Consider the following 113,228-nt stretch of genomic DNA (forward strand, 5'->3'; position numbering starts at 1 on the left):
TGCAGCGCTGTCATGGCCAGCGCGCACGCCATGACCTGGCGCAGTGCCCCAACCCGGCCCTCGCGCCAGATGTGCACGGCGCACGGCAGGCAGACCCCCACCATGGCCAGCATCAGCAGGTTCAGCCACAGCCCGTGGTGGTTTCCCGTCACGAGCCCAAGGTGCACCAGGCTTGATGCGGCGGTCGCCACGGCCACGATGCGCAGGTGTACAACGGGGCGGGGGTGGAGGACGGGGCCGGCGGTCCGGCCCCATCCACGCAGGGCGGTCATGGCGCCTGCCTAGCCGTGGCAGTGCCCGCCGGCGGCGGGCTTGGTGTTCGGGTTGGCCGGCACATCCAGCACGGGGCTGCGGTCAAAGAACCCTTCGGGCCGGAGCTTGAAGCCGACCGTGTCCACCGGCATGATGGGCCAGTCCTCGATCCGGGGGAAGTGGGTCAGCCCGAAGGTGTGCCACACCACAATGTCCTGGCCGTCGATCTCGCGGTCCTGGGCGATGTAGGCCGGCAGGCCCGCTCCCCCGGAGTGCTGGTTCACGAAGTCGCCGGTGGGGTACCGCTCGTCCTCCGCGAACCGGGTGACCCACAGGTCCTTGGTGGCGAACGCCGCCCGGCGGGCAATGGAGGACTCCGGATCGGCCAGGAGCGTGGGCTGGCCCTGGGCATGCAGTTTGTAGCCGACCGGTTCGCCCAGGCGGTTCCGGGACTCCGGGTTGGAGATGATCCACGTCCGGCCGCTGCGGGCGTCGGCTTCCCGGACGGCTTCGGACTCCCGGCCCAGGACGGTCCGCTTCCGGGAGAAGGCGTTGCCGCGTTCGTTGCCTTCGCCCATGGGCTGGCGGACCACGTCTTCCTCCTCCACCCGGTTGGTGAAGCCGTCGATCGCCATGTCCAGGCGGGCGCTGAAGAGGTGCTGGTGGAACGGCGCGCCGAGCCCGGGGGCCAGCGGGGAGATGTTGGCCGAGCCGCCTTCGGGGAACGCGCTGGTGAAGACGACGCCGGTGGCCTTGGCCTCGAATTCGATGGTGCCGTCGAGGTACAGGTACCAGTAGAAGCCGTAGTCGTAGTTGCCGATGGTGGTGAAGAAGGAGATGACCAGGCGGCGGTTGCGGCGGGTGTAGTTGATGCCCGTCCAGAGGTCGGAGTGCTTGGCCAGGATGCCCCAGTCCTCCTCGTGCATGCAGATGCCGTTGCGGATTTCGCGGGGATTGCCGAACGCGTCGCTGATCACGGGGCTGAGGTAGGTGATCTCGCCGAGGCAGTCACAGCCCAGTTCAAGCGAGTTGGCGTACTGGCCCACCAGGTATTCGCCGGTGTCGAAGTAGTTCTGCCAGGACCGGATGGGCGACGGGTCGCCGTAGGGAACCACCATCTCGGCGATGGACGCGCGGTTGATGATGGGCCGCTTCCGCCCGGCGTCCTGGAAGGCCAGGTTGTGCAGCACCACGCCCTCACGGACGTCGAAGCCTACGTCCACGCTCCACTTTTCCCACTCGACGTGGTTACCGCCGGTGACTGTGAAGCTGGGGCCCTCGGGCTGGGTGATGTGGAGCGGCTTCTGCGTGGTGCGGAGCGGGCCGGTGAGCCCGGGGTCGGTGTAGTTGCCGTGCTCGGCGGGAATCGGGACGACGCCGGTGTCCAGGACCTGCGTGACTTCCTTGCCGACGACGTCGACGTACGCCACCAGCCCGTCCACGGGATGCGCCCAGGCGCTGTCCTCGGGAAAGTCCTGCACGAAGGCCAGGCCGCGGAGGATGCGGCGGCCTTTCTCCTCCGGGTATTCGAAGACGCCGGCGGACAGCGGGGCAACGCGGACTGTGCCGACGTCCAGGTTCCGGTCCGCCAGGGCCTTCAGCCACCGTTCGTCGGAGGCCAGGAGTTCCTCGACCACCTCGAATTCCTCTTCCAGCACGGGCAGTTCGCCGGCGACGGCGGTGTCCAGTTCGACGGCGGAGGCCACCTCGCCGCGGGTGGCGGAGACCGTCACATCGAGAGGGCGGCCGCCGGAGACATCGTGGATGAACACGCGGAAGCGCCGGTCCTCGGAGTCCCTGGAACTGTCCCGGGCCGGGTCCAGCAGGCCCAGGTAGGCGATCCGCTTTTCCGGGCCGAGGAGTCCCCCGGCGCGCAGGATGCCCTGGACTTCAGTGATCTCAGCGGCCGCTGCCAGGCGGTACGGGGCGGCTGTGTCAGTTGGTGCGAGTGTCATGAGCGCTGCCTTTGTCCGGGACCGTGTTGGGGTCGGGATTTTTATTTTCTATAGTTGTAGAGAATAAGGGGTCCGTAAGATGGATCACAAGGGTTCGATACAAAAAAGTTCCGGGGGATCACCAGAGTGCCAAAGATTGTTGACCATGATGAACGGCGCCTGGAGCTGGTGGATGCGACCTGGCGGATCATCGCCAGGCTGGGCATCGAAGGCGCCACGATGCGGGAGATCGCCCTCGAGGCCGGCTTCGCCAACGGCGCACTGAAGCCCTACTTCCCCACCAAGGACACGCTGCTGACGTTTGCCTTCCGGCACGTCTTCAACAGGACCAACGAGCGCATCCGGGAGGTCACGGCGGGCAAGGCCGGAATTCCGGCGCTCCGGGCTTTTTGCGTCGAGGTGCTGCCGCTGGACTCCGAGCGGGTCAATGAAGCGCGGATCGTGGTCCCGTTCTGGCAGAAGGCCATCAACGATCCGGAAAAAGCCGCCATCCACCGCGAGTCCATGGACCAGTGGCACGCTGCGATCCTCGGGTACCTGGCCGAGGCCAGGGCGCAGGGGGACGTGGGTGCCGCCGTCGACGATTCAGCCGTTGCCGGCCACCTGCTGAACATGCTGCTGGGAGCGCAGATAGCAGCCGCCCTTGCCCCGGACAACGAGACGGACCTGCGCCTGGGCGACCAGCTGGAAGCATTCCTGACCTTGCTTCAGGCGGGCTCGTAATTCTTTTTTCGACGTTGGGCGAAAAAAGATGACAACGCCTGGCATCACCGCTAACCTGAAATAACTGTGTCGCAGGACACAGCCTGGGGGACCAACTTTCAGATGGCTATCCGGCGTCAGGAACATCCATGTCTGCAACCACAGCCCGCCCGGCGGGCCAGGAACTCATCTCCAGCGAGGCCACCTCATTTGAGCACTGGCGGCACCTTGTGGCGGAGTCGTTCGTGCCGCTGGCCGCCGACACGGATCATCCCGACACCTTCCGCGGCCGGATGCGCTCCAGGGTCCTGGACCGGCTGTGCATCGTGGAGGTCACTGCCACGGGCCACAACGTCCACCGCACACCGGCCCTGGTGGCCCGGCCCGGCCAGCGCTATTTCAAACTCAATCTCCAGCTGGAGGGCACCGGACTCCTCATCCAGGACAACCGCGAGGCAGTGCTGCGCCCCGGCGACCTCGCCATTTACGACACCAACCGTCCCTACACGCTGGCCTTCGAAGAGCAGGCGCGGGTCATGGTGGTCATGTTTCCGCACGACTCCCTGTCCCTGCCGCCGGATTACGTCGGGCAGCTCGCGGCCGTCCGGCTGGCAGGCGGGCACGGCCTGACCGGCATCGTGGGCCCGTTTATCGCCCAGCTGGCGGAGAACCTTGAAGCCCTCAGCGGCCCCAGCGGATCACGGCTGGCCGCCAACGCCCTGGACCTCGTGTCCACCATGCTGCACTCGGAACTGGACATGGCGCGGGACAGCATGAAGCCGCAGGTGCTGCTGGCATCGTCCGTGCGCGAATACATCGAGGCCAACCTCGCCGATCCACAGCTCTCGCCGGCCGGCATTGCGGCGGCACACTTCATCTCCACCCGGCACCTGCACAACATCTTCCACGAATCCGGAGCCACTGTTGCCAGCTGGATCCGGAGCCAGCGGCTGGAACGCATCCGCCGCGACCTGAGGGATCCGCTGCACCACAGCACTTCCGTGGGGGCGGTCGCCGCCCGCTGGGGGTTCCTTGACGCGGCGCATTTCAGCCGCACGTTCCGGGATGCCTACGGCGAATCCCCCAGCGACTGGCGCCGCGGCGCCTAGTCTGTGCAGGGCTCACCGGCCGGGTCCAGCCGGGGCGCACGCCAGGGCGTCAGCCCCTAGATCAGCCCCTGTGCAAGCATGGCGTCGGCCACCTTGACGAAACCGCCGATGTTGGCGCCCAGCACGTAGTTGCCGGGCTCCCCGTATTCGTCGGCCGTCGAGGCGCAGCGGTGGTGGATCCCCACCATGATGTCCGTGAGCCGCTGTTCCGTGTGCTCAAAGGACCAGGAGTCACGGCTCGCGTTCTGCTGCATCTCCAGCGCGGACGTCGCCACACCGCCCGCGTTGGCGGCCTTGCCCGGGCCGAACAGCACGCCGGCTTCCTGGAAGACCGCTACGGCTTCGCGGGTGGACGGCATGTTGGCGCCTTCGCCGATGGCGATCAGGCCGTTGCGGACCAGCCTCGCGGCAGCATCGCCGTCGAGCTCGTTCTGCGTGGCGCACGGGAGCGCCACCGTCGCGTCGACGTCCCAGACCGAACCGGCTTCCACATAGGCGACGCCGGAACGGCGCAGCGCATAATCCTTCAGGCGCCCGCGCTCCACTTCCTTGACCTGGCGGAGAAGCCCGACGTCGATGCCCGCCTCGTCCACGATGTAGCCGGAAGAGTCGGAGCAGGCCACCACTGTGGCACCGAGCGACTGGGCCTTGGCGACGGCGTTGATGGCCACGTTCCCGGACCCGGAAACCACCACGCGCTGCCCGTCGAAGGACGTTCCGCGGGTCTTCAGCATTTCCTCGGTGAAGATCACTGTTCCAAACCCGGTGGCCTCGGGCCGGACCAGCGAGCCTCCCCAGGAGATGCCTTTGCCGGTCAGGACGCCGGATTCGTAGCGGTTCGTGATCCGCTTGTACTGGCCGAAGAGGTAGCCGATTTCGCGCCCGCCGACGCCGATGTCGCCAGCCGGCACGTCGGTGTATTCGCCGATGTGGCGGTACAGCTCGGTCATGAAGGACTGGCAGAACCGCATGACTTCGGCATCGCTGCGGCCGCGGGGGTCGAAGTCCGAACCACCCTTGCCGCCGCCGATGGGCATGCCGGTGAGGGCGTTCTTGAAGATCTGCTCGAAGCCGAGGAATTTTACGATGCCCAGATAGACGGACGGGTGGAACCGCAGGCCGCCCTTGTAGGGGCCGAGTGCCGAGTTGAACTCCACCCGGAAGCCGCGGTTGATCTGCACGCGGCCCTGGTCATCGGTCCACGGCACCCGGAAGATGATCTGGCGTTCGGGTTCGCAGAGCCGTTCCAGGATGGCCGCTTCGAGGAATTCGGGGTGCCGGTCGTGGACGGGGCCCAGGCTTTCGAAGACCTCGACCACCGCCTGATGGAACTCCGCTTCTCCCGGGTTCCTGGCCAGGACGGTGTCCCTGATGGCCTCGAGCCGTGCATCCATGATGATTCCTAACCTCGAACCGGGCGCGGAAGTCTCCGGCATAGGCCGCGCCGGCACCCTTTTATTGAAACTTCAACTAGCCAATTGTGACTGCACGGGCCGCGCATGGCCAATCGGCCTTCCACTAACCTCCGTATTGTGACATTTAATTTCCATGAAACGAAAACTCTGGCCAAGGGTCGGGGTAAGGCGGGGGACTTCTGATGGCCCACATCTGCCTGCTTCTCTCCGGGGCCGCGCTCCTGCTCAACGGCCTCGCCGCGTTGGATCTCCTCCCCCGCCGGGATGCGGCCGTGTTCAGCCTGGTCATCGGCAGCACCCAGTTGGTCCTCGCCGTTGCGTACCTGGGGATTACCGGCGACGGGGTCCTGCACCTGTTGCTCGAGGCATCCGGGATGTTCCTGTTCGGGCTGACCTACGTCTACGTCGGGTTGGATTTCCTGCTGGAACTCGGGTCCCGGGGCCTTGGCTGGTTCTGCGGGATGGTGGCCGCGTGCGGCCTCCTTCTCGCCGCTGCCTGGTCCGGGGAGGACCCACTCCTGGCCGTACTCTGGCTCTGCTGGACGTACCTGTGGCTGCTGTTCTTCCTGCAACTGGCCCTGGGGTTCCAGCGACTCACGCCGCTCATTGGCTGGTCCCTGGTCCTCACGAGCCAGGCATCGGCCACCGTCCCGGCGCTCCTGGGCGTCACGGGGCGCTGGCCCAATGATCCCGAGACGGCGACGACGGCGGCGGGCGCCGCAGCCGCGCTGGCCGTGCTCCTGCTGCTGGCCGGCTGCCTCGCGTGGCGGGCCGGCCCGGCCCCCACGCGCAGGCGCGGGCGGCAAACCGCCGCCCGCGCCGTTGCGGATCCCGCCGCCGTCGGCTCCTCCGTTGTCTGTTCTGATGTCCCAGACAGACTGCTACCCGGCGAACTCAAGCTCTGACGCCCGGATCTGCTTCTCCACCCGGATCTCCACCAGGACGCCGGACAGGAACAATGCGGGGACGGCCGCCAGCAGGCCCACGGCCGTTTCCGTGCTGCCTCCGATGAGGGACGTGAAGTTGCTGACCACCAGGTACAGCACCCACGCCAGCAACACGGAAGCCAGCACCGGGGCGATGAACGTCTGCCATTGCTGACCTGTTACCTTTTCCCGGCGGAAATAGGCGACGACGGCAAGGGAGGACAGCATGTACAGCACCAGCAGTGCCGCGACGGCGAGGCCGCTGAACCAGGAGAAGAGGGTCAGCACCGGGTCCAGCCCCAGCAGCGCGAACGGTGCCACCAGCAGGACAGCCACCACTGTCTGGATCCAGGCCGCCGCAGCCGGGGCGCGGTGCTTGTTGGTCCGGGCAATGACTGCCGGCATGGAGCCGCGCAGGGCCAGCGAGTGCAGGTAGCGGTTGATGCCGTTGTGGAAGGCAATGATGCCTGCCAGAAGCGAGGTCACCAGCAGGATTCCGGCGGTGATCCCTGCCCAGGGTCCGAACATTTCAACGATGGGGCCGATCACGAACGATGTGGCGTCACCCGATTCCAAGGCTGCACCCGCAGCATCCACCACGTGGGACGGCCCGTAGAAACTGACCAGCATCCAGGTGATGAAGGAGAAGAAGACAGCGATGATGCCCACGGACAGATAGGTGGCCCGTGCAACCGTCCTGTGCGGGTCCTTGGCTTCCGCGGAGTAGATGGCCGTGGATTCGAAACCGAACATGGAGGCCACCGCGAACATGATGGCGACGCCGGGGGCTCCGCTGGCGATGGCTTCGGGAGCGAACGACGCGGCGAAGTCGAGCCCTTCGGGGCCGCCGCCGTGGAACAGCACGGAGAATCCGAACATCAGCAGGATCGCCACTTCCAGGCCCACCAGGACAGCCAGGACACGGGCACCGAGCTCGATGTTCTTGGATCCCAGGACCTGGACGCCCGCCATGGTGATTACGGCGAGCAGCCACCACGGAACAGTCATTCCAGCGGATGCCAGCAGGCCGGAGAACGCCGCTCCGTACAGCCCGTACATGGCCGCCTGCACCGTGCTGTAGGCCAGCAGGGCAAGCCAGGCCGCTCCGGCACCGGTCTTGCGTCCGAACGCCGCGGTCACGTAGGCGTAAAAGGCGCCGTTGGTCTGCACTTTCCGGCTCATGGCCACGAAGCCGACGGCGAAGATGACAATGACGATGCCGACCACGAGGTAGGCACCCGGTGCGCCGGCGCCGTTGCCGAGCGCGGCCGCGAGCGGCGCGGCTCCCACGATACCGGTCAGCGGGGCCTGGGCGGAGAGGACAAAGAACAGGATGCCCAGGACTCCGATGCTTCCTGCGCGCAGGGCGGTGGAGTGTTCCTGGCGGGAACCGGGTTCTGCGGTCCGGGGTTCGGGATTCGAAATACTCATTGGATCCTTCTTAACGGTCATGAGTGCTGGGGAAAAGAGCTGGCGGGAAATTCGTGGCCCGGTTGCCGGGCCCGGGCAAAGGTGCCCGTGAGCTGCACCGTGAATTCCAGCATGGCAGTCGCCGCCGGACCCGGCTTGTCGTGCAGCGATCAGTTGTTGTTCCTGAGCGCAGTGTGGTTCAGGGCAGTGTGGTTCAGGGCCTTCCGTACTGTTCGCCACCGGTCAAGTGCCGTACGCGGATACACAAGACCCCGCGCCGCCGGCAGGAGCACGCTTATTGCAGCGCTGTTAGGCCGTACCGGCCGCGTTCTCTGACCTACTCGAAGTGGAGTACCCCATGGAAACCCACGATGCCCTGCTGGCCTCGATCACCCCGGATACCGGCGAAACCCGTACCATCCTGGACCCTGCCACCGGGGAACCCGTGGGCGAGGCGCCGGTCCACAGCGTCCAGGACCTCGAGGCGGCCATCGCCGCCGCGGCAGCGGCCCAGCCCGCGTGGGCAGCCCTGGGCCACGATGCCCGGAGCGCCGCGCTCCTCAAAGCCGCCGACGCCGTCGAACGTTCCGCCGAAGAGCTCGCCCGGCTGCTCTCCCGCGAGCAGGGCAAACCGCTGAACGGCCCCAACGCCCGCTTCGAAGTGGGCGCCTGCGCCGCGTGGCTGCGCGTCGCCGCCGGCACGCCGCTGGACCCGGAAACCGTGGTGGACGACGGCGAAACCCGCGCCGAGCTGCACTACCGGCCCATCGGCGTCGTGGGCGCGATCGGCCCGTGGAACTGGCCCATGATGATCACCGTCTGGCAGATCGCCCCCGCCCTGCGCATGGGCAACGCCGTGGTGGTCAAGCCTTCCGAATACACGCCGCTCTCCGTCCTGGCCCTGGCTAAGGTCCTGAACGAGGAACTGCCGGAAGGCCTCCTGACCGTGGTCTCCGGCGGGCGCGACGTCGGAGCCCGGCTGGCCGAACACCCCGCGATCGGCAAGGTCATGTTCACCGGATCCACCGCCACCGGCAGGGCGATCATCAAATCCTCCGCGGACACCGTCAAGCGCCTCACCCTGGAGCTCGGCGGGAATGACGCCGGCATCGTGCTGCCCGACGCCGATCCCAAAGCCATCGCCGAAGGCCTCTTCTGGGGCGCCTTCATCAACACGGGCCAAACCTGCGCCGCCCTCAAACGCCTCTACGTCCACGATTCTCTGTATGAAGCCGTGTGCGAGGAGCTCACCAAGGTGGCCGCCGCGATGCCCATGGGCAACGGCCTGGACGAGAACAACGTCCTGGGCCCGCTGCAGAACCGGCAGCAGTACGACATCGTGGCCCGGCTCGTCGAGGCCGCCCGCGACTCCGGCGCCCGCATCCTGCTCGGCGGCAACCCGGACACGGACCAGCCCGGACACTTCTACCCCGCCACCCTCGTGGCGGACATCGACAACGGCAACCCGCTGGTGGCCGAGGAGCAGTTCGGCCCGGCCCTGCCGATCATCCGCTACGGCACCGTGGACGAGGCTGTCACCATGGCGAACGCGCTCGACGTCGGGCTCGGAGCCTCCGTCTGGTCCCCAGACCCCGCCAGGGCACGCGAGGTGGCCGTCCGCCTCGTGGCCGGCACGGTGTGGATCAACAAGCACGGCGCCGTGGACCCGCGCATCCCGTTCGGCGGCGCCAAGCAGTCCGGCTACGGCCTGGAATTCGGCGTCGAAGGCCTCAAGGCCCTGGGCGTGCCGCAGGTGATCAACGGCTGAGTTGCGTGCTTGGAAACGGTGTCCCGCCTTCAGAGGCGGGACACCGTTTTCACTTCGCGGCGATGGCCAGGAACCTGATGGGCAGGTCCAGCAGTTCCAGCGGGCCGTGGGGGCCTTCGCCGTCGAGAAGCAGGGAGTCTCCAGCCTCCATGGTGTATTCGTACGCGCCGTGGCCGTAGACCATCCTGCCGGAGAGCATGTAGATGAATTCGGTGCCGGGGTGCTGGAACAGCGGGAAGACGTCGGAGGCGTCCGTCAGCGTTACCAGGGTCGGTTCGAGGGCGTCGGTTCGGCCTTTCAGGGTGCCCAGCACACGGTACTCGTGGCCGTGCTGTGTTCCGCTCCGGACGGTCAGGCTGCCCTGGCCGTTCTTGGTGAAGGTGGCATCACGGTCCGTATCGGCGCCCCTGAAGAGCGCGGTGACGGGTATCTTCAGCCCATCTGCCAGCCGCTGCAAAGTGGTCAGCGAACAGGACGTGCTGGCGGATTCGATTTTGGAGATCATCGCCTTGGACAGTCCGGTCCTGACGGCGAGTTCGGCGGACGAGAGCCCGTTCGTGGTCCGGTAGTGGCGGACCTGCCCGGCGATGACCCGCTCAAGTTTGCCGGGCCCCTCGTCAGCCGCGGACCGGTCGGCTGCGGCTCTTTCGTCGCCAGTCTGGTTCGTCATCCTGCCATCTTAGGTGGCTGTCCGGTTCCTACCCGAGCACGGTTCCTACCCGAGCACGGTTCCTACCCGAGCACGGTTCCTACCCGAGCCTCCGGGCTTCACCCACCAGGCCTGCCAGGGTGTCGGCCAGGGCCCGGGCTCCTGCTTCCGCGTCGGCATCCTCCACCAGCTCCTCGGGCGAATGTGAAATGCCGGTGGGGTTCCGGACGAACAGCATCGCGGTGGGGATGTGGCCGGCGAGCACACCGGCGTCGTGCCCGGCTCCGGTATCCAGGACCGGCGCATCCGGGAGCAGGGTCCGGAGCTGGTCCCGCAGGCCGGTGTCGAAGTGCACGGTGGGGCTCAGTGATTCGGCGCCGAAGCTCACCGTGCACCCTTCCTCGGCGGCTATGACCTGGGCGTTGAGGTGGATGGATTCCACCAGGGCTGCTGTCACTTCGTCCCGCGGGTGCCGGAGGTCGATCCACATATCCACCCGGGAGGCGATCACATTGGTTCCGCCGGGCACAGGCTGCATCCGACCGACGGTGGCCCGTGCGTCCTTGTAGTTCCTGGCGGTGTCCCGGATGCCGATCATGATTTTGGCTGCGGCAATCATCGGATCCCTCCGGTCCTTCATGAGCGTAGTTCCGGCGTGGTTGCCCTGGCCGGCCACCGAGAGCTTCCACCGGCCGTGGCCCAGGATGGAGGAGCCGATGGCCACCGGCTGGCGAAGGTCGATGAGGCCCCTCCCCTGTTCGACGTGGAGTTCCACGAACATGCCCAGCTGCTGGAGGGTTTTGTGGTCAGCGCCGATGAACCGGGGGTCCTGCCCGTTGGCCGCTGCCACGTCGGCGTAGGTGTTGCCATCCGCGTCTTTGAGGTTGCGCGCCTTGTTCGGGTCCAGGGCGCCGGTGAGCAGCCGGGAGCCCAGGCAGGCGACGCCGAAGCGGGAGCCTTCCTCTTCGGGGAAGACGGCGATTGCCAGGGGCTTCCGGGGGCGGAGGCCCCGGTTCTTCAGGATGTCGACGGCGACCAGCGCCGACGCCACACCGAGGGGACCGTCGTACTCGCCGCCGCCGGGGACGGAATCGAGGTGGCTTCCGGTGACGACGGCGTCCTTGCGCGTGCCGGTGGCAGTGTCCCACCAGGCCCAGATGATCCCGTTGTTGTCGGTGGTGACGTCCAGCCCGCGCCGCCCGGCCTGCTCGATGAACCAGCTCCGCAGGTCGGTTTCGGCGTTCGAGAAGACCGGGCGGGAGTATCCGCCGCGGCGCGAGTCTGTGCCGACGCCGGAGATGTCCCGCATCAGGCCGGAGACGGTGTCGGTTGCAGGTTTGGTCGCAGGAGAGGTCACGGGCTGGTCCGTTCTAGGAGTGTGGTTGCCGGGCGGAAGCGAGCCGGAACGTCGGCGGCGCCGGTGGCCAGGCCTGCCGCCCACTGCCCGATCAGCGGCGCGAACTTCGCACCGTGCCCCGAGCACGGGGACAGAATCGTGATTCCGTCCGCCCGGTCGACGAGGAAGTCCTCATGAGGCGTGTTGGTGAACAGGCACGTGGTCTCGGCATACGGTTCCGGGTCAAGACCGGGGAGGTACTTCTGCACGTAGTCCACCACCCGGCGCCGGTTGTCCGGGTCCACCAGGCCGGTTTGCTCGGCGGCAGACGGGATCAGGCCGCCGCCGTTGTACTCGGCCACCTTCTGCCCGGCAAAGCCGGCATCCCGCCCGCCGGGCAGTCCATAGGTCTGGATGGCGGCACTCTTGTGGATGAACGTGGGCCAGGCGGCGCCGTCCGGATCGCGGTAGCGGAAGTGGAAGGCCTGCTCCTGCCGGACGGTGATCTCCGGCAGTCCGGCAAGGAACCCTGCCGGGAGATCCAGCTGTCCCAGCAGTGAAGGCAGCCAGCCGCCGGCGCTCACAACGACGTTCCCGGCGTCAATCGCTTCTCCTGCTGCCGAGTGCACACGGTAGCCTGTGCCCCGCCGTTCCACGCGGGCGACGTTCCAGCCGGTCAGCAGCCTGGCTCCGTGCTTCACCGCCTGGTTGATCATGGCGTTGACCGAGCTCTCGGCGTCGATCACCCCGGCGCCCGGGTGCCAGAGCACCGGGGCGTCGAAGGAGAACTGCGGCCACCGCTCCCGAGCCTCAGCCGCGCTGAGGAGTTCGTGCTCCACGCCGGCGCCGGCGAGGACCCGGGCGAGATGCTCGGGCTGCCTCTCCGGGCCGTAGTCCACGGCGCCGAAGGGGGTGATCAGATGCAGTCCGCTGGCACGGTCCAGTTCGTCCCAGAGAACCTTGGACTCCTGGACCGCCCGCGTGTAGAACTCGTCCGGGTAGGCGTACCGGAAGATCCGGGCCGAGCCGTGGGAGCTGCCGTCATGCGCTGCCGGGACTGAGCGCTCCACGATGGTGACGTCGTGGCCCTGCAGGGCGAGCTGCCAGGCGGTGGCGGCGCCGGCCAGGCCGGCGCCCACCACCACAAAGTCTGACGAGTCAGGAAAAGCGTCAGTCATCACTGCGCTCCCGGGATCCAGCTGGTTCCGGCGAGGGGAACGCGTGCCATGGCGGACGCTTCGATGGTCAGTGCCACGAGGTCCTCGGGTTCGAGGTTGTGCAAGTGGGACTTGCCGCAGGCCCGGGCGATGGTCTGGGCTTCCATGGTCAGGACGCGCAGGTAGTTGGCGAGCCGGCGGCCGCCCTCGACCGGGTCCAGGCGGGAGGAGAGTTCCGGGTCCTGGGTGGTGATGCCGGCGGGGTCGCGGCCGTCCTGGAAGTCGTCGTAGTAGCCGGCGGCCGAGCCCAGGGCGGCGTATTCGGCAGCGTAGCGGGGATCGTTGTCGCCCAGGGCGATCAGCGCCGCGGTGCCAATGGCCACCGCGTCGGCACCGAGGGCCATAGCCTTGGCGACGTCGGCTCCCGTGCGGATGCCGCCGGAAACGATGAGCTGGACCTTCCGGTGCACACCCAACTCCTGGAGCGCCTGGACTGCCTGCGGGATGGCGGCCAGGGTGGGGATCCCCACGTTTTCGATGAAGACCTGCTGCGTGGCGGCGGTGCCGCCCTGCATGCCGTCGACGACGACGACGTCGGCTCCGGCCTTCACGGCCAGGGCAGTGTCGTAGTACGGGCGGGACGCGCCGATCTTGACGTAGATCGGGGTCTTCCAGTCGGTGATTTCGCGCAGTTCGCCGATCTTGATTTCCAGGTCGTCCGGGCCGGTCCAGTCCGGGTGGCGGCTGGCGGAGCGCTGGTCGATGCCGACCGGCAGGGTGCGCATGCCGGCGACGCGTTCGGTGATTTTCTGGCCCAGCAGCATGCCGCCGCCACCCGGCTTGGCGCCCTGGCCGAGCACGATCTCGATGGCGTCCGCCTTGCGCAGGTCGTCAGGGTTCATGCCGTAGCGGGAGGGCAGGTACTGGTACACGAGGTGCTTGGACTGGCCTCGCTCCTCAGGCGTCATGCCGCCGTCGCCCGTTGTTGTGGAGGTGCCCACCTCGCTGGCGCCGAGTCCCAGCGCTTCCTTGGCGTTGGCCGAGAGCGCACCGAAGCTCATGCCGGCGATGGTCACCGGGGTCTGCAGGTGCAGCGGCCGGCTCGCGTGCCGGTCGCCGAGGACGACGTCGGTATCGCACTTTTCGCGGTAGCCCTCCAGCGGGTAGCGGGACATGGAGGCGCCGAGGAACAGCAGGTCATCGAAGTGCGGGACCTTGCGCTTGGCGCCCCAACCGCGGATGTCGTACACGCCGGTTGCGGCCGCGCGCTGGATGTCCGCGATGGTGGCGCGGTCGAACGTTGCCGATTCGCGCAGGCCGAGCGCATCGATGTCCTGGGCGGCCTGGGCGGGCGTGGCGGGTGCCTGTGCGGGGGCGGGCAGTGAGGTGATGGTCATGGGGTTGTCCTTAGTACGACGTCGAGTTGTGGACGCTGAAGTGGTAGAGGTTCCGTGCCGATCCGTAACGCCTGAAGTCCGCAGGGTTGTCGGTGCGGCCGGCCGCGGCCAGCAGTTCGCCGAGTTCAGCCAGGTGCTCGTCCTTCAGGGGCTTTTCGATGCAGTCAGCGCCGAGCGAGGCCACGGTGCCCTTGACGTAGATCCGGGCTTCGTAGATGGAGTCGCCCAGCGCTTCGCCCGCGTCACCGCAGACCACCAGGCGTCCGGCCTGCGCCATAAACGCGGACATGTGGCCGATGTTGCCGCCCACCACGATGTCCACGCCCTTCATCGAGATGCCGCAGCGGGCGCTGGCGTTGCCGTCGATGACCACGAGCCCGCCATGCCCGGTGGCGGCGGCCGACTGGGAGGCGTCGCCCTTGACATGGACGCGGCCGGACATGATGTTCTCGGCCAGTCCGACGCCGGCGTTGCCGTTGATGGTCACGTCGCCTTTTTGGTGCATCCCGGCCGCGTAGTAGCCGGCGTGGCCGTTGATGGCGACCGTGACGTCCGTGTTGATGCCCACGGCCAGGCTGTGCTTGCCTTCGGGGTTGGCGACGGTCCAGGACTGCCCGTCAACAGCGTTGTGGAGGGCCTGGTTGAGTTCGCGGACGGGGCTGGAGGCCAGATCCACGCTGAAGGAATCAGCGCTGACGGCGGGCCGGGTTGCTTCGGCGTTCATGTCCGTGCTGGTTTCGGGGGCTGTCAGAGTGACCATGTGTAGACCTTTCCGGGTTCCGGTTCAAAGATGCGGGCGTTTTCGATGCCGGGCAGGGCTGCCAGGGCACGGTATTCGGAGGCCATAGCCACGTAGTCGTCTGTTTCGGCGATGATGGCCGGCTTGCAGGCGATGGGGTCCCGGACCACGGCCATGCTGTCCGCGGTGGTGACCACCAGTGTGTAGAAACCGTCCAGGACCTTGCCCAGGTTCACGAGCGCTTCTTCGAGGGTGTCGCCCTGCTGCAGGCGGGAGGCGACGTAGCGGGCGCCCACCTCAGTGTCGTTTTCGGAATCGAACACCACGCCCTCGCGTTTGAGGTCGCGGCGGACGGTGGCGTGGTTGGAGAAGGAGCCGTTGTGGACCAGGCACAGGTCGTCGGCCACGGAGAACGGGTGGGAGCCGCCGGCGGTCACAGCGGACTCGGTGGCCATCCGGGTGTGGGACAGGCCCTGGCTGCCTGACATGTCCTCGAGCCCGTGCTCGGCGGCGATGTCCATCGGGTGGCCCACGCTCTTCATCACGGCCACGTGCTCGCCGCGGCCAATGATGGTGGAGCCCGGAAGGGTTTCGCTGACCGCTTTCGCCAGGAGATCGGTTCTGACGGCGGCGCTCACCAGGGTGGTGTCACCCACCACGCGTACTGTGGCGGCGGCATCGGCCGGAAGCATCGCGTCAAGGGAGGCCTTGACCTCCGGGAGGGCAATGCCCTGGTCCTTGCCCAGCAGGCTGAGCGTGGAGGTTCCGGCCGAGACCAGGCCGGGGGTGTTGTAGACGGCGAGGCCGGCTGAATCCGGTCCGCGGTCCACGATCTGGCACATCATGGAGGACAGCAGGCTGCCCATCTGGGGGTGCAGCAGGGGGTTGCGCAGCTGCAGCGCGGCGATTCCGCACATGGTGGGATTCCTTTACTTAGTGGAGGTTGCTAAATCGAGGTGAGGTACGTGCGGACTTCCCAGTCGCTGACCTGGTTGTGCCAGCTGAGGAATTCCTCTTCCTTGGCGTCCGCGTAGTACTTGCCGATCTCCGCGTCGCCGCTGAGGCTGGCCAGGATCACCGGGTCCCGGCGCAGGGCCTCCACGGCGTGCAGCAGGGTGGCCGGCAGCAGGTGGGCGTCGGGTTTCGACTCACCCGGGCCCGACGGGTGCCCCGGATCCGCCGACTTTTCCACGCCGTCCAGGCCTGCCGAGATGGCCGTGGCAATGGCGAGGTAGGGGTTGGCTGAACCGTCACCCGAGCGAAGTTCGATCCGTTTGTTGTCCGGGACGCGGATCATGTGCGTACGGTCGTTGCCCCCGAACGAGGCCTTCCGGGGAGACCAGGTGGCACCGGACGAGCTGGTGGTGGCGCCCGAGCGCTTGTACGAATTGACGGTGGGGGCCAGGAATGCCTGCAGTGCCGGCGCGTGGTCCAAAATGCCGCCGATGAATGAGTAGGCGAGGGCCGAAAGCCCAAGTCCCCTGCCGCCGTCGTCCGCTCCGTTGTCAACCGGGAACAGCGCCTCGGCGCCGGACCACAGCGACAGGTGGAAGTGGAGGCCCGTGCCCGTGCGGTCGGTGAAGGGCTTGGGCATGAAGGTGGCGGTCATGCCGCGCTGTTCGGCGAGGACGTTCAGGATGTAGCGCAGGGTGACCACGCGGTCGGCCGTGGTGAGGGCGTCGGCGTAGTTGAAGTTCTGCTCGAACTGCCCGGCGGCGTCCTCATGGTCGTTGGCGTAGTTGCCCCAGCCCAGGCCGTTCATTGCCTCCGAGATGGAGGTGAGGTGCTCATACATGCGGGTGACGCCGCGTGCGTCGTAGCAGGGGCGGGGCGAGTCATCGCGGGGGTCGGCCGTGCTCAGGGAACCGTCGGGGTTCTTGTTGACGAGGAAGTACTCCACTTCCGCACCCACCTTCGCCTGCATTCCCTGACCGGCGAGACGGGCGAGCGTGTTTTTGAGGATGACGCGCGGGGCGTAGGGCCAGGGCTTGCCGTCCACGTGCGGGTCGCAGTGGATGACCGCGAGCCCTTCCCTGATGAACGGCACGGGTGTGAAGGACGCCAGATCAGGAATGGCGATGAGGTCCGAATCCTGCGGCTTCTGCCCGATCAGCCCGGCTGCGTAGCCGGCAAACCCCATGGCGCCGGCCTCAAGCTGGTCTGCGGCTTCGACCGGAACGAGCTTGGCGCACGGTTTGCCCGTCATGTCGACGAACGTGGCCAGGAGGAACCGCACATCATGGGCCCTGGCGATGTCCGCGAGGGAGATGTGGTCAGCCTCGGCCGGGGACGCGGCAGTTGATAGGGCTGAGGCGCTTGGTACTTCAGGGGTTGCGACACTGGTCATCGGAACTGTCCTGTTCAATTTGGTGTTACCTGTTGGGAAACGTTGTTGAACCACAGTAGTCAAAAGGATGTTACAGGCGTGCGCCCCGCTTGTTAAATCGGGGTGACGTGCCCAATCGCGATCGCAACCGGAAATTTACGCCCGCGAAACCCACGATCGTTCACTGTCACGAATCATGGTTTCATCCCACGGTTACTTTTTTGTGCCGCCGTTTCCCCTGGCGGATACCCCTTTTCTGATTGGAGTTCCATGAATTCTGGAGACGTCGCCTGGATCCTCGCCGCGGGCGCACTGCTGTGCATCATGATCCCCGGCCTTGCCTTGTTCTACGGAGGTATGGTCGGGTCCCGCAGGATCCTGAACATGATGATGATGTGCTTCGGCGGAATGAGCATCGTGGCCGTCCTGTGGGCCGTGTTCGGCTACTCCATGGTCTTCGGCAATTCCATCGGTGGCGCCGGACTCCTCGGTGATGTCACCGAGTACTTCGGCATGGAGAAATTGCTGGCCGAGGACCCGAACGCGCCCATCCCCACGGCCCTGTTCGCAGCCTTCCAGCTGTTCTTTGCCGGCATCACCACGGCAATCATCGCCGGAGCTGCCGCCGGACGAATGAAGTTCGGCGCATGGATGACCTTCGCCGCCCTCTGGGCCACCCTGGTCTACTTTCCCGTCGCCCACTGGGTCTTCGCCTTCAGCTCGGCGGACGGCTCGGTGACCGGCGGCTGGATCGTCAACAGCCTCAAGGCAATCGACTTTGCCGGCGGTACCGCTGTCCACATGAACGCCGGAGTCGCTGCCCTCGCCCTCGCCCTGGTCCTCGGACGCAGCGCCGGCTGGCCCAAGAGCGAACACACCAAACCCCACAGCCGCCCGCTCGTGCTGGTGGGCGCCGGGCTCCTCTGGGCTGGATGGTTCGGCTTCAACGCGGGGTCTGCACTCACCGCCGGCCTGTCCGCATCCGTGGTATTCCTCAACACCGCCGTCGCCGCGTGTGCCGGCCTGCTCGCCTGGACGCTCGTGGAACGCATCCGCCTGGGCAGCGCCAGCAGCATGGGCGCCGCCTCCGGCCTGATCTCGGCCCTCGTCGCCATCACTCCTGCCTGCGGCGCCGTCAGCCCCCTGGGCGCCCTGGCCATCGGCCTCATCGCCGGCGCAGTCTGCTCGCTGGCCATTGAGCTGAAGTTCCGGCTCGGCTTCGACGATTCACTCGACGTGGTGGGCGTCCACCTGGTGGGCGGCATCCTGGGAACCCTGCTGATCGGCTTCTTCGCCACCGAGGCCGCCCCCAACAAGGTGAACGGCCTGTTCTACGGCGGCGGCTTTGAGCTCCTCGGGATCCAGACGGTCGCCACGCTGGCCGTACTCGCCTACTCCTTCGTGGTTACGTGGATCATCGCCAAGGTCCTCAACATGACCATGGGCCTGCGCATCCACGAGGCCGATGAACTGCGCGGCATCGACATCGCCGCGCACTCCGAGGCCGCCTACCTCAGCGACGAAGAGCCCGTGGAACTCGGTTCGCCCCACCGCGCCTAAGGTCCCCGGGCAGGGCGCGGGAACAGAAGTCAGCCGCTGCTCCCGTCAAGAATCCGAGGCTTGTCCGCCGCGCCCTTCCGTCAAGGTAGGTGACTGCGGACAAGCCTCGGATTCTTTGTGTTGTCCTAGGCCGGCTGCCGCAGCCAGGGCCGGGTGGGCGTTTGGCCCAGCTGGTCGTTGAACTCCTGGGCCTCGCGGTAGTAGTCCAGCAGGCTCAGGCGGGAGGCGGCCGCCGGATCCAGGATGACCACTGCCCGGCGGTGCAGTTGCAGCACCGAAGCCGGGCAGTGTGCGCTGACCGGTCCCTCCACCATGGCCTGGACGGCATCAGCCTTGTTCTCCCCCATGGCCACGAGCACCGCCAGCCGGGCCTCGCGGATGGTCCCCAGCCCCTGGGTCAGGCACAGCCGGGGAACGTCGCCGGCCGGGAAGAACCGCGCGTTGTCGGCGCGGGTGGCACCGGCAAGCGTCTTCACCCTGGTGCGCGAGACCAGGGACGATGTGGGCTCGTTGAACCCGATATGGCCGTTCGCGCCGATGCCCAGGATCTGGATGTCCACCCCGCCGGCGGCCGTGATGGCTGCGTCGTAGCGGTCGGCTTCCGCGACGAGGTCCTGAGCATCCCCGTGCGGGGTCATGAGTTTCTCCAGCGGCAGGTCCACGTGGTCGACGAATTCCCGCCGGATAGTGGAGTAGTAGCTCTGTTCGTGCTCCGGCGGCAGCCCGGCGTATTCGTCCAGCGTGAAGGCCGTGACCTGGCTGAAGCCCAGCTGCTCTTCACGGTGCCGGCGGATCAGCTCCTGGTACGTGGACTTCGGCGAACCGCCCGTGGCGAGCCCGAGGACGGCCGGGCCCTGGCGGACCCGGGCTTCGATGATGTCAGCGGCCCGGCCCCCTACATGTTCCGCGGACTCACACAGAATAATCTGCACGCGTTTTCCCTTCCTGCGTCAGTGGTGTGCCGGCCCGGTAGACCTGCAGCAGTTCGATTTTTTCGGTGGTCACCAGGATGTCGGCGCGGTACCCCGCGGTGAGGGAACCAATCTGGGCTGCCCCCGGCCGGTCCAGGCCCATCAGGCGGGCCGGCGTGGCCGAGGCCGCCGTGACGGCGTCGGCCAGGGGCACGCCCCATTCGACGCAGCGGCGGACGTTTTCCAGCAGCAGGCTCGTTGCCCCGGCGATCGCACCGGGCCGGGCATCACCCTCCGCGGGGACCAGCCGCGCCACCCGGTCCCGGACCAGCACGTCCAGGCTGCCGAGTGTGTAGTGGCCGTCGGACATTCCCGCCGCTGCCATGGCATCCGTAATCAGCGCGATCGAGCCCGGGCCCACCAGGCCGAAGACCATACGGACGATCTCCGGGTCCAGGTGCACGCCGTCGGCTACCAGTTCCAGGACCATCCGGCCCGGCGACTGCCGTGCGGCCTGCAGCAGGACGGGAATGGGTCCGGGCGTCCGGTGCCCCAGCGCGGGCATCCGGTTGAACAGGTGTGTGGCGGACCAGGGACCGTCGTCTTGGGCCACCGGCCCGGCGCCGTCGTTGTCTAAGGCGCCGCCCAGGGCTTCCCGGGTCCGCGCCGCCGTGGCGCCGGTATGGCCGAGCGACGGGACCACGCGGTAGTCCCGGCACAGGGCCACGAGTTCGGCAAAGTGCGGTGTTTCCGGTGCCAGCGTGAGGGACCGCACCGTGCCGTGCCCCGCGTCGAGCCATTCCTGCAGGAGCACCGGGTCGCCGTCGATGATGGCCGCCGGGTCCTGCGCTCCGCACATGCTCTTGGTGATGAACGGTCCTTCCAGGTGCAGGCCGGCCAGGGTGCCGTCCTGCACCAGCTCCCGCAGCGCCGTGATCTGCTTGAGCAGCACATCCGACGGCGCCGAAACGAGCGAGGCGAGCACCGACGTCGTACCCTGCCCGGCGTGGTAATCCGCCGCCCGGCGGGCGCCGTCGGCATCCGCGGAGAAGGTGTGCCCGACGGCGCCGTGGCAGTGCACGTCCACCAGCCCCGGCAGGATGACCGGAACCTGCGTTGTTTCGACGTCGACGCCGGCGGGCAGCTCCGCCGTCGGGCCGCACCACGCGATACTCCCACCGGCGATCACCACGGTGCCGTCTTCGATCACACCGTCCCCGGCCCGGCCGGTGACGAGGCGTCCGCGCAGCCCCAGCCCGCTCTCTTGCGTGGGCTGATCCGGCCCCACAGCGGGGTCAGCTTGCATCGGCTTTGGCCATCGAACCGTTCTCATCGGTTTCATCTTCGCGCCCCATGGTGCGGAGGTTCCAGCGCCTGATCACGAAGCGGAACGCCACGTAGTACACGGCCGCGTAGCCCAGGCCGATGGGCACCAGCCAGAGCGGATTCTGCGCGATCCCGAAGTTGAGGACGTAGTCGATAGCACCGGCGGAGAAGCCGAACCCGTGGTGGATCCCCAGGAAGTTGACCAGCATCATGGACGTTCCGGTCAGGACGGCGTGGACGATGTAGAGCGGCCAGGCCACGAACATGAAGGAGAATTCCAGCGGTTCGGTGATGCCGGTGAGGAAGGCGGTAAGTCCGGTGGAGAGCATCACGCCGCCCACGATCTTCTTCTGGGAGGGCTTGGCTTCATGCCAGATGGCGAGCGCGGCCGCGGGCAGGGCGAACATCATGATGGGGAAGAACCCGGTCATGAAGACGCCGGCGGAGGGATCACCGGCGAAGAACCGGTTCAGGTCGCCGTGGGCGCCGTTGTAGTCGCCGATGATGAACCAGACGATCGAGTTCAGGATGTGGTGCAGTCCCAGCGGGATGAGCAGCCGGTTGAGCGTGCCGTAAATGCCGCTGCCCACCACGGTGTTGTCCGCCACCGTGTTGCCCACGGCTGTCAGTCCGGAGTTGAACAAGGGGTAGATGAGGGCCATGACCACGCCGATGATGATGGCGGCAAACGAGGTCAGGATGGGCACCAGGCGGCGGCCGGCGAAGAATCCAAGCCAGTCCGGCAGGGTGGTCCGGTGGAACTTCTGCCACAGCCACGCTGTGGTCAGGCCCATCACGATGCCGGCGAGCACGCCGTAGTTGATGACCGGATCCTTGCCGCCCTCCGGGGCGGCGCCCAGCACCAGCGGTGCCATGACTTTGAAGACGTTGGTCAGGACCAGGAAGCCGACGACGGCGGCCAGCGCCGTTGATCCGTCGCCCTTCTTGGCGAAGCCGAAGGAAATGCCGACGGCGAAGAGCAGCGGAAGGTTCTCAAACAGGGCGCCGCCGGCGGCGCCGATCACCTGGGCAACGGTGGTCAGGCCTTCGAACCTGCCCAGCAGGTCGTCCTGGCCCAGGCGCAGGAGGAGCGCGGCGGCGGGAAGGGCGGCGATGGGGAGCATGAGGCTGCGGCCGAAGCGCTGGAGGTTCTGCAGCGCTTTGCCGCTGCCCTTGGCCTTGCCCGGGGCCGGTGCGGCCAGCGGGCCTGCCCCGGCGGAAGCGGACGGGTTTTCCGTGGACATGGGTTCCTCGTTTCGAAAAGGCGGTGCTTGTGCGGGGATGCGGGATTCAGTAGAGTTTTGCTAACTGGTTATAACCAGTGACAATCATCACTGTGAAGTGCACCGGGCTTAGTTGTCAACCTCAGGCAGGAAAAAAGCTTCAGAGCCGGCCGGACTCACCGCGAAACGACCAACAGGAGTGGACATGTCCAAAGCAGAAATCATCCTCGCCGCCCTGGGCGGGGCAGAGAACGTTGAAGAGATCGAAGGGTGCATCACCCGCCTGCGCACCGAAGTGGTGGATGCCGGAAAGGTTGACGAGGCAGCCCTCAAAGCCGCGGGCGCCCACGGCGTGATGATGTCCGGCACGGTGGTCCAGGTTGTGGTGGGCCCCGAGGCGGAAAGCCTGGCAGAAGACATCCAGGACCTGATGTGAGCACGCCTGAGGTAAGCACGGCCGAGGTAAGCGGGGCCGCACCCGCCGGGGCCACGCCGACGGGGGCCATCAGTGTGGCCTCGCCCCTGCCCGGCCGGCTCATCCCGCTCAGCGAAGTTCCGGACCCGGTGTTCGCCAAGGGGCTTGTCGGCGGAGGCGCCGCGGTCATTCCGGACGACGACGCCGAGGTGCTCACCGCCGTCGCGCCCTTGGACGGCAAGGTCATCAAGGTCATGCCGCATGCCTACATCGTCCAGCACGCCTCGGGGCCGGCAGTGCTGGTCCACGTGGGCATCGATACGGTCGGACTGAAGGGCGAGGGCTTCAGCGTGCTGGCGCAGAAGGGCGACCAGGTGCGCACCGGCGACCCCATGATCAGCGTTGACGTCGCGTTTGTCCGCTCGAAAAACCTCAGCATGTGCAGTCCTGTGGTGATCCTGGACAGCGCACCGGACGCCATTGAACCTCCGGCTTCAGGCGGCCGGGTGGAAGCCGGCGGGCACCTGTTCAGTCTGCCCGGGAAAATTCCGGAAAAATAGGGACATGGATACGGCAGGGGAACTCAAACACGTCTGGGTGCGCAGGCAGCTCCAGGATCTGGTGGCCACCACGTTGCGGCCCGGGGACGCCCTGCTGGGCGAACGCCAACTGGAGGAGCAATTCGGGGTCTCGCGCATCACGGTGCGCCGGGCCATCTCGGACCTCGTCCAGGACGGAGCCCTGGTCCGGATCAAGGGCAAGGGGACCTTCGTCTCGCACGGACTGGTCCGCTCAACCCTGCACCTGGCCTCCTTCAATGAGGACATGCGGGCGGCCGGCTTCGAACCCAGCACCCGCGTCATTACTGCCTCCACCGAGGAGCCGCCCGCGGCGGCGTCCGAGCACCTGGGACTGCCGCCGGGGCAGGAGGCCTACCAGGTCCGTAGGCTGCGGCTGGCAAACGGGGCGCCCGTCAGCGTGGACGAATCCTGGCTGCCGCCCCGGCTCCTGCCGGACCTGCTCTCGGAGGACCTGACCGGGTCGCTGTACCGCGTCCTCGCCGCGTCCGGCCATCCGGTGCAGCATGTGGAACAGACCGTGGAGGCCGCCGCCGCCCCGGAGGACACGGCGGCCCTGCTGGACATCGAGCCCGGGGCGCCGGTGCTCCTCTTCAGGCGCCGTTCGTTTACCGGCCAGGAAGACCCCGGCACACCCATCGAGTACTCCATTTCGACGTACCGCTCGGACCGGTACCAGGTCTCGATGCGGCTGGCGCTCGGCTGACCCAGGACCGGCCCAGTCCCCAACTGACTCGCATTTAACGTCGTGAAACCCCCGAATGGCGACGTTAAATGCGAGTTACTTGGGCGCGCGGGGGCAGGTCGTGAAACCATACGGATCGTGACCCAGAAAATTGCGTACCAGGGCGAGCCCGGCGCCAACTCAAATATCGCGTGCATGCAGATGTTCCCCGAGGTGGAAAGCGTTCCGTGCGCCAGCTTTGAAGATGCCTTCGAACTGGTGTCCACGGGAGCCGCCGACTTCGCCATGATCCCGATCGAGAACTCGATCGCCGGCCGGGTGGCGGACATCCACATCCTGCTGCCGCAGTCCCGCCTGCAGATCGTGGGCGAGTTCTTCCTGCCCATTCACTTCGACCTGCTGGGCATCCCCGGCAGCACCATCGAAGCGGCCACCGAGGTCCACAGCCACATCCACGCCCTGGGACAGTGCCGGCGGCTCATCCGCGAAGCCGGGCTGCGCCCCGTGATTGCCGGAGACACCGCAGGTTCCGCCCGGGAAGTCCGGGAGTGGAACGACCCCGCCAAGCTGTCCCTCGCTCCCCCGCTCGCAGCCAGCATTTACGGCCTCGAGGTGCTGGCCTCCCGGGTTGAGGATGACCCCTCCAACACCACGCGCTTCGTAGTCCTGGCACCTGAAAAGGAACTGCCGACCAGGGAGGAACTGCCCGGACCGGCTGTGACCAGCTTCCTGTTCCGGGTCCGCAATGTTCCGTCCGCCCTCTTCAAGGCGCTGGGCGGGTTCGCCACCAACGGCGTGAACATGACGCGGCTGGAAAGCTACATGGTGGGCAATGAGTTCGCCGCCACCATGTTCATGGCCGACGTCGAGGGCCACCCGGAGGACCTGCCGCTCAAGCTCGCCCTGGAGGAACTGGACTTCTTCACCACCGAGGTGCGCATCCTGGGCGTCTACGCAGCCGCAGACTACCGGACGGCTCAGGCCACCGCCGCCTGAAAGCGGGCCACGCCTATGTGGCGGGGACGGGCTTGCCTGCCGCCAGGATCGGCGCGAAGAACGCGGCCAGCTCGGCTGTTGCCGTCAGGGGCAGGACGTTCGCCACGTACTGGTCCGGCCGGACCACCACCATCACGCCGCCGCGATCAATGCCGCGCAGTTCGAAAATGTCCGACGCCGGAATGGTGCCGTAGACCTTCTCCAGGTACGTGAGCTTGAATGGCCCCACCTGGGGCTTGAAGACGGCCGGCACCGTGTTGATGTCGATGTTCGTGTGGTCCTGCTGGTAGATCACCTTCACATCGAACCAGGCGTCCGGGTCGGCTCCCGACGGTGTTGCGGCCAGCGGGGAGTCTGGCGCGGTGGCCAACCATTCGGCAAGGTCGGCGGTGGGCGACTGTTGCCCGGGCGCGGCCCCGTCAGCGAAGACGTAGATTCGCCAGCGGCCGTCCGCCGAGGCCTGGTGGCCGAGTTGCAGCGGGTTCGTGTCGCAGACCCGCACCGCCGGTGCAGACTTGAAGCGTTTGCCGATGGTGAATCCGGCGGCCAGTTCCTGGTGCGCGGGCTCGCCGATCAGCATCGAAGGAACGTACTGTGTCATGAAGCCGGCCGGGAATTCGGCAGTGCTCACGTAGAAATCCTCGAGCTCCGAGGGGGACGCGAATTCTTCGGGCTTCTTCGCCATGAGCGTGGACCACTCTTTGTCGAAGTCGATGAGGTTTTTCGCGATGACATGGCGTTCGGCGGAGTAGGTGGACAGCAGGGTTTCCGGACTGCGTCCCTCCAACACGTGGCCCAGCTTCCAGCCGATGTTGAAGCCGTCTTGCATGGAGACGTTCATGCCCTGGCCCGCCTTGGCACTGTGCGTGTGGCAGGCGTCGCCGGTGATGAACACGCGGGGCGTCCGGGTGCCGAGTTCCTCCGGGCGGACGTCGTCGAACCTGTCGGTGAGGCGGTGGCCCACCTCGTAGACGCTGTGCCATGCCACGTTGCGCACGTCGACCTTGTACGGGTGGACGATCGCGTTGGCCTTGGCGATGATCTGTTCAATGGAGGTCTTGCGGACGGCCCCGCGGTCGTCCGCGGCCACCTCGCCGAGGTCCACGTACATGCGGAAGAGATGGCCGCCCTCGCGCGGGATAAGCAGGATGCTGCCGCCGTCGTGGGACTGGATGGCGCACTTCAGGCGGATGTCCGGGAAGTCGGTGTTGGCGAGTACGTCCATAACGCCCCAGGCGTGGTTGGCCTGGTCGCCGGCCATGGTGCAGCCGATCGAGTCCCGCACCTTGCTCCGCGCGCCGTCCGCGCCCACCACGTACTTGGCCCGGACGACACGTTCCCGGCCTTCGTCGGCGCCGGAGGTGTGGACCAGCGTCACAGCAACGGGGTACTCCCCGTCGCCGACCTGGAGTGCGCGGAACTCGTATCCGTAGTCCGGCGTCATGCGGGTGGGGGCGTTCGCCATGACTTCGGCGAAGTAGTCGAGAACACGGGCCTGGTTGACGATCAGGTGCGGGAACTCACTGATCCCGTGCGGATCGTCCAGGGTGCGGGCCGCACGGACGATGTTCGCCGGATTCTGCGGGTCCGGCTTCCAGAACGCCATTTCAGTGATCCGGTAGGCCTCGGCAATAATCCGCTCGGCGAAGCCGAAGGCCTGGAAGGTTTCGACGCTTCGCGCCTGGATGCCGTCGGCCTGGCCGATCTCGAGGCGTCCGGGGCGGCGCTCCACGATGCGGGTGGTGATGCCGGGGAACTGGGACAGCTGCGCGGCGGTAAGCATGCCCGCGGGCCCGGTACCCACAATGAGAACGTCCACTTCGTCGGGAAGCTGCTCGGGCCGGTTGACGCCGACGCCGGCGGCCGGCTGGACTCGCGGGTCACCGGATACGTAGCCGTGGTGGTGGAAATGCACGGGGATTCCTCACTTCGTTGTGTGGCTGTCTTTTGCCGTCATATGTGTTCGATATCAGAACTGCTAGTTCGATAATAGAAATCTACTGCTCATTCGAAACTGTACGCAGATATGACCTGCGTTACAAGTGCCCGTAAAGACCCCCGGAAATCAGGGGTTGACGCCGGGGGGCTCCTAGGTAATAGTTATCGTATACGATTTCGTACTCGATGAGGAGTAACACTTGGAACAGGTCACCGACCACATCCTGGCCGCGGCCCGCAAGGTCATCGCGGTGCACATCAACTACCCCAGCCGGGCAGCCCAGCGCGGCCGCACCCCGGAGCAGCCCTCCTACTTCCTGAAGCCGTCGTCCTCGCTGGCAATCGGCTCGGCGGAGGCCCCCTCTACCGTGGAACGGCCCGCCGGCTGCGAACTCCTCGGTTTCGAAGGCGAGATCGCCCTGATCATCGGCAAGCCGGCCCGCCGCGTGGGTATTGCGGACGCCTGGAGCCACGTCGAGTGGGTCACCGCCAGCAACGACCTCGGCGTCTACGACCTCCGCTACGCGGACAAGGGATCCAACCTCCGCTCCAAGGGCGGCGACGGCTTCACGCCGGTGGGCCCGGGCCTGATCGCGGCAGACGCCGTCGACCCCGCCAAACTCCGCGTCCGCACGTGGCACAACGGCAGCCTGGTCCAGGACGACACCACCGAAGACCTGCTCTTCCCGTTCGCGCGGCTCGTCGCGGACCTCTCCCAGCTGCTCACCCTCGAAGAGGGCGACATCATCCTCACCGGCACCCCGGCCGGCGCCTCCGTGGCCAAGCCGGGCGACGTCGTCGAGGTTGAAGTCAGCACCAGTACGACGGCGGCGGGCGGCGCTGCCACCGGCCTCACCACCGGCCGCCTGGTCACCCGGGTGGAGGAAGGCACGACGCCGTTCGCGGACTTCGGCGCGCGGCCCAGGACCGATGATCTCCAGCGGGAGGAAGCGTACGGTTCCCGCGAAGCGGCCGGCCTCTCAACGCAGCCAGCAGAGGCGACGGCTGCCGCCGTCGGGCCCGTCCTCTCCCCCGGGCTGAAGGCCAAGCTGGAAAGTGTCTGCACCGCCACCCTGTCCTCCCAGCTGCGCAAACGCGGACTGAACAACGTAAGCATCGACGGCCTGACCTCCACCCGGCCGGAGAAGCGGATCGTGGGCCTGGCCCGGACCCTGCGCTACGTACCCAACCGCGAGGACCTCTTCAAGACCCACGGCGGCGGATTCAACGCCCAGAAGAAGGCCATCGATTCGGTCAACGAGGGCGAGATCCTGGTGATGGAGGCCCGCGGGGAAAAGGGCACCGGTACCATCGGCGACATCCTGGCCCTCCGCGCCCAGGTCCGCGGCGCCGCCGCCATCATCACCGACGGCGGCGTTCGGGACTTCTCCGCGGTGGCGGCCATGGACATGCCCACGTACTACGCCAACCCCCACCCCGCGGTGCTGGGCCGCCGGCACATCCCCTGGGACACCGACATCACCATCGCCTGCGGCGGCACCACCGTGCAGCCCGGGGACATCATCGTGGCCGATTCGGACGGCATCCTGGTGATCCCGCCGGCACTCGCCGAAGAGCTTGCTGACGATTCCATCGCGCAGGAACGCGAGGAGGTCTTCATCGCCGAAATGGTGCAGCAGGGCCACAGCGTGGACGGCCTCTACCCGCTGAATGCTGAGTGGCGCGGCAAGTACGAGCAGTGGGAAGCAGGCAAAGCCAATGACTGAGACGGCCACCGCCGGAACCGGGCTGGCAGGCAGCAAGTCCGAGCAGGCCTACAAGGCAGTCAAGGCACGGATCGTGGACGGCACCTACTCCCCCGGCTACCGTCTGGTGCTGGCCAAGATTGCCGAGGACCTGGGCGTAAGCGTCGTGCCGGTCCGCGAAGCCATCCGCCGCCTCGAAGCCGAAGGCCTGGTGAAATTCGAGCGGAACATCGGCGCCACGGTCTCCGGGATTGACCCCACCGAATACCTCTATACGATGCAGACCCTGAGCATCGTGGAGGGTGCGGCCACGGCCCTGTCAGCGCCGCTGATCGGCGCGGCGGACGTGGCCCGGGCCCGGGCCGTGAACGAGGAAATGCGCGACTGCCTGCAGCACTTCGACCCCGTCCGTTTCACCCGGCTGAACCAGGACTTCCACAGTGTCCTGTTCGAGCACTGTCCCAACCCGCACATCCTGGACCTCGTCCACCGCGGCTGGAACCGGCTCGCGTCCCTTCGGTCCTCCACGTTCCGGTTCGTGCCCGGCAGGGCGCACGACTCGGTTGACGAGCACGAGGCCCTCTTGAAGCTCATCGAAACCGGCGCCGACGCCGACACCATCGAAAAAGCAGCACGGCTCCACCGCAGCGCCACCCTGGACGCCTACCTCGCACAAGCCAAGCAGTAATGACCACCGTTAGGACTCAATGATGACGACTGCCGCAGAAACCACAGCCCACTACGTCCCGCAGGACCTTCCCACCCACATCCAGCACTACATCAACGGTGAATTCGTTGACTCCGTGGGCGGCAAGACCTTCGACGTCCTGGACCCGGTGTCCAACACCAACTACGCCACCGCCGCCGCCGGCCAGAAAGAGGACATCGACCTCGCCGTCGCCGCGGCCCGCGAAGCCTTCAAGAACGGGCCCTGGCCGAAGATGAAGCCGCGCGAACGCGCCCGCATCCTGAACAAGATCGCGGACGCCGTCGAAGCCCAGGAGGAGCGCCTGGCCGAACTCGAGACCTTCGACACCGGCCTGCCCATTACCCAGGCCAAGGGCCAGGCACTCCGGGCCGCGGAGAACTTCCGCTTCTTCGCGGATCTGATCGTCGCCCAGTTCGACGACGCCATGAAGGTCCCCGGATCGCAGATCAACTACGTGAACCGCAAGCCGATCGGCGTCGCCGGCCTCATCACTCCGTGGAACACCCCGTTCATGCTGGAGTCCTGGAAGCTCGCCCCTGCCTTGGCCACCGGCAACACCGTGGTGCTCAAGCCCGCAGAATTCACCCCGCTGTCCGCCTCGCTGTGGGCGACCATCTTCAAGGACGCAGGCCTGCCGGACGGCGTGTTCAACCTGGTCAACGGCCTCGGCGAGGAAGCGGGCGACGCCCTGGTCAAGCATCCGGACGTTCCGCTGATCTCCTTCACCGGCGAGACCACCACGGGCCAAACCATATTCCGGAACGCGGCAGCCAACCTCAAGGGCCTCTCCATGGAGCTCGGCGGCAAGTCCCCGTGCGTGGTGTTCGCCGACGCCGACCTCGACGCCGCGATCGACTCCGCGCTCTTCGGCGTCTTCTCGCTCAACGGCGAGCGCTGCACCGCCGGCTCGCGCATCCTGGTGGAACGGGCCATCTACGACGAGTTCTGCGAAAAGTACGCCGCCCGCGCGAAGAACATCGTCGTCGGCGATCCGCATGATCCCAAGACGCAGGTGGGTGCCCTGGTCCACCCGGAGCACTTCGCGAAGGTGGCCTCCTACGTGGAGATCGGCAAGTCCGAAGGCCGGCTGCTGGCCGGCGGCGGCCGCCCGGATCACCTCCCGGAAGGTAACTACATCGCCCCCACCGTGTTCGCCGACGTCGCCCCCGACGCACGGATCTTCCAGGAGGAAATCTTCGGCCCGGTGGTCGCGATCACCCCCTTCGAGAACGACGACGAAGCCCTCGCCCTGGCCAACAACACCAAGTACGGCCTGGCGGCCTACATCTGGACCCAGAACCTCACCCGGGCGCACAACTTCTCCCAGAACGTGGAGGCCGGCATGGTGTGGCTCAACAGCCACAACGTCCGCGACCTCCGCACCCCGTTCGGCGGCGTCAAGGCCTCCGGCTTGGGCCACGAGGGCGGCTACCGCTCCATCGATTTCTACACCGACCAGCAGGCCGTGCACATCACGCTCGGTTCCGTCCACACCCCCAAATTCGGCGCCTAGTTCCGACCCCACAGACCAACACGGCCCCTTTCAAAGAAGAGAGAACACCATGAACAACGTCATCCCGAAGCCCTCCGTCCCCGCTCCGGACATCGTCCGCTGCGCCTACATGGAGATCGTGGTCACGGACCTCGCCAAGTCCCGCGAGTTCTATGTTGACCTCCTGGGCCTGCACGTCACCGAAGAAGACGAGAACAACATCTACCTGCGTTCCCTCGAGGAGTTCATCCACCACAACCTGGTGCTGCGCAAGGGTCCCATCGCCGCCGTCGCCGCTTTTGCCTACCGGGTGAAGTCCCCCGCCGAAGTGGACGCCGCCGAGGCCTACTACAAGGAACTGGGCTGCCGGACCGAACGCCGCAAGGAAGGCTTCACCAAGGGCATCGGCGACTCCGTCCGCGTGGAGGATCCGCTCGGCTTCCCGTACGAATTCTTCTACGACGTGGAGCACGTGGAACGCCTCACCCAGCGCTACGACCTCTACTCCGCCGGCGAACTGGTCCGGCTGGACCACTTCAACCAGGTCACCCCGGATGTACCCCGCGGCCGCAAGTACCTCGAAGACCTCGGCTTCCGCGTTTCCGAAGACATCCAGGATTCAGACGGCGTCTCCTACGCCGTCTGGATGCACCGCAAGCAGACCGTCCACGACACCGCGCTCACCGGCGGCAACGGCCCGCGCATGCACCACGTCGCCTTCGCCACGCACGAGAAGCACAACATCATCCAGATCTGCGACAAGATGGGCGCCCTGCGCATCAGCGACCGGATCGAACGCGGCCCCGGCCGGCACGGCGTATCCAACGCGTTCTACCTCTACATCCTGGACCCGGACGGCCACCGCATCGAGATCTACACCCAGGACTACTACACCGGCGACCCGGACAACCCCACCATCACCTGGGACGTCCACGACAACCAGCGCCGCGACTGGTGGGGCAACCCCGTGGTCCCGTCCTGGTACACCGAGGCCTCCCTGGTCCTGGACCTCGACGGCAACCCGCAGCCCGTCATCCAGCGCACCGACGCCTCTGAGATGGCAGTGACCGTGGGCGCGGACGGCTTCTCCTACACCCGCAAGGACGGATCCCCCGACGGTGACCGGACGGGCTTCAAGCTCGGGGCGCAGCTGTAGCCATGCTGGATGCCAAGACGATCGAGGCCATCGCGGACGAGCTGCTCGAGGCCGGCCGGAATCGCAAGCCGGTGCCCCGGCTGACGACCCGCTACCCGGACATGACGGTGGAGGATTCCTACGCCGTGCAGCAGCTGTGGCGGAACCGGAACGAGGATGCCGGCCGGAAGCTCGTGGGCCGCAAGATCGGCCTCACGTCCAAGGCCATGCAGGCCGCCACGGGCATCACCGAACCGGACTACGGCGCCATCTTCGATGACATGGTCCTCGAAACCGGGTGTTCCGTGCAGTGGGACCGCTACACGCATCCGAGGGTGGAGGTGGAACTGGCGTTTGTGCTGAAAGACGCACTCAAGGGCCCGGGCTGCACCATCTTCGACGTCCTGAACGCCACCGACTACGTGGTCCCGGCCCTCGAGATCCTGGACTCCAGGATCGAGATGGAGGGCCGGACCATCGTGGACACCATCGCGGACAACGCCGCGATGGGGGCCATGGTGGTGGGCGGCCGTCCGGTCAAGCCCGACGCCGTCGACCTCCGCTGGGTCTCGGCCATCCTCTACAAGAACCAGACCGTGGAGGAGACCGGCGTGGCGGCGGGGGTCCTGGACCACCCCGCCAACGGTGTGCACTGGCTGGCCAACAAGATCGCCGCCCACGGTGACGGGATGAAGGCCGGGGACATCATCCTGGCCGGTTCCTTCACCCGCCCGCTCTGGGTCTACCAGGGCGACACCGTCCACGCCGACTACGGCCCCCTGGGAGTTGTCACATGCCGCTTCGAGTAGACCCGGACGCCACGTTCCGGGACGCCCTAGCGGCTGCCGGCCGCCCCCTGGCAGGGATGTGGGTCTGTTCCGGCAGCCCGCTGGTGGCCGAGTTGTGCGCCGGGGCCGGGCTGGACTGGCTGCTGATTGACGCCGAGCACAGCCCCAACGGCCTGGAGTCCATCCTGTCCCAGCTGCAGGCCGTCCGCGGCTACCCGGTCCACACCCTGGTCCGGCCGCCGGTCAACGACACCGTGGTGATCAAGCAGTACCTCGACCTCGGCGTCCAGAACTTGCTGGTGCCCATGGTGAACTCCGCCGCCGAGGCCGAAGCCGCGGTGGCCGCCACCCGGTACCCTCCCCGCGGTGTCCGCGGCGTGGGCTCCGCCCTTGCCCGGGCGTCGAGGTGGAACCGCATCCCGGACTACCTCGCCCGCGCTTCCGACACCGTCAGCCTCACCGTCCAGATCGAGTCCGAAGCCGCCGTCGCAGCGGTGCAGGAGATCCTGGCGGTGGACGGCGTGGACGGCATCTTCCTTGGACCGTCCGACCTTGCCGCCTCCATGGGCGTACTGGGACAGCAGGAACACCCCGAAGTGCGCGCCGCCGTCGAACACTGCCTCGCAGCCGCCACAGCGGCGGGGAAGCCAGCGGGTGTCAACGCCTTCAACAAGGACGTAGCCCGCACCTACCTGGCAGCCGGCGCCACGTTTGTGCTGGTGGGCGCCGACGTGGCGCTCCTGGCCCGCGGCTCCGAGGCACTCGCCGCCGAATTCGTCCCGGCTGGTACCGGCGAAACCCCCGCCAGCTACTAACAGCCACCAAGTTTAAGGACTTTTCCGTGACTCTTTCCCCTGCACTTTCCCCTGCCGTCACCCCTGAGCGGGAAGCGGCACTCCTCGCTTCCGTACCCACCGGCCTGCTGATCGGCGGGCAGTGGGTGGATGCGTCCGACGGCGGCACGTTCGACGTGCACGATCCCGCCACCGGGGAGGTACTCGCCACCCTGGCGTCCGCCACCAGCGCGGACGCTCTGGCCGCCCTGGACGCGGCCGAGAAGGTGCAGGCTTCCTGGGCCAGGACGGCACCCCGTGAGCGCGCCGAAATCCTGCGCCGCGCCTTCGACCTGGTGACCGAACGGGCCGATGACTTTGCCCTGCTGATGACCCTGGAGATGGGCAAGCCACTGGCCGAAGCCCGCGGGGAAGTAACGTACGGTGCCGAGTTCCTGCGCTGGTTCTCCGAAGAGACGGTCCGGGATTACGGCCGCTACCTCACCACCCCGGAGGGCAAAAACAAGATCCTGGTCCAGAAGAAGCCGGTGGGCCCGTGCCTGCTGATCACGCCGTGGAACTTCCCGCTGGCGATGGCCACCCGCAAGGTTGCCCCCGCCGTCGCCGCCGGCTGCACCATGGTGCTCAAGCCCGCCAAGCTCACCCCGCTGACCGCCCAGTACTTCGCCCAGACCATGCTCGACGCCGGCCTGCCCGCGGGGGTCCTGAACGTGGTAGCCTCCGCCAGCGCGTCCGGGATTTCCGGCCCGCTGCTGGCCGATCCGCGGCTGCGCAAGGTCTCCTTCACCGGCTCCACTCCGGTGGGCAAGCGGCTCATGGCCGACGCCGCCGGCAATGTCCTCCGCACGTCCATGGAGCTGGGCGGCAACGCCCCGTTCATCGTGTTCGGGGACGCCGACGTGGACAAAGCCGTCGAAGGTGCCATGGCCGCCAAGATGCGGAACATGGGCGAAGCCTGCACAGCCGCCAACCGGTTCCTGGTCCAGGAATCCGTGGCCGTCGAATTCACGGACAAGTTCGCCGCCGCCATGGGCGCCCTCACCACCGGCCGCGGCACCGAACCGGCCACCCAGGTGGGCCCGCTCATCGACGCCGGCGCCCGCGATGACGTGCACGCCCTGGTGAGCGCCGCCGTCGACGCCGGAGCAACAGCACTCACCGGCGGTTCCCCGACAGAAGGCGCCGGGTACTTCTACCCGCCCACCGTGCTGGGGAACGTCCCGAACGACGCCGCGATCCTGCGGCAGGAAATCTTCGGCCCCGTCGCCCCGGTGACCACGTTCAGCACGGAGGAGGACGCCATCCGGCTCGCCAACGCCAGCGAGTACGGCCTGGCCTCCTACCTCTACAGCCGCGACTTCAACCGGCTGCTGCGCGTGGCCGAACAGATCGAATTCGGTATGGTCGGGTTCAACGCCGGCGTCATCTCCAACGCCGCCGCCCCCTTCGGCGGCGTCAAGCACTCCGGCCTGGGCCGCGAAGGGGGCTCCGAAGGCATCGCCGAATACACCACCACGCAGTACATCGGCATCGCCGACCCCTACGCGAACTGACGGACCGCCCCCGCCGGTGGTTGAGCTCGTCGAAACCGATCTCGACAGGCTCGACCACCGGCGTACCCCCCGGTGTGTGTGGGCATTAGGACTCTGGTCGGCGGGCGGCCCCCGGGCGTAGCCTTGAGGCACTGGCACGCGTGATAGCTGGACATAATGGCGCCGAAGAAGCGATGGGGTTCTCGTCTGGCCGCAGCCTTGTGGAGGCTGGTCGGATTTGTTGCCGTGAGCGCCATCTGCGGGGTCCTGGCCGCCAGCCTGGTGGCACCCAGCGTCGCTGCGGCCGGCATGACGGTCAGCACTTCGATCACGTTCTTCAACAGCCTGCCCGGTGACCTCACGGTCGATCCCCCGTCGCAGGCCACCAAAATGGTGACCGCAGACGGCCAGCCCATCGCCACCTTCTACGCGGAAAACCGGGTGCGCGTCACCCTCGACCAGATGTCGCCGTTCATCAAGGACGCGATAGTCGCGATCGAGGACAGCCGCTTCTACGAACATGGCGGGGTTGACCCGCAGGGCATCCTCCGGGCGCTGACGTTCAACTTCACCCAGGGCGGCCGCCAGGGCGCGTCCACGCTGACCCAGCAGTACGTCACGAACATCATCAATGAGTCGTATCTTTCCGCGGATCAAGGCCAGCAGGTCGTTCTCAGCGGCCAGAAGAGCGTCGGCGACAAGGTTCGGGAGATGAAGCTCGCCATCGAGCTGGAGAAGAAATTCACCAAGGACCAGATCCTCGAAGGCTACCTGAACATCGTGTTCTTCAACCGGGACGCCTACGGGATCGAGGCCGCCGCACGGCACTTCTTCAGCTCTTCCGCCAAGGACCTCACCCTGCCCCAGGCGGCGCTGCTGGCCGGGCTGGTCAACAGCCCCACCTTCTACGACCCTGCCGTGCACCCGGAGAACTCCCTGCAACGCCGCAACCAGGTCCTGGGCAACATGCTGGAGCAGCGGAAAATCACCCGGGCCGAGCACGACGCCGCCGCGGCCACGGGGGTGGAGCTGAAGATCACCCCCGGGCGGCAGGGCTGCGCAGCCGCCGTCATCGCACCGTACTTCTGCGACTACGTGTCCCACCTGATCCTCAACAATCCGGCCTACGGAGCGGACCTCAACGACCGGGAGAGGCTGCTGTACCGCGGCGGCCTGACAATTGTCACCACGCTGGACAGCAGGCTGCAGGCCGCCGCCCAGGCCCAGGTAGACGCCACCGCAGGAGCGAATCCGGACAAATGGGGTGCCTCGCTGGTAACCATCCAGCCCGGTTCCGGCAGGATCCTGGCCATGGCGCAGAACACGGTATTCCTTCCGGCGGAAGGGAAGTTCGACACCCAGCTGAACTTCAACGTTGATTCCAAGGACGCCAACGGCAACGACCTCAACGGCGCGGGCGGATTCCAGCCAGGCTCCACCATGAAGCCCTTCACGTTCGCGGAATGGCTGAACGAGGGCAAACCCATCAACGCCGTGATCGACGCTTCCCGGCGGACCTATCCGCTCGACTTTCCGTGGCGCTCCAGTTGCGGAAAGGTGCTGGGCGCCTACAACACCGCCCAGCGGAATGAGGGCGCAGCTGACGATCTCCAGAACAACGATCCGGGCTACTACCGGCCGATGCCCGTCAACTACGGCCTGTACAACTCCATCAACACGGCGACCTTCGCTGAAGCCACCCAGCTGGACTTCTGCGGCATCCAGAAGATGGTGGATGCGGTGGGGATCCACAGCGGCCTGGACGGAGCCCAGGTGAACATGCACCAGCTGGGCAACCTGCTGGGCGCCATCGGGGTGGCTCCCTTGCACCTGGCGAACGCCTTTGCCACGTTCTCCAACGACGGCCGGTACTGCACCCCCATCGCCATCGCGGACGTCAGTGACCCTGCAGGGCGGCATCATCCGGCCGAGTCCTCCCAGTGCCGCGCCGCCGTCAAGCCCGAGGTGGCCCGCGGCGTCAACGCGGTGCTCCAGGACGTCCTGAAGATGGGTTCCGGCGTGTACATCAACCCGAAGGTCCAGAGCAAGGTGCCGGTGGCGGCCAAGACGGGGACGTCGAACAACAACGGCGCCACCTGGGTGACGGGCTACACCTCCGGCCTGGCCACGGCGTCGTTCTTTGGAGACACACTGGAGGGCCAACAGCGGGCAGGCCAGAACGTCACCATCAACGGCAACTTCTACAAGTCAATCGACGGCTACATGCTTGCCGGGCCGCAGTGGGCCAACTACATGATGGAGGTTGCCGGGCTGTACCCGGCAGAGCCCTTCCCGGCCCCGCCGCCGTCCATGTATGTCCCGCAGCAACCGACGCCGGCCCCTTCCCGCTAGCCCGCAGCCGCCGGGGCAGCCGCATCGCGATGCGCACCTCATCGAGGATCTGGTGCAGCCCGGCGCGGCGGCTGGACGCGAGCCGCCACCGCGGAGGCGTTTAGCAAGTAGTCAAGTCGCTAATAACAGGTAGTCACCCCTGTAGAGCTCGAACTCTCGGCGCCGATAGACTGGCTCCTCATCGCATCCTGCGGCGGATTCTCCTCCACCTGAACGAAGGATCGAATCATGAATGAGGCATCGGGACTAGCTAGTGTGATCCCCGCGCATAAGGATCCACTGCACTTGCACCGTCCGATTGATGTCCTCGAACCGTCTCCGACTTCCCGGCTCAGCATGCGGCGGCTCAGCATGCGGCGGGGACGTGGCCGCTCGACTGGTCTTCGCCCAGGCGGGTCGAGGAATCTGCGACTCCATGCACTGCTGACAGCACTGCTTCTTGCGGTGGGTCTCATGGTGGTGCCGATTGCGGCGTCGGCTGCTGAGGGTGATGTGGGAGTTCAAGGTCCGTCGCATTCGGGGACGGGGACACCGACGGGTACGAAGCGGGCGACGAGTTCCCTGTGGTTCAACGACGGGGTCTGGTGGGGGAACCTGTGGGACACTGCCAGCTCGGATTTTCATATCTTCCGGTTCAATGCCGCGACGAGCGCGTGGGTCGATACGGGTGTGGCGACGGAGCCGCGGGCGGACACTCATCATGACGTGTTGTGGGACGGGACGACGCTGTATGTGGCGAGTTATCGGTTCATCAACGACGGCCTGCCGGCTGAGGCGAACTTTCCGACGACGATGCGGCGTTTCAGCTACGACTCGAGTAGCAAGACGTACTCGCTGCTGAGTTCCACAAACATCAACAACTACCGCGTTGAGACCCTGACCATCGATAAGGACTCGACTGGTCGGGTGTGGGCCACGTGGCAGCAGGGGAACAAAATCTTTCTGAACGTCACTGGCACGGATGGCAAGACCTGGGGGACGCCATTCCCGCATCCCGCGTCGTTGAGCAACGTGTCTGTGGACGACACGTCGGCTGTGATCGCGTTCGGACCCGGCAATATGGGTGTGATGTGGAGCCGGCAGGTCGGTGACTCCACCGACGGCATGTACTGGAGCTACCACGTCGATGGAACGCCGAACACCAACTGGACCACTCCTGTGGCGGCGGTGTCGGGGCAGCAGAGCGGCGATGACCACATGAATCTGAAGTGGCTGGACTCCTCAGGTGGTCGGGTTTTCGCCGCCGTCAAGACGTCGTTCACGTCGGCTCCTCAGCCGCTGATCCAGCTGCTGTCATTGACTGGCACGACGTGGTCGGCCTACCCGATCGCGGCAGTGTCGGAGTGCCCCAACCGGGTGATCGTCTTGATTGATGAAAGTACGCAGATGCTGCGTACTTTCGCTTCCTATCCGAAGCCGGGTGGCACGACGAACGCTGGTGTCTGCACTAGCTCGGGGGGTGCGACCTACGAGAAGTCCACGCCGCTGGACAACATCAACTTCACCACCGCGAAGACGGCCCGTATCGTGGACGCCGACCAGTATGTCCACAACGTGACGTCAACGAAGCAGAACCTCAACAGTGCGTCGCGGGGCACTGCCAATAGCGGTGTGCTCGTGCTGGCCGATGTGAACGCCACGAGCCGGTACTGGCACTTTTACGACCCGAGCGTCGGTGGTGGGGGTAGTGATACGACCGCTCCGACCGTGACCGGTATGTCTCCAGTTGCTAGCGCGACTGGCGTGGCGGTGACGGCAAATGCGGCCGGCTCGTTCTCGGAGGCGATGGATGCGTCGACGCTCACATCGGACACGTTCACGTTGAAGGCTGGGGCGACGACGGTGCCGGCCGCTGTGACGTACAACAGCACGGACAAGGTTGCGACGTTGAACCCGGATGCGGACCTGGCGCCGGGTACGACGTACACGGCCACGATCCGGGGCGGCACCGGTGGGGTCAAGGATGTTGCCGGTAACGCGGTGGCGTCGGACGAGACGTGGAACTTCACCACGGCTTCCGGGGGCGGCAGCACGTCCGAGACAGTCACGCTCACGGCCACCGCTGACAGTTATGTCTTGAGCATGGCGACGGGGACGAACTATGGGACGAGTACCACGTTGGGTGTGGACAACAGCCCGGTGGAGGTCACGTACGTGAAGTTCGACCTGTCGGCGTATGCGGGCAGGACCCTGGAGAGTGCGACGTTGGAGCTGCGTATCGCCGGGAACGGGTCAACGGGTAAGCAGAACGTCAAGCTGGTCGCTGATGACAGCTGGACGGAGGGCGGGATCACTTACAACAACCGTCCGGCACTCGGCACCAGCGTCGGCACGCTCGGCCCGACAACGACCAACACCAGCTACAGCGTTCCGCTGACGGTCAGCGCCCTGACCGGTGGGCTCGGCCAACAGCTCTCACTTGGTTTGGACTCCAGCAGCACCGACGCCGTGGACATCAACTCCAAGGAGGCCGGCAGCATGCTCGCACCCAAGCTGGTGCTAACGCTGAACTAGGTCGCGGCTGGCATCAGACGCCAAGTGCCGGGACGTCATCCGTGAGGAGGCGGTCCCGGCACTGCCTTTTTACACCTGCCGTCGGCAAGCCCGGGCGGCGAGGCAGCCGGGCGGTGCGCTGACACGGGTCCGGCTCAGCCACCGTCCGGACGCCAGTACCTTAGCCCGCCACTGGTGGCGCCGTCGCGGGCGACATCGACCACGGCGTACGGGAACGCCCGACGGTCCGACTGGTCAGGTCCGCGACCGCGGACGTCCGAACACCATGTGCCGGTGTTGACGTACCGGGTGGGGCAGGCCTCGAGCTCCGATTCGAGGGCCCTGTGCGTGTGGCCAGAGATGTACCAGGCCACTCCGGAACGGTGCACCTCGAGGGTACGCGCGAACCGGCCCGCTGCAGCAGGAGCCTCGTCACCGGCGATGCTGCGCCCGGCGGCCGCGAGCACCATGCGGATCGCGGTGCGCGGGAGCGCCGACACCGTCCGAAACCGGGACAGGCGCGCCAGTTCCCGAACGGCCGCCTCGTCGAGCGCGAGGCGCAGCGACTCGTTCTGCAACAGCTCGTCATACGCGCGCTCCCGGACGCGGCGTTCCGCCCGCTCGGACGCCAGGCAGGCCCGGGCAACCGCCCCCGCACGGGTCAGGCGCGACCTCGACGGATGGGCGTTCCAGGCGGCGAGCGGTGGTAGGTCCAGCTCGTCGGTGCCATTGACCGCCGTGCGGAGCAGCTCGGGTATCCGGTGCAGCGCGTGGTGCTGGTGCCCGTGCTCGGCCACGAGCACACGGGGCACGTGCAGGAACCACGGGTGAACGCGGACCCGCGCGGGCTCGAGGGGTGACAGCAGCGCCGACAGGCGGGCGGCAACGGCGGGCCGGGCCAGCTCCACGTCGTGGTTACCGCACACGAAGTGGAGCTGCACGCCGCGCGCCGCACACGCCTCCAGCGCCCGGAACGTGTCGGGGTGGCGGGCGAGGATCGACTCGAGCCGTGCCACGCTCTCGTCCTCGGCGTACCCGACCAGCTCGAACGTGTCTCCGACGAAGACGACGTGCTGCTGCGGACCGGAGGCTGCGAGCACGTCTCGGCGCAGGAACTCGGGCAGCATTCTGCCAGGGCACCGGGGGTCGTCGTCCGCCACGCCCAGGTGGAGGTCGCTGAGGAGCCACCACCGCGCCGTCCGGCTCACGTGAGCAGTCCCAGCACGCGTGGAAGGAAGAGGAGCAGGTACATCGTCCACATGACGGCGACGACCTTGGGGCTCACCGTTCGGCCGAGGAGCTTCGGGCGTGTGGGCCGGGCGGTGTCCGGTCCGGCGCGTCGGACCTCGAGCGCGACGAGGGTGACGAGCAGGGCGGCAGTCGCGAGTAGTCCCGCCAGATCGATCATGACGCCGACTCCTGCCGTGCGCGTGCCATGCACGCGAGGACGGTGATGATGCCCATCGTGACGACGCACGCCTGCCACGACCACACAGCGAGGTAGAACATCGCCGTAGACACCGCCGTGAGCGCGGCGAGGCCGAGCGCCAGGACGAGCAGCGCGCCGAGCGCGAGGTCATCCACCTGCGTGAGTCGGGCCAGTGCCTGCCCCGGGAGCAGCACGAGGACGGCTGTCGCGGCGACCGCCTGCAGCGGTGTCGGCAGCCCGACGAGCGTCACCAGCGCCAGCGCGACGGCCGCGACACCGAGCGCCACGGTGGGCCGGCTGACGCCGCCGCCGCTCATGGCGCCACCCGGTACACGCGTGCGTCGACGTTGCTGAACGCGAGCTCCACGCCGTCCTGAGCGCTCAGCCACTCCTCCAGTTCGGCGAAGCCGCGCGCGCTGCTGGCGCCCTGGAGTATGAGACTCGCCTCCGACGAACGCGTGAGCAGCACGAGGGCACCGGCGGAATTGTGCCGGGCGTAGCCATAAACGAGTGGGCCGCACGTCGCCGCCGACAAGTCGGACGGGCACAGCTCGTCGATGGTCCGGTACCGGTGTTCGAGGTAGGCCTCGCTGCGCCACGGTGTCGGGTGCGCAGCCGAGATGATCGCCGAGCCGGGGGGCGCGAGACGCTGCACGGCGGCGACAGCGGCGATCTCACCGTCGGTGAAGACGTCATACCGGGCGTTTCCGAACCGGCCCGTCACGGTCAGCACGGCCAGCAGGAAGCAAGTAAGCGCAAGGCATACGGCGGCGCGGGAGGAGGGGCATCTGCTGCCATCCGTGGGAAGCAGGACCGAGCACGCCTGCATGGCCACGAAGGGCAGCGCGAACAGCGAGACGCGGATGAGCATCTCCCCGCCGTACGACTGCGCGGGGAAGAGCAGCAGTGGGCTAACGGCGAGGAGAACCACCCGGATGTCGAGACGCCCTCTGCGCCAGTCGCGCACCGCCCCCGCCGCGGCGAGCGCCCACAGCACGAGGGTGAGAACGACCCGGAGCTGCACCACGAGCATGTGCCCATCGGTCCCGCTCATGCGGTCGACGACGTTCGCCGCGGTCGCGGCCTGCAGTCCTGCGTCCGCCAAGGGTGGATGCCCGATGAGGTATGCACTCGCGGGGTAGACGAGCCAGAGCGCCAGCACGACCCCGGTGATCAGGGGCAGCCGGCTGGGCCAGACACGTCCGCTCAGGGTGAGAGCGGTGATGGCGATGAGCACCATAAACGGCGTCAGCTGATGGCTCGCGCAGATGACCGCGACGAGCAAGAGGGTCACCGCGAGGGCGCCCACCCGGTGCCCCGGCCGGGGCTCGGCGGCCGACCGCCCTCGCCACCACGCCGCCAGGTCGGCGCGTCGGAAACCGCGGAGCACGGGGGGCCGCGCGGCCAACGGGCCGACGACCAGCGCGACGACGACGAGGTACAGGAAGAAGCCGAAGGCCTGGGGAGACAAGTAGTCCTGGTCCTGCCAGTTGCCGAGGCAGAAGACCCAGAGCACGAGCCAGCGCCGTCGCGGATCGCTCGTCAGGTAGCGCGTCAGCACGGCCAGGGCAGCCAGCCACAGACCCATGTCGACTACCGGTGCCCACAAGGCAACGGCCACAGGGTCGAGACCGGTCGCCCGGAGCACCGTCGCCAGGAGGGCGAAGAAACCAGGCCAGTTGAAGTACGCGTCGATGTCCGGGTCGATCCCCTGGGTGCGCGAGAGGGCGTCGGCGATGCCCAGATGACGGAACGCGACCTCACCCCGCGGTACGTCCGTCACGAAGGCTGCGGTCCCGAAGAGCACGAGCACGAGCACCGCGACGAGCCAGATCATGACCGGGCGGCGTGCCGGGCCCGCGGCATCCCCCCGCAGCGCCACGACGAAGGCGATGTTCAGAAGCAGGACCCCCGCCCAGAACGGGTAGGGCAGCACTGCGACGAACCCCAAATCGCTGTTCACGGGCACGGCCACCGTGGAGGCGGCCCCCGCGGCAAGCGCCAGCGACACGACGCCCGCCAGTGCGCACCACACATCACGGGGCTTCCAGCGTCCCCGGGTGGGGCTGGTCGTATCGGGCGTGATGATCATCGCGCTGGTCATCGTGCGTCCTGCGTGACACGCCGAAGGACGGCGACCAGCCGGAGGCCGACCGCCGCGGCCCCGATTGACAGCACCACCAGCCATGCAAGGGCCATGGCGGTGGGGCCCTTGTCGGCGGCCAACAGCGCTGAGGCGCAGAGGGCGACTCCGAGCACCACGCCGACCACGATCGCCTCCGCGTAGCGACCGCGGGCCCGGCACACGGCGTTGTAGGCCTGCAGCACCGCGTACGGCACCAGTCCGGCCGCCAACAACCGTAGAGCGCCGGCGGACGAGTCGGCGTACCGCTCCCCCAGCAGACTGAGCAGCGGGTGAGCGAAGAGCACAAGGACGGCGGCAGCCACGCCTCCTACGGCGAGCGACCAACGGAGACTAGCCAAGGTGGTCGACACTAGGCGGTCCGGGTCGCGGACACCCTCGGAGAACTGGACGATGCCCATCAGCATCGGAGCGGTGTAGGCGGCCCAGGCCATCATCCATGCGGGATACCAGTAGGCAGCGGCCTCTGGCGCTACCATGTGCGCGAGCAGGAGTGGCAGCATCAGCCCGGGGGCGCGCTCCGTGAGGGTGAGGAGCTGGTGCGGAATGCCCAGCGCCAGCAGTGGACGGCCGCGCGCCAGACGTAAGGACGGTCGCGGCCGGTAGCCGATTAGTCTTCGCAGCTGGACGGCACCGACGACGCACGTCACGGCCGTCCCTAGGGTCCAGCAGGCCATCAGAACGTCGGCGGAGGCGCCGTGCGCCCACAAGGCCACGAGCGCCGCGGCCCCGAGTGAGATCCCGCCACCCAATGCGTACCTCGAGGTCGCGCTGGCACCGCGTCCCAACGCCACAAGCGCCTGGTCCAGCACGATGCCCAGGGTCCCGGTGACGGCAGCCACGAGGAACGTCAGCCAGAAGAGAACCGATACCGAGGCCGTGTCCGGCGTCGCGGCCGACTGCAGCACGAGGTAGCCGAGGGCCAGCACGGTCCCGGCTACCCCCACGATGGCGAACGCCGCGTCCAGCACCCGCGCGGGCGACTCTCCTCGCCCCACCGCGACGATCACGGCCGAACCGGCGCCCAGCACCGCGAGCTGAGTGCAGATCATCACCGCCGAGACCGCGGCCGTGGTGAGCCCGACCTCGCGGTCGGACGTCGCATTCGCGGCCACGACCCAGAAGGCGAAACCCGTGCCCGTTTGGGCGGCCTTGGCCACGACGAGGCCGAGCGAGCTGCGCAGCGGGGAGTGCCGGACGGTCGATGCGTCCGTCACAGCGGTCCCCCCTTCAGCGCTCACGACGCGAAACCCTTTACCAGGCCCGCGTAGTTGTACCAGCAGAAGGCGACGTAGTACCGCAGCCACCGAGGCTGGCCAGCAGCGAGGCTCAAGGCGCTGCCCCGGACTGCCGCGGCGGCGGGCAGCAGCGCCAGCCTCGCACCGCGCCAGCCGTGCTTGCGGATCATCCGTCCCAGTCCCGTTCCGTCCATGAGGAACTGGTCGAGCGCGAAATCGAAGTCGTCTGCGGCGAAGCGATGTTCGACGACGACCCGGCGTGACACACCCGTTCGCAGCCCTGACTCCCGCATTCGCCAACGCAGCTCGATGTCCTCCCCCGACTTGAACGAGTCGTCGAACCCCATGCTGAGCATCAGGTCTCGGTCGACGATCGTCGCCACGAGCCCGAACCAGTTGCGGCTGCGGCCGGTGCGATGGTGATGTGCCAGCGCCTGCCCCCAGTAGCCTGGTCCAGCGACACTCTCTAGACCGGCTTGGAGGGCGTCGTAGCCGCCCGCGACCAGCTCCGTGAGCAGGTCGGCGACCCCCGTGGGCCCGAACACGACATCGGCGTCGACGAGCAGGACCCAATGGGTGCTGCTGCTCATCACTCCGAGAGTTCGAGCCCAGGGCAGGCCGCGCCCCTCGTCACTCAGGACCCGGGCACCGGCCGCGAGGGCGAGGTCGACGGTGCGGTCAGTGGAGCATCCGTCCACCACGATGATCTCGGCCACACCGGACTGACGCAGGGCCTCCAAACAGCGAGGGAGCAGGTGTTCCGCGTTGCGGGCCGGAACGACGGCGGTGACTTCGGCAGGGCGGTGGTCCACGGCGTCCACCCCTCAGACCTGCTCGTCGAGGACCGACGGCAGCAGCTGCTCGAGATGCCGGACGATGTCGTCCGACGCTTCGTCGGCCGAGTACGCGGAGGGCACCTGCAGCAGGTGGCAGGGACGTCCGTCGAGCGCTTTGGTCAGCACGACCCCCTTAGCAGCGAAGTGCTCGCGCCACGGGACGACGGACGTGGCCGCCAGGCCGGTCACAACCTGCTGCGAGAAGCCCGCCATCTCGATGTGGAAGTTGCCGATCATGCGGTCGACCATCCAATCGGTGGTCCGCTCTACGATCCGAGTCCGGGTGCCCTCGAAGCGCTCGACATAGATGGCGGCCGCGAGTGGGGCCGAGGTGGTCACTTCCCGCCCAGGGAATGCGGTCCCAGCCTCGACCATGCGGTGCTCCGGCGACCACCGGCGGGAGAAGTCCGCGAGGCGCGGATAACGGATGACGTACGGGTGCACCAGCGTGGTGAGACGGCCGACGCTCTGCGAAAGCCCTGAGGGGACGAGGGGCTTCCGGACACCTTCGAACAGGTGGGGGTAGATCGCCCGGTGGTGCGGCTTGATGAACATCGGCTTCGCGTAGCCGAGCAGCGTGGCGTCCTCGGCGAGGAAGGCCCAGTCGTCGCCCATGAACGACCATCCCTCGCGCCGCATCAGCTTGGCGGCGGTGCTCGTCTTACCGGTCCCTCCGGCGGCGGGAAGCGCGATCGCGTGGCCACGGTAGGCCATCGTTGCCGCATGGATCATGGCGGCTCCTCGACCGATCATGGCGGCATCGAGAACCGGGACCACGGAGGTCAACAGCTCGCCCGCCCCGTGGATGCGCCATTGCTCTGCGTCCCTCACGACCTGGACCCGATCGGCATTGAAACGCACGCTGCTCTCCGTGTACGCAAGCTCGTGCTCGAGTAGACCCGCATCCGGCATGGGCTCAGGCCGGTCATCGACGACGATGTCGGCCGGCCGTTCGGCATCCGTGGCGAAACACGCCAGCATGCTCCGGAGTTGGGGTGCTGCCGGCGCCTTTGCGTCGACGCTGATCGTGACGCGGCCGTGGATGTCGAAGTGGAGTGCCTTGGTCTGCGAAGTGCGCATTGTCGTCCCCTGTCTGGGTGGTGTCGGTCAGATGGTGTTGTTGGTGTTGCTGGTGTGGACGGTGTCCGCAGTGTCGTCGCGGTGGCCCATTGCGGGAACCAGCTCATGGGCGGGACCTTGGGCGTCTGGGAGCATCTGGCTTAGGCTTTGGCTCACTGGACTTCCCTCAACGGCGAGCGAAGGGGAGTTGTGCTGGTCGGGCGTGCCATCGAGACGTGGGCGAGCCGGCGCCCCCGCACGTATCCTGCGGATGTGGCTACCAGAACTGCCACCACCGCCCCGGCTCGCGCAAGGCCTTTGGAGTCTCTCCCCGTTGTCCAATCGCTGAGCCCGGAAAAGACGGCCCGGGGCAAGACGCTTCGGACATAGCGCCGCTCCGGGCCCAGGGCCCGCTTGTGGCCCACAATATGGCTCACCTGTGCTTTGGAAATGCCCTCAGACCACGAACGCGACAGCATATAGCGGAAGCTGCCTCTGTGTGCGGGCACATGGTGACGCACCAGGGCGGCAGGCTCGTAGACAATGCGCGAACCTGGGGATCCAATGATGGACCGGATGCAGATCTCGGTTTCCTCGCAGCCCAGGGGCTTGGCGCCCTGACGCCCAAGGGCAACGTTGAAGCCACCCACCTGTCGTACGACTTCGAGCCGAAAGGACATGTTTGCGCCAATAACATTGCGCACCTCGGAGGCGACCTTGGGCATTCCGCGGTGGCTGCACCCGACGATCCAATCAAGCTCCTCGCCGAAGTGGCCGGGACGTCCTCTCTCCCAGAGCGGTTCAACGCGGCCACCCACACCCAGCACATCGACGTCGTCGTAGAGCGCCATCAGCCGTTCGAGCCAATCGGGAGCTGCAACGGCGTCGTCGTCCAGGAATGCCACGACGTCGGATGTCACTAGGCTTACGCCGGTATTCCGGGCTCCGGACAGTCCCTTCGGTCCTGAATTTTCCACGAGGGTTACGTCCTTCACCGTGGCGATGAGGCGCTTGTAGAGGTTCACATTGTGGTCCACCACCACAATGAGCTGCTGCGGGGCGTGACTCTGCTTGTTGACGGAGTCAATGACATCCAGCAGAAGGCTCCAACGCTCCTCTGTGTAGGAGCAGATGACCACGGATACCGTGGGCGGTTGAATGGAATTAGACACGTTAGGCTCCTTCTGCCAGTGCCAGTACGCTCTGCGGATCCGTGGGGGTCCGGGGGAAACGCACGTTTGGATAGCTGTACTTGACGCGCCGCAGTGCCTCGGGACGGGCACCGGCCGTGGGCGCCTCCCAGTTGCTGGACTCGCTTGCGAGCGTCCGCAGGACCCTCCACCCGTCACGGAACGTCTGCAGGTTCGAAACACCCGATATGCGTTCAAGTTCGATGCTGGGTACTTCGGCGATGCGCAGGCCGGCTTTGGCCGCCCGCACAATCAGCTCAGTCTCGATTTCGAAACCATCGGAAGCCAGCTGCAAGACCTCCAGGCATTCCCGGCGAAAGGCTATGTACCCGTAGCAGAGGTCCGAGAAGTTGCTGCGGAGCACGGCATTCGCCAGCTCCGTCAAGGCCCGGTTGCCGGCGTTGCGCAGCCAGGTCAGGTCCTCGGAGCCGCCCCCAGTGACGTAGCGGGAGCCTTTCACGAAGTCATAGTCATGTTGCAGGGGCGAAACAAACCAGCCGATTTCCTGGGGGTCCATGCTTCCGTCCGCGTCCAGCATGACGATGAGGTCCCCCGAGGCTGCGGCGAATCCGGCCCGGACTGCGATGCCTTTCCCCTTCCTCGGCTCGGCCACGACCACCACGTCGTCCCGAAGGGCCCGGGCAACAGCCACGGTGTGGTCGTGTGAGCGACCGTCCACTATCACCACCTCGTCCACGTACGAGGGCATGCGACGAAGCACCCAAGGTAGATTCATTGCCTCATTCAACGTTGGGATAACAACGCTCACTGAAGCTGTCGGTAACGGAACAACCGGCTCGGATAGAGAAATAGGAAAGCGACTGGGAATAGACATTAGCCTCACCACTTCATGACAATTTGAGGAATTTGGTGGCTTTACGAGATTCGGCAACGGGCGCCTAATCTTCCAATTCAGCGGGACGGATTGTTTTACCCGTGAATAAATCCTGGCCATGATTTCTCATTGCCCGTGAACTGATTCGTCGAGCCTATGCGGGCGCCCAAGGGTAGTAACGAGTGGTCAATACCTGTTTTTGTTAACTTGGGCACCTAGCGGATCTCTGGGCGCTACGGTGCTTCTCGGCCAAGCAATTTGTGGCGAGATGCCCGGTAACAGGGCGTTAATACTTACGAAATCTTCGGCTCCTCCGGCCCGCACGGGTACCCCGTGGACGGGGAGGGGTCCCACCAGGCCGGCGCGGGGTGCGTGCCGCACCGAGTTAAAGCGCTGCCCGGCGTAAACAGTCGGAATTGGGGTTCCTATTCAGCTAGCGACGACCTAAGATTCCGCAAAGAAGGGTTCTTAATTCGCAGTTGTGATGATGTGCGCCATCACCTCAACTCGCTGAGATATTCATCTCCCAGAAGAAACAGCGAAAATGACCAACCATCACCAGGCGGCATAAACTGGGACGCTCTGTTCGTGATCCCCGGCTTGCATGGGCGCATGGACGGAGCGTTGGGAGGTATCAGGCGGAGGGCGGCCCTCAAACCCGCAAGCTAGCGGTGAGCCGCCCGTCATCTTGCCGAAACGCGACCGGTCATCGCCCACCCATCACGCCGTCAAAGCGCCCCAGTTAACATGCTCGAAACAAGACCGTCATGTGATCTTCACGCTGGGCCCGTTCCTGTAACTTACCCGCAACCTAGCGCCCCATTATCGGAAACACGAAGCGTGAAACATTGAGCGGGGGCGTGGCCCGGAATCACTCGAGGTCCCGTACGGAAGACTTGATGAGAAGGGACACGCAGGTGGAAATCACTGCGGAAAACGTCTGGCTGATGCTGTCGTCGGCCATGGTGCTGTTCATGACCCCCGGCCTCGGCCTGTTCTACGGCGGCATGACCCGCGCCAAGGCGGCGCTCAACATGATCATGATGAGCTTCATCTCGGCCGGCATTGTCGGCGTCGTGTGGGTCCTGTGGGGCTACTCCATGACCACCGGCGACGGCATCCTCGGCCTGTTCGGTAACCCCTTCGCCAACTTTGGCCTGCAGAACCTCATGGGCTCGCCGGACCTCATGAAGGCGGCCTTCAGCGCCACCTTCGCCATCATCACCGTGGCCCTCATTAGCGGCGCCATCGCGGACCGCGCCAAGTTCAGCGCCTGGGCGGTCTTCGTCCCCATCTGGATCACCCTGGTTTACTGCCCGCTGGCCTACATGATCTGGGGCGGTGGCCTCATGAGCGCAGGCGGCGCCCTCACCGCAGTCTTTGGCCAGGTGATCGACTTTGCGGGCGGCGCCGTCGTCGAGGTCAGCTCGGGAACCGCCGCTTTCGTCCTCGCATTGATCGTGGGAAAGCGCCAGGGATTCGCCAAGGATCCCAACCACCGGCCGCACAACATCCCGTTCATCATGCTGGGTGCCGCCATCCTCTGGTTCGGCTGGTTCGGCTTCAACGGCGGTGCCGCCACCACTGCCGAACAGGCCGGCCTCATCTGGGTCAACACCCTGGTCGCACCGGCCGCAGCCATGCTGAGCTGGCTCGTCACCGAGAAGATCCGCCACGGGCACCCCACCTCCCTCGGTGCCGCTTCAGGCGTGGTTGCCGGCCTGGTGGCCATCACCCCGTCCTGCGCCAACATCAGCCCCCTCGCAGCGCTGGGCCTGGGCCTCGTGGCCGGTGCGGCCTGCGCGGTCTTCGTGGACCAGAAATACCGGTTCGGCTTCGACGATTCGCTGGACGTCGTGGGTGTCCACTTCGGAGCCGGCGTTATCGGCACGCTGTCGCTTGGCTTCATCGCCCTGCCGGTGGACGGTGTGGGCGGCGGCCTCCTCTACGGCGGCGGAACACAGCAGCTCGTGGCCCAGATCGTCGCCGTCCTGGTCACCATCGCCCTGTCCGGCCTGGGCACGTTGGTCATCGGCCGCGCCATCCACAGGACCGTCGGCTTCCGCGTCAGCGAGGAAGCCGAGAACGCGGGCGTGGACCTTTCCGAACATGCCGAGACGGCCTACGCATTCGGTGAACTGTCCCGCAGCCGGTTCAACCCCTTCCATCACCCGCTGCCCGTTCCGGCAACAACCAACGCTCCGGCAACTGCCCAGGCACAGGAAAAGCAAGACAGCCTGGTGTAGCCGCCTTGCCGGTTGGAGTTGAGGGGCCGGCGGCGGTCTTTGGGAAGGCCCCCCGGACGTGCCGGGAGTCGTGCCGTCGGCCCTACCACTATCTTAGGAACCGGCGCGTTGCCGGACCATAGGCCGTAATGCCCTAACCGCGCACAGGGACGCGGCAATTAGGTCACACGTTTGGGTCTTTTTGATCCGGCCGGACAGGCCTACCGTGGGTCACAGGGAGCAGCCCGCCCGGGCAGCCGAACCACGGAGGATCTTTCTATGACAACGCACGTCGCAGACTGCAGTGTTTCCAACTGTTCCTTCAACGACCACTCGAATTGCAACGCCGCCGCCATCACCGTCGGCGGGACCCAGGATCATGCATCCTGCGCCACCTTCATCGACACCGGCATGCACGGCGGACTGCCAAAGGTCCTGGCCGACGTCGGAGCCTGCCAGCGCTCCGAATGCGTCCACAACGACCACCTGATGTGCAAGGCCCCCGAGGTCCATGTGGGTCCGGGCGCCGACAACGCGGACTGCCTGACATATTCGCACGCGTAGCGGGCGGGGCCAGGCGCGCCCGGCTAAAGCAGAGGACGACGTCGGGACTTCCCGCCGTCGTCCTCTTGCGTTCCTGGCTGCCTCAGTCAGCGGCCGCGGATGCCGGGTGTCAGTCGCCTCTCAGCCATCGCTTGCCGGCGGTTCGGGTTCGGACTTTTCCAGCCAGTTCACTACGCTGCTTCCGCCGTGCGCCCGGTTGAGCGTCTCCTGCAGGGCATCGGCTTCCTGCGCCGCAAGGTCCAGTTCGGACACGGCGGTCATCACGCCCCGGGCGCTTTCATTGTGCGGGCGGGAGTAGTGCGTTCCCGCAGCCGCCGCCCGGTGCCATTCGGCCAGTTCCCGGATGGCCTGCGCGATTGAGCCCTGCGTTTCCGTGAGGCTCCGGAGGATCTCGTGGCTGTCCGATGGAGTGTCCAGGTTCCTGGTGGCACGGGCCAGATAGCGGGCCGCCTCCTGCATCTGCTGCGCCGCGCGCCGTGGTCCGTTTGTCTCTGACACCGTCCTGCTCCTTCGCCTGGCCCGTCATCCGATGGACTCATTGTCCTCCACTCCCGCGGCCCCGGTAGGCCGGAATGGTTCTTGACAGCGCTGCGGCTCCGGGCGCTAGATGATCAGTAGTGGGGGTCCCGCGTCACCGCAGCAACCACAGAAACCCCAGCAACACAGCAAAAGGAGCGGACATGAGCGAGAATCCAAAGACGTCGGAGCGTGTCCACAGCGAGGCTCCGGCCGAAGGCGACGTGAACGCGGATCCACGGGACATCCGGGCGCATTCGCAGGACCCGGCCGAAGGAGCCGACATCACAGTCGCCGACCTTGCAGACGGGGCAGCCGCCGAAAGTTGAATGGTTGTGGACATTGTCGAGTTCCTGTCCGAGCGCATCAGGGAAGACGAGGCAGCGGCCCGGAAAATCCTCAGTGACCGCACGGTCTCCGAATCGGGGCGATGGTACGAACACCGCCTGCTGCTGGAGTGCGAGGCGAAGAAGAGGGTCATCCGGATCGTCGAATCAGCCCGGCAAACGGCGCTTGCCACCATGGTCAGCGACCCCTTCGAGGAGGAGTCCCGCTGGATCCCAGAAGCGATCGAATGGACCACCCGATCGCTGAAGGCGCTGGCGCTGCCCTATGCCGATCACCCGGACTTCGAGGAGGACTGGCTGTAGGTCGGCGGAGTTAGCCCGCGGGCCGCAAGGACGTAATCATCCGCTTGATGCTGCGGTACTCGGGCGTCTCCAGGTAGATCTTGGCCTTCTCCAGATAGGGCAGGGACTCGTCCCCGGGAGTGTCATTGTTCGCCGGATTGTAGAAGGCCCCGAACATGGCTGCATTCGGCGGCCAGGTGAAGAACTGGAAGATGGCGCAGGCCGAGTCCCCCGCCGGCGGAGGACCGGACGTGATCCCGTACGCCGCAGCCGGGGTGTCTGCCGGCCCCGGGGCGGTGGCGTTTCCCCGGGTCTCATAGACGAACCGCGGCGTGGCGCCTTTCAGGGTCAGCGCCGTCAGGTCCTGGGAGTCGAGCACGGAGTATGGGTACCGGTCCACGCAGGTGGACCCTGTTGCCATGTTGGTCCGAAGCGTGGCCAACGGTTTTCCTTCCGCGTTGGAGACCTCCGCGAAGGCGCCTCCTCCCTCCGCCAGTTCCCCTGCCGGATCCCTGACGCTCCATGTGGCGGGAAGGTCGAAAATGAGCTGCCCGTCCGTCGTCGTGTACGTGGTCCATGCCGCCGACTCAGTGGCCGCCGACTCAGTGGAGGTCCCCCCGGCAGCCGCCGTCTTCGTACCGTCCGGGGTATGCGTTGCGCCTGACGGGGCGGCGGCTGGCGCGGACGCCGGCAGGTCGCTCGCGGATTCCGTAGGCGGCCCAGGAGGCCCGGGTTGCTGGCCGCAGCCGGCAAGCAGGAAGGCGAAGACAAGAACGACGGGCAATGCTAAGTGGGACGAAGCCGACGTGCGCATGCCAACCTCCAAGGGCCGCGAGATGGTCCCTTTATTGTGGCCCTGTCACCATCCGCCGTTCCAGATCCGCCGCCACCAGGATCGCTTCAGTTCAGGCTCCGCCGGTTGCGCGGCTGCGGCTGCGGCTGCAGCTGCAGCGCGGCGTTCGCGCCAGCGTTCCACCTCGGCATCAATGTCACGGGTCTTGGTGACGACGGGCGGTCCGCCTTGGAGCTGGCGGCGGGCATCGATCACACGCTTGTTGAAGTCCGCCAGGATGTCGCGGACCTGCTTCTCGGCATACTGGGCGTCGAGCCTGGAATCCAGTTCTGCGTCTTCGGTCCGAAGGAGGATGGCTTTCGGACCCATACCGGTGAGGTTCTCGCGCTGGATCAGGCCCTTGACCCACCAGTCGGGATCGTAGCCCTCGCCCAGCCCCGGGATGGGTTTGCCGGCGTACTTCAGGTTGTCGAACTTCCCCTGGGCCATGGCGTCCCGGATCAGGTATTCGGCCCGCTTGGCGTCGTCCACTTTCCGGAGCTTTTCCCGCTCTTTTTCCTCTGCGGCGGCGAGCTCGGCTTCCTCCGCGGCCGTCATGCCGGTTGCCCGGACGGCCCGCAGTTCGACGGCTCGTTCCAAGCGGCGCTTGAACGAGCTGCCGGCTCCTTCGCTGGTCATGTCCACACCGCCCCTGGCCGATCCTGAATAACCTGCCTTCCAGTATTCAGAGCCTCCGCGGGAGTTTCAATAAGGCGGTTGCGGGACCCGCGTGGGCGGGGCGGGCGGCAATCGGCACCCCGGCTTAAAGCGCTTCATTAATTTCCCCCAACACCACCTTGCCGAAAAGCCTCCCGAGAGGCCGACGCGACGCCTTCCGTCGCATAAACCGCCCCACCAAGGGTTTTTGGCGGCGACAAGTGACGCTTGACACGCTTACGCCACACCCTTTACCCTAAATTGAAACGCTTCAAAAGAAGCACACTTCAAGGAGGAACTGTGGTTTCTGTAGTGTCGCGGCCCAAGGCCCGCGTTCTTGCCCCCGTAGTTGCATCAGTCGGTGCACTCGCTCTCCTGCTGACCGGCTGCGGAGCCGGCGGCGGTACATCCGCCCAGGGGTCGAAGGAATTTACGTATCTGACCAACGTCGAAAACACCACCATCCGTGGCGAGCTTGAGGCCCTGAGCAAGGACCAGTGCAAGGCCGAGAACGAAGCGGCGCCCCTGAAGATTGAAACGGTCCCCCAGACCAGCCTGGACCAGAAGCTGCAATTGCTTGCCGGCCAGAACGCGCTCCCCACCCAGTTTGCTGCCGGCAACGCCCCCGCCCTGACCCAGGACCTGGACAAGTCCGGCAACGTCCTGGACTTTGAGAAGGCGCTCAAGGACCTGAACATTTCGGACGCCATCCTGCCGGGTGCCGCGTCCACCATTAAGTCCCTCTATGGCGGCAAGCTCAACGTCCTGCCATACCAGTACAACGTCGAGGGTGTCTGGTACAACAAGAAGCTCTTTGCTGAGAACGGCATCGAAGCTCCGAAGACCTGGGACGATTTCGTCGCAGCCGGTGAAAAGCTTAAGGCGGCCGGGGTCACGCCCCTTTCCGCGTCGGGCAAGCAGGGCTGGCCGCTGACCCGACTCGTCAGCGGCTACCTCTTCTCGGACCTCAGCCCGGATGCACTGAAGAAGGTAGCGGACGGCGAAGCGAAGCTGACGGACCCTGAATACGTCAAGGCAGCTGAAGCGATTGCCGACCTCGGCTCCAAGGGCTACTTCGGCCAGGGCATCGGATCCATCGACTACGACACCGCCGCCTCCCAGTTCCTAAGCGGCAAGGCCGGCATGTTCTACATGGGCAGCTGGATCCTCTCGAACTTCAACGACAAGGCGCAGAACAAGATCGGCGAGGAAAACATCGGCTTCATGCCCTTCCCCAAGGTCGCCGGGGGTCAGGGTATCGACAACCAGTACGCCGCCAACGTCGGCCTGCCGATGACCTTCAACGCCAAGAAGTACGACAACAAGGCCTCCGCGTGGCTCAAGTGCATCGCCACCAACTACGGCAGCACCGCGCTGAAGGACAAGAACTCAATCTCCGGATTCAAGCTGAGCACTCCGGTGGACAGCGTCCCCCCGTTGGTGAAGTCCACGCAGGAGACGGTGAACAACACCAAGGAGAGCGTCCTTTGGTTCGAAGCACTCTTCAGCACCAAGGCCACCACCACCAGCCAGACCAACGCCGCGGGCCTCGTCTCCGGCAGCATCACCCCGCAGAAGTTCATGGAACTCGTCCAGAACGACCTGAACACCAAGTAAGCGGCCCTGCCGGGGTCGGCGAAAGCCTGCCCCGGCAGCCGGTACCCCAATTCCGATGAAAGAAGCACCATGAACAACGTCCTCGGAGACAAGAAGGCCGTAGTTGTCCTGCTTGGTCCCGCACTGCTGGTCTACACCCTGGCTATGCTGGTTCCAGTCTTCTGGTCCCTCGGCTACACATTCCTCTCCGGCAACGCCATCACGGGCTTCACCTTCGCCGGACTCTCCAACTTCGAAAAGCTCTTCTCCGACCCCGCCGTCGGAGAGGCCCTCTGGTTCACCGTCCGCTACGCCGTCGTCATCACGGCAGGTCAGGTCCTCCTGGGCTACTTCCTCTCGCTCCTTTACGTGTTTGCCCTCAAACGGGGTTCAAGCCTTATCCGGACCCTGGTCTTCTTCCCCGTCGTACTGCCGACGGTTGCTGTCGCACTCCTGTTCCAGAAGATGTTCGAAATCGCCCCGCAGAACGGCCTCGTCAACTCGGCCCTGAATGTCTTCGGGATGGGCTCCATCGACTGGCTCGGCGACGGGTCCAAAGCCTTCTGGGTCATCGTCATCATGGACCTCTGGAGGTCCATGGGCTTCTACGCCGTCCTGCTCTACACGGGGCTGGTGGACATCCCCGAAGACATCCTCGAATCAGCCCGCCTTGACGGGGCACAAGGACTCCGCCTCATCCGGCACATCGTCCTGCCCCTCTCGCTGCCGGTGCTGCTGTCCTCCATCATCTTCAGCATCAACGGCACACTGAAGGTCTTCGACTCGATCGTGGCCCTCACCAACGGCGGCCCCGGCAGCGCCACCACACCGCTGACGCTGCACATGTTCAGGACCTCATTCACCTACGGCGACTACGGCTACGGCAGCACAGTGGCACTGCTCCTGACGATCCTGTGCCTGATCGTCACCCTGTTCATCTTCCGCTCGTCGCGCCGCGACCTGACCAAGGACTGACCGACGATGACCGCACCCGCCACACTCCGGGCCCGCACCGCTGCCGGCCCCTCCGCACCGCCCCGCCGCCGCGCACCAAGGATCAAAGCCCTCAAGCGCCTGCCCGTCCAGCTGCTGGTGGCCGTCCTGCTGATCGTGGAGATCTACCCCCTGGTCTGGCTCTTCATGGGTTCCTTCAAGACCCAGGACGAGTTCCTCAACAGCCCGGTCTGGACCCTCCCGCAGAACTTCAGCTTCGACAACTACACCGAGGCCTGGACCACCGGCAACCTCGCCACTTACGTCGCCAACAGCCTGATCGCCACGATCCCCTCACTCTTCCTCATCGTGCTCTTCGGCGTCGCCGCCGGATTCGCCCTCGAGGTCCTGGTGTGGAAGGGCCGTAACGCCGTCCTGCTGACCTTCCTCGCCGGGATCATGGTCCCGGGCCAGATGATCCTGCTCCCGCTCTTCTCCGCCTACTTCCAGGTAGGCCTTACCGGAACGCTCTGGCCGCTGATCATCACGTACACCGCCACCGGCCTTCCGCTGACCGTGTTCATGATGGCCACGTACTTCCGGGCCGTGCCGAGGGAAGTCTTCGAGGCGGCAACCCTCGACGGCGCCAGCATGATCCGCGCGTTCTTCTCCATCGGCTTCCCTATGGTCCGCAACGCCGTCTTCACCGTCGCGCTGGTCCAGTTCTTCTTCATCTGGAACGACCTGCTCATCGCGCTGACGTTCACCAACAACGCCCAACTGAACACCATCCAGGTCGGCCTTCTGAACTTCACCGGCGAATTCGGCGCAGTACAGTACGGCCCCCTCTTCGCCGCGATCTGCATCAACGTCTTCGGCACACTGGTCCTCTACCTCTTCCTGAACCAGCGCGTCATGAAGGGCCTCGCCGGCGGCGCGGTCAAAGGCTAGGACAGACCTTGGCACACCGCGCATCGACCGATGATCCGAAATCCAACCAGCACCAGGAGCAGCACACCATGCCAACGACCGTAAAGCCGGCAACCTTCGATCATCTCCGCGAAGCCCTCGGCGTTGGCAACAGCACTCCCCGCATCTCCTGGAAGACGCTGGCGGCGCCGGGCTGGACGCAGGCGGCATACCAGATTGAAACGACGAGCAACGGGGAAACCCACGTCAGTGAGCGCATCGCATCCGCGGATTCCGTCCTGGTCCCTTGGCCGGCCGCCCCCTTAAGCTCTGGGGATGAGGCAGCAGTCCGGGTCCGGGTCTGGGGCGCGGGCGACGCTGATCCGAGTGACTGGAGCGCGCACTCAGTCGTCGAAGCGGGCCTCCTGCGGCCCGAGGACTGGACTGCCTCAGCCATCACCCACGCGTGGGATGAAGACCCGGAGTCGGACCGCCGGCCGCCCTTGCTGCGACGGGATTTCTCCGTCCCCGCGCCCGTCGCCAAAGCCAGGCTCTACGTCACCGCCCACGGTCTCTACGAAGTCGAAATCAACGGCACACGGGTCGGCAACGACACCCTGTCCCCCGGCTGGACTGTCTACGGAGAGCGGCTGCGCTACTACACCTACGACGTCACGGAACTCATCCGCGAAGGCGATAACGCCGTCGGAAGCTGGCTGGCGGACGGCTGGTACCGGGGGCGGATCGGCTTCCACGACGGCTACCGGAACCTGTACGGCGACAAAGTCGCCCTGCTGGCGCAGCTCCAGATCACGCACGACGACGGGTCCGTCACCGTGGTGGGGACGGACCAGACCTGGAAGGCAGCCTTCGGTCCCATCGGATTCACCGGCCTCTACGAGGGCGAAAGCTACGACGCCCGGGAGTTGCCGGCAGGCTGGAGCCAGCCCGGGTTCGACGACGAAGGATGGGGCCCTGTCCTCGCTGTTCCGCGCGACCCCGCCACCCTTGTTGCTCCGGATGGGCCGCCGGTCCGCTGCACCGAAGAAGTCCGCCCGGCCCGGATCTTCACCAGCCCGGCAGGCAAGACGCTTGTAGATTTTGGCCAGAACCTGGTCGGCCGCCTCCGGATCACGGTCCAGGGCCAACCCGGGGACACGGTGACGCTTCGCCACGCCGAGGTGTTGCAGGAGGGAGAACTCTTCACCAGGCCGCTGCGCCGCGCCATCTCCACCGACTCCTACACGATTGCCGGCACGGAACCGGAAACCTGGGAGCCGCGCTTCACCATCCACGGTTTCCGCTACGCCGAAATTGAGGGCTGGACCGGCGGGGAGATCAGCGCCAACGTCGCTGCCCGGGTCTACCACACGGACATGGAGCGCACCGGCTGGTTCGACAGCTCCAACCCGGGCCTGAACCGCCTGCACGAAAACGTGCGCTGGAGCATGCGCGGAAACTTCGTTGACATCCCCACTGATTGCCCCCAACGGGACGAACGGCTCGGCTGGACCGGCGACATCCAGGTGTTCGCTCCCACGGCATCGTTCCTCTACGACTGCTCCGGCATGCTGACGTCCTGGCTCAAGGACGTCGCCATCGAACAGCTCCCGGACGGGACTGTTCCCTGGTACGTCCCGGTCATCCCGGGCGGTGACGAGTGGACCCCCATCCGCCCGGGCGCCGTCTGGGGCGACGTGGCAGTCCTGACCCCCTGGACCATCTACCAGCGCTTCGGCGACACACAGGTGCTTCAGCACCAGTACGCCAGCGCCAAAGCATGGGTGGACCTCATGGACACCCGGGCCGGCGGCACCCACCTCTGGAACACCGGCTTCCAGCTGGGCGACTGGCTTGATCCCACGGCCCCTCCGCACGACCCCACCGCCGCCAAGACGGACCCGTACCTGGTGGCCACGGCCTACTTCGCCTGGTCGGCCGTGCATTTGGGAAAGATCGCCAGCGTCCTGGGAAACACCGCTGACGAACTGCACTACACCGAGCTCGGACGTGCGGTCGCCAGAGCATTCGCAGACGAATACATCTACCCCACCGGAGCCGTTGCCGGGGACGCGCAGACAGCATACGCGCTGGCCATCGTTTTCGACCTCTTCCCGAGCGAAGAGCAGAAACAGCTCGCCGGACGGCGCCTGGCCGAACTGGTTTTCGACGGCGGAAACAGGATTGCAACCGGCTTCGCGGGCACACCGGTCATCTCCGATGCCCTGACCGACGTGGGGGCCCTGGATACCGCCTATGACCTGCTGCTCGAAAAGGAATGCCCGTCCTGGCTCTACGCCGTGGAACAGGGCGGAACCACCATCTGGGAACGCTGGGACGCCATGCAGCCCGACGGCACCGTCAACCCGGGAAACATGACCTCCTTCAACCACTACGCGCTCGGAGCCGTGGCGGACTGGATGCACCGCGTGGTGGCAGGAATTGCACCGCTGGCACCGGGCTACCGCAGGATCCTTTTCAAGCCCCGCCCGGGCGGACATCTCACACATGCATCAGCCAGGCACGAAACACCCTACGGGACGGCCAGCATCTCCTGGACCGTCCGGGACACCGGTTTCGACGTCCATGTTGAGGTTCCCACCGGCTGCACCGCCCGTGTGGAACTGCCCGGCCAGGCACCGCTGGAGGTGGGGCCGGGGGCGTTCAGCTACGCAGTGGAACCGGTGGCGTAGAACTCACGACGGCGCCGGGGCGGATTCCGCCCCGGCGCCGTTCGCGTTAAGGCGCTGTTCAGGCTTTAACGACCCAGGGTGCTGGCACGGGCAAACAACGTGGGTTCCAGCATCAGGTTGCGGTGGACGTGCTGACCGGGCTCGTTTACTTCCTCCAGGAGGAGCTTGGTGGCAACCCGGCCCATCTCATGCCCTGGCTGGCCGATGGTGGACATCGGTATGGCGCCTTCGGTGGCGAACTGGTTGTTGTCATAGCCGATCACGGCGATGTCCTGCGGAACGCGCAGACCGTACGTTCCCGTAAGTTCATGAATGATGCCCGCTGCCAGCTGGTCAGACGGCGCGATGATGCCGTCGGGCATCCTGCTCCGGCCCCGGCTGGCAAGGTCCCCCGCAATGCGGCGGCCCTCCGGGCTGTTAAGGCTGCGGCCGATGATCACTTCGAGGGAGACGGCTCCCCTGGTCTCCGACGCGGCGCGCATGGCGCCCTTGCGGCGGTCGTTCACGGCGTGCAGGTCATCGGGACCGCCCGCGAACACCAGCCTGCGGCGGCCCAGGTCAATGAGGTGCCGGGCAGCGAGATAGCCGCCATGTTCTTCGTCGACGAGGACACTGCAGCAATCCGTCCGGCCGCCGGCGTAGTTGACCAGCACGATGTTCCGGCCGTGGCGACGCACGCGGTCGACCCCTTCGAGCCCCGCATCAAGCGGCGCGAGAATGATGCCGGCAACGCGGGCCTCATCGAAAATGTCGATGTAGCCTTCCTGCCTTTGAAAATCGACGTCGCTGTTCGCCAGGAGCAGTGAATGGCCCTGCTCGTGCGCCGCGCTCTCTGCACCTCGCGCAATATCAACAAAGAGTGAGTTTCCGACGTCGGTGAGCACCAAGCCGATCGTCCGGCTCTTCCCGGCCGCCAGGGACCGGGCTGCGTCGTTACGGACAAAACCTAGCTCGTCAATCGCCGCCTGAACCCGCTTCCGAGTCTTTTCCGACACAATCTCCGGCTTGTTCAGCGCGTTGGAAACTGTCCCCAGCGAAACGCCGGCAACGCGAGCCACATCATTCATGCTCGGCGCAGGCTCGGTCCCCGCCTCCGTGGTGCTTTCTTTTGGCACGTTTCCGTTGCTCCTCTGTGACAGCCTGACTCTCCATTTTTTCACACGAATAGTCCAGTACCTGACGCGTCCGCCGGTCCTAAAATTGTCTTGTTGGGACAGTCAGGAAAGGGTGTGAGACCGATGGCAGAGCACTATGCCTCCGGGGTCTGGCATGTAAAGCAAGGGAACGACGGCCAGTTCGTGCAGAAGTGGACGGAGTTCCTTCAGTGGTCGCGGGAGAACTACCCGTCGATGGTCGTGGCCAAGCTCCTGCACGACAAGGGTGCCCCCGGGCGGTACCTGTCGTATTCGGAGTGGAGTGACGAAACGTCCCGGGACGCCTGGAAGCAGGACCCCGAGTTCAGGACCCGCATCGGCGCATGCGTGGCGCTGTGCGAGGACATGCACGGGGCCGACTACGACGTAGCGGCGATCGTCAGCTCGCAGCACCAGGCCATTAAGTAGCAATGACCAGCGGTCGACGGCGGGACATACCGCCGTCGACCGCTTTCGTTTTGCCCCTCACCGGGAGAGCTTGGCCTCGTCCGGTTTGGGGTCGCCGATGTGGCCGGGCGCGTTGGCGGCGAGGACGCGTTCCACGAACGCGCCGTATTCCTCCATGTAATGGCGCAGGAAGTCCGCGGTGGCCTGGTTGGTGATCGTTCCGTCGTCGGCAAAGTCGGCGGGATCGAACTTCAGGTAGACCTCGGGGGCGTTGAGCTGCGGCGCGTCCAGGAAGCTGAGTACGGCCCGCATGGAGGACTGCATCACGGCCGTGCCGATACTGCCCGGAGAGGCGCCGATGATGCCGGTCGGTTTGCGGGCGAAGGAGTTGGTGCCCCAGGGGCGGGATCCCCAGTCGATGGCGTTCTTGAGGGCGCCGGGGATGGAGCGGTTGTATTCGGGAGACACGAACAGGATGCCGTCGGAGCCCTCGATCGCTTCCTTCAGCGCACGTCCGGCGGGTGGAAAATCGGCGTCGTAGTCATAGCTGTAGAGCGGGAGATCCTTGATGGGGATCTCGGTGAACTCGAGGTCCCCGGGAGCAAGTTTGACGAGGGCATTGGCGAGCGTGCGGTTGATCGAGCCGCGGGCCAGGCTTCCGACGAAGTAGCCGATCTTGAACGATGCCATGCGACAGATCCCTTCTTTGGGCCGGTCTGAGCCGGCTGGCCGACTGGTGGGCCATGCCCTGACGCAGGCTCGGCCCGTCAGCCAGTCCAGCACAGAAGACGTGCGGGGGCCAGAGGCACGAGATGACCGGGGACATAGGATTCAAACATTGCTGCTGTTCGGGGTCATGAAGGCCCGAACCGGCTAGTAGTCACAGCTGCCGGAAGCGGACGACGGCGGGACTTCCCGCCGTCGTCCGCTTCTGTCGTTCCGGGGAGCCGGATCAGCCGATCGGTTCGGCCATCTGCTCCACCACATACTGGGCGTCCAGGGAGGCGCCGGTCACCGGATCGGCCATCTCCACCTTCCAGCTGCGGGCGAACTGGTCCACCCCGTGGGTCATGGCCACCGTGCCCGAAATGAGGACTGTGCCGGGTTCGTTGAGGCCGCGTTCGCTGAGGACGTCCAGCCAGTAGTCGGGGCTCAGCAACGCTCCCAATGAGCTGTCCTGGATAAGGGTATCCGGCGTATCGCCCTCCCCCACCCAGCCCTTGAGCGTGATCTGGTCCAGGTGCTCCCGCACGTCGTCGAGCCGCCAGGCCTTGCGCCCAAGGACATCGGGGCTGGCATTCTTGCTCCACGCAACACCGTGGACTTCAAGCTCGCGGTCCGTGTGGTCGCAGGCCACCGTCAGCAGCACGCCGTCCCCGGTGATCACAAGCGCCCATTCTGCTTCTCCCGAGGTCCGGCCGTGCTGTACGCGGACTTCAGAGACCTGCTGGGCCAGGTAGGGCGACACCGGGTACAGCGCCGGCGTGGTTGCGGGACCGGGAACCCCCAGCTCGGCCAGCTCGGCGATGTGGGCCTGCACTTCCTCCTGCTCCCGCCCTGCGTAGCCGGCGTTCAGGAGGTGCTTGACCTGGACTTCCGTTGTGGTGCCGTCGGGAAGTTCGAAGCTCAGAGCCGTCATGTTCTGTCCATCCTTTGCGTGTCCTGTTGGAGAAATTTACAAACCGGAAACCGGAAACGATCGCCAATGTACATCCAGTATGCGTAATGTATACATTTAACGCCAGCGTGACAGGCGTCACCGTAAACATCTCGTGGAGGACAACACCATGGCCAACGTCCCAGTCCCGGCTTCCGGCGCAGCGCCGCGCCCGGACAAGCCGATGCACCCGAAGGGCCTGTACAAGGCCTTTGCCGCAAGCCTCACCGGCACCGCACTCGAGTGGTATGACTTCGCCGTCTACTCGGCCGCGGCCGCCGTCGTATTCCCCATCGTCTTCTTCCCCTCATCCGACCCCCTGACCGGCACCATCCTGGCGTTTTCCACCTACGCGGTGGGCTACGTTTCCCGTCCCGTGGGCGGCATCATCTTCGGCCGGCTCGGCGACCGGATCGGCCGCAAGAAGGTCCTGGTCACCACCCTGATGATCATCGGCGTGGCCACCGTGCTGATCGGGGTGCTCCCCGGATACGGCAGCATAGGCATCACCGCCCCGATCATCCTGGTGCTGCTGCGCTTCGCCCAGGGTGTGGGCGTGGGCGGCGAATGGGGCGGCGCCGTTCTGCTCTCCAGCGAATACGGGGATCCCCACCGGCGCGGCTTTTGGGCCTCCGCCGCCCAGGTGGGTCCGCCCGCAGGCAACCTCATGGCAAACGGCGCGCTGGCAGTCCTGACACTCACCCTGACTGAAGAACAGTTCATCAGCTTTGGCTGGCGCATCGCCTTCCTGGTCTCGGCCCTGCTGGTCGGATTCGGCCTCTGGATCCGGCTGAAGCTGGAAGACACTCCGATCTTCAAGGCGATCGAGGCCCACGGCGAACAGCCCAACGCCCCGGTCCGGGAGGTCTTCAGCAAGGAACTCCGGCCGCTCATCGCCGCCACCCTGTGCCGGGTTGGTCCCGACGTGCTCTACGCCCTGTTCACCGTTTTCACCCTCACCTACGGCATCCAGGCCCTCGGGTATGAACGCAGCCAGGTGCTCACCGCAGTCCTGATCGGCTCCGCGTTCCAGCTGTTCATGATCCCGCTGGCCGGTGCCGTGTCCGACCGCTTCAACCGCCGCCTGGTCTACGGCACGGCGGCAGTGCTGGGCGCCGTGTGGACGTTCATCTTCTTCGGCATTCTGGGCGGGAACAACGAGCCGATGCTGATTATCGGCATTGTGCTGGGCCTCATGGCGCACTCGTTCATGTACGGCCCGCAGGCAGCCTTCATCGTGGAGCAGTTCTCCCCGCGGCTGCGGTCCACCGGAAGTTCCCTGGCCTACACCTTCGCCGGAGTGATCGGCGGCGCCATCGCACCGCTGATGTTCACGCTGCTGCTGTCCCAGTTCGGCACGTGGATCCCGGTGGCGATCTACGTGGCAGTGGCCGCCGCCGTCACGGCAGTGGGCCTGGCGCTCGGCCGGGATTCGAACACCGTGGAGGACGAGGACTACCGCCTGCTGCTCGAAGGATCCGCCGCAGCGCGCCGGGAGTCCGCCGACGCGGAGTCCCGCTGACGGTCCGGAGGTAGTCAGGTGCGGAGCAGGATGTCGCGGGTCACGGCCAGGTGATGGTCAATTGCCTTCTGTGCCTTCGCCGAGTCGCCGGACACCAGGGCATCGAGGATGTCCTGGTGTTCGGCGCACACCTGCTCGCGCCGGCCTCCGGTACGAAACAGGGCGGAGACGCCCACCAGGATCTGCCGGACGTGGAGCTTGCTATACGTCCGGGAGATGAGCTCGTTTCCGGCGGCGTCAATGAGCTGCTGGTGGAACAGGGTGTCCAAGCGGATGAACTCCCGGGCAGCCTCCGGGTTCAGGTCTTCGGGAAGGCCGGCCTGCTGGTCCAGGGTGTCCTGCATCGTCCGGGCGGGCACCCGCTTCTGTTCGATGACCAGGCGGGCGGCATGGCTTTCCAAGACTCCGCGGAGTTCCATCAATTCGGACATTTCCCGGCCGGTCACCGGCGGAACGTACGCTCCGCGCTGCGGTATCAGTTCCACCAGTCCGTCCGAAACGAGCAGCAGGAGCGCCTCCCGCACCGGAGTGCGCGAGACCCCGATCTCGGCGGCAAGCTCCTGCTCATTCAGGAACTTCCCCTGGACTTCGGGATCGATCAGGATATTTTCACGCAGGTACGCGTACGCCTTCTCGCGGCCGGACGCCGCTGTCCCCGAACTTTTTCGCATACATCATGTATACAACAGACTGGAGCAATTTCATGCGTTTAGCAGTGGCCCAAATCATCACAGGAGCCTGCCCGGCCGCCAACCTGGAGTTGATTCGAGAATACGCCACCCGGGCCAAGGCCGCCGGAGCCGAGCTGGTGGTGTTTCCCGAAGCGGCAATGCGCGCCTTCGGCAACAGCCTGACTGACATCGCCGAACCGCTGGACGGACCGTGGGCCAATGGTGTCCGGGCCATTGCGAGGGACCTGGATATCACCGTGATCGCGGGCATGTTTACGCCCGGCGACGGCGGCCGGGTGCGGAACACCCTGATCGTCACCGGACCGGGGACCGATACGTCCTACGACAAGATCCACCTCTTCGACGCGTTTGGTTTCGCGGAGTCCGAGTCGGTGGATGCCGGCACCTCACCGGTGACATTCGAACTCAACGGCACGGTGATCGGCCTCGCGACCTGTTACGACGTGCGCTTCCCCGCGCTCTTTACAGCCAACGCGCGGGCAGGCGCCCAGGTCAACGTCGTCTGCGCCTCGTGGGGTGCCGGCGAAGGCAAGACGGACCAGTGGGACCTGCTGGTGCGGGCCCGCGCCGTGGACAGCACAACCTTCGTGGTGGCCTGCGGCCAGGGCAATCCCGCCAGCATCGGGCTGCCCGCTGCGGGTGCAGCGCCCACCGGGATCGGACACAGTGCCGTGGTGTCGCCGCTCGGCTCTCCCCTGGTCACCTTGGGCGAGGAGCCTGAGCTGGCCGTGGTGGACATCGACCCTGCCGCCATCACCGACGTCCGCGCAAAACTGCCGGTCCTCGCCAACGCCCGGAGCCTCTAGCCACCGGTACTCGAACGGCCGACGACGGAACCTTCCGCCGTCGGCCGTTTCTGTTCGTTCCGGCTGCCGGGGCCCCGGCCAGCCCGAAGATCTGGTCAGGCGTGGCGGCCGACACTACGCTGGCTGGTACCCCGCCAGGAAGAAGGACACCATGGACGATCAGGACATCCTGCAACGCATCCAAGGGCTCGTTGAGGAGGAACGCGAGCTTCGCGAAAAAGCCGAATCTGCTGCGCCCGGGCCCGAGCACGCCCCGGACCGCACGCGGCTCAAGCGCATTGAAGAGGACCTGGACCAGTGCTGGGACCTGCTTCGCCAGCGACGCGCCAAGCTGCAGTATGGCGAGAACCCGGACGAAGCGGCACCGCGGCCGGTAAGGCAGGTGGAGGACTACCGCGGCTGACTTACCGGCAGCAGGCCGTCCTGCATGCCCCCAGCCACCCGCAACATGCAGGACACCTTTGACAGGCCGTGTGACAGGTGCCATAGTTTCCATATGGACCTGTTGGACAGCTGGACAGCTGCACAAGATCGAGTTGTACGCGTTGGCGCGGCCGAAGCGGTTTTCGCATCCCTCCGCAGCGCTATCGAAGGCGGCAGGATCCCGGTCGGCACCCGCCTCGATTCGGAGGCATCGCTTGCAAAGCAGTACGGTGTGAGCCGCACGATGGTCCGGGAGGCGCTGCGTTCATGCACCGCATTGGGACTGACCGCCACCCACACAGGCAAGGGCACCTTCGTTATTGCTGACAAAGTGGCCCAGGACCTCAAACTCGGCAAGTACTCGGCTAGTGCCCTCGTGGAGGCACGTCCCCATGTGGAAGTGCCTGCCGCTGGGCTTGCCGCGCAACGCCGCAGCAGCGAAGACCTGGAGGCACTCCGGGAGATCCTGCGGGAAATGTCCGAGGAGGACGATCTCCAGCAGTGGGTGCTTTTGAACACCGAGTTCCACGTGACCATCGCCCGGTGCAGCGGCAATGGCGTGTTCGAATCATTCCTCTCAGACATCTGCGACGCCATGGCCAACCAATCGAACACACTCAACCTCGTGGCTGACCGGCGCAAGGAATCGGGGGAGGAGCACGCCCGAATCTTCGCTGCCATCGAGAGTGGATCAGCCGAGGACGCTTCCCAGGCCATGAGAATGCATCTGCACGGGGTGGAATGCGCCCTGGGCACCATCGTCCCCGGAAGCGGGAACTCCAGGGCCGGCCATACGCGCTAGCTCCTAAACCCCGCACAGCACCCACCTCCCCCTGCCCTGCCCCCTACTGCGGCGTGCCCGCCCCACCTCCCTGCTGTGGCATAGCCATGCCACCGTGCAGTCTGAGGCATCGCGCAGGCCTGTCCCGGACCCGGATTCCTACCGTCCAAAATTTTCTGTCCAAACCCGTCAACGAAGCCCTGTGAGGACCCCCAATGATCTCTTCCCCCACCGCCCCGGACACCCGTTCCGAACACGACCTCCTGGGTGACCGTGATGTCCCCGCCGCCGCGTACTGGGGTGTCCACACGCTCCGGGCCGTGGAGAACTTCCCCATCACCGGCCAGCCGCTCTCCTCCAACATGTACCTGGTCCGGGGCCTGGCCGCCGTCAAGCTGGCCGCCGCCCGGACCAACCGCGAACTGGGCCTGCTCGATCCCGGACGCGCCGCCGCCATCGAGGCGGCCTGCACCGACGTCATGAACGGCAAACTCAGCGACCAGTTCGTGGTGGACGTCATCCAGGGCGGCGCCGGGACGTCCTCGAACATGAACGCCAACGAGGTCATCGCCAACCGGGCCCTGGAAATCCTCGGACACCCCAAGGGCGACTACGCCCGCCTGCACCCGAACGACCACGTCAACCTCAGCCAGTCCACCAACGACGTCTACCCCACGGCCGTGAAGCTGGGCACCATCTTCGCCGCCCGCGAACTCCTCGCCGCCCTGGCCGAACTCGAAGACGCGTTCGCCGCCAAGGCCGCCGAGTTCCGCACCGTGGTGAAAATGGGACGCACCCAGCTCCAGGACGCCGTGCCCATGACCCTCGGCCAGGAATTCGGCACCTACGCCGTCACCATCGGCGAGGACCGGCTGCGCCTGGCCGAAGCGGACCTGCTGATCCACGAAATCAACCTCGGCGCCACCGCCATCGGCACCGGCCTGAACGCCCCGGCCGGCTACGCCGAAGCAGCCTGCCGGCACCTAGCCGAAATCACCGGCCTGCCCCTGGTCACCGCCGTGGACCTCATCGAGGCCACCCAGGACGTCGGCGCGTTCGTGCACCTCTCCGGCGTCCTCAAACGCGTGGCCGTGAAACTCTCCAAGATCTGCAACGACCTGCGCCTGCTCTCCTCCGGCCCCCGCGCCGGACTGGGCGAAATCAACCTGCCCGCCGTGCAGTCCGGCTCCTCCATCATGCCCGGCAAAATCAACCCGGTCATCCCGGAAGTAGTCAGCCAGGTCGCCTACGAAGTCATCGGCAACGACGTCACCATCACCATGGCCGCCGAAGCCGGGCAACTCCAGCTCAACGCCTTCGAACCCATCATCGTCCACAGCCTCCACAAGAGCATCTCCCACCTCGAAGCCGCCTGCCGCACCCTCACGGCACGCTGCGTCCGGGGCATCACCGCCAACACCGAACACCTCCGCCTCACCGTCGAACAATCCATCGGCCTCGTCACAGCCCTGAACCCCCACCTCGGCTACACCACCGCAACCGCCATCGCCCAGGAAGCCCTCGCCACCGGCAAGGGCGTTGCCGAACTCGTCCTCGAACACCAACTGCTCACCGCCGAGCAACTGGAAGAGCTCCTCAGCCCGCAACGCCTGGCCAACCTCAGCAAGTAGTCCCCACCACCCGACAGCCCTCCACCTACCCCGCCCGATCAAGGGAGCAGGGGCACACCGCCGTGCCCAAATATCCCCGGCCCCTACGCAAGGACTGAGTATGAAAAACAAATCAACGATGTGGATTCTGGCAGCGCTCGTGTTCGGAATCCTCAGCGGGCTGCTGTTCCACTGGCTGCTGCCGGCGGACACACGCGGAGCCGTTGTGGGCGTCCTCGACACCGTGACGCACATGTTCCTGAACCTCATCAAAATGATCATTGCGCCGCTGATCTTTGCCACGCTCGTCTCCGGGATCGCAGGAGCGGCGAAATCGGCAGGGGTGGGGAAGCTCTTTGGCCGCTCCATGGTCTGGTTCCTGTCCGCCTCCGTCCTGGTGGGCGCCTTCGGTTTCATCACCGCCCACATACTCAACGTCGGTGACGGGCTCAACCTGATGCCGGGAGGTGATGCGGGGATGGAAACGAAGCCCCTCGATTACCAGGAGTTCATTACCCACATCATCCCCACAAGCGTCTTCGCCGCGCTGACCGCCAACAACCCCCTTCAGATCCTCGTCTTCGGCGCTCTCTTCGGCATTGCCCTGCTGAACCTCCGGAAGAAGGGCCGCTCCTCCATAGCGGATGCCATTGATGAACTCATGGGCGTCATGCTGAAAGTCACCGGGTACGTAATGAAGGCGGCCCCGGTCGGGGTGTTCGCCGGCATCGCGGCGGCCTTCACCTCCAAGGGCGTGGACGCTTTCGCAACCTATGCCTCGTTCATCGGCGGCTTCTATGTCTCCCTCTCCGCCCTCTGGGCGATCATGATCGCCGTCGCCGTCGCTTTCCTCGGACGGGCGGCCTTCCGGCTGGTCCGGATCGTACGCGAACCCATGGTGATCGCGTTTGCCACCTCCAGCAGTGAGGCCGCGCTGCCCAAGCTCATTGAAGGCCTGACCAAGTTCGGCATCGCGAAGCGCACCACCGGTTTCGTGCTCCCCCTGGGTTACTCGTTCAACGTGGACGGTTCCATGATGTACATGACCTTTGCGTCCGTCTTCCTGATCAACGCCTACGGCATCGACATGGACCTCGGCCAGCAGATCGCCATGACGGCAATGCTCCTGCTCAGCAGCAAAGGCATGGCCGGGGTGCCCCGCGGTTCGCTCGTCGTGGTGGCCGCCGTGGTCCCTGGTTTCGGCATCCCCGCCGCCGGCATTGGCGTCCTGCTGGTGATCGACCAGCTCCTGGACATGGGACGCACCGCCACCAACATCCTGGGAAATGCCATCGCCACCGCGGTCATCGGCCAAAAGCACGACAGGTCTGCTTCCCCTCTCGAAGCCCCTCGTCCCGACGCGTCCCACGGGGCGCAAGACAGTGAATACAGCAGGGAACCTGAGCGCGTTTCGATGCACTGACCGGTCCTCGCCCGGCCACCCACATTCCATTTGCGAATCCACTCCACACCGAATGAAAGGCCATAGCCCATGACCGCTGCCTTTGAGCTCCAGAGTCCGACGGACGTGCAAACCACTAAGCGGGCGGGAAGCACGCGAAGAACACCGATCAGGACACAAATCATCGACTATCTGGCAAGCAATGGTGCAAGCAAGGTAGCCGACATCAGCAACGGCATCGCCTCGTGCCGGGACTCAGTCAGGCACCATCTGGCCGCGCTTGAGAGCGCTTCGATCGTCCGTTCCAATATTGCCCCTGGACAAAGGGGCCGGTTCACGCCCTTCTACGCCCTAGCCCCTGGAACGCCTCGAAAGCCAGAAAAAACAGAGTCGGATTCCTCACCTGACGTCGCTGGCTACTAAGCAACCGGACGACGGCGGGACCACCCGCCGTCGTCCGTTGTGCCTTAATCGGGTGCCTTAAAAGGCCGGAGTCCCATGCCCGCGCCCCCGGCCCGCCGCGCCTTGGTTCAGGGACCTAAAACGCAGCACCGGATTTAGTCCGGCACCCATATTCTCCCGGAAATGCTCTGGATAGCATTGGGGGACCGGACAGAGCCGTCCGGGCGGGTATCGATGCAGAAGGAAGCCCATGGCCGTAGCTACAGTGGACGACATCCTGTCGGATCTCCCCCTGGGTTTCGCCAGTCTCATCCTCCGGCCGTCCCGCGCAGATTCGCCGATCGAACGCTTTCTGATTGTTGACGCCGACGACGAAACATCCGACGGCAGCGCCGCGTTTGTCCTGCTGATCGGCGTTCGGGGACGCTCCGCACTGCCGGCGCTGCGGCGTCTGCTTAAAAATCCTCCCCTGGTGCTTGCCGTTAAGGGCAGTCCGGGCGAACTCGAGGAAGCTGAAGAGCTGCTCCGGGCAGCGGGAACGGGCTTGCTCCTGGTGGACCCGGCCGCTGACTGGGACCGGCTCCTGTCCATCGCCAAAGACCGGATCATGCCGCGCACCTACCAGAGCGAAGTACTGACGCTGCTGGAAGAAGACCTGTTCGCCATCGCGCAGACCACCGCACGCCTGACGTCCAGCCACGTGGTCATCGAGGACGCCGCCAACAAAGTCCTGGCCTACTCCACAGTGACCAATGACATCGACGAGCTCCGCAAGGCATCGATCCTTGCCCGCCGTGGTCCGCGAAAATACGAACTCCTCCTCAAGGACCTCGGCGCCTACCGCGAACTGCACCGGACCCGCCTGCCTGTCAGGGTTCCGGCCCGGCCACAGGACGGGCTGAGGGAGCGCGTTGCCGTCGCCCTGTTCGCCGGCGAGCGCATCATGGGCTACATCTGGCTGCAGGAAACCGGGGACGGGTTCGGTGCCGACGTCGACTATGTCCTCACCGGATCGGCCGCCCGGGTGTCAGCCGAGCTGATCCGCTACCGCAACCAGCAATCGGTGCACATGCGGGAGGACCGGATCGCGCGGATCCTTTCCGGCCCCGCGGAAGCCGCAGCGAGTGCACATAGCGAGAAGATCCCGGCGGACCGCCCCTCGGCACTGATCCTGCTGGGAATGTCCGCCACTGAGGCGCAGGAAGACGATGCAGCCCTCAAACACGGGGAACTCGCCAACCTTGCGTCCATCCATGCGGCGGCCTACAAAGCATCTGCCATCGTGGGGCAGTTCAACGGCGACACCGCCGTGATCGTACCGGGACTCCAGTCCGCCAACGCCGAAGCCGGGCTGCGGAGCCTCGCCGAGGCCATCGTCCGGGACGCGGGGAAGCACCTGGGCATCGGTCCGTTCGCGGCAGTGGGGCCGATCGCCCCTGACCTTTTGTCGATTCATTCGGTGACCGCCAAAACGGAGGCCCTGCTCGGCTGCATGCGGCGGTCAGGGACCGCGTCAGTGGCCGCGGTGGGCGACTTCGAGGTGGACATCCTCTTCCACGAGGCGGTGGAGAACTTCACGGCATCCGACTTCCGCCATCGCAGCCTCTGGGCCCTCCTCCGCAACGATGGCGAACTGGCCGAAACCCTCCGGGCGTATTTCGAGGCATCGCTGGACGTGGCCGAATGCGCCCAGCGGATGAGGATGCACAAGAACACCGTCTACTACAGGATCAGCAAGATCAGCCGGGTCACCGGCCTCAACTTCAGCAATCCCCGAGATTCATTGGTCGCCCTGCTCCACCTCCAGGAGTGGGCCGCCACGCACAATAAGGAGCACCTGGGCACGAAATGATGACAGCACTCGATTCACCGCCTCTTGGCCTGGTCCTGGCTGACATTGTCCGCAGCCACCGGCCCCGGAGTGAAGCCGGCTCGGTGCCCGCCGGCATCCCCCACCTGTCATCGCCGCCGTTCGACCGCTTCGGAATCGCGGTGGCCACAACGTCCGGGGACGTGTTCAGCGCCGGCGACGCCGACCTGCCCTTCTCGATCCAGAGCATCTCGAAGGTTTTCACCCTGGCCATGGCCCTCAGCGCCGACGACCCCGGCAGGCTGTGGTCCCGGGTGCTCCGCGAACCGTCGGGAACCTCGTTCAACTCCCTGGTGCAGCTTGAAGTGGAGCACGGGATCCCTCGGAACCCGTTCATCAATTCCGGCGCCCTCGTGGTGACCGACCACCTGATGGAAAGGTTCCCTGACGCTGCAGGTCATGTCCTGCAGTTCCTCCGCGTCCAGGCGGGGCAGCACAGTGGGCAGGGGCCGTTCATCGATGAAATCGCCGCGGGGAACGAACTGGCCAACAGCAGCCGCAACCTGGCGCTCGCCCACTTCCTGAAGAACTTCGGCAACCTGCACCGGTCCGCCGAGGCCGTGGTGGAGAACTACGTCAGGCAGTGCTCCATCATGATGAGCTGCGTCGAGATGGCGAAGGCCGGCCTGTTCCTTGCCCGCGGCGGGCACGGAGCAAACGGCCCCGTCGTCTCCCGGAGCGAGGCCAAACGCATCGGATCCATCATGCTCACCTGCGGCATGTACGACGCGGCCGGTGAGTTCGCCTACCGCGTAGGCCTTCCCGGTAAAAGCGGTGTCGGCGGCGGAATCCTGGTCATCGTCCCTGGCGAATGCGCGATCTGCGTCTGGAGCCCGCGGCTGGACTCCAAGGGAAATTCCCTGGCGGGCTCGGCGGCCCTCGCTGACCTGTCCGACCGCACCGGATGGTCTGTTTTCTGATCCGGTCCCCGTACTTTTTCATTCCACCCCTCAGTTAGATCTTCAACCGGTCGAAAGGATCACCCATGTCCAACAACCCCAATGACGAGGTTGGCCAGTACGAGGCTGACAGCGGCCACGCGCATGCCTCTGAGAGACTCCTCCATGCGGAGGACAAGGGCTACCACAAGAGCCTGAAGCCGCGGCAGATCCAGATGATCGCAATCGGCGGCGCGATCGGTACCGGTCTGTTCCTCGGTGCCGGCGGCCGGCTGAATGCCGCAGGCCCGTCCCTGGTCATCGCCTACGCCGTCTGCGGCTTCTTCGCCTTCCTGATCCTCCGCGCACTGGGCGAACTGGTGCTGCACCGCCCGTCGTCGGGCTCCTTTGTCTCCTACGCCCGTGAATTCTTCGGCGAGAAGGCAGCCTTTATTTCGGGCTGGTTCTACTGGATCAACTGGGCAACCACCACCATCGTGGACATCACCGCCGCAGCGCTCTACATGAACTTCTTCGGCCACTACATCCCGTGGATGGGAGCCGTACCGCAATGGGCCTGGGCCCTGATCGCCCTCGTCGTCGTGCTGTGCCTGAACCTCGTCTCGGTCAAGGTCTTTGGCGAGATGGAATTCTGGTTCGCCATCATCAAGGTCGTCGCCCTCGTCGCGTTCCTGCTCATCGGCACCTACTTCGTCATCTTCGGCACCCCTGCGGACGGCCAGGCAGTCGGCTTCAGCCTCATCACCGACAACGGCGGAATCTTCCCCAACGGGATCCTGCCCATGATCATCCTCATGCAGGGCGTGCTGTTCGCCTACGCCTCGATCGAGCTGGTCGGCACAGCCGCCGGCGAAACCGAAAGCCCCGAAAAGATCATGCCGAAGGCCATCAACTCCGTGGTCTTCCGCATCGCCGTGTTCTATGTCGGCTCCGTCATCCTCCTTGCCCTGCTGCTGCCCTACACCTCCTACGAAAAGGGCGTCAGCCCCTTCGTGACCTTCTTCGGATCCATCGGCATCCAGGGTGTGGACGTCATCATGAACCTCGTGGTCCTCACCGCTGCCCTGTCCTCCCTCAACGCGGGCCTCTACTCCACCGGCCGCATCCTCCGCTCCATGTCCGTGGCCGGCTCCGCCCCCAAGTTTGCCCAGCGCATGAACAAAGCCGGCGTACCTTACGGCGGCATCGCCATCACCGCCGGCGTCTCACTCCTCGGCGTCCCGCTGAACTACCTCGTCCCCTCCCAGGCCTTTGAGATCGTCCTCAATGTCGCGTCCGTTGGCATCGTCGTCACCTGGGCCACCATCGTCCTCTGCCAGATGCAGCTCAAACGCTGGGCAGACAAGGGATGGCTGAATCGCCCCTCCTTCCGGATGTTCGGCGCTCCCTACACCGGTTACCTCTCACTCCTGTTCCTCGCTGGCGTCCTGGTGATGGTCTTCATCGACTCCCCGCTCACCCTCCTTGTCACCCTCATCGCCTGCGCCCTTATGGTCGCCGGCTGGTACGCCTGCCGCCAACGGATCCACGAAATCGCCGAGGCACGCGACGGCTACACCGGCGCCGCGCCCGTGGTGGCCAACCCGACTCCCATCCGGTAGCTGGTCCCGCGACCGCCCCCGGCTCCGCAGCCGCAGACCCCACCACCAACCGACGAAAGCCCGCCATGAACCGACAAAACCTGCTGAACCCCCAACCCCACGGGGCGCCCACGGAAAACCAGACGACGGACAGCTGCGAGGACGGCTGCTTCTTCTGTACCGGACCGGAAACCGACTAGGTGCCACCGGCGCCTCCACCCAACAGACGTAAACCAACACCCAACCCAAGAAGACAAGTAGTAATGACAACGGAGTCCGCATCCACCATGACCGCAACCGACACTCAATCGTTCGACAGCGACACCATCAATCAGATCGCAGCACAGCCGGCCGCGGCTGCCCCCGGAATGCTGAAATCCGCCGGGCACGTTATCGTTGACTCCCTCGTGGCCCACGGAGTTGAGCGCACCTACGTTGTTCCCGGCGAAAGCTTCCTGGACGTGCTGGACGGACTGCACGGCTCCAAGATCGACACCGTGGTCTGCCGGCATGAAGGCGGCGCCGCGTACATGGCCGAAGCCGACGGCAAGATGAACCAGCGCCCGGGGGTGGCCATGGTCACCCGCGGACCCGGCGCGGCCAACGCCCACGTCGGCCTGCACACCGCGTGGCAGGACTCCACCCCCATGCTGCTTTTCGTCGGGCTCATCCCGTTTGCGCACCGGGACCGCGAGGCGTTCCAGGAATTCGACATCAAAGCCTGGTTCGACACGGGAGCCAAGCGGGTTATGGTGCTTGACCATGCCGAGCGGGCGTCCGAGATCGTTGCGGAAGCCATGTTCGCGGCCATGAGCGGGCGGCCGGGACCCGTTGTGGTGGGCCTGCCGGAAGACATCATCCGGCAGCACGTTGATCCGGCGCTGCACCCGAGCATCCCCGTTGCGGCGGGCGGCATGAGCACCACGGACGCCGAAGCACTCGCCGATGCCCTTGCACTTTCCAAGAAGCCGCTGTTTGTCACCGGCGGCAATGACTGGACCCAGGAAGCGGCCGGCCAGCTCACCGGCTGGCTCGAAAAGCACCACATCCCGGCCGCCGCGGAATGGCGCACCCAGGGCACCGTGTCCTTTGATTCGCCGTCCTACGTGGGCCCGATCGGCTACGGACGCCCCCGCCCCACGTACGACCTCCTGGAGGAAACCGACCTGCTCGTCTTCGTCGGGACGGTTCCCGGGGACGTGATTACCGACGGATTTGTCTGCCGGCAGGACTGGAACAAGCAGAACTTCCTGGTGACCATCGACCCCTCGCTGCGCGGCCGCTCAGGCCCCGTCTCACGGCAGATCGTGGCCAAACCGGATGCCTTCGTCCGCGACCTGCTGGGCATCGACCTGCCAGCGAAAGACGAGTGGAAAGCCTGGACGACCAGGATGCGCGCCGAACAGACGTCCTTTGCCGCCCTGCCGCCGGCCGCGCCGGTTGCAGGGCCCGCCAGGATGGACACCCTGATGGCCAACCTCGTCCCGCGGCTGCCTGAGGATGCCATCGTGACGTTCGGAGCGGGCGAGCACACCAACTGGGCGCACCGGTACTTCCCCACGCGCCGTTACGCCTCCATGCTCAGCGCCAGGAACGGCTCCATGGGCTACTCCATCCCGTCGGCCATCGCCGCCTCGCTGGCCAGTCCGCAGCGCCGGGTGGTAACCATCGCCGGCGACGGGGAGCTCCTCATGAACGGTCAGGAGCTGGCCACTGCTGCCCAGTACGGGGCCACGCCGCTGATCGTGGTGATGGACAACCAGGAGTACGGCACCATCCGCACCCACCAGGAACGGCACTACCCGTCCCGGGTGTCGGGGACTCAGCTGAAGAACCCCGACTTCGGCCTCATGGCCAGGGCGTTTGGCGGGTTCGGCATCACAGTCACCTGTGACGGGGACGTGCCGGCCGCCCTCGACGCCGCGTTCCAGGCCATCGACCGGCAGGGAACGTTTGCGCTCATTCACCTCATCGTGGAACAGCGGGTGAAGGCGTACTGACTGGCCGGTGGGGCGCCTTCCCGGCGCGGCGCCGGATGACGTACTCGGCAACTGCCACGTTGATCACCCAGCCCGCCCCCAGGAGCACCGCCCGGGTGGGTACATCGGTGGGGCCAATCAGGAGCAGCCAGGGAATGCTCACCAGCGCCTGGGTTCCCGCGCCCACGGCGATCGCGTAGGCCCGCGTCATCCAGGCGCCGTGCCGCATGAAGTCCCGGCGCCTGATCGCGTCGACGCCCAGGACGATGCTCACCAGCATGGCCGAGCCGAAGAACAGCCGGAGCGGGACGTCGGTGTAGCCGTCCGGGAGTGGATAGAAAACGGACATCCACAGCCCGGAGAGCGCTGTGAGCAGGCCTGCCGGGATGAGAATGCGTCCTGCGATGCGGTGCCAGCCGCGCCGTCCCCGAAGTGAGGGGACAAACTGGAACGCCCCGAGCACGGAGTAAACCGTCACGCCGACAATGTGCGTCACCACCGGGACGGGCGAGGCGAAGAACCGCGCGTTCTGCGGCGTGACCGCTGCACCGGACGCCAGCTCGGTCAGCCGGAGGGCCCCGAAAATCACCGGAATCAGGCTGAGCAGGAGTAGGCCCGCAGGCACGGGCCACTGGGGCCGGTGACGCCGGACGGAGGCGGCAGGAGGGCTGGTGGTTTCGGTGCGCATGGCGGGTCCTTCGCTGGCCGGTATACGGTGTACACCTCTTGCGAATGACCATAGGTGTACACCGTACACTTGTCAATAGGTCCGGACTCCCGCGGCGTCGCGACAACGGCTGTGATGAGTCTCACGCGCAATGAACGGCTATCCGCTTGAGACGTCACCGCCCCTCCGTGCATCATGGAAAGGACGGTTGAGAATGCGATTTCACAACCGCACCAGCCCTGATTTCGCGCTTCGGCGCAGAGAATGCAGCGGCAACGAACGACCCAACCTAGTGGACGCAACGAGGCCAAACCAGTGAGCTCGCCGAGCTGCGCAAGGCCTCTGAGCGTTCACGGATTGTCCCGTCCCGGGCTCCGCGCCGACGCGAAGCCCATGACCAAATTGATGAATGAGGCACCGAATAATGACGTTCGAAACCAATCACTCCGTAACCCTTAAGATCTGGGACCGCTCAGCTATCGATCACACGCTGGACGCCCTGGTGCACGATATTTCCACGAAGGCCAACGCCCACCGGAATGATGTTGCCGTCACCCTCAGCGGGCCGAACACCTTTACGGTGAGCCTGAACCGCAGCGCCGCCCAGGGCGCCGCAGTCTAGGACGTCAGGCACAATAAAAAGCCAGCGGACGACGGCGGGAATTCCCGCCGTCGTCCGCTGGCTTTTCGGCTTAATCAGTCAGAGACGAACCGTAGCCCCGTTAGGCATGGGAGTGCTCGGTGAGAACGGCGTCGATCTGGCCTGCAGCCTCCCTCATACCCTCCTCCATGCCCATCTTCATCACTTCTTCCATCTGCTCCTCGGATTCGAACGTGGACATGATGGTCATGCGCGTGCGGCCGCCGATGTCCTCGAGGTCCACGACTGCATGAGCGATTCCCATGGCGTCCACCGGAGCGCCGGACTCGTCAGCGAAGCCATCGTCGAACTCGAGCTTCCGCGGCGCGTCAATTGCGGTGAAGCGCCACCAGCCGCGAGGCTTCTCGCCTTCGGGGGTGGTCATGTAATAGTCGGCCATCCCTCCGGGCTGGAAGTCGAACCGGTCAAACGTGGCCGGATAGTTGGGCGGGCCCCACCAGCGCTCCAGCTGCCGAGGGTCTTCCCAGATCTGCCAGACGCGTTCGACGGCGGCGTCGAACTCCGCCACAAGGGTGAAGCTGAGGGCCTCAAGATTCTTGGTGGAACTGATAACAGGCATTGCGCAACCTTCCTATCCTTCAGCCAGAATGTCTGCGATCCGCTCGGCGCGCTGCCGCCAGATCGCTTCATACTCGTCAAGCAGCCGGCGGGCCCTCTGCAGGCCTTCATGGTTTCCCCGCACGACCTGCTCCCTTCCGCGCTTCTCCTTAGTCACCAGGGAAGCCCGTTCCAACACCGCCACATGCTTCTGGACGGCGGCGAAACTCATGGCGTAGAGGGCGGCGAGGCCGGAAACGGAATACTCGGCCACCGTGACCCGCCGGACGATATCGCGACGGGTGGCATCGGCGAACGCCTGGAACAGGCGGTCCACTTCGGCATCACTGAGCTGATCTACAACCATTTGGTTGTAGGATATGACTGTCGTGTCCGGGTGTCAATGGGTTAACGCTGGCGGAACCCGGCCCCGTAACTCGTAGCCGCTATCAGGTCCGCACCGTCAGCCCGGAGCCGGGATCGCAAGGTGCCCTTCTTCGGTTCCATGTCGTAGAGCCCCCTCTTGGCAAGCTCCGGCACCACCAGTTCGGCAAAGTCATTCAGGGAACCCGGGCTCACCAGCGGGTTGATCATGTAGCCATCCAGCCCGGACGCCGCCGCGTGGTCCTGGATCTGCGAGGCGACACCGTCCGGCGTACCGATGAACAGCAGGTCCGTTCCGCGCGTGACCTCGGAGAATTTGCGCCGCACGTCCCCGGCCGTGAGCGGCCGGTCCTGCGGCGCCCCCTTGACCACATAGGACGTGAGCCCGTTGGACGCCGTAGCCAGCGGCTCGTCGTCGGCGTATTTGCTGAGGTCGATTCCGGTGTCGCCGGCATAGCTGACGAGCTGTGCCTCCAGGTGGTAGTTGCGCTGCAGCTCCTCGTACTTTTCCTGCGCTTCGATCGCCGTGGGCGCGGTAATGATCCGGGCGAGCGCCATGGAGCGGACCTCGCCGGCGGGACGGCCGCCCTCCTGCGCCCGGCGGTCGATGTCCGCCAGGCCTTCGGCAATTTCCTGCGGATCCTTCTTGGGCAGCAGGATCACTTCAGCATGCTTGGCGGCGAATTCGCGGCCCCGCGGAGACCACCCCGCCTGGAACAGGGCGGGGGTCCGCTGCGGTGACGGCGAGGTCAAAGACGGTCCGTCCACCCGGAAATGTTCGCCATCGTGATTGATCGGCCGGACAGAGCCGGGACGCGCGTACATCTTTTCGCTCTTACTGCCAACAACAGCGTCGCCCGCCCAACTGCCTTCCAGCAATTTGTAGAACACATCCATGAACTCATCCGCGCGGCCGTACCGGTCCGCGTGCTTGAGCATCTCGTCCATACCGAAGTTCCTGGCCGCACTGGAAAGGTATGACGTGACGATGTTCCAGCCGATGCGGCCGTTGCTGAGGTGGTCCAGGGTGCCGAAGCGGCGGGCAAGGGAGAACGGGTGCTCATAGGTGGTCGAGGCCGTGATGACGAAGGACAGCCGCTCCGTCAGCGCCGCCAGCGCAGGGACGTAGATGAACGGGTCATTTGCCGGCGCCTCTACGGCCCAGCCCAGGGCGGCGTCGGCAGATCCGCCGTAGACGTCATAAAGGCCCAGCACGTCGGCGAAGAACAGCGCATCAAGGTTGGCCTGTTCCGCGGTAACGGCCACGTCCCGCCAGCGGTCCAGGGAGTTGACCGACAGGCGGTCATCCAACGGGTGCGTCCAGAGACTTGGGGCACCGCCGCAACCGACGCTGGCCTGTTCGTAGAGGGCGAAAAGCAGCGGGGTGGTAGGGGTGCTCAAGGCGGATCACTTCGCTTTCATGGCGGGACGGTAAATCTATGTGCATCATATACAAGCGCATATGCTTGTAATGCCTATTATGGTCTGTCAGGATGATTCACAAGCCGCACGAGCGGCTCCGGCCGATCGAGGGAAGAGGCATCCGGACATGGACGTTGCAATGAAAAGTGTGCGCAAACTCCGCGTCCACTGGCCCATTGGCGCAGTTTCGTTGAGGCGGCTCGTGGAGGGTGACCTGGAGGTCCTGAAAACGGACCCCGGCCTCTCGTCACTTTTCGACACACTGGAGTCCTGCCCCGATCTCGGGGACTTTGGCAACTACCGGCACGTGTTCGAATCAAGTTTCGGCTTCGAGGGGTTCACCGCTTCAGCGGCAGCAAACCCCACGTTCGGCCGCGCGGGCGAGCGGACCCTGTCGCCCACTTTTGTCCTGACCACTTACCTGGACGCAGACCTGTCCGACGAGGCCGTCAGCCGGCTCGTCGGGCGCATGATCGAAGTTCACCCTTGGGAGGTGCCGGTCATCGAACTTTCCGAGCCGGTCCGGGTTTCCGCGGCAGCGTCTGTTCGTCCGGCACTGGGGCGGGCGTCATGACAGTCCAGACCACCGGACTCTGGGAAGGATTCCAGTCGTTGCTGTCCGGCCGATCGTTCACGGATCTGACGCACGCCTTCCACCCCGGCCAGCCACACTTCCCTGCCTTTCCGGACGAACGCAGGACGGCCCTGTTCGACCTGGAAAACGGCGACGGCTTCACGGCACATGTCTACTCCATCGTCGGCCAGTGGGGCACCCACGTGGACCCGCCGTCGCACTTTATCCGTGGCGGGCGAAGCCTGGACAACATCCCGGTGGAAGAGATGGTGCTGCCCCTGGTGGTGCTGGACATCAGCACGCGAACCGCGATCGACGCCGACGCGACGCCCACCCTGGCTGACGTCAGAGCATGGGAGGAACGCAACGGAAGGATTCCGTCCGGCGCGTTCGTAGCGCTTCGGACCGGCTGGAGCAAGCGCTGGCCGGACCCGGAGTCGATGGCAAACCGGGATTCCGACGGCGTCAGCCACACCCCGGGCTGGTCCCGGGAGGTGCTGTCCTTCCTGGTCGGCGAGCGGGACATCACGGCGATCGGCCACGAACAGACCGACACGGACCCGGGCAAGGCGACGTCGAACCAGGACTTCAGCCTGGAAACCTACATCCTTGCCCAGGACTGCTGGCAGATAGAGTTGCTCGCCAATCTGGACGGCCTGCCTGAATCAGGGGCTGTGCTGGTTGCCACGTGGCCGAAGCCTCAAGGCGGAAGTGGATTCCCCGCCCGGGTCTTCGCGATCCACTAGAGGCACCCCCTGACCGGCGGCTGCCACGAACTAAGATCGGATCCATGTCGAAGATCTCCAGCATGGGCCGCGGAATGCAAGTCGTCTTGGCTGTCGGGTCCCGTCACGAGGGCGGAGCGCGCGGCGCGACCGTCGGGGACATCGCCGCAGACCTCGGCAAGGACCGTAGCCAGATTTCCCGCGGGCTTAAGGCCGCCCAGCAGGAGAACTTCCTGCTCCGTGGCGGACACCGGGAGTACTCATTGGACTGGAGCCTCTACACGGATGCCCAGTTACTCACTGAGCAAAGGCTCCGGACCGACGGATTGACGGCTCTGGAGGGGCTCGTCGAGGATACCGGCGAAGGTTGCTTCCTGGGTGTCCTCAACGGGGACAGCACAGTAACGATCGGTGAGCATGTCCCATCGGACAGCAGGATGGTGGGTTCGTGGATCGGCCGGCCCTACCCCGCTTACTGCAGCGACGCCGGCCAGGCGCTGCTGTGGGACTCCGGCGACGCCGAGGTCCGGGCCGTCTTTAGCCACACTGAATTTATGCGCCATGGCCCCAACACTCCCGTCGACGTCGAGGACTTCCTTGCTCGCCTGGCCGGGGCGCGGGAGCGCGGATATTCCGTTGTGGATGAAGAGGCGGAGCCCAACCTGTACTCCGTGGCCGTCCCCGTGCGCGACTTCCGCGCCGAGACCATCGCTGCTTTGCAGGTGGTCGGGCCAAAGGCGCGGCTGGAGCCGAAGTGCGAAGAAATTGCTTCCGCAGCCCTGAAATGGGCCGGCCGGCTTGAAGCGGCCCTGGGGCGTCCTAGCTGACTCCAGCGCCGTCTGCACCCACCGCCGCGAGGCGCCGTGCTGCCGAGTGCAGGGCATCCGCAATTTCCTCGGTCCGGAGCTCAACAGCAGCACGGCTGCCCAGGACGGAGAGGGCTGCGCTGACGCGTCCGCCCGGATCCCGCACGGGAACGGCCAGCTCATGGACGTCGTGCTCAAACTCCTCGGCCGCCCTGATGAAACCCTGCGGGCGGTCATGTGCCATCAACTCGCACACTTCCGACACGGCGTGGGCCGCCCTTGGGCCGCCCACGCCGATGAAGTCCACACCCTGCAGAAGCTCAGCAACCTCTGTTGCCTTGTGGTCCCAGAGGAGGGCACGGCCTGATCCCGTGCACCAGACAGGTGTGACCATGCCCGGTTTCACAAAGCTTCCCAGCACGGCGTCATTGCTCGATGTCCTGAGGAGGATCACCCGCACACCGTCGCGGACTGACAGCCGGGCCCGGAGCCCGAACTCGGACACGAAGAGTGCCAGCTCGCTCTTGGCCTGGCCGATCCAGCCGACATTGAGGCTGGCCGCTAGCTGGAAGAAGGCAGGACCGGCACGGAACGGTCCGCGCTCCACCCGCTCCAGAATGGTTAGTTCGCACAGCTCCTGGGTTAGCCGGGACACCCGGCTTTGGTCCATCTCCAGTTCGGCGGCGAGCTGCGAAACGCCCAGCAGTGGCCTGCCCTGCTTCTCGCGGTCGATGATGAGCCGGACAAGGCGAAGGCCCTGGCCCAGCGATGACGCTTCCGACAATTCCAAGCTGAACCGCTCCCTCTGGTGGACCTCAACGCCCATTCTCACACGGCGCAGGCTGCGGTGACCGACGGCTGACTAGCTCGCGTGCTGCCGGCGTCGTCCGTGCTTGAAGTAGAAAAACGCGTAGCAGGCCGCGACGAAGGGGATGCCGAAATACAGGGCCGCTACCTGGTTCGGGTCGAAGGCGATGCCGATCAGAGAGACGAGGCACAGAGTGAAGGCAAGGATCGGAACCGCCGGAAACAGCGGGGCCTTATAGGCGAGGTCTTCGATGTTTCCGCCGTTCCGCACGAAGGCCCTCCTGTGGAAGAAATGCGATGCCGTGATGGACATCCAGACTCCGACAACAGCGAACCCGGCGACAGACACCAGGGCGAGATACACCGATTCCGGAGCGACCACGCTGCTGATCAGCGAGGCCAGCCCGCCGACCATGCTGACGCAAAGAGCGATGAAGGGAATCCCCTGTTTGGTGAGCTTCCGGAAAGCCTTCGGCGCGTGCCCTTCCTCGGACAGGGAGTAGAGCATCCTGGCGCAGGAGAACAGGCCGCTGTTTCCGGCGGAGAGCAGGGCGGTGATGATGACGAAGTTCATGATGTCCGCCGCGTAGGGAATGCCGATGGAGGAAAAGACTGTGACGAAGGGACTCTCGTCAAGGCCCACCTGGTCAAAAGGGATGGTGGCAGCGATGACAGCGATGGCGCCCACGAAGAAGATCAGCAGGCGGAACACCGTGGTCCGCATGGCTTTGGGAATGCTGGTCTCGGGGTTGGCGGTTTCGCCCGCCGCGACGCCGATGAGTTCCGAGCCGGAGAACGCGTAGAACACCGCCAAGGCAGTCACCAGGACGCCGGAGAAGCCGTTGGGGAACAGTCCGCCCGACGTGTTGAAGTTTTCGAGCAGGAACGGGTGGGAACCTCCGGCCAGCGGGTGGAACCCGACCAGCGCGGCCCCGCCAAAGGCAATCAGGACAACGATGGCGCCCACCTTGATGATGGAAAACCAGAACTCGGATTCGCCGAAGAAGCGCGATGAGACGGCGTTCAAGGCAAACAGAATGGACGCGAAGACGATGCACCACACCCACACCTCAATTCCCGGGAACCAGCGCTGCATGAGCAGTCCGGCCGCGGTGAACTCCGACCCCAGGGCCACTGCCCAGCACAGCCAGTACAGCCAGGCCGTGGTGAAGCCGGTGGCTGGACCGATGGACCTGGCTGCGTAGATGTGGAACGCCCCGGAGACCGGATAAGCGATGGCCAGCTCACCGAGGCAGGCCATGACCAGATAAACGACGAAGGCGCCCACGAGATAGGCGAGGACCGCGCCAAGCGGGCCTGCCTGGGAAATCGTGTAGCCCGAACTGAGGAAGAGGCCGGACCCGATGACGCCGCCCATGGCGATCATCACGAGGTGCCGGGGGCCCATTGACCGGCGGAGCCCGGGAGTAGTTCCGGCCGTGACGGAAACCTGGTGGTCCAAGCTGGCAGTGGAGGAGAGTTCCATGAATTGCTCCCGGAAGTTTGTGGGCGTGCGGACGGGATTAGCCCGTGGCCTGACGGGACCCGGGACCAGGTCGGCGCACCCGCCCGGCGTCATGAAACTAGCACCAAATCCGCGTTAAGATCCTTAAAAGCATTCACAAATGTTTATATTGCACAACATTAAGGCCGCCCGAATCCGGTCTACTCAGGCTCCCCAGCTACACCGGCGTGCTGGCACACTGGGCAGATGAAAGAGTCGCCCTCCCCCGCCCGACGACCCGGAATCCGGGCGGCCATGTTTGTGGACTTCGACAACGTGTACACGGGTCTGCTGGCCCTCGATCCCCTGGCGGCGAAGCGGTTCGCCGAGGATCCCAAGCACTGGGCGGACGCCCTGTCCGCCGGCGGCTCCGCCGAAAGTTCCCGCCGCTTCCTGATCCGAAACTGCTACCTGAACCCGGTGGTGTACTCGAAATACCGGACGTACTGGACCCGTGCGGGTTTCCGTGTGATCGACTGCCCGTCGCTGACGCAGCGCGGGAAATCCAGCACCGACATCAACCTCGTGCTGGATGCGATGGACGCACTGTCCGGCGGCGCAGGCATAGACGAGTTCTTCATCGCCTCGGCGGATGCTGATTTCACGTCGCTCATCCAGCGATTTCGGGCGGCTGACAAGATGACCACGGTCATCGCCGCCGGCGCCGTGGCCTTCGCCTACCGCGAGATGGCGGACAGCGTGGTGGAGTCCCACGACTTCGTGGCCATCCTGAACGGCACCACCGGCGAGCCCATCCGGGCCGTGGCGTCTGTTCAGCCGCCGCAGGTCCAGCCGGCTGCCAAATCCAAGCCCAAGACCATGTCGAAAACCGCTTCCGCCGCGGTCCGGGAGGTCTGCGACTTCGTTCGCGCTGCCCCGGGTCCGGTGGTCGGGGCGATGGTGGCCCACCGCGCACTCACGGCGGACCCTTCCCTGAAGACTGACTGGGGAGGGTACGGAAAATTCGGGACGTGGGTGGCCCAGATCGGCAACAGCGTTGAGTACTCCCCCTCACGGGGCGGCTGGGTCTGGGACGCGCAGCGGTTTTCCAGTGACGACCTGCCCGCGGACGCCGACGTCGAGCCCGGTATCGAGGAACGCGTCACCAGGGTGACGGACGTGCCCGCACTCTCCGCCGCCCAGTTCCGGCAACTGTTCCAGGCGATGGCGGCCAGGCTTCGCGAACAGCCGGTCAACCGCAACGAACTCTCCCGGCTCGTCCGGGACGACTGTGTCACCGCCGGCCAGCCCGTGTCCCGCGGTGCCGTGAACTTCGTCATTCAAGGTCTGGGCTACGTCAATTATCAGCTCAGTGAAAATGCGACGGCGGAAGGGCTGGCGGCGGCATGGACAGAAGACGTGGAGGAGCTTTGCCGCGTGGCGCTGATGGAGTTCGACGACGCCGAGAAGGCGGCCCTGCGGCGCTGGGCCAGTGGCGGCTATCTGGAGGTCTAGTTTCCCTCCGGCAGGCGTCGGTGAGAGGACGACGGCGGGGAGGAACCGCCGTCGTCTGTCTCGGTTTTCTTCGGTTTGCGGCCCCACGGACCGCGGGGGTCAGGCCCGGCTTCGACGCGTAACGGCGCCGAAAATCGCCAATACGATCACAGCCCCCAAAATAGCCAGCAGCCAGGTCCTGAGATCGAAGAAGTCAGCGAGTCCGCCGCCGAAGACCAGCGAGCCGATCCATCCGCCAAGGATGGCGCCAACCACACCCAGAACCAGCGTTACCACCCAACCACCGCCCTGCCTGCCGGGAAGTATAGCTTTTGCGATAGCCCCCGCGATCAAGCCGAGCAGGAGAAATCCGAGAAATCCCATGACGAGCTTCCTTCCGAATGAGAGAACCGCTTAGCTGCGGCAGGAGCAGGAATTCCTGCTGGACGGGGTAATGCCCGTTGCCTGCTGCCACTCCGCGGTCCGGGTTGCCGGCACCTGCCGGTGAGTGGATTCTAAGGAGTCCTACCAGGCCCGTCACGAGTGGCCGCCACCCGAATATTGCGGCCGCCTACGTGAATTGCCAACACAGACTACCCACGGACAGCACCTGAGGCCCAAATACCCTAGCGGGTATGCCCCCCGGTTCGTAGCCTTGGCTTCTGAAAGAGGAGGCCGAGCATGTCCGTTTGTGGAACCGAAACCGGCGGCCAGCGCCAGTGGCCGGCCGTCCCGCCCCTGAACGTAACCGTCGCATCGGCCGGGTGTTTGCCAAGGCCGGACCGTAGGCCCCCTCCGTCAGGGAGAGGCTGGCCCGATGCCGGCATCCAGGGGCAGAGTGGTTTCACCGCCGGCATCCTCCGCCGCTTCCGGTCGCTGCGGCTTGTAGACCCAGGCCACCAGCACCACCGAGATGATCATCAGCAGGAACCACGAAACCAGCTTGTCCAGCGAGACCATCTGCCAGCCGTCCACCTGGTTGGGGTAGAGCCAGGCCCCCGACCAGGTGGCGATGTTCTCCGCAATCCAGATGAACAGCGCCACCAGGACGAACGCCAGGACCAGCGGCATCCGGAACTTCCGGCGGAAGACGCGGAAATGCATGACGCACCGTCCAAAGACGGTCACGACGGCGGCCAGCAGCAGCCAGCGGGCGTCCCAGATGTAGTGGTGGGTGAAGAAGTTCACGTAGACGGCCGCGGCAATGACCGCCGTAATCCATCGCCGCGGGTACCGGCTGAAGCGCAGGTCGAAGAGCCGGTAGACGCGGACCATGTAGGAACCCACCGCCGCGTACATAAAGCCGCTGAAGAGCGGGACCGCCCCGATGCGGAGGAAACCTTCGGCCTCGTAGGACCAGGATCCGACGTCGGTCTTGAACAGTTCCATCACCGTTCCCACGATGTGGAACAGGACGATAACCCTCAGCTCGCGGACAGTTTCCAGCCGTGTGGCCACCATCAGGATCTGGATGACGACGGCGGCGAGGGTCAGGAAGTCGTTCCTGGCCAGACCGGCGTCGTCCGGGTACCACAGGCGGGCCGCCATGAGCACGGCGAGAAGCGCGGCCCCAAAGATGCATGCCCAGCCCTGCTTGAGGCCGAAAACCACAAACTCGGCGACCCTTGACCTGGCACCTCCGGCAGGGGCACTGTCCAAAAACCGATGGGCCCGCTGATCGATCACAAGCTCTACGGATGTGAAGCTCCGCACTGATCCCCCGTTTCCCTAGGCTGCGCCGAGCCTGCCCAGGCAGTAGTTCTTTGGCCAGTGCCGGACCCGGCGCGGCAGCCGTGGATACACCACCGCGGACCACCGCACGGTGCGGTCGAACCAGCGGCCATGACGTTCAGTCCACGGCAGCCCGAAGCCTTGCCGCAGGTGGTCCGGCAGAAGCCCTGCGGTAATGAAGCGGGCCAGCGGCATGACCGCACGCTGCCAGGTCCGGGGGTCTGTCGGATAGAGCAGGCCGCGGGCCACGCCTGACGCAACGGCATCGGCCTCCAGCCCCTGCAGGCAACCCTCCCAGTAACGGCCGAATGCCGCGCGGTCAGCCGGCCACAGCTCCGCGGGAAGCTGCAGTGCCGTGCCGATTCTCGCGTAGTCCCGGTACATGAGGTCAGCGGCTTCGTCGTCCAGCGCACCGTAGATTTTTTCGTAGATGGTGACGGCCGTGTCGTACAGGGTTGCCACCACCCAGAGCTGGGACTGTGCGTCGAAGGCGCTGTAGCCCGCGGAGCCGGCGTCAGGTTTGCGGCGGACGGGGGCGTGGGCGCGGTTCACGCTGCGGCGCACCGCTGCCACCTGGTCTTCAGTCCCGTACACCACTGCATACACGTAGGTGAGGGTGGCCCGAAGCCGTTCGAGCGGACGATCGGCAAAGTTGCTGTGCTCGGCAACGCCGTGGCCCACTGCCGGGTTCGCGATCTGCAGCAGGATTGCCCGCCCTGCCCCGGCCAGCAGAACGCCTTCTGCTCCCATGTCGGCAAGTCCACGCACCATGCCCACACACTACCCGAGAGCCGACCCTCGCCGCCGCCGGCGTATAGCCTTGGAACAGGAGGCAACATGACGGTTCGCAGCGCAGGGATCTTGCTTTTCCGGTGGAACCCGGAAGCCCGCCTGGAGGTCTGGATAGCCCATATGGGCGGACCTTTTTGGGCCCGCAAGGACGAGCACGCGTGGTCCATCCCGAAGGGTGAATACCCCGAGGACGAGGATGCCCTGACGGCCGCCCGGCGCGAGTTCGCCGAGGAAATGGGCACTCCGGCACCGCCGGCCGACTACTTCGAACTGGGCGCTTTCAGGCAACCCTCAGGCAAGATCATCACGGCTTTCGCGGCCGACTGGGACTTCCAGCCCGAAAGCATCGTCAGCAACACCTTCCCACTGGAATGGCCCAGGGGGTCCGGCATCATCAACCACTATCCCGAGATCGACGACGCCCGTTGGTTCAGCGAGTCCGAGGCGCGCACCAAGCTGGTGAAGGGCCAGCTGCCCATCCTTGACGCCCTGGTTCAGCGGCTCCGGGACGGCATCCAGCACTAGCCCGGACAGTCCGGGAGGTCCCGCCGTCGTCGTTCATCACTTTTTCGGTTTGGCAGTCTTGGGTGCCTTCGGCGGCAGTTCGGCGACGTGCGCCAGCGCCCGGGCCAGCCACGGCTCGATCTCTTCTGGCGACCCTTGTACCGGGAGCCCCGCATAGCCGCCCATGGGCCGTTCGGCGGAGATGAATGGCAGGGTTTCCCGGCTCGCCATCAGCTCGTCGCGGTCGGCATCCGTGAGCTTCAAGCCCAAGGTGGAGCCGTAAAGCCCCGCGAACATGTTTCCGTTGACAAAGGCGCCGAGGTTCCCGAACATCGGCTTGATCTCGATGCCCGGCAGCGCTGCCAGCAGTGACCTGAACTGCTCTTTGTCAGCCTCAGTGGGCTTTGCCATTTCCATGAGGGCGCCTTCCGGTCCGGGGCCTTCATTATCACCCGTCTACTCCTGGAAGGGGACCTTTTCCCAGGACAGGGCGGCGGGGCCGGTGGCGCTGTTGGCCGCCACCGTGAACCTGACGTAGTTGGTGGCGTTGGCTGAACCGTCCACGGTGATGCGCTGCAGGTCATCCGCCGCTTCCTGGCCGTAGATGGTCAGCCAGGGCGAGCCTTCGGCCAGGGGCCGGTTTTCGGCGTAGACGTGGCTGTCGCCGTTGATGAGGTATACCGGGCCGTCGAAACGGTTGGTTTCCTCGGTGACCGTCCGGACGATTTCACGGAAGCCCGACACGGAGTCCGGGTTCGCCGTGGCAGCGGCGAGCAGCGACGGATCAAACATGTCCGCCTGGGTCATGAGCACCACTGCACGGTCGTTGCGGCGGGTCGCGTCCCGGAACGTGTCCCGCACCTGTTCGAGGACAGCCTGCGTGCGGTGCTCCACTTCGGCCTGCTGCTCGGGCGTGACCGAGGTTTCGCCGATGCCGGTCCAGGGCAGGAGCGAGTTGTTGCTGCCCTGGACGTTGACCACGGAGAACGCCACGCGGTTCTTCGTGAAGCGGACGTTCTCGGGCAGCCCGAGGTCTTCCTGTGTCTTCAAGGGCATCGTCTTCCCGAGGGTCTTGCCGGGCTCGTTGAAGAAGACTTCCCGAAGCTTGGCCAGCCGTTCGAGCGGGTTGTAGGCGCCGTTGTTTCCACGGTGGCAGTCCACCCACTCGTTGTCACCGGGCGTGTAGACCAGCGGGTGTTCGAAGGTGTCGAATTCGGCGCGGATGTATTCGAAGTATTCATCCGAACAAACGGAGGACCCGTTCTTGATATCGCCCACGTGGGCGACGAAATCCAGGCTGCTGTCGGCGTTGATGTCCTGGATGCGGGCGGGAAACTTGGCGATTTCGGCATCGCCGTAGGGGATGTCGCCGATGACGCCGAAGCTGAATGCCTGCTGTCCGGCATCGTCTTCACCTGCGTTGGCGGCAGCGGACGGGCCCGCAAACCCGGTCAGGGACATGAGTGCCACGAGGGCGGTGGCAGCGCTTTTTATGAGCACAGAGGTTCTCCTTGGTGCGTCTCAACGGGATTCCGCCCAAGCGATCCGGCCGTGAGCGAGGGTGCCTGAAAAGAGTGCCTGTGGCGGACGAACGCGCGAGAACCCCACGGTGTCGGGTCCGTGAACAGTGAGTGTCGCGGCCGGACGCTGTCCGCCCTTTGTTCGTGCCTGAGAGAATGGCCCAATGGAGGTCGCCCTGGGACTGTTGGTTCTCGTGGCGGTGGTCTGTGCCGGGAGCGCCCTGGGCCGGAAGCTCAACGTCTCGGTGCCGCTGCTGCTGGTGCTGGCCGGCGTCGCGGGGTCGTTCCTCCCCTTCGTTCCGCACATTGAACTGAATCCGGAACTGGTCCTCGTCGGGCTGTTGCCGCCGCTGCTGTACGCCGCCGCGCTGCGGACCTCGCTCTTTGATTTCGGCTCCAACCGCCGCGCCATCGGGCTGCTCTCGGTGGGCTATGTCATCTTCGGAACGCTCGCCGTGGGCTTCGTGGTGTGGTGGCTGTTCCCGGAGATCCCGCTGGCCGCCGCGATCGCGCTCGGCGCCGTCGTGGCGCCGCCTGATGCGGTGGCCGCGACGGCCATCGCACGGAAGGTGGGCATGCCGCGCCGGATTGTCACCATCCTCGAGGGTGAATCCCTGGTCAACGACGCCACGGCCTTGGTCTGCCTCCGTGCTGCCATCGCCGCCATCTCGGGGTCCGTGTCCGCGGCCGGGATCGCGGGCGGATTCCTGCTCGCCGCCGGCGGTGGCCTGGTGGTAGGCCTGGCCGCCGCCTACGTGCTGACCGTACTCCGTAAGAGGATCCGAAACGTCGCGATCAACACTTCGACGTCGCTCGTTGCCCCGTTTGTCGCTTACCTTCCGGCCGAGGCGATCCACGCCTCCGGGGTGCTCGCCGTCGTCGTCACCGGGCTCGTGATGGGGACAAAGGCGCCGTCCATGCCCAACGGCGCCGCACGGCTGAGCCAGCGGAGTAACTGGAACACGGTGCAGTTCCTGCTGGAAAACTCCGTATTCCTGCTGATCGGGCTGCAGGTCCGGACCATCATCGACGGCGTCCAGGACGACTCGCTTGGCGCCGGCCGGATCTGGGCCGGTTGCGCCGTGATCCTGCTGGCGGTGCTGGTGCTCCGGCCGGTGTGGGTGTTCCCGGCAACGTACCTGCCCCGGCTGATTCCGTCCGTGCGGCGGGCGGACCCGGCACCGCCCTGGCAGTTCGCCGCGATCGTGTCCTGGGCCGGGATGCGCGGGGTGGTGACGCTGGCCGCGGTGCTGGTGCTGCCCGCGGAACTGGAACACCGTTCGGTGTTGATTCTGGCCGCCCTGGTGGTGGTGGGCGGCACGCTGACGCTGCAGGGGTTCACTCTTCCGGGGCTGGTCCGGTTGCTCCGCGTGCAGGGTCCGGACCAGCGCGAGGACGCCCTCAACCAGGCCTCTTTGATGCAGCTCGCCACCTCTGCCGGAGTGGCCCGCCTGCAGGAACTGCGCACCGACAACGACCCGCCGGAGGTGGTGGCGATGCTGAAGCGGCGGACCCAGGAGCGCGGGCTGGCGGCCTGGGAGCGACTGGGCCGGCCCGCGTCGGAAGCAGCGACCCCCAGCCAGCGCTACGCCCAGCTGCGGCTTGCCATGCTGGAAGCTGAACGCGCGAAGGTGCTGGAGCTGCGTAGGGGCGGCGAGTACGCCCACGAGGTCCTCAGCGAAGTCCTGGACCGGCTGGACGTTGAGGAATCGATGCTCGACCTTTCCCTGAATGAACTGGACACTTCCGGCGAGGGCGGCGGGGAGGGCATCGCCAGGCCCGGCGGGGTGTGCGGTCACCTGGAGTCCGCCCGCTCCCCCGCTGTGCCCCGCGACGCCTCCTGCGCGGACTGCGTCCGGGAAGGCACGACGACGGTGCACCTCAGGATGTGCCTGGCCTGCGGCAACGTGGGGTGCTGCGATTCCTCCCCCGGAACGCACGCCTCCAGGCACTTCGAGGCCACCGGCCACCCGGTGATGCGGAGCATCGAGCCGGGCGAGGACTGGCGCTGGTGCTACAAGGACGACCTGCTGGGGTGATGGCCGGGCGCACAGCTTCGAACATGGGCCACAAGCCCGAGGTCAGCTGTTCGTGGCGCGGATAGCGTCTGCCACGCTTTCAAGGTGCAGCCGCATGGCCTCGGCTGCCTCGTCCGGGTCGTGCCGGCACACGGCATCGATAATGGCCAGGTGCTGCGGGAGGGAGACACTGGGGCGCCCCGGCTGACGGGCCAGCTGGAACTGAAAACGCACGGCCTGGCCGCGCAGCCGTTGAATGGTTGCTGCCGCTGTCTTCTGTGCACTCACCGCAATGATCTTGGCATGGAGGCGTTGATTGCACGCCGAGTATGACTCCCTGTCGCCGCGTTGGACCGCTTCCTCCATCTCCTTGGCAAGCCCCCGGAGTTCGTCCGATTCAGCGTCGGTTATTCTCTCTGCTGCCTTCCGGGCACACAGCGCCTCGAGTGCGGCTCGCACTTCCGTGATCTCCAACGCCTCATCGACAGAAACGGCCCTGACCCTGGCCCCGCGGTTCTGGACACGCTCAACAAGCCCTTCGACGCTCAGCTCGGACAAAGCGACGCGAACGTTGCCCCGGCTGGCCCCATACTCGGCCGCCAGGTCGGCTTCCACGAGCCGCTGCTTTGGCACGAGCTCGCCCCTGATGATCGCGCTGCGCAAAAGGTCAGCCAACTCCTGGGCAGAAAGGGCTCCTCCGACGCTCTCGTCAACGGTTGTCACGCTGCCCCTTTCGGAACTCCTCTGGGTGAACTCTCTCCTTGCATTGTAAACAATTTTGTCAGCGCTACCAGGATCAGCCGCACTGCGTGCGCGGACAGGCTGCAAAAAGTTTTGCTGACGATATTGCTAACAATTTCGTCAACGGTTATCGTTGTGTGTATTGCATCACTAACGAGGGAGCGAACACCGTGGTTCAAGCGACCATCCAGGGAAACAAGAAGGGCCGCCCGCGTGTCCAAGGCAGCCAGACCGCGATTCCGTGCTGGTTCATGCGCGGAGGTACTTCGAAGGGACCCTTCTTCCGGGCCGACGACCTTCCACAGGACCAGCCTTCCCGCGACGCCATACTGCTGGCAGCGATGGGATCCCCCGATCCCCGTCAAATCGACGGAGTGGGTGGCGCCGCTCCGCTGACAAGCAAAGCCGGCATCGTCGACGTCAGTGAGCGCGACGGCGTGGATCTGGAGTTCCGGTTTGCCCAACTCCAGCCGGACAGCGACGTCGTCGACCTGACTCCCAATTGCGGCAACATGCTCGCGGCGGTGGTGCCCTTTGCGCTGGAGTCCGGTCTCCTCACCGCCCACGACGACACCACAACGGCCCGGGTCCTCACCCTCAACACGGGCCTTGTAGCCGAGATCACCGTGCCTACCCCGGCCGGTGAGTCCGGCCGGTATGTGGAGTACGCCGGCCACACGCGCATTGACGGCGTCCCCGGAGCCGCCGCGCCTATCTCCATCAACTTCCTCGACACGGCCGGGTCGGTGTGTTCGTCGCTCCTGCCCACGGGTAACGTCCGTGACCGCGTGGACGTGCCCGGCATCGGACCTGTGGAGGTGACGTGCATCGACAACGGCCAGCCATTGGTGATCGTTGCCGCAGCCCCGCTCGGCCGCACTGGGTACGAGTCGACGGCGGCACTGAACGGGGACCAGGATCTCAAGTCCCGTTTGGAGGTCCTGCGCCTTGCCTGCGGCGAACTGATGGGCCTCGGTGATGTGACGGGCAGGAACTATCCCAAAATGACGCTCGTTTCGCCGCCAGCCCAGGGCGGCGCGATCAACACCCGCAGCTTTATCCCCCACGTCTGCCATGACTCCATCGGCGTCCTGGCCGCAGTCACAGCGGCAACCGCCTGCGTGATCGAGGGAACTGTCGCACATGACGTCGCGAGGGTTGGCTCCGGCCCCCGAATCCAAGTGTCCGTGGAGCATCCGGCCGGGGAGTTCAGCATTGAACTGGGCCTTGACCCGGTAAACCCCCAGCGCGTGATCAAGTCAGCGCTGCTGCGCACGGCCCGGCTCATTATGGCCGGCGACGTCTTCGTACCCTGCCGTATCTGGAACCCTGATGCGGCCTCGCCTAAGGAAGAGCACTCATGATCATCGATAGCCATGGCCACTTCACCACGGCCCCCGTGGAATTGGAGCAGTGGCGGAACCGGCAGATCGCCGGCCTCGAAAACCAGGCTGAAGCCCCTGTCCCGGCAGAACTGCGCATTACGGATGACCAACTGCGGGAAAGCATCGAAGGAAACCAGTTGCGCCTCATGGACGAGCGCGGAATCGACCTGACCGTCTTCTCCCCCCGGGCTTCGTTCATGGCCCACCACGTCGGCGGCTTCGAGACCTCCGCAGAGTGGGCAGCCATCTGCAACGAACTCTGTTTCAGGGTCAGCGAACTCTACCCCGAGCGTTTTGTGCCGGCGGCCATGCTCCCCCAGTCCCCCGGCGTCGACCCCGCCACCTGCATCCCCGAACTCACGCGGTGCGTGGAGGAGTACGGTGCAGTGGCGCTGAACCTGAACCCCGACCCGTCCGGCGGCCATTGGACGGCGCCGCCGCTCACCGACCGGTCCTGGTATCCCATCTACGAGAAGATGGTCGAGTACGACATTCCGGCGATGATCCACGTCAGCACCAGCATCAATCCGGCCTTCCACTCCACCGGAGCCCACTACCTGAACGCCGATACCACCGCCTTTATGCAGCTGGTCCAAGGCGATCTGTTCGCGGACTTCCCCACGCTCAGGCTGGTCATTCCCCACGGCGGGGGCGCCGTGCCTTACCACTGGGGACGTTTCCGGGGTCTGGCCATGGCGTTGAAGAAGCCTCCGCTGGAAGAACACGTGATGCGGAATGTCTACTTCGACACCTGCGTCTACCACCAGCCAGGCATCGACCTGCTGCTGGACGTGGTGCCCACCCGCAATATCCTCTTCGCCTCCGAAATGATCGGGGCCGTCCGGGACATCGACCCTTGCACGGGGCACAACTTCGACGACACCGCCCGGTACATCGATAACGCCGGCCTTTCAGAGGCTGACTTGGCCGCCGTTCAGGAACACAACGCCCGCGCCGTCTACCCGCGGCTGAATGCCCTTCTCAAGCAGCAGGGCCGCTAAAACACTTACAAGGAGCACAGATCCATGCAGGAACTCGGAGTCGTACACCGAAATATCAACCGGACCTCCCCCGCGGACGTCGACGCGCTGGCGGCATTCGGTGTCAGCACAATCCATGAAGCCATGGGCCGCCTGGGCCTGATGCGCCCTTACATCCGCCCGGTCTACCCCACGGCCAGGCTGTGCGGCACCGCGGTCACGGTACTGCTTCAGCCGGGTGATAACTGGATGCTGCACGTGGCAGCCGAACAGATCCAGCCCGGCGATGTCCTCGTCGCTGCGTGTACCACTGAATGCGAGGACGGGTTCTTCGGCGATCTGCTCGCCACGTCCGTCCGTGCCCAGGGCGGCGTGGGACTGGTGATCGACGGTGGCTGCCGGGATGTTGCCTCCTTGCAGGAGATGGACTTTCCCGTCTTCAGCAGGGCCATCAACTCCAAAGGCACTATCAAAGCCACGCTCGGCTCGGTCAACGTTCCGGTCGTTTGCGCCAACGCCCTGGTCAACCCCGGCGACGTCGTAATCGGTGACATCGACGGCGTCGTCGTGATTCCGGCCAGCCGTGCAGCAGACGTGGCAGAAGCGGCCCGGCAGCGCGAAGCAAACGAAGAGGGCAAGCGCCAGCGGTTCGCGACGGGCGAGCTTGGACTCGACATCTATTCCATGCGGCAGCCGCTGACCGCGGCCGGCTTGCGGTACATCGACTGATGAATAGTCTGGTCACAGGAGAACTCATGAGTGCCCCGTTTACTAAATCCCCCGGTTGGCTGGACTGGTATCGCAACCCCTCCACACCCCGTTTCGCCCTCCCGCAGGGGACGGTGGACGCCCACTGCCACGTCTTCGGTCCCGGGGCCGAGTTCCCCTTCGCTCCGGAGCGCAGGTACACCCCCGGGGACGGAGGCAAGGAGGAGCTATTCGCCCTTCGCGACCACCTCGGAGTCAGCCGCAACGTCATCGTGCAGGCGACATGCCACGGCGCTGACAACAGCGCAATGGTGGACGCGGTCCAGGCTTCCGGCGGCCGGGCACGGGGCGTCGCGACGGTCCGGCCCGACGTGACTGATGCCGAGCTCAGGCGGCTGGATGAGGCCGGCGTGCGGGGCGTGCGGTTCAACTTCCTCAAACGGCTGGTCAGCGCCGCCCCGAAGGACGACCTCGCCGCTATTGCCGAAAAGATCGCTCCCTTGGGCTGGCACATCGTCATTTACTTCGAGGGTGCAGACCTCGCGGAGCTGGAAGGCTTCTTCGCTTCTCTTCCCACCCCGCTCGTGGTGGACCACATGGGGCGTCCGGACGTCACCAAGCCAGTTGACGGCCCCGAGTTCGCCCGCTTTCTGCGATTCACTGACAGGAACAATGTGTGGGTCAAAGTCAGTTGTCCGGAGCGTCTCAGCCTCACCGGCCCGCCGGCGCTCGACGGCCAGGAGCACGCCTATACGGACGCAGTGCCGTTCGGGCGCCGGGTCATCGCGGAGTTCCCGGACCGCGTGCTGTGGGGCACTGACTGGCCGCACCCCAACCTCACGGATCACATGCCCGATGACGGGCTCCTCGTCGACTACATACCGCAGGTGGCGGTGACCGCCGAGCAACAGCACAAGCTGCTCGTCGACAACCCGATGCGGCTTTACTGGCCTGGCGACGACGCCTAGCCCCTTCCCCGACCCCATCTTCCCAGAGGAATCCAATGATGCACTCCAATGCGGCAAACCGGCTCGACCGGCTTCCGATCTCCAAATTCCACAAGATCACCTTGGTCGCCGTATCCTTCGCGTACTTCTTCGAATTCGCGGACATCAACAGCTTTGCCACCACCGTCCCCAAACTCATCAAGCTGTGGGGCGTCACGATCAACCAGATCGCGTACGTCACGTCCGCATCGTTTGTCGGCATGTTCTTCGGGTCGCTCATCGCGAGCTGGCTCGCTGACCGGTGGGGACGCAAGAAGGCGCTGGTCATTACAACGCTATGGTTCTCCGCTTTCTCATTCGCCGCCGTTTTCTCCTGGGACATCATCTCGCTCGGAGTCTTCCGGGTACTGACCTCGGCTGGTCTCTCAGCGATGACCGTGGTTGCGGTCATCTACGTCAACGAGATCTTTCCGGCCGCCGTCCGCGGCAAATACCAGGCCTACGCCATCGTCATCGGAATCTGCGGAACCCCCGCCACCAACCTCATCGCCAGCGTGGTGGTTCCGCTCAGCGACTGGTCGTGGCGGCTGGTGTTCCTGTGGGGATCGCTTGGCATTGTCTTCATTTTCTTCACGCGCTACCTGAAGGAGTCCCCCCGATGGTTCGAGAGTAAAGGCGAGTACGGCAAGGCCGACGCCGCCCTCGCCGAGATCGAGGAACGCGTTGCCGCGGAGAAGGGACCGCTGGCCACCCCTGCTGCGCCGGCCACCTCAGCACAAACGACCAAAGCCAAGGCCCCGTTCAAGCTACTGCTCCAAAAGAAATACCTCGGCCCCACCCTCCTCCTAACGGTCCTGTGGGTGACGCAGACGGTTGGCTTCTTTGGATACTCGAGCTGGGCACCGACGCTGCTGGCCAAGGAAGGCTTCAGCGTGGAAAATTCCATCTTCTACGTGGCGCTGACCACCGTAGGAGCACCGCTGGGATCCTTCTTGGCCTCCCTAGTGACGGACCGCTTCGAGCGTAAATGGTGCCTGGTCGTGTTCGGCACGACCATCGCGATCTGCGGACTCTTCTACGGGCTCACCTTCAACCCGATCCTGATCGTCGTTTTCGGGTTCCTCGTGAATCTCTTCGAGCGCGGCTACACAGCCCTCGCCTATGCCTACTCGCCGGAACTGTTCGACACAGCAGGCCGCTCCCTGGGAACGGGCGTCTCGTACGGCTTGGGCCGGCTTTCCAATGCCGCAGGTCCGCTGATCATCGCGGCCTTGTACAACGGCAGCGGATACCAAAGCGTCTTCTTCTTCATCGCCGGCACCTGGCTGTTTGGCGCTCTCGCTCTGGCCTTCTTCGGGCCCAAAACCCGGCAGACACGTCTGGCGGCTCCCGCCAAGCCACAGAATCTGGCCCCGTCAGCTTCAAAGAATCAGGTGTAAGGTCCGAAACTGATCATCAAGAGCTGAGCGGACGACGGCGGAATGTTCCCGCCGTCGTCCGATTGCTGCTTAAAGGGCAAACACTCGGCAAACAACGGGGAAACAGGCGCCCGGAAAGCCCAATCCGCTACTCGCGGGTAGGAATACTGGAAGGCATGACTACCTTTACTCGTCGTCAAGTTCTGCGTTCAGCGGGAGTGGCCGCCGTGGCCGGAACCATGGCCACCAGCACTCCCGCGGGAGCGTTTTCAGCCTCCCAAAGCGGCGTCTTTGGCTACGGGGTCGCTTCAGGAGACCCTATGCCGGACAGTGTGCTGCTGTGGACCCGCGTGACGCCCACCCCGGAATCACTACCCGGCAGTGGTGCCGGCCCGGACGTTTCCGTCCGATGGGAAGTATCCGCCGATTCCGCGTTTACGAAAGTGGCGGCCCGGGGTACTGCCTCCACAGGCCCGGGCCGCGACCACACCGTCAAGGTCATTGCGGGCCGGCTCGCCCCCGGAACGAGCTACTGGTACCGGTTCATCTTCGGACAGGAGATCTCACCCGCTGGCCGCACCCGCACGGCACCGGCGGCAGGCGCCCCGGTGGACCGGCTGAAGTTCGGTGTCGTTTCCTGCGCCAACTGGCAGGCCGGCTATTTCTCCTCCTACCGCCACCTCGCAGCCCGCGGGGACCTCGACGCTGTGCTCCACCTCGGCGACTACCTCTACGAATACGGCCCGGGCGAATACCAGGCGCGCGACGTGCTGGTCCGTCCACACGAACCCGCGCACGAGATGACCCAACTGGCCCACTACCGCCGTCGCCACGCCCAGTACAAGACCGACACCGACCTGCAGGCCCTGCATGCCGCCGCGCCGTTCATCGTGACCTGGGACGACCATGAATCGGCCAACGACGCCTGGAAGAGCGGCGCCGAGAACCACACTGAGGGCGCCGAAGGGGCGTGGAGCGCGAGGTTTGCCGCGGCGCACCAGGCCTACGCCGAATGGATGCCCGTGCGCTACGAACCGGGCGGCCAGATTTACCGCCGGCTGGACTTCGGCTCGCTGGCCAGCCTGTCCATGCTTGACCTCCGTTCCTACCGGGACCAGCAGGCGGCCAACGGCACGGATGCTGCGGTCACTGACCCCGCCCGCACGATCACCGGCGCCGCCCAGATGGACTGGCTGCTGGGCAACCTCAAGTCAACGGGCCCACAATGGAAGCTCGTGGGCAACCCGGTCATGATCGCACCCGTCCGGGTGCCCTCGACCCTGAGCACGGCGGAACTGGCCGGGGTCCAGAAGCTGATGGGCGGGACGAGCATCAGCGGAGTGCCATACAACGTGGACCAGTGGGACGGTTACGAGGCCGACCGGAACCGCGTGGTCCGCCACCTGCGGGACAACGCCGTCAAGGACACGGTTTTCCTCACCGGAGACATCCACTCCGGCTGGGCCTGCGACATCCCCGCCGATCCGGCCAGCTACCCTGCCACCGGCGATTCCGTGGCCACGGAACTGGTGTGCACGTCCGTCACGAGCGACAACCTCGATGACATCCTGAACGTCCCGCCCCGGACCGGATCCGTCGCCGTGGAGAACGCCATCAAGGCGGCGAACCCGCACGTGAAATACCTTGATTTCGACTCACATGGCTATTCCGTCCTGGACGTGACGGCCGCCGGAGTCCGGATGGACTGGTATGTCCTCGCCGAACGCACCTCCGCCAGCTCAGGATCCACGCTGTCCACATCGTTCAACGTTCAAGCCGGCACCGGCAAGGTCACCCCGGCACAGGGAGGACTCCAGTGAGCCAATCACCGCAGCAGCGTACGCCCGCCAGCAACATACCTTCGACGCCGGGACGACGCCAGTTCCTGAAGTTCGCCGCTGCCGGCGGTGCCGCCGTCGTCCTTTCCTCCGCGCAAGGAACGGCGTGGGCGGCGCCGGCGGCGGGCCGGACCCGGAGCTACGTGCTCGTGGTGGACGGCTGCCGCCCGGACGAGATCACCGCCACGCTGACGCCGAGGCTGGCTGGCCTGCGTGCGGCCGGCACGAATTTCCCGGCGGCTCGCTCACTGCCTGTCATGGAGACCATTCCCAACCACGTGATGATGATGACGGGAGTGCGCCCGGACCGCTCAGGCGTTCCGGCCAACGCGATTTTCGATCGGGCCGAGGGCCTGGTCCGCGACCTCGACCGGCCCACGGACCTGCACTTCCCCACCCTCCTGGACCGGTTGCAGGAGCGCGGACTGACCACCGGCTCGGTGCTGAGCAAGAACTACCTCTACGGCATCTTCGGCACCCGCGCCAGCTACCGCTGGGAACCCCAGCCGCTGCTGCCGGTCACCGGTCACGCGCCCGACGCCGCCACGATGGACGCGCTGCTCGCGATGGTGGGTGGACCCGACCCGGACTTCGTCTTCACCAACCTCGGCGACATCGACCGCGTGGGGCACTCCGATCTCACGGGAACCACGCTGCGGGCTGCACGTGAAGCTGCCCTCGCCGACACAGACGTGCAAGTGGGGCGTTTCATCGACCACCTCAAGAGCACAGGCAAGTGGGATTCCAGCGTGGTGATGGTGTTGGCGGACCACTCCATGGACTGGTCCATCCCCACGAACGTGGTTTCCGTCGACCTGATCCTGCAGTCCCGGCCGGAGCTGCAGTCCAACATCAAAATCGCCCAGAACGGCGGGGCGGACCTGCTCTACTGGACCGGCTCCGACGCCGACCGCACCGCAGGCCTGGCCGCCGTCGGGCAGTTGGTCGCGGCGCATGAGGGCGTCCTGTCGGTCAACAGGCCCGCGGACCTGCGCCTGGGGGCCGAAGCCGGAGACCTCGTGGTCTACTGCCGTGCGGGCTGGCGTTTCTCGGACCCGTACGTGGCGTCCAACCCCATCCCTGGCAACCACGGGCACCCCGCCACCGAGCCCATTCCATTCTTCATCTCCGGCGGCAGCCCGCTGGTGGTTCCGGGGTCGGTGTCTTCGGAGCCGGCGAGGACTGTCGATGTCGCACCGACCATCGGCGACATTTACGGACTCAAGGCGCCGGCTGGCGGGTACGACGGAACGTCGCGGTCCAGCGCCCTGAGGCTCTGACCTCCTTGAGCGGACGACGACGGCGGCACCCCAGTGAGTGCCGCCGTCGGACGCTTCCCGGGTGTTGCGGTCAGCCGAACAGCCAGGCCGCTCCCAGGAGGAGCGGGACCGCCAGGACCGTGGTGAACACGGCGGTTGACTGCGCGATGCCCTGACCGGCGCCGTAGCGGACCGAGTAGAGGACCACATTTTGCCCGGTGGGAAGGATCGCGCAGGCCGTGACCACGAAGGTGCTGAACGCGTCGAGGTGGAAGACGAATGCGGCCAACGCCCAGGCGAGTGCCGGTTGAATGGCGGATTTGAGGATCACCGCCACAGAGGTGGGAACACGGTCACTGAGCCCGGGCCGGACAGAGAGTCCGTGGAGCGACATGCCAAAGATGATCAGCATCAGCGGGACCGCCAACTGGGCCACCAGGGCCAAGGGATCCAGAACCAGGCTGGGCACTTCAATCCCCGCGGCGCTGACCATCACGCCAAGGATGGCCGCCACGGTTACCGGATTGCGGAACGGAATGGAGAGGATGCGCCAGATGGAAACGTGCTTCCCCGCCGGATCCGTGAGGTCCAGGATAGTCAGGGCTATGGGCGTCAGGATGGCCAGCTGGAACAGCATGATGGGCGTGACGTAGGTGGCGCTGCCGAGGATGTAGAGCGACAACGGTACACCCAGGTTCGTGGAATTCACGATGCCCACGGACAGCGCACCGATGGTGGTGCGCCGGACACCCCAACGGCCAATCGCACCCGCAACGGTGAACACGAGCATGACGGCCACTGCCGTCACCACGGAGATCAGGCCCGTGCTGCTCAGGACGTCGGAAATGTGCCGGGACGCGATGGCGGAAAACATGAGGCAGGGCAGCCCCACCATGAAGGTCAGGGTGGACAGGACCTTGCTCCCCTGCGGGCCCAGCGCCTTGGTTCTGCCGAGGATGTAGCCGATGAGCAGCACCACGCTGACAACAAAGAAACCCTTGAGGACTCCGTCCAAACCGTTTTCCTCAATCTTTTCTGCCGGAGGGCCGGCTGATGACGCGGCTGACTGGGAACGGGTCAAGCCTATAGCGGCGGCCGTAACCGGCAGATTCTGCGGCGTAATCTTGAGGCATGACGGCAAGCTACAGGTATGACGTGGAGGTAGAGCACCTGCTGGTGTCCCCGGCGCACGCCTACTTCGGCCGCGCCCGCGAGGGTGCGGCCGACGTTCCGACCACCGACGCCGAGCGGGTTGAACTGGTGGCGGGCAAGGGCATTGTGGGCGACCGTTTCTTCGGCAAGGCTGCGCATATGGATGCCGCCGTCACCCTCTTCGCCATCGAGGCGCTCGAAGCCATGGCCGCGGAGTTGGGGGCAGGCCCTCTTGACCCGCTGCTGACGCGGCGCAATGTGGTCCTCAGGCGTGCAGACCTGGCACCGTTGCTGGGCGGAGAATTTGCGCTCGAATCACGCGGGGACGTTGTTCGGTTGAAGGCCGGACGGCCCGCCCATCCCTGCGCCTGGATGGACCAGATGCTCGCGCCAGGCGCCCACAAGGCGATGCGCGGGCGGGGCGGGGTTCGCTGCCAGGTGCTGTCGGGCGGCATCCTGCACCGCGGCCCGGCAGTGCTGGTCAGCCCCGTTCCCCTCGACCCCGGCAGCGCCGGCAGGCCGACGCTGCTCCGCCCGTCGCGGCTGCCTTAGCGCGGCGGGCACAACGGAAGCGGCCGACGGCGGGAAGTCCCGTCGTCGTCCGCCTGCCCTTGGTGCCGCTACGCTCTGTGATGTTCCGTAGCTGACCGCCCGGCCCCTCCGGTTCCGGCTTTGCCGGCCGGCTGGCCTTCGCCGGCGCCCTGACGCCGCGGCGCAGCCGGGTTGTTGATCCTGCCGGCCCGCGCTTCGGCCACGAGAAGTCTCTTCTTCACGATGACGCTCCTGCGGGTTCCCGGTAGCGGCTTTCCGGAACATCGGTGATGAACATGTGCCCCGGCGTGTGGCTGATGGCAAAGGAGGGCCTGGACGCCATCACGGCGCTCTGCGGTGTCACGCCGCAGGCCCAGAAGACCGGGACTTCGCCTGGCCGGATCTCCACCGCGTCACCGAAGTCGGGGCGGTTGATGTCAGCGATGCCAAGGTCTTCCGGGGACCCGACGTGAATCGGGCTGCCGTGGACCTTCGGTACTTCCGACGTCACCCTGATGGCCGTTTCGACCAGCCCGGGCGGCATCGGGCGCATGGACACCACCATCGGACCGTGAATCCGTCCTGCCGGAGTGCACTCAATGTTCGTGCGGTACATGGGCACGTTGCGGCCGGTTTCCGTGTGCCGCAGCGGGATGCCCTCACCAGCAAGCGCCGCCTCGAAGGTGAAGCTGCAGCCGATGAGGACGCCCACCATGTCATCACGCCACACCGATGTTGCGTCAGTGACCTCGTCGGCAAGTTCGCCGTCCACCCACACGCGGTAGGAGGGGATGTCAGTGCGTATGTCCGACCCTGCAGCGAGGACGCTTTCGTAGTGCCCCGCCCGGATGATGTCGATAACGGGGCAGGCCTTGGGATTAAGCCGGCAGAACTCAATGAATTCGTCGGCGTAGTCGGCCGTCACCGCGATCAGGTTCGCCTGGGTGTAGCCGTCGCTCCATCCGGAGGTGGGCGTGACCAGGCCGTTGCGGAACTTCAGGCGCGCGTCGGAGGGTGCCATGAGGGCGTTGGCCTGGCTCATCGGGCCAGCGCCTCAGCGGGTTCGCCCGAGGACTGAAGGTATTCCTCGTCCTCGGCGACGTTGGAGTTCCGGCCCAGGGCCAGGCCCACCAGGGTCAGCAGGCATGCGACGCTGAGGTACATGGCCACCGGGACCCAGCTGTGGAAAGTACTCAGCAGCAGGGTGAACATGAACGGTGCAATGGCGCCGCCGATGATACCGGCGAAGGTGTACGCCAGCGAACTGCCGGTGGAGCGGAGCCGCGGCGAGAACTGCTCAACCACGAAGGCCGCCTGCGGGCCGTACATGAACGAGTGGCAGAGCAGGCCCAGGACCGTTCCCACAATCAGCATGACCGGGGACCGTCCTTCGAGGACGATGAAGAACAGGTAAGCCCACACCGCGGCGGCCACTGCGGCTATGCCGTAGACCAGACGGCGGTTGATGCGGTCTGAGATGGCCCCGGCAAGCGGCATGGTGAAAAGCTGGAGGGCTGACCCGATAAGTACAGCCACAAGTACTTGGCCGCGGTCGAAGCCAAGCTCCTGGATGCCGTAGGTGAGGGTGAAAACCGTGCACAAAGCGTAGGTGACATCCGGGCCGATCCGGCTGAGCATGGCTGCGATCAGGGGCCGGCGCTGGGTGGTCAGGACTTCCCGGATCGGGGCCTTGGGCTTGTCTCCCCTGGCTTCCATCGCTTTGAAGATGGGGGTGTCCTCAAGCTTGAGCCGGATCCAGAGCCCGAAGGCCACCAGCAGCGCCGAGATAAGGAACGCGATCCTCCAGCCATAGTCGAGGAAAGCTTGCTCTGACAGGGTCAGGGTCAGGACGGCGAGCGCACCGTTGGCCATCAGGTTGCCGGCGGGAGGGCCAATCTGCGCGGCAGATGCCCAGAATCCGCGGCGGTTGGGGTCACCGAATTCGCTGGAGAGCAGCACTGCGCCACCCCATTCGCCGCCGACACCGACGCCCTGGGCAAAGCGGAGGAAGACCAGGATGGCGGGAGCGATGACGCCGATATTGTCGTACGTGGGCAGCAGGCCGATAAGGAACGTAGCGACGCCGATGAGCATAAGCGTGATGACCAGGATTTTCTTGCGGCCGATCTCATCCCCCAACCGCCCGAAGATAATGCCGCCGACGGGCCGGGAAATGTAGCCCACCGCGTAGGTCGAGAAGGCCAGCAGGGTGCCCGTGACGGGGTCCGAGGCCGGGAAGAAGATCAGTGGGAAAACGATCGCGGCCGCGGCTGAGTAGACGGCGAAGTCATAGAACTCCAGCGCGGTTCCAGTCAGGCTGGCGGCGAATGCCTTGTACATGCCCTTGCGCCCAACAAAGGGTTTCGGGTCACCGGGGGCCATTACTGATGGAGTGGCCATTTGTATCCTCCATGAAAAGTGCGGATGTCATCCGCATGCGGGCGGATGCTGCTGGGGCGCCTTCTTCTGTCCGGCTCGCAGCGTCGCAAGCGGAGCATTAGGGCGGGTGTGCAGCTACCGTGAGGGCTGCAAGGTCGAGAGGTAATCGTTGGATCGTTGAACAATCCGAACTGTTGAACAATCTACGCGACGCAGATCACACCGTCAAGGGTTGACTGTGATTCGGCGGAGTGCCGGGATGGGATATTTCGGGCGCGCCGGGGTTCCTTCCCGCCGTCCGTCCGAGCGGTCGACGGCGGGAGTTCCCGCCGTCGACCGCCTTGCTTTTGGTGCCGCTTCCCTACAGTTCCGGCTGGTCCGGTATGAACGCCTCCCGGGCCAGCCGGGTGAAGTCCGCGACGAGAACCGAGGGATCGTCTTTCCACGAGGCCAGGAACACGGAAATCGGAGGGGCATCGCGGACCGGCCGGTAGGTGATTCCCGGCCTTGGATTCTGCGCCGCCGTGGCCTCCGAGGACATTCCGACGGCCTGTCCCGTGGAGATGAGGGTCAGCCATTCATCCACGCCCTGCACCAGCCGGACCGACGCCGGCCCGTCCATGCCCTGCCAGAGGTCTTCCGTGGTGGTTCCCGTCCGGTGGTCGACCGCAATCGTTCGTCCGGCGAAATCGGACAGGCGGAGGAAACGCCTCCGGGCGAGCGGATCCCCCTTCGCGAGGGCACCGTAGCGCGCTTCCGTGCCGATCATCGTCGTGGCGAAGCGGTTGTCAGTCAGCGGACGCCGGACGACGGCGATGTCGACGCCCCCGTTTGCCAGGCCGCCCGCCGGGGCATTCGACTGGACCCAGATCAGGCGCACCGCAGGGTGGAGCTCTTCCCATTTTCGCTGCAGGGCCACGGTGCGGCGGCCCAGGGCGGACCACGCGTAACTCACCCTGAGTTCGCTGCTGTGGTCCTGGGCTGCGCGTTCCAGCAACGCGACCTCGTCGAGGACGCGCCGTGCGTGCTCGATGATGCGTTCCCCGGCAGGCGTCGGGGTGACGTTGCGGGTTGTTCGTTGCAGAATGCGCAGCCCAAGGGCCCGCTCCAGCGCCGCGACAGACCGCGAGATGGCGGCCTGGGATGTCCCGAGTGCGATGGCGGCGTCGGTAAAAGTCTGGGAGTCCACCACGGCCACCAGCGCCCGGAGGTACCGCAGCTCAACATTCATACGGTCATCGTATAGAACCGTCGTTGAGCACATTTTTCGGCGCACCGTTTTGGCCGGACACTTTGGGCTATGGAAGCTTATTCAGTGCAGGGCGCGGAGCCGGCCCGCGAGTCGTCGGTGGTTCGCGGTGTCCTGACCATGACGGGTAGCGGGGTCAGTAACCAGGTGGGCGCGGGGATCGGCGCCCACGCCTTTCCGATGATCGGGCCGGCAGGGGTGGTGGCTGTACGGCAGCTGGTGGCTGCCGCCGTACTCCTCCCCGTTGCCCGCCCTCCCTTCCATCGGTTCACGTGGAGGCAGTGGTGGCCGGTCCTGCTGCTGGGGGCCGCTACCGCATTGATGAACATCTGCCTCTACGTGGCCATCGAACGGATCGGGCTGGGCCTTGCCGTCACCCTGGAATTCCTGGGTCCGCTGGCGGTTGCCCTCCTCGGATCAAGGGCGCGGCGGGATTTGTTGTGCGGGCTGAGCGCAGGACTGGGAGTCTTCATCCTCGTGATGCCGGGGCCCACCAGCGACTTCGCCGGCATAGCCGTCGCTATGACGGGAGCCGCGTGCTGGGCGGCGTACATCGTCCTGAACCGCGTCGCCGGCCAGCGGCTGCCCGGACTGCAGGCCCCGGCCGCAGCCACTCTGGTTTCCCTCGTGTTCTACCTGCCGGTGGCCGCCTACCTCGTCGCGCAAGGGATGCTCGCCGGGCCGGCTCTGCTGTACGCCGTCATTGCCGGTCTTCTTTGCTCGGTCATTCCCTACGCCTCCGACCTCATTGCACTCCGCCACGTGCCCGCCGGATTCTTCAGCGTGTTCATGAGCATCAACCCCATCCTCGCCGCACTCTCCGGAACCATGGTGCTGGGGCAAATCCTGGTGATGCACGAATGGCTGGGCATGGCGTTGATCGTGGCCACCAACACCGCAGCGATCTGGCTGGCGGGCCGCAGGACTGCGCCCGTGGTTATTTAGCTGGCCGGACCGGGGCGGTCGATGGCATCCATGACCCTGTCGGTAACGTCATCAATTGCGCCGATGCCGTCCACCCGCGTCAGGATGGTGCGCTTCGCATACGTGGCCACCACCGCCTCGGTCTGCTCGTGGTAGAGGTCCAGCCGGTGGCGGATAACGGCTTCGTTGTCATCGCTACGGCCGGTTTCCCGGGCGCGGCCCAGGAGTCGCGTTACCAGCTCCTCGTCGTCCGCGGTCAGTTGCAGAACGAGGTCAAGGGTCAGCTCGCGTGCGGCCAGGACGCCGTCCAGGTAGTCGATCTGCGCTGCGGTGCGCGGGTAGCCGTCCAGCAGGAAACCGTTGTCGATGTCGTCCTGGCTGAGCCGGCTGCGCACCATCTCATTGGTGACGCTGTCGGGCACGAAATCGCCCGCGTCCATGTACTTCGTGGCCTCGATGCCAAGCGGTGTCCCGCCCCTCACATGGGCACGGAAGATGTCGCCTGTGGAGATCGCAACGACGCCAAGGCGGTCCGAAATGCGCTCCGCCTGCGTGCCCTTGCCGGAACCGGGCGGGCCGATAATCAAAAGCCTCGTCATTCGGGTATCCCTTCGTTGTGCCGTTGTTGGGGGTGTGCCCCCATGTTAGGACTTCAAAGGTTGCGACCAGGCTGCATTGGCGGTGCCGCCAGAAATTCAGTCAGCATACTTACTATCGGGCGGGGATCGGGTTTACGATGAAATTGTGAGCAACCGGCGGACGGCCGGCGGCAACCAAACCGGAGGGAGTACCACCATGGGTCTGGGAGACAAGATCGAAAATGCTGCCGAGAAGGTTGGCGGCAAGGGCAAGGAAGCGGCCGGCGAGGCCACCAACGATCCGGGCCTGAAGGCCGAAGGCCAGGCTGACCAGTCCAAAGCGGACCTGAAGCAGGCCGGCGAGAAGGTCAAGGACGCCTTCAAGGAATAGGCCGCTGAACCGAAGCCAAACAGAAGCGGACGACGCCGGAACCTCCCGGCGTCGTCCGCTTGCGTTTGCCTACGACCGGGAAGCCAGTGCTTCCAGGGCAGCCCGGGCCCCGACGCGGTGGAGGTCATTCAACGCCCGGGTGTACGCCGCCACGAAGACGGGGTTGTCGATCAGGTCCCCGAAGACCTCGCGGTTGGAGATGAAGGCGAGCGGTTCCTCGTGCTGCCGGGCGGCGGCTGCCATCAGTGGTTCCTTGAGCCGGTCGACGACGTCGATGGGGTTTCCCTGCTCGTCGGTGCCTTCGTCGTACCGTGCCCAACTGGCTACTATCGCCGCAGACCGGGCGATCTCGCCTCCATGTTCGAGGTTGATGCGGATGACCGGAACCAGCCATTTGGGGATCCGGTCCGAGCTTTCAGCGCATAGCCGGGCCAGGGTGTCGCGGACGTGCTCGTTGGAGAACCGCTCGATCAGGGTCCGCTTGTAGGATCCGAGGTCGATGCCGGGTACCGGGTGCAGCGTCGGCGTGGCTTCCTTGTCCATGTAGTCGAGCAGGAACTGCGCGAACAAACCGTCCTGGGCCACCTCGTGGGCGTAGCGGTAGCCGGCGAGGTAGCCGAAGTAGCACATGCCCTGGTGGCTGGCGTTGAGCAGGCGCAGCTTCATCAGCTCATACGGTTCCACGTCTTCCACCAGCTGGACGCCGGCATCCTCGAAGGGAGGCCGGCCGAGGCTGAAGTGGTCTTCGAGGACCCATTGCTCGAACGGTTCGCACACCACCGGCCAGGCATCCTCGACGCCGAATTCTCCGGCAATCGCGGCGCGGTCGACGTCGGTGGTCACCGGGGTGATCCGGTCCACCATGCTGTTGGGGAAGGGGACATTGCCCTCCACCCAGACCCCGAGTTCAGGGTCCTTGAGGTTTGCGAATGCGGTGAACATTTTCCGGGCCACGTCGCCGTTGCCCTGGATGTTGTCGCAGGACATCACGGTGAAAGGGGCAAGCCCGCGCGCCCGGCGCCTGGCTAGTGCTTCGGTGACCAGGCCGAAAGTTGTCCGCGGCGCGCCACCGGGCTGGAGGTCGTGGGCCACGTCCGGATTGCCGGCATCGAACTCGCCGGTGACGTGGTGGAAGTTGTAGCCGCCCTCGGTAACCGTGAGCGAGACGATCCGGATCGCCTCGGACGCCATCTTCTCAACGACGGTTTCGGGGTCCTCCGGGGCGAAGAGGTACTCGATGATGGACCCGATGACCCGTCCTTCCCGGGTTCCGTCCGGGTTCTTCACCACCAGGGTGTAAAGGCAGTCCTGGGCGTCCATGACCTGCTTCATGCGGGCATCGCCGGGCAGGACGCCGACGCCGCAGATGGCCCAGTCGTGAGCCTGCCCGGCGTTCATCAGCCGGTCCAGGTACATGGCCTGGTGGGCGCGGTGGAACCCGCCCACGCCGAAGTGGACGATCCCTGCTGTCAGGCCGGAGCGGTCGTAGGAGGGTACCGCCAGGGAACCGGACAATCCGGAAAGTACGCTGGGCTCGAGTGCAGGCATTGTCTAACCTTCCGTTGCGGTGAGGGAACCGGTCAAGGACCCCAGTTCGGCTGACGTGAGCGGGTTGGCGCCTGGCCGGGAGCACGTGATGGCCGCGGCCCTGTTCGCGTACGCGGCCAGGGCGTGCAGTTCACCCGCCGTGATATCCCGCAGGCGCGATCGTGCTGGCGCGCCAAGCGCGTCCAGTTGCGCGAGCCCGGAGATCAGGCCCGCCATGAACGAGTCCCCCGCCCCGACGGTGTCCGCCACGGTAATGGCCTCCGCCGGGATTTCCACGCGACCGTTCCGCGACAGAACCACGGGGCCCGCCGCCCCACGGGTCAGGGCCACAATGGACGGTCCGACATCGAGCCACGCGAGCAGGCTCTCCTCCGGCGTCCTGTCCGGGTACAGCCAGGCCATGTCCTCGTCGCTCGCCTTGACCACGTCGCTGGCGGCCACGAAGAGTTCGACCTGCGAGCGCGCCGCGGCCGCATCCGGGCTGATCCCCGGCCGGCAGTTCGGGTCGTAACTGATGGTCGCATGCTGCCGGGCCGCCTTCACGAGAGCAAGCGTTGCCTGGTCTCCCGGCGCCAGCACGGCAGCGATTGAACCCGTGTGGACGTGGGAAGAACCTTCGACGGCGCCCAGGGCGGGCAGCGCCGCCCCGTTGATGTCCCAGCCGATGTCGAAGGCGTAGGCCGCGGCGCCGTCGGGTTGGATCGTGGCAGTTGCCGTTGAGGTTGGCGCGCTGCCGCCTCGGATCACCATGACACCGTTGGCCTGCAGGTGCTCTTCGATCATGAGCCCGTACCGGTCATCTGCGTAGTGCGTCACGAGGTTCGCCGCCAGGCCCAGGCGGGCAGCCCCCACCGCCACGTTGAGGGGGCTGCCACCGGCGTGTGCCTGGACTTCCTGCGGCTGGCGCGGGTCGGTGATGATGTCCACAAGGGATTCGCCGATGACGGTGATCATGGTCAGCGGCCCGGGTAGACCACGGCTTTGAGCTGGCCGGGCTGCTTGCCGGCTTTGAGCGCGTCCTCGGAGTCGGCGAGGGCGAACCTGCCCGTGACCAGGATGTCCAGGTCCACTTTTCCGTCGGCGATCAGCTGGATGGCCAGCGGCCAGGTATTGGTGTAGCGGAACACTCCGGATAGCCAGATCTCCCGGTTCTGGATGTACGAAACGGGGAGTTCGACGTCGTCCGCCCCCAGCCCGACCAGAATCACCTTCCCGGCCGGTCCCACTGCCTTGATGCCGGAACGGACCGCCTGCGGTGCGCCGGAAGCGTCAATGAACGCATCGACGTCGAGCCCTTCCACACTGTCCGTCTTCGCGTTCAGCGCGTGGGTTGCCCCGTGTTGCAAGGCAAACGCGAGCCGGTCTTCGGCGATGTCGCTGATATAGATTTCGGTGGCGCCGAACGCACGGGCGGCCTGGGCGGCGATGATGCCGATCGGACCTGCACCGGCGATCAGGACCCGGCTGCCCGGCTTGATCTCGGCACGTTCGCAGGCCCAGAGCCCTACCGAGAGGGGTTCGATCAGGGCTGCCGCCTCGTCGCTGACGCTGTCCGGGATGTCGTAGGCGAAGTCGCTCTGGATGGTCACGTATTCGGCGAACGCGCCATCGATCGGCGGGGTGGCGTAGAACTCGATGTCCGGGCACAGGTTGTAGCGGCCGGCTTTGCACTGCTTGCATTTGCGGCAGGGGCGCTGGGGTTCGACGGCGACCCGCTGGCCGATGCGGGCAGGGTCCACGGCGCTTCCGACGGCGGCGATCCGGCCGGAGAGTTCGTGGCCCAGGATCAGCGGATGGTCCACCATGTAGTCGCCGATCCGGCCGTGCTCGTAGTAGTGGACGTCGCTGCCGCAGACGCCGACGGCGGCGACCTGGACCAGCACCTGGTCGGC

General features: G+C 65.8%; 107 protein-coding genes (2 of these 107 running past the window's edge). 54 read left to right on the forward strand and 53 right to left on the reverse strand.

All coding sequences use genetic code 11. The annotated features are described in order from the left end of the window. Both ACSQ1X_RS17910 and ACSQ1X_RS17915 read right to left on the reverse strand, forming a co-directional pair. Positions 1-272, reverse strand: partial view of a hypothetical protein gene (locus tag ACSQ1X_RS17910; protein ID WP_436058651.1) — the 5' portion only. Its footprint begins 178 nt before the window's first position; the window shows 272 of its 450 coding nt (coding positions 1-272); the start codon lies at positions 270-272; its stop codon lies off the left edge, out of view. A gap of 9 nt (positions 273-281) precedes the next feature. After that, the gene (locus ACSQ1X_RS17915; RefSeq protein ID WP_436058652.1) at positions 282-2,207 is read right to left on the reverse strand and encodes a primary-amine oxidase; all 1,926 of its coding nucleotides are present in this window, start codon (positions 2,205-2,207) and stop codon (positions 282-284) included. A 126-nt stretch (positions 2,208-2,333) separates the two neighbouring features. On the opposite strand from ACSQ1X_RS17915, the gene ACSQ1X_RS17920 reads away from it, so the two are divergent. Together ACSQ1X_RS17920 and ACSQ1X_RS17925 are read left to right on the forward strand one after the other, a co-directional pair. Next, a complete protein-coding gene (locus tag ACSQ1X_RS17920) occupies positions 2,334-2,930 on the forward strand; it encodes a TetR/AcrR family transcriptional regulator (RefSeq protein WP_436058653.1) in 597 nt (198 codons plus the stop codon). A gap of 128 nt (positions 2,931-3,058) precedes the next feature. Then, a complete protein-coding gene (locus ACSQ1X_RS17925) occupies positions 3,059-4,018 on the forward strand; it encodes a helix-turn-helix domain-containing protein (RefSeq protein ID WP_055807428.1) in 960 nt (319 codons plus the stop codon). A 56-nt stretch (positions 4,019-4,074) separates the two neighbouring features. On the opposite strand, the gene gdhA is transcribed toward ACSQ1X_RS17925, so the two are convergent. Continuing rightward, on the reverse strand, positions 4,075-5,412 hold the full coding sequence (gdhA, locus tag ACSQ1X_RS17930) for an NADP-specific glutamate dehydrogenase (protein WP_436058654.1): 1,338 nt from the start codon (positions 5,410-5,412) through the stop codon (positions 4,075-4,077). Between the two features lie 203 nt (positions 5,413-5,615). Between gdhA and ACSQ1X_RS17935 the strand changes: the two genes are divergently transcribed. Then, complete coding sequence (locus ACSQ1X_RS17935) at positions 5,616-6,338, forward strand: AmiS/UreI family transporter (RefSeq protein ID WP_436058655.1); 723 nt, start codon at positions 5,616-5,618, stop codon at positions 6,336-6,338. Here the strand turns inward: ACSQ1X_RS17935 and ACSQ1X_RS17940 are convergent. After that, the gene (locus ACSQ1X_RS17940; protein ID WP_436058656.1) at positions 6,315-7,790 is read right to left on the reverse strand and encodes an APC family permease; all 1,476 of its coding nucleotides are present in this window, start codon (positions 7,788-7,790) and stop codon (positions 6,315-6,317) included. The two genes, ACSQ1X_RS17935 and ACSQ1X_RS17940, sit on opposite strands and share 24 nt — an antisense overlap. A 337-nt stretch (positions 7,791-8,127) precedes the next feature. On the opposite strand from ACSQ1X_RS17940, the gene ACSQ1X_RS17945 reads away from it, so the two are divergent. Further along, positions 8,128-9,537: an aldehyde dehydrogenase family protein gene (locus ACSQ1X_RS17945; RefSeq protein ID WP_436058657.1), complete on the forward strand. Its 1,410-nt coding sequence runs from the start codon at positions 8,128-8,130 to the stop codon at positions 9,535-9,537. 49 nt (positions 9,538-9,586) lie between these two features. Here ACSQ1X_RS17945 and ACSQ1X_RS17950 read toward each other — a convergent pair whose 3' ends face one another. The 7 genes from ACSQ1X_RS17950 to glnT all read right to left on the reverse strand — a co-directional run bounded on the left by ACSQ1X_RS17950 (position 9,587) and on the right by glnT (position 17,162). Then, the gene (locus tag ACSQ1X_RS17950; protein WP_055807441.1) at positions 9,587-10,207 is read right to left on the reverse strand and encodes a helix-turn-helix domain-containing protein; all 621 of its coding nucleotides are present in this window, start codon (positions 10,205-10,207) and stop codon (positions 9,587-9,589) included. A gap of 79 nt (positions 10,208-10,286) precedes the next feature. Continuing rightward, positions 10,287-11,543, reverse strand: coding sequence for an allantoate amidohydrolase (locus ACSQ1X_RS17955; protein WP_436058658.1), 1,257 nt, complete (start codon positions 11,541-11,543; stop codon positions 10,287-10,289). Continuing rightward, positions 11,540-12,700 (reverse strand): FAD-dependent oxidoreductase, encoded by a 1,161-nt coding sequence (locus ACSQ1X_RS17960; RefSeq protein WP_436058659.1) that lies wholly within the window; start codon positions 12,698-12,700, stop codon positions 11,540-11,542. The genes ACSQ1X_RS17955 and ACSQ1X_RS17960 overlap by 4 nt, the downstream gene beginning before the upstream one ends. Beyond that, on the reverse strand, positions 12,700-14,076 hold the full coding sequence (locus ACSQ1X_RS17965) for an FMN-binding glutamate synthase family protein (protein ID WP_436058660.1): 1,377 nt from the start codon (positions 14,074-14,076) through the stop codon (positions 12,700-12,702). The genes ACSQ1X_RS17960 and ACSQ1X_RS17965 overlap by 1 nt, the downstream gene beginning before the upstream one ends. Positions 14,077-14,086: 10 nt before the next feature. Then, positions 14,087-14,836: a protein glxC gene (locus ACSQ1X_RS17970; protein WP_436058661.1), complete on the reverse strand. Its 750-nt coding sequence runs from the start codon at positions 14,834-14,836 to the stop codon at positions 14,087-14,089. Beyond that, on the reverse strand, positions 14,824-15,732 hold the full coding sequence (locus ACSQ1X_RS17975) for a glutamine amidotransferase (protein ID WP_436058662.1): 909 nt from the start codon (positions 15,730-15,732) through the stop codon (positions 14,824-14,826). The genes ACSQ1X_RS17970 and ACSQ1X_RS17975 overlap by 13 nt, the downstream gene beginning before the upstream one ends. 29 nt (positions 15,733-15,761) lie before the next feature. Further along, a complete protein-coding gene (gene glnT, locus ACSQ1X_RS17980; protein ID WP_436058663.1) occupies positions 15,762-17,162 on the reverse strand; it encodes a type III glutamate--ammonia ligase in 1,401 nt (466 codons plus the stop codon). Between the two features lie 249 nt (positions 17,163-17,411). On the opposite strand from glnT, the gene ACSQ1X_RS17985 reads away from it, so the two are divergent. Further along, positions 17,412-18,701, forward strand: a complete 1,290-nt coding sequence (locus ACSQ1X_RS17985) for an ammonium transporter (protein ID WP_436058664.1) — start codon at positions 17,412-17,414, stop codon at positions 18,699-18,701. Positions 18,702-18,826: 125 nt separating this feature from the next. Here ACSQ1X_RS17985 and nagB read toward each other — a convergent pair whose 3' ends face one another. From nagB to ACSQ1X_RS18000, 3 genes are read right to left on the reverse strand one after another with little or no spacing between them, the layout of a single operon-like run. Further along, entirely contained in the window at positions 18,827-19,633 is an 807-nt protein-coding gene (gene nagB / locus ACSQ1X_RS17990) for a glucosamine-6-phosphate deaminase (protein WP_436058665.1), read from the reverse strand. After that, positions 19,614-20,918 (reverse strand): N-acetylglucosamine-6-phosphate deacetylase, encoded by a 1,305-nt coding sequence (locus ACSQ1X_RS17995; protein ID WP_436058666.1) that lies wholly within the window; start codon positions 20,916-20,918, stop codon positions 19,614-19,616. The genes nagB and ACSQ1X_RS17995 overlap by 20 nt, the downstream gene beginning before the upstream one ends. Further along, positions 20,908-22,182: a PTS transporter subunit EIIC gene (locus ACSQ1X_RS18000; RefSeq protein ID WP_436058667.1), complete on the reverse strand. Its 1,275-nt coding sequence runs from the start codon at positions 22,180-22,182 to the stop codon at positions 20,908-20,910. Before ACSQ1X_RS18000 ends, ACSQ1X_RS17995 begins: the two co-directional genes overlap by 11 nt. A 112-nt stretch (positions 22,183-22,294) precedes the next feature. Between ACSQ1X_RS18000 and ACSQ1X_RS18005 the strand changes: the two genes are divergently transcribed. The 4 genes from ACSQ1X_RS18005 to ACSQ1X_RS18020 all read left to right on the forward strand — a co-directional run bounded on the left by ACSQ1X_RS18005 (position 22,295) and on the right by ACSQ1X_RS18020 (position 24,835). Continuing rightward, entirely contained in the window at positions 22,295-22,597 is a 303-nt protein-coding gene (locus ACSQ1X_RS18005) for a glucose PTS transporter subunit EIIB (protein ID WP_082507014.1), read from the forward strand. Next, a complete protein-coding gene (locus tag ACSQ1X_RS18010; protein WP_436058668.1) occupies positions 22,594-23,136 on the forward strand; it encodes a PTS sugar transporter subunit IIA in 543 nt (180 codons plus the stop codon). The genes ACSQ1X_RS18005 and ACSQ1X_RS18010 overlap by 4 nt, the downstream gene beginning before the upstream one ends. Positions 23,137-23,140: 4 nt before the next feature. Beyond that, a complete protein-coding gene (locus ACSQ1X_RS18015; protein WP_055807468.1) occupies positions 23,141-23,860 on the forward strand; it encodes a GntR family transcriptional regulator in 720 nt (239 codons plus the stop codon). Between the two features lie 117 nt (positions 23,861-23,977). Then, positions 23,978-24,835 carry a prephenate dehydratase gene (locus ACSQ1X_RS18020; protein WP_436058669.1) on the forward strand — a complete coding sequence of 286 codons (858 nt, stop codon included), beginning with the start codon at positions 23,978-23,980 and terminating at the stop codon, positions 24,833-24,835. 13 nt (positions 24,836-24,848) lie between these two features. Here the strand turns inward: ACSQ1X_RS18020 and ACSQ1X_RS18025 are convergent, their stop codons facing one another. Beyond that, the gene (locus ACSQ1X_RS18025) at positions 24,849-26,750 is read right to left on the reverse strand and encodes an FAD-binding monooxygenase (protein WP_436058670.1); all 1,902 of its coding nucleotides are present in this window, start codon (positions 26,748-26,750) and stop codon (positions 24,849-24,851) included. Positions 26,751-26,973: 223 nt separating this feature from the next. Here ACSQ1X_RS18025 and ACSQ1X_RS18030 point away from each other — a divergent pair, with 223 nt between their 5' ends. From ACSQ1X_RS18030 to ACSQ1X_RS18070, 9 genes are all read left to right on the forward strand, one after another. After that, on the forward strand, positions 26,974-28,500 hold the full coding sequence (locus ACSQ1X_RS18030; RefSeq protein ID WP_436058671.1) for a fumarylacetoacetate hydrolase family protein: 1,527 nt from the start codon (positions 26,974-26,976) through the stop codon (positions 28,498-28,500). Continuing rightward, positions 28,493-29,167 carry a GntR family transcriptional regulator gene (locus tag ACSQ1X_RS18035; protein ID WP_436058672.1) on the forward strand — a complete coding sequence of 225 codons (675 nt, stop codon included), beginning with the start codon at positions 28,493-28,495 and terminating at the stop codon, positions 29,165-29,167. Before ACSQ1X_RS18030 ends, ACSQ1X_RS18035 begins: the two co-directional genes overlap by 8 nt. A 22-nt stretch (positions 29,168-29,189) precedes the next feature. Continuing rightward, positions 29,190-30,701 carry a 5-carboxymethyl-2-hydroxymuconate semialdehyde dehydrogenase gene (gene hpaE, locus ACSQ1X_RS18040; protein WP_436058673.1) on the forward strand — a complete coding sequence of 504 codons (1,512 nt, stop codon included), beginning with the start codon at positions 29,190-29,192 and terminating at the stop codon, positions 30,699-30,701. Positions 30,702-30,750: 49 nt separating this feature from the next. Then, the gene (gene hpaD, locus ACSQ1X_RS18045; RefSeq protein WP_436058674.1) at positions 30,751-31,836 is read left to right on the forward strand and encodes a 3,4-dihydroxyphenylacetate 2,3-dioxygenase; all 1,086 of its coding nucleotides are present in this window, start codon (positions 30,751-30,753) and stop codon (positions 31,834-31,836) included. Positions 31,837-31,838: 2 nt separating this feature from the next. Then, on the forward strand, positions 31,839-32,624 hold the full coding sequence (gene hpaH / locus ACSQ1X_RS18050) for a 2-oxo-hept-4-ene-1,7-dioate hydratase (RefSeq protein WP_436058675.1): 786 nt from the start codon (positions 31,839-31,841) through the stop codon (positions 32,622-32,624). Then, a complete protein-coding gene (locus tag ACSQ1X_RS18055) occupies positions 32,609-33,418 on the forward strand; it encodes an aldolase/citrate lyase family protein (RefSeq protein ID WP_436058676.1) in 810 nt (269 codons plus the stop codon). Before hpaH ends, ACSQ1X_RS18055 begins: the two co-directional genes overlap by 16 nt. Positions 33,419-33,444: 26 nt before the next feature. Beyond that, positions 33,445-34,950 (forward strand): NAD-dependent succinate-semialdehyde dehydrogenase, encoded by a 1,506-nt coding sequence (locus ACSQ1X_RS18060; RefSeq protein WP_436058677.1) that lies wholly within the window; start codon positions 33,445-33,447, stop codon positions 34,948-34,950. Positions 34,951-35,106: 156 nt separating this feature from the next. Beyond that, positions 35,107-37,281 (forward strand): transglycosylase domain-containing protein, encoded by a 2,175-nt coding sequence (locus tag ACSQ1X_RS18065; RefSeq protein WP_436058678.1) that lies wholly within the window; start codon positions 35,107-35,109, stop codon positions 37,279-37,281. Positions 37,282-37,734: 453 nt separating this feature from the next. Then, positions 37,735-39,795: a CBM96 family carbohydrate-binding protein gene (locus tag ACSQ1X_RS18070; protein WP_436058679.1), complete on the forward strand. Its 2,061-nt coding sequence runs from the start codon at positions 37,735-37,737 to the stop codon at positions 39,793-39,795. A gap of 134 nt (positions 39,796-39,929) precedes the next feature. On the opposite strand, the gene ACSQ1X_RS18075 is transcribed toward ACSQ1X_RS18070, so the two are convergent. The 10 genes from ACSQ1X_RS18075 to ACSQ1X_RS18120 form a co-directional block, all read right to left on the reverse strand. Continuing rightward, positions 39,930-40,700 (reverse strand): hypothetical protein, encoded by a 771-nt coding sequence (locus ACSQ1X_RS18075; protein WP_436058680.1) that lies wholly within the window; start codon positions 40,698-40,700, stop codon positions 39,930-39,932. A 278-nt stretch (positions 40,701-40,978) separates the two neighbouring features. Beyond that, positions 40,979-41,182 (reverse strand): hypothetical protein, encoded by a 204-nt coding sequence (locus tag ACSQ1X_RS18080; RefSeq protein ID WP_436058681.1) that lies wholly within the window; start codon positions 41,180-41,182, stop codon positions 40,979-40,981. Continuing rightward, entirely contained in the window at positions 41,179-41,520 is a 342-nt protein-coding gene (locus ACSQ1X_RS18085; RefSeq protein ID WP_436058682.1) for a hypothetical protein, read from the reverse strand. Before ACSQ1X_RS18085 ends, ACSQ1X_RS18080 begins: the two co-directional genes overlap by 4 nt. Then, complete coding sequence (locus ACSQ1X_RS18090; RefSeq protein ID WP_436058683.1) at positions 41,517-43,307, reverse strand: glycosyltransferase; 1,791 nt, start codon at positions 43,305-43,307, stop codon at positions 41,517-41,519. The genes ACSQ1X_RS18085 and ACSQ1X_RS18090 overlap by 4 nt, the downstream gene beginning before the upstream one ends. Then, positions 43,304-44,563 (reverse strand): lipopolysaccharide biosynthesis protein, encoded by a 1,260-nt coding sequence (locus ACSQ1X_RS18095; protein ID WP_436058684.1) that lies wholly within the window; start codon positions 44,561-44,563, stop codon positions 43,304-43,306. Before ACSQ1X_RS18095 ends, ACSQ1X_RS18090 begins: the two co-directional genes overlap by 4 nt. Positions 44,564-44,583: 20 nt before the next feature. Beyond that, complete coding sequence (locus ACSQ1X_RS18100; RefSeq protein ID WP_436058685.1) at positions 44,584-45,405, reverse strand: glycosyltransferase family 2 protein; 822 nt, start codon at positions 45,403-45,405, stop codon at positions 44,584-44,586. A gap of 3 nt (positions 45,406-45,408) precedes the next feature. Next, positions 45,409-46,500: a hypothetical protein gene (locus ACSQ1X_RS18105; protein WP_436058686.1), complete on the reverse strand. Its 1,092-nt coding sequence runs from the start codon at positions 46,498-46,500 to the stop codon at positions 45,409-45,411. Positions 46,501-46,527: 27 nt separating this feature from the next. Beyond that, positions 46,528-46,656, reverse strand: a complete 129-nt coding sequence (locus ACSQ1X_RS18110; RefSeq protein WP_436058687.1) for a hypothetical protein — start codon at positions 46,654-46,656, stop codon at positions 46,528-46,530. Then, the gene (locus ACSQ1X_RS18115; RefSeq protein ID WP_436058688.1) at positions 46,653-47,651 is read right to left on the reverse strand and encodes a glycosyltransferase family 2 protein; all 999 of its coding nucleotides are present in this window, start codon (positions 47,649-47,651) and stop codon (positions 46,653-46,655) included. The genes ACSQ1X_RS18110 and ACSQ1X_RS18115 overlap by 4 nt, the downstream gene beginning before the upstream one ends. Position 47,652: 1 nt before the next feature. Beyond that, positions 47,653-48,504, reverse strand: coding sequence for a glycosyltransferase family 2 protein (locus ACSQ1X_RS18120; protein ID WP_436058689.1), 852 nt, complete (start codon positions 48,502-48,504; stop codon positions 47,653-47,655). Positions 48,505-49,421: 917 nt separating this feature from the next. On the opposite strand from ACSQ1X_RS18120, the gene ACSQ1X_RS18125 reads away from it, so the two are divergent. Continuing rightward, positions 49,422-50,750 (forward strand): ammonium transporter, encoded by a 1,329-nt coding sequence (locus tag ACSQ1X_RS18125; RefSeq protein WP_436059367.1) that lies wholly within the window; start codon positions 49,422-49,424, stop codon positions 50,748-50,750. Between the two features lie 258 nt (positions 50,751-51,008). After that, positions 51,009-51,293, forward strand: a complete 285-nt coding sequence (locus ACSQ1X_RS18130) for a DUF1540 domain-containing protein (RefSeq protein ID WP_055807503.1) — start codon at positions 51,009-51,011, stop codon at positions 51,291-51,293. 120 nt (positions 51,294-51,413) lie between these two features. Here the strand turns inward: ACSQ1X_RS18130 and ACSQ1X_RS18135 are convergent, their stop codons facing one another. Beyond that, positions 51,414-51,791: a hypothetical protein gene (locus ACSQ1X_RS18135; RefSeq protein WP_436058690.1), complete on the reverse strand. Its 378-nt coding sequence runs from the start codon at positions 51,789-51,791 to the stop codon at positions 51,414-51,416. A gap of 182 nt (positions 51,792-51,973) precedes the next feature. Between ACSQ1X_RS18135 and ACSQ1X_RS18140 the strand changes: the two genes are divergently transcribed. Together ACSQ1X_RS18140 and ACSQ1X_RS18145 are read left to right on the forward strand one after the other, a co-directional pair. Further along, positions 51,974-52,138, forward strand: coding sequence for a hypothetical protein (locus ACSQ1X_RS18140; RefSeq protein WP_197024942.1), 165 nt, complete (start codon positions 51,974-51,976; stop codon positions 52,136-52,138). Next, positions 52,139-52,459 carry a DUF6221 family protein gene (locus tag ACSQ1X_RS18145; RefSeq protein ID WP_235506141.1) on the forward strand — a complete coding sequence of 107 codons (321 nt, stop codon included), beginning with the start codon at positions 52,139-52,141 and terminating at the stop codon, positions 52,457-52,459. 10 nt (positions 52,460-52,469) lie between these two features. Here the strand turns inward: ACSQ1X_RS18145 and ACSQ1X_RS18150 are convergent, their stop codons facing one another. Together ACSQ1X_RS18150 and ACSQ1X_RS18155 are read right to left on the reverse strand one after the other, a co-directional pair. Beyond that, positions 52,470-53,252, reverse strand: coding sequence for a hypothetical protein (locus ACSQ1X_RS18150; protein WP_436058691.1), 783 nt, complete (start codon positions 53,250-53,252; stop codon positions 52,470-52,472). 45 nt (positions 53,253-53,297) lie between these two features. Further along, on the reverse strand, positions 53,298-53,909 hold the full coding sequence (locus tag ACSQ1X_RS18155; protein ID WP_436058692.1) for a DUF1992 domain-containing protein: 612 nt from the start codon (positions 53,907-53,909) through the stop codon (positions 53,298-53,300). Between the two features lie 318 nt (positions 53,910-54,227). Here ACSQ1X_RS18155 and ACSQ1X_RS18160 point away from each other — a divergent pair, with 318 nt between their 5' ends. From ACSQ1X_RS18160 to ACSQ1X_RS18175, 4 genes are all read left to right on the forward strand, one after another. Then, positions 54,228-55,544 carry an ABC transporter substrate-binding protein gene (locus ACSQ1X_RS18160; RefSeq protein ID WP_436058693.1) on the forward strand — a complete coding sequence of 439 codons (1,317 nt, stop codon included), beginning with the start codon at positions 54,228-54,230 and terminating at the stop codon, positions 55,542-55,544. A 69-nt stretch (positions 55,545-55,613) separates the two neighbouring features. Next, a complete protein-coding gene (locus ACSQ1X_RS18165) occupies positions 55,614-56,498 on the forward strand; it encodes a carbohydrate ABC transporter permease (protein WP_436058694.1) in 885 nt (294 codons plus the stop codon). A gap of 6 nt (positions 56,499-56,504) precedes the next feature. Further along, positions 56,505-57,407 (forward strand): carbohydrate ABC transporter permease, encoded by a 903-nt coding sequence (locus ACSQ1X_RS18170; protein WP_436058695.1) that lies wholly within the window; start codon positions 56,505-56,507, stop codon positions 57,405-57,407. A gap of 68 nt (positions 57,408-57,475) precedes the next feature. Then, positions 57,476-60,058 (forward strand): family 78 glycoside hydrolase catalytic domain, encoded by a 2,583-nt coding sequence (locus tag ACSQ1X_RS18175; protein WP_436058696.1) that lies wholly within the window; start codon positions 57,476-57,478, stop codon positions 60,056-60,058. Between the two features lie 65 nt (positions 60,059-60,123). Here ACSQ1X_RS18175 and ACSQ1X_RS18180 read toward each other — a convergent pair whose 3' ends face one another. Further along, entirely contained in the window at positions 60,124-61,173 is a 1,050-nt protein-coding gene (locus ACSQ1X_RS18180) for a LacI family DNA-binding transcriptional regulator (protein WP_436058697.1), read from the reverse strand. 123 nt (positions 61,174-61,296) lie between these two features. Here ACSQ1X_RS18180 and ACSQ1X_RS18185 point away from each other — a divergent pair, with 123 nt between their 5' ends. Continuing rightward, the gene (locus ACSQ1X_RS18185; protein ID WP_055807516.1) at positions 61,297-61,620 is read left to right on the forward strand and encodes an antibiotic biosynthesis monooxygenase family protein; all 324 of its coding nucleotides are present in this window, start codon (positions 61,297-61,299) and stop codon (positions 61,618-61,620) included. Between the two features lie 57 nt (positions 61,621-61,677). Here the strand turns inward: ACSQ1X_RS18185 and ACSQ1X_RS18190 are convergent, their stop codons facing one another. Beyond that, a complete protein-coding gene (locus ACSQ1X_RS18190; protein WP_436058698.1) occupies positions 61,678-62,289 on the reverse strand; it encodes an NADPH-dependent FMN reductase in 612 nt (203 codons plus the stop codon). 262 nt (positions 62,290-62,551) lie between these two features. Continuing rightward, the gene (locus tag ACSQ1X_RS18195; protein ID WP_436058699.1) at positions 62,552-63,238 is read right to left on the reverse strand and encodes a DUF2848 domain-containing protein; all 687 of its coding nucleotides are present in this window, start codon (positions 63,236-63,238) and stop codon (positions 62,552-62,554) included. 148 nt (positions 63,239-63,386) lie between these two features. On the opposite strand from ACSQ1X_RS18195, the gene ACSQ1X_RS18200 reads away from it, so the two are divergent. Further along, a complete protein-coding gene (locus ACSQ1X_RS18200; protein ID WP_436058700.1) occupies positions 63,387-64,778 on the forward strand; it encodes an MFS transporter in 1,392 nt (463 codons plus the stop codon). Between the two features lie 14 nt (positions 64,779-64,792). On the opposite strand, the gene ACSQ1X_RS18205 is transcribed toward ACSQ1X_RS18200, so the two are convergent. Continuing rightward, on the reverse strand, positions 64,793-65,449 hold the full coding sequence (locus ACSQ1X_RS18205; protein WP_436058701.1) for a GntR family transcriptional regulator: 657 nt from the start codon (positions 65,447-65,449) through the stop codon (positions 64,793-64,795). A 32-nt stretch (positions 65,450-65,481) separates the two neighbouring features. Here ACSQ1X_RS18205 and ACSQ1X_RS18210 point away from each other — a divergent pair, with 32 nt between their 5' ends. From ACSQ1X_RS18210 to ACSQ1X_RS18250, 9 genes are all read left to right on the forward strand, one after another. Continuing rightward, positions 65,482-66,276: a carbon-nitrogen hydrolase family protein gene (locus tag ACSQ1X_RS18210; RefSeq protein WP_436058702.1), complete on the forward strand. Its 795-nt coding sequence runs from the start codon at positions 65,482-65,484 to the stop codon at positions 66,274-66,276. A gap of 151 nt (positions 66,277-66,427) precedes the next feature. Continuing rightward, positions 66,428-66,679, forward strand: coding sequence for a DUF2630 family protein (locus ACSQ1X_RS18215; RefSeq protein ID WP_436058703.1), 252 nt, complete (start codon positions 66,428-66,430; stop codon positions 66,677-66,679). A 93-nt stretch (positions 66,680-66,772) separates the two neighbouring features. Beyond that, positions 66,773-67,501, forward strand: a complete 729-nt coding sequence (locus ACSQ1X_RS18220) for a FadR/GntR family transcriptional regulator (RefSeq protein ID WP_055807533.1) — start codon at positions 66,773-66,775, stop codon at positions 67,499-67,501. Positions 67,502-67,695: 194 nt separating this feature from the next. Then, positions 67,696-69,111: an aspartate ammonia-lyase gene (locus tag ACSQ1X_RS18225; RefSeq protein ID WP_436058704.1), complete on the forward strand. Its 1,416-nt coding sequence runs from the start codon at positions 67,696-67,698 to the stop codon at positions 69,109-69,111. Between the two features lie 100 nt (positions 69,112-69,211). Then, positions 69,212-70,513, forward strand: coding sequence for a dicarboxylate/amino acid:cation symporter (locus ACSQ1X_RS18230; RefSeq protein WP_436058705.1), 1,302 nt, complete (start codon positions 69,212-69,214; stop codon positions 70,511-70,513). A gap of 631 nt (positions 70,514-71,144) precedes the next feature. Then, the gene (locus ACSQ1X_RS18235; RefSeq protein ID WP_436058706.1) at positions 71,145-72,746 is read left to right on the forward strand and encodes a PucR family transcriptional regulator; all 1,602 of its coding nucleotides are present in this window, start codon (positions 71,145-71,147) and stop codon (positions 72,744-72,746) included. After that, positions 72,743-73,684: a glutaminase gene (locus ACSQ1X_RS18240; protein WP_436058707.1), complete on the forward strand. Its 942-nt coding sequence runs from the start codon at positions 72,743-72,745 to the stop codon at positions 73,682-73,684. Before ACSQ1X_RS18235 ends, ACSQ1X_RS18240 begins: the two co-directional genes overlap by 4 nt. A 65-nt stretch (positions 73,685-73,749) precedes the next feature. Beyond that, positions 73,750-75,264 (forward strand): amino acid permease, encoded by a 1,515-nt coding sequence (locus ACSQ1X_RS18245; RefSeq protein WP_436058708.1) that lies wholly within the window; start codon positions 73,750-73,752, stop codon positions 75,262-75,264. 242 nt (positions 75,265-75,506) lie between these two features. Next, positions 75,507-77,243 carry a thiamine pyrophosphate-dependent enzyme gene (locus tag ACSQ1X_RS18250; RefSeq protein ID WP_436058709.1) on the forward strand — a complete coding sequence of 579 codons (1,737 nt, stop codon included), beginning with the start codon at positions 75,507-75,509 and terminating at the stop codon, positions 77,241-77,243. Here the strand turns inward: ACSQ1X_RS18250 and ACSQ1X_RS18255 are convergent. After that, entirely contained in the window at positions 77,212-77,910 is a 699-nt protein-coding gene (locus tag ACSQ1X_RS18255; protein WP_436058710.1) for a DUF2306 domain-containing protein, read from the reverse strand. The genes ACSQ1X_RS18250 and ACSQ1X_RS18255 overlap by 32 nt on opposite strands. Positions 77,911-78,313: 403 nt before the next feature. Between ACSQ1X_RS18255 and ACSQ1X_RS18260 the strand changes: the two genes are divergently transcribed. Beyond that, complete coding sequence (locus tag ACSQ1X_RS18260) at positions 78,314-78,511, forward strand: hypothetical protein (RefSeq protein WP_011693996.1); 198 nt, start codon at positions 78,314-78,316, stop codon at positions 78,509-78,511. A gap of 100 nt (positions 78,512-78,611) precedes the next feature. Here ACSQ1X_RS18260 and ACSQ1X_RS18265 read toward each other — a convergent pair whose 3' ends face one another. From ACSQ1X_RS18265 to ACSQ1X_RS18275, 3 genes are read right to left on the reverse strand one after another with little or no spacing between them, the layout of a single operon-like run. After that, complete coding sequence (locus ACSQ1X_RS18265) at positions 78,612-79,109, reverse strand: SRPBCC family protein (protein WP_436058711.1); 498 nt, start codon at positions 79,107-79,109, stop codon at positions 78,612-78,614. Positions 79,110-79,121: 12 nt separating this feature from the next. After that, positions 79,122-79,454, reverse strand: coding sequence for an ArsR/SmtB family transcription factor (locus ACSQ1X_RS18270; protein WP_436058712.1), 333 nt, complete (start codon positions 79,452-79,454; stop codon positions 79,122-79,124). 41 nt (positions 79,455-79,495) lie between these two features. Continuing rightward, a complete protein-coding gene (locus ACSQ1X_RS18275; protein WP_436058713.1) occupies positions 79,496-80,872 on the reverse strand; it encodes an NtaA/DmoA family FMN-dependent monooxygenase in 1,377 nt (458 codons plus the stop codon). 148 nt (positions 80,873-81,020) lie between these two features. On the opposite strand from ACSQ1X_RS18275, the gene ACSQ1X_RS18280 reads away from it, so the two are divergent. Genes ACSQ1X_RS18280 through ACSQ1X_RS18290 form a run of 3 tightly spaced genes read left to right on the forward strand, consistent with a single transcriptional unit; the run spans position 81,021 to position 83,019 of the window. Next, positions 81,021-81,467: a hypothetical protein gene (locus ACSQ1X_RS18280; protein ID WP_436058714.1), complete on the forward strand. Its 447-nt coding sequence runs from the start codon at positions 81,021-81,023 to the stop codon at positions 81,465-81,467. Beyond that, the gene (locus tag ACSQ1X_RS18285; RefSeq protein ID WP_436058715.1) at positions 81,464-82,213 is read left to right on the forward strand and encodes a cyclase family protein; all 750 of its coding nucleotides are present in this window, start codon (positions 81,464-81,466) and stop codon (positions 82,211-82,213) included. Before ACSQ1X_RS18280 ends, ACSQ1X_RS18285 begins: the two co-directional genes overlap by 4 nt. A 44-nt stretch (positions 82,214-82,257) precedes the next feature. After that, positions 82,258-83,019: an IclR family transcriptional regulator gene (locus ACSQ1X_RS18290; protein WP_436058716.1), complete on the forward strand. Its 762-nt coding sequence runs from the start codon at positions 82,258-82,260 to the stop codon at positions 83,017-83,019. Here the strand turns inward: ACSQ1X_RS18290 and ACSQ1X_RS18295 are convergent. Beyond that, positions 83,012-83,788 (reverse strand): IclR family transcriptional regulator, encoded by a 777-nt coding sequence (locus ACSQ1X_RS18295; protein ID WP_436058717.1) that lies wholly within the window; start codon positions 83,786-83,788, stop codon positions 83,012-83,014. The genes ACSQ1X_RS18290 and ACSQ1X_RS18295 overlap by 8 nt on opposite strands. A 72-nt stretch (positions 83,789-83,860) precedes the next feature. Then, positions 83,861-85,291: an amino acid permease gene (locus ACSQ1X_RS18300; RefSeq protein WP_436058718.1), complete on the reverse strand. Its 1,431-nt coding sequence runs from the start codon at positions 85,289-85,291 to the stop codon at positions 83,861-83,863. Between the two features lie 225 nt (positions 85,292-85,516). Here ACSQ1X_RS18300 and ACSQ1X_RS18305 point away from each other — a divergent pair, with 225 nt between their 5' ends. Continuing rightward, positions 85,517-86,764, forward strand: a complete 1,248-nt coding sequence (locus ACSQ1X_RS18305; RefSeq protein WP_436058719.1) for an NYN domain-containing protein — start codon at positions 85,517-85,519, stop codon at positions 86,762-86,764. A gap of 99 nt (positions 86,765-86,863) precedes the next feature. Here the strand turns inward: ACSQ1X_RS18305 and ACSQ1X_RS18310 are convergent, their stop codons facing one another. From ACSQ1X_RS18310 to ACSQ1X_RS18320, 3 genes are all read right to left on the reverse strand, one after another. Beyond that, complete coding sequence (locus ACSQ1X_RS18310) at positions 86,864-87,127, reverse strand: GlsB/YeaQ/YmgE family stress response membrane protein (RefSeq protein WP_137324058.1); 264 nt, start codon at positions 87,125-87,127, stop codon at positions 86,864-86,866. A gap of 414 nt (positions 87,128-87,541) precedes the next feature. After that, entirely contained in the window at positions 87,542-88,456 is a 915-nt protein-coding gene (locus ACSQ1X_RS18315) for a DUF817 domain-containing protein (RefSeq protein ID WP_436058720.1), read from the reverse strand. A gap of 15 nt (positions 88,457-88,471) precedes the next feature. Next, positions 88,472-89,245, reverse strand: a complete 774-nt coding sequence (locus tag ACSQ1X_RS18320; protein WP_436058721.1) for an oxygenase MpaB family protein — start codon at positions 89,243-89,245, stop codon at positions 88,472-88,474. Positions 89,246-89,311: 66 nt separating this feature from the next. Here ACSQ1X_RS18320 and ACSQ1X_RS18325 point away from each other — a divergent pair, with 66 nt between their 5' ends. Then, on the forward strand, positions 89,312-89,791 hold the full coding sequence (locus ACSQ1X_RS18325; protein ID WP_436058722.1) for an NUDIX domain-containing protein: 480 nt from the start codon (positions 89,312-89,314) through the stop codon (positions 89,789-89,791). A 36-nt stretch (positions 89,792-89,827) separates the two neighbouring features. Here ACSQ1X_RS18325 and ACSQ1X_RS18330 read toward each other — a convergent pair whose 3' ends face one another. Continuing rightward, positions 89,828-90,187 (reverse strand): TfoX/Sxy family protein, encoded by a 360-nt coding sequence (locus ACSQ1X_RS18330; protein ID WP_436058723.1) that lies wholly within the window; start codon positions 90,185-90,187, stop codon positions 89,828-89,830. 39 nt (positions 90,188-90,226) lie between these two features. Continuing rightward, the gene (locus tag ACSQ1X_RS18335; RefSeq protein WP_436058724.1) at positions 90,227-91,270 is read right to left on the reverse strand and encodes a metallophosphoesterase; all 1,044 of its coding nucleotides are present in this window, start codon (positions 91,268-91,270) and stop codon (positions 90,227-90,229) included. A gap of 184 nt (positions 91,271-91,454) precedes the next feature. On the opposite strand from ACSQ1X_RS18335, the gene ACSQ1X_RS18340 reads away from it, so the two are divergent. Next, entirely contained in the window at positions 91,455-93,329 is a 1,875-nt protein-coding gene (locus ACSQ1X_RS18340) for a Na+/H+ antiporter (RefSeq protein ID WP_436058725.1), read from the forward strand. Positions 93,330-93,371: 42 nt separating this feature from the next. On the opposite strand, the gene ACSQ1X_RS18345 is transcribed toward ACSQ1X_RS18340, so the two are convergent. After that, entirely contained in the window at positions 93,372-94,031 is a 660-nt protein-coding gene (locus ACSQ1X_RS18345; RefSeq protein WP_436058726.1) for a GntR family transcriptional regulator, read from the reverse strand. Between the two features lie 188 nt (positions 94,032-94,219). On the opposite strand from ACSQ1X_RS18345, the gene ACSQ1X_RS18350 reads away from it, so the two are divergent. The 7 genes from ACSQ1X_RS18350 to ACSQ1X_RS18380 all read left to right on the forward strand — a co-directional run bounded on the left by ACSQ1X_RS18350 (position 94,220) and on the right by ACSQ1X_RS18380 (position 102,605). Beyond that, on the forward strand, positions 94,220-95,413 hold the full coding sequence (locus ACSQ1X_RS18350) for a 4-oxalomesaconate tautomerase (protein ID WP_436058727.1): 1,194 nt from the start codon (positions 94,220-94,222) through the stop codon (positions 95,411-95,413). Then, positions 95,410-96,435, forward strand: coding sequence for an amidohydrolase family protein (locus ACSQ1X_RS18355; protein ID WP_436058728.1), 1,026 nt, complete (start codon positions 95,410-95,412; stop codon positions 96,433-96,435). The genes ACSQ1X_RS18350 and ACSQ1X_RS18355 overlap by 4 nt, the downstream gene beginning before the upstream one ends. 24 nt (positions 96,436-96,459) lie before the next feature. After that, positions 96,460-97,143 (forward strand): 4-carboxy-4-hydroxy-2-oxoadipate aldolase/oxaloacetate decarboxylase, encoded by a 684-nt coding sequence (gene ligK / locus ACSQ1X_RS18360; protein WP_436058729.1) that lies wholly within the window; start codon positions 96,460-96,462, stop codon positions 97,141-97,143. Positions 97,144-97,169: 26 nt separating this feature from the next. After that, positions 97,170-98,090: an amidohydrolase family protein gene (locus tag ACSQ1X_RS18365; protein WP_436058730.1), complete on the forward strand. Its 921-nt coding sequence runs from the start codon at positions 97,170-97,172 to the stop codon at positions 98,088-98,090. Positions 98,091-98,125: 35 nt separating this feature from the next. Beyond that, positions 98,126-99,508 carry an MFS transporter gene (locus tag ACSQ1X_RS18370; RefSeq protein WP_436058731.1) on the forward strand — a complete coding sequence of 461 codons (1,383 nt, stop codon included), beginning with the start codon at positions 98,126-98,128 and terminating at the stop codon, positions 99,506-99,508. 155 nt (positions 99,509-99,663) lie between these two features. Beyond that, on the forward strand, positions 99,664-101,307 hold the full coding sequence (locus tag ACSQ1X_RS18375; protein WP_436058732.1) for an alkaline phosphatase D family protein: 1,644 nt from the start codon (positions 99,664-99,666) through the stop codon (positions 101,305-101,307). Continuing rightward, on the forward strand, positions 101,304-102,605 hold the full coding sequence (locus tag ACSQ1X_RS18380) for an alkaline phosphatase family protein (protein WP_436058733.1): 1,302 nt from the start codon (positions 101,304-101,306) through the stop codon (positions 102,603-102,605). The genes ACSQ1X_RS18375 and ACSQ1X_RS18380 overlap by 4 nt, the downstream gene beginning before the upstream one ends. 70 nt (positions 102,606-102,675) lie before the next feature. On the opposite strand, the gene ACSQ1X_RS18385 is transcribed toward ACSQ1X_RS18380, so the two are convergent. Next, positions 102,676-103,599, reverse strand: coding sequence for an AEC family transporter (locus ACSQ1X_RS18385; protein WP_436058734.1), 924 nt, complete (start codon positions 103,597-103,599; stop codon positions 102,676-102,678). A 116-nt stretch (positions 103,600-103,715) separates the two neighbouring features. Here ACSQ1X_RS18385 and ACSQ1X_RS18390 point away from each other — a divergent pair, with 116 nt between their 5' ends. Continuing rightward, the gene (locus tag ACSQ1X_RS18390) at positions 103,716-104,288 is read left to right on the forward strand and encodes an MOSC domain-containing protein (RefSeq protein ID WP_436058735.1); all 573 of its coding nucleotides are present in this window, start codon (positions 103,716-103,718) and stop codon (positions 104,286-104,288) included. 68 nt (positions 104,289-104,356) lie between these two features. Here the strand turns inward: ACSQ1X_RS18390 and ACSQ1X_RS18395 are convergent, their stop codons facing one another. The 4 genes from ACSQ1X_RS18395 to ACSQ1X_RS18410 all read right to left on the reverse strand — a co-directional run bounded on the left by ACSQ1X_RS18395 (position 104,357) and on the right by ACSQ1X_RS18410 (position 107,877). Next, positions 104,357-104,509, reverse strand: a complete 153-nt coding sequence (locus ACSQ1X_RS18395; protein ID WP_436058736.1) for a hypothetical protein — start codon at positions 104,507-104,509, stop codon at positions 104,357-104,359. After that, positions 104,506-105,309 carry a putative hydro-lyase gene (locus ACSQ1X_RS18400; protein ID WP_436058737.1) on the reverse strand — a complete coding sequence of 268 codons (804 nt, stop codon included), beginning with the start codon at positions 105,307-105,309 and terminating at the stop codon, positions 104,506-104,508. Before ACSQ1X_RS18400 ends, ACSQ1X_RS18395 begins: the two co-directional genes overlap by 4 nt. Next, a complete protein-coding gene (locus ACSQ1X_RS18405; RefSeq protein WP_436058738.1) occupies positions 105,306-106,667 on the reverse strand; it encodes an MFS transporter in 1,362 nt (453 codons plus the stop codon). The genes ACSQ1X_RS18400 and ACSQ1X_RS18405 overlap by 4 nt, the downstream gene beginning before the upstream one ends. A gap of 340 nt (positions 106,668-107,007) precedes the next feature. After that, the gene (locus ACSQ1X_RS18410; RefSeq protein WP_436058739.1) at positions 107,008-107,877 is read right to left on the reverse strand and encodes a LysR family transcriptional regulator; all 870 of its coding nucleotides are present in this window, start codon (positions 107,875-107,877) and stop codon (positions 107,008-107,010) included. 69 nt (positions 107,878-107,946) lie between these two features. Between ACSQ1X_RS18410 and ACSQ1X_RS18415 the strand changes: the two genes are divergently transcribed. After that, entirely contained in the window at positions 107,947-108,840 is an 894-nt protein-coding gene (locus ACSQ1X_RS18415; protein ID WP_436058740.1) for an EamA family transporter, read from the forward strand. Here the strand turns inward: ACSQ1X_RS18415 and ACSQ1X_RS18420 are convergent. Continuing rightward, complete coding sequence (locus ACSQ1X_RS18420) at positions 108,837-109,418, reverse strand: adenylate kinase (RefSeq protein WP_436058741.1); 582 nt, start codon at positions 109,416-109,418, stop codon at positions 108,837-108,839. The genes ACSQ1X_RS18415 and ACSQ1X_RS18420 overlap by 4 nt on opposite strands. 196 nt (positions 109,419-109,614) lie before the next feature. Between ACSQ1X_RS18420 and ACSQ1X_RS18425 the strand changes: the two genes are divergently transcribed. Continuing rightward, a complete protein-coding gene (locus ACSQ1X_RS18425) occupies positions 109,615-109,788 on the forward strand; it encodes a CsbD family protein (protein ID WP_055807725.1) in 174 nt (57 codons plus the stop codon). A 69-nt stretch (positions 109,789-109,857) separates the two neighbouring features. On the opposite strand, the gene ACSQ1X_RS18430 is transcribed toward ACSQ1X_RS18425, so the two are convergent. The 3 genes in view from ACSQ1X_RS18430 to ACSQ1X_RS18440 are tightly spaced (at most 3 nt apart) and all read right to left on the reverse strand, a layout consistent with a single transcriptional unit that may run on beyond the window. Continuing rightward, complete coding sequence (locus ACSQ1X_RS18430; RefSeq protein ID WP_436058742.1) at positions 109,858-111,336, reverse strand: mannitol dehydrogenase family protein; 1,479 nt, start codon at positions 111,334-111,336, stop codon at positions 109,858-109,860. Positions 111,337-111,339: 3 nt separating this feature from the next. Then, positions 111,340-112,290, reverse strand: a complete 951-nt coding sequence (locus ACSQ1X_RS18435) for a carbohydrate kinase family protein (protein ID WP_436058743.1) — start codon at positions 112,288-112,290, stop codon at positions 111,340-111,342. Positions 112,291-112,292: 2 nt separating this feature from the next. Then, positions 112,293-113,228, reverse strand: the 3' portion of a protein-coding gene (locus ACSQ1X_RS18440; protein ID WP_436058744.1) for an NAD(P)-dependent alcohol dehydrogenase. It continues 126 nt past the right edge of the window; only the last 936 of its 1,062 coding nucleotides appear in the window; its start codon lies off the right edge, out of view; it ends in the stop codon at positions 112,293-112,295.

This window comes from Arthrobacter sp. LjRoot78 (genome assembly GCF_964254335.1).
Lineage (GTDB): Bacteria > Actinomycetota > Actinomycetes > Actinomycetales > Micrococcaceae > Arthrobacter.

Coding starts and splice junctions, on each gene's coding strand:
- ACSQ1X_RS18245 (WP_436058708.1), top strand. CDS start 73,750: ATGTCCAACAACCCCAATGACGAGGTTGGCCAGTACGAGGCTGACAGC.
- ACSQ1X_RS18410 (WP_436058739.1), bottom strand. CDS start 107,877: ATGAATGTTGAGCTGCGGTACCTCCGGGCGCTGGTGGCCGTGGTGGAC.
- hpaD (WP_436058674.1), top strand. CDS start 30,751: ATGAACAACGTCATCCCGAAGCCCTCCGTCCCCGCTCCGGACATCGTC.
- ACSQ1X_RS18215 (WP_436058703.1), top strand. CDS start 66,428: ATGGACGATCAGGACATCCTGCAACGCATCCAAGGGCTCGTTGAGGAG.
- ACSQ1X_RS18290 (WP_436058716.1), top strand. CDS start 82,258: ATGTCGAAGATCTCCAGCATGGGCCGCGGAATGCAAGTCGTCTTGGCT.
- ACSQ1X_RS18265 (WP_436058711.1), bottom strand. CDS start 79,109: ATGCCTGTTATCAGTTCCACCAAGAATCTTGAGGCCCTCAGCTTCACC.
- ACSQ1X_RS18255 (WP_436058710.1), bottom strand. CDS start 77,910: ATGCGCACCGAAACCACCAGCCCTCCTGCCGCCTCCGTCCGGCGTCAC.
- ACSQ1X_RS18190 (WP_436058698.1), bottom strand. CDS start 62,289: ATGGCATCGTTCAAGATCGGCTACTTCGTCGGAAGCCTGGCCCGCGGC.
- ACSQ1X_RS18140 (WP_197024942.1), top strand. CDS start 51,974: ATGAGCGAGAATCCAAAGACGTCGGAGCGTGTCCACAGCGAGGCTCCG.
- ACSQ1X_RS18070 (WP_436058679.1), top strand. CDS start 37,735: ATGGTGGTGCCGATTGCGGCGTCGGCTGCTGAGGGTGATGTGGGAGTT.
- gdhA (WP_436058654.1), bottom strand. CDS start 5,412: ATGGATGCACGGCTCGAGGCCATCAGGGACACCGTCCTGGCCAGGAAC.
- ACSQ1X_RS18205 (WP_436058701.1), bottom strand. CDS start 65,449: ATGCGAAAAAGTTCGGGGACAGCGGCGTCCGGCCGCGAGAAGGCGTAC.
- ACSQ1X_RS18120 (WP_436058689.1), bottom strand. CDS start 48,504: ATGTCTATTCCCAGTCGCTTTCCTATTTCTCTATCCGAGCCGGTTGTT.
- ACSQ1X_RS18405 (WP_436058738.1), bottom strand. CDS start 106,667: ATGGCCACTCCATCAGTAATGGCCCCCGGTGACCCGAAACCCTTTGTT.
- ACSQ1X_RS17975 (WP_436058662.1), bottom strand. CDS start 15,732: ATGTGCGGAATCGCCGCGCTGCAGCTGCGCAACCCCCTGCTGCACCCC.
- ACSQ1X_RS18000 (WP_436058667.1), bottom strand. CDS start 22,182: ATGTCCACGGAAAACCCGTCCGCTTCCGCCGGGGCAGGCCCGCTGGCC.
- ACSQ1X_RS18305 (WP_436058719.1), top strand. CDS start 85,517: ATGAAAGAGTCGCCCTCCCCCGCCCGACGACCCGGAATCCGGGCGGCC.
- hpaH (WP_436058675.1), top strand. CDS start 31,839: ATGCTGGATGCCAAGACGATCGAGGCCATCGCGGACGAGCTGCTCGAG.
- ACSQ1X_RS18415 (WP_436058740.1), top strand. CDS start 107,947: ATGGAAGCTTATTCAGTGCAGGGCGCGGAGCCGGCCCGCGAGTCGTCG.
- ACSQ1X_RS18230 (WP_436058705.1), top strand. CDS start 69,212: ATGAAAAACAAATCAACGATGTGGATTCTGGCAGCGCTCGTGTTCGGA.
- ACSQ1X_RS18220 (WP_055807533.1), top strand. CDS start 66,773: ATGGACCTGTTGGACAGCTGGACAGCTGCACAAGATCGAGTTGTACGC.
- ACSQ1X_RS18375 (WP_436058732.1), top strand. CDS start 99,664: ATGACTACCTTTACTCGTCGTCAAGTTCTGCGTTCAGCGGGAGTGGCC.
- ACSQ1X_RS18325 (WP_436058722.1), top strand. CDS start 89,312: ATGACGGTTCGCAGCGCAGGGATCTTGCTTTTCCGGTGGAACCCGGAA.
- ACSQ1X_RS18015 (WP_055807468.1), top strand. CDS start 23,141: ATGGATACGGCAGGGGAACTCAAACACGTCTGGGTGCGCAGGCAGCTC.
- ACSQ1X_RS18170 (WP_436058695.1), top strand. CDS start 56,505: ATGACCGCACCCGCCACACTCCGGGCCCGCACCGCTGCCGGCCCCTCC.
- ACSQ1X_RS18280 (WP_436058714.1), top strand. CDS start 81,021: ATGGACGTTGCAATGAAAAGTGTGCGCAAACTCCGCGTCCACTGGCCC.
- ACSQ1X_RS18150 (WP_436058691.1), bottom strand. CDS start 53,252: ATGCGCACGTCGGCTTCGTCCCACTTAGCATTGCCCGTCGTTCTTGTC.
- ACSQ1X_RS17965 (WP_436058660.1), bottom strand. CDS start 14,076: ATGACCATCACCTCACTGCCCGCCCCCGCACAGGCACCCGCCACGCCC.
- ACSQ1X_RS18400 (WP_436058737.1), bottom strand. CDS start 105,309: ATGAGCCAGGCCAACGCCCTCATGGCACCCTCCGACGCGCGCCTGAAG.
- ACSQ1X_RS17915 (WP_436058652.1), bottom strand. CDS start 2,207: ATGACACTCGCACCAACTGACACAGCCGCCCCGTACCGCCTGGCAGCG.
- ACSQ1X_RS18165 (WP_436058694.1), top strand. CDS start 55,614: ATGAACAACGTCCTCGGAGACAAGAAGGCCGTAGTTGTCCTGCTTGGT.
- ACSQ1X_RS18235 (WP_436058706.1), top strand. CDS start 71,145: ATGGCCGTAGCTACAGTGGACGACATCCTGTCGGATCTCCCCCTGGGT.
- ACSQ1X_RS18370 (WP_436058731.1), top strand. CDS start 98,126: ATGATGCACTCCAATGCGGCAAACCGGCTCGACCGGCTTCCGATCTCC.
- ACSQ1X_RS18175 (WP_436058696.1), top strand. CDS start 57,476: ATGCCAACGACCGTAAAGCCGGCAACCTTCGATCATCTCCGCGAAGCC.
- ACSQ1X_RS17925 (WP_055807428.1), top strand. CDS start 3,059: ATGTCTGCAACCACAGCCCGCCCGGCGGGCCAGGAACTCATCTCCAGC.
- ACSQ1X_RS18210 (WP_436058702.1), top strand. CDS start 65,482: ATGCGTTTAGCAGTGGCCCAAATCATCACAGGAGCCTGCCCGGCCGCC.
- ACSQ1X_RS18225 (WP_436058704.1), top strand. CDS start 67,696: ATGATCTCTTCCCCCACCGCCCCGGACACCCGTTCCGAACACGACCTC.
- ACSQ1X_RS18390 (WP_436058735.1), top strand. CDS start 103,716: ATGACGGCAAGCTACAGGTATGACGTGGAGGTAGAGCACCTGCTGGTG.
- ligK (WP_436058729.1), top strand. CDS start 96,460: ATGCAGGAACTCGGAGTCGTACACCGAAATATCAACCGGACCTCCCCC.
- ACSQ1X_RS18435 (WP_436058743.1), bottom strand. CDS start 112,290: ATGATCACCGTCATCGGCGAATCCCTTGTGGACATCATCACCGACCCG.
- ACSQ1X_RS17970 (WP_436058661.1), bottom strand. CDS start 14,836: ATGGTCACTCTGACAGCCCCCGAAACCAGCACGGACATGAACGCCGAA.
- hpaE (WP_436058673.1), top strand. CDS start 29,190: ATGACGACTGCCGCAGAAACCACAGCCCACTACGTCCCGCAGGACCTT.
- ACSQ1X_RS18355 (WP_436058728.1), top strand. CDS start 95,410: ATGATCATCGATAGCCATGGCCACTTCACCACGGCCCCCGTGGAATTG.
- ACSQ1X_RS18080 (WP_436058681.1), bottom strand. CDS start 41,182: ATGATCGATCTGGCGGGACTACTCGCGACTGCCGCCCTGCTCGTCACC.
- ACSQ1X_RS18130 (WP_055807503.1), top strand. CDS start 51,009: ATGACAACGCACGTCGCAGACTGCAGTGTTTCCAACTGTTCCTTCAAC.
- ACSQ1X_RS17950 (WP_055807441.1), bottom strand. CDS start 10,207: ATGACGAACCAGACTGGCGACGAAAGAGCCGCAGCCGACCGGTCCGCG.
- ACSQ1X_RS18105 (WP_436058686.1), bottom strand. CDS start 46,500: ATGCGCACTTCGCAGACCAAGGCACTCCACTTCGACATCCACGGCCGC.
- ACSQ1X_RS18155 (WP_436058692.1), bottom strand. CDS start 53,909: ATGACCAGCGAAGGAGCCGGCAGCTCGTTCAAGCGCCGCTTGGAACGA.
- ACSQ1X_RS18260 (WP_011693996.1), top strand. CDS start 78,314: ATGACGTTCGAAACCAATCACTCCGTAACCCTTAAGATCTGGGACCGC.
- ACSQ1X_RS18250 (WP_436058709.1), top strand. CDS start 75,507: ATGACAACGGAGTCCGCATCCACCATGACCGCAACCGACACTCAATCG.
- ACSQ1X_RS17985 (WP_436058664.1), top strand. CDS start 17,412: ATGAATTCTGGAGACGTCGCCTGGATCCTCGCCGCGGGCGCACTGCTG.
- ACSQ1X_RS18320 (WP_436058721.1), bottom strand. CDS start 89,245: ATGGTGCGTGGACTTGCCGACATGGGAGCAGAAGGCGTTCTGCTGGCC.
- ACSQ1X_RS18145 (WP_235506141.1), top strand. CDS start 52,139: ATGGTTGTGGACATTGTCGAGTTCCTGTCCGAGCGCATCAGGGAAGAC.
- ACSQ1X_RS18055 (WP_436058676.1), top strand. CDS start 32,609: ATGCCGCTTCGAGTAGACCCGGACGCCACGTTCCGGGACGCCCTAGCG.
- ACSQ1X_RS17945 (WP_436058657.1), top strand. CDS start 8,128: ATGGAAACCCACGATGCCCTGCTGGCCTCGATCACCCCGGATACCGGC.
- ACSQ1X_RS18090 (WP_436058683.1), bottom strand. CDS start 43,307: ATGACCAGCGCGATGATCATCACGCCCGATACGACCAGCCCCACCCGG.
- ACSQ1X_RS18430 (WP_436058742.1), bottom strand. CDS start 111,336: ATGCCTGCACTCGAGCCCAGCGTACTTTCCGGATTGTCCGGTTCCCTG.
- ACSQ1X_RS18310 (WP_137324058.1), bottom strand. CDS start 87,127: ATGGGATTTCTCGGATTTCTCCTGCTCGGCTTGATCGCGGGGGCTATC.
- glnT (WP_436058663.1), bottom strand. CDS start 17,162: ATGACCAGTGTCGCAACCCCTGAAGTACCAAGCGCCTCAGCCCTATCA.
- ACSQ1X_RS17935 (WP_436058655.1), top strand. CDS start 5,616: ATGGCCCACATCTGCCTGCTTCTCTCCGGGGCCGCGCTCCTGCTCAAC.
- ACSQ1X_RS18085 (WP_436058682.1), bottom strand. CDS start 41,520: ATGAGCGGCGGCGGCGTCAGCCGGCCCACCGTGGCGCTCGGTGTCGCG.
- ACSQ1X_RS18420 (WP_436058741.1), bottom strand. CDS start 109,418: ATGACGAGGCTTTTGATTATCGGCCCGCCCGGTTCCGGCAAGGGCACG.
- ACSQ1X_RS18270 (WP_436058712.1), bottom strand. CDS start 79,454: ATGGTTGTAGATCAGCTCAGTGATGCCGAAGTGGACCGCCTGTTCCAG.
- ACSQ1X_RS18195 (WP_436058699.1), bottom strand. CDS start 63,238: ATGACGGCTCTGAGCTTCGAACTTCCCGACGGCACCACAACGGAAGTC.
- ACSQ1X_RS18065 (WP_436058678.1), top strand. CDS start 35,107: ATGGCGCCGAAGAAGCGATGGGGTTCTCGTCTGGCCGCAGCCTTGTGG.
- ACSQ1X_RS18035 (WP_436058672.1), top strand. CDS start 28,493: ATGACTGAGACGGCCACCGCCGGAACCGGGCTGGCAGGCAGCAAGTCC.
- ACSQ1X_RS17940 (WP_436058656.1), bottom strand. CDS start 7,790: ATGAGTATTTCGAATCCCGAACCCCGGACCGCAGAACCCGGTTCCCGC.
- ACSQ1X_RS18240 (WP_436058707.1), top strand. CDS start 72,743: ATGATGACAGCACTCGATTCACCGCCTCTTGGCCTGGTCCTGGCTGAC.
- ACSQ1X_RS18200 (WP_436058700.1), top strand. CDS start 63,387: ATGGCCAACGTCCCAGTCCCGGCTTCCGGCGCAGCGCCGCGCCCGGAC.
- ACSQ1X_RS18425 (WP_055807725.1), top strand. CDS start 109,615: ATGGGTCTGGGAGACAAGATCGAAAATGCTGCCGAGAAGGTTGGCGGC.
- ACSQ1X_RS18185 (WP_055807516.1), top strand. CDS start 61,297: ATGGCAGAGCACTATGCCTCCGGGGTCTGGCATGTAAAGCAAGGGAAC.
- ACSQ1X_RS18300 (WP_436058718.1), bottom strand. CDS start 85,291: ATGGAACTCTCCTCCACTGCCAGCTTGGACCACCAGGTTTCCGTCACG.
- ACSQ1X_RS18285 (WP_436058715.1), top strand. CDS start 81,464: ATGACAGTCCAGACCACCGGACTCTGGGAAGGATTCCAGTCGTTGCTG.
- ACSQ1X_RS18340 (WP_436058725.1), top strand. CDS start 91,455: ATGGAGGTCGCCCTGGGACTGTTGGTTCTCGTGGCGGTGGTCTGTGCC.
- ACSQ1X_RS17995 (WP_436058666.1), bottom strand. CDS start 20,918: ATGCAAGCTGACCCCGCTGTGGGGCCGGATCAGCCCACGCAAGAGAGC.
- ACSQ1X_RS18330 (WP_436058723.1), bottom strand. CDS start 90,187: ATGGAAATGGCAAAGCCCACTGAGGCTGACAAAGAGCAGTTCAGGTCA.
- ACSQ1X_RS18365 (WP_436058730.1), top strand. CDS start 97,170: ATGAGTGCCCCGTTTACTAAATCCCCCGGTTGGCTGGACTGGTATCGC.
- ACSQ1X_RS17960 (WP_436058659.1), bottom strand. CDS start 12,700: ATGACTGACGCTTTTCCTGACTCGTCAGACTTTGTGGTGGTGGGCGCC.